95 protein-coding genes, 1 tRNA gene and 1 other RNA gene (1 of these 97 running past the window's edge) are annotated in these 115343 nt (G+C 59.3%); 47 read left to right on the plus strand and 50 right to left on the minus strand.

Annotation, left to right across the window (positions count from 1 at the left end):
- Positions 1-206: 206 nt before the first annotated feature.
- The 4 genes from DKW72_RS05540 to DKW72_RS05555 form a co-directional block, all read right to left on the minus strand.
- A tRNA-Phe gene (locus DKW72_RS05540) sits at positions 207-282 on the minus strand.
- Positions 283-367: 85 nt separating this feature from the next.
- Entirely contained in the window at positions 368-646 is a 279-nt protein-coding gene (locus DKW72_RS05545) for an oxidative damage protection protein (RefSeq protein WP_111641355.1), read from the minus strand.
- Positions 647-706: 60 nt separating this feature from the next.
- Entirely contained in the window at positions 707-1765 is a 1059-nt protein-coding gene (gene mutY / locus DKW72_RS05550) for an A/G-specific adenine glycosylase (RefSeq protein ID WP_111641356.1), read from the minus strand.
- Complete coding sequence (locus tag DKW72_RS05555) at positions 1762-3948, minus strand: AsmA family protein (RefSeq protein WP_111641357.1); 2187 nt, start codon at positions 3946-3948, stop codon at positions 1762-1764. The genes mutY and DKW72_RS05555 overlap by 4 nt, the downstream gene beginning before the upstream one ends.
- A 248-nt stretch (positions 3949-4196) precedes the next feature.
- On the opposite strand from DKW72_RS05555, the gene DKW72_RS05560 reads away from it, so the two are divergent.
- From DKW72_RS05560 to DKW72_RS05570, 3 genes are all read left to right on the plus strand, one after another.
- Positions 4197-5216, plus strand: a complete 1020-nt coding sequence (locus tag DKW72_RS05560; RefSeq protein WP_111641358.1) for an extracellular solute-binding protein — start codon at positions 4197-4199, stop codon at positions 5214-5216.
- On the plus strand, positions 5216-6889 hold the full coding sequence (locus tag DKW72_RS05565; protein WP_111641359.1) for an ABC transporter permease: 1674 nt from the start codon (positions 5216-5218) through the stop codon (positions 6887-6889). The genes DKW72_RS05560 and DKW72_RS05565 overlap by 1 nt, the downstream gene beginning before the upstream one ends.
- A gap of 210 nt (positions 6890-7099) precedes the next feature.
- Positions 7100-11050: an RHS repeat-associated core domain-containing protein gene (locus DKW72_RS05570; protein WP_157960403.1), complete on the plus strand. Its 3951-nt coding sequence runs from the start codon at positions 7100-7102 to the stop codon at positions 11048-11050.
- 803 nt (positions 11051-11853) lie between these two features.
- Here DKW72_RS05570 and DKW72_RS16345 read toward each other — a convergent pair.
- The gene (locus DKW72_RS16345; protein ID WP_198411235.1) at positions 11854-12294 is read right to left on the minus strand and encodes a hypothetical protein; all 441 of its coding nucleotides are present in this window, start codon (positions 12292-12294) and stop codon (positions 11854-11856) included.
- A 39-nt stretch (positions 12295-12333) separates the two neighbouring features.
- Here DKW72_RS16345 and DKW72_RS05585 point away from each other — a divergent pair, with 39 nt between their 5' ends.
- From DKW72_RS05585 to gcvH, 3 genes are all read left to right on the plus strand, one after another.
- Positions 12334-12615, plus strand: coding sequence for a hypothetical protein (locus tag DKW72_RS05585; RefSeq protein ID WP_111641363.1), 282 nt, complete (start codon positions 12334-12336; stop codon positions 12613-12615).
- A 147-nt stretch (positions 12616-12762) separates the two neighbouring features.
- Positions 12763-13845, plus strand: coding sequence for a glycine cleavage system aminomethyltransferase GcvT (gene gcvT / locus DKW72_RS05590; protein ID WP_111641364.1), 1083 nt, complete (start codon positions 12763-12765; stop codon positions 13843-13845).
- A 30-nt stretch (positions 13846-13875) separates the two neighbouring features.
- Positions 13876-14265, plus strand: coding sequence for a glycine cleavage system protein GcvH (gene gcvH / locus DKW72_RS05595; RefSeq protein ID WP_111641365.1), 390 nt, complete (start codon positions 13876-13878; stop codon positions 14263-14265).
- A 54-nt stretch (positions 14266-14319) separates the two neighbouring features.
- On the opposite strand, the gene DKW72_RS05600 is transcribed toward gcvH, so the two are convergent.
- Positions 14320-14904: a BLUF domain-containing protein gene (locus DKW72_RS05600; RefSeq protein ID WP_111641366.1), complete on the minus strand. Its 585-nt coding sequence runs from the start codon at positions 14902-14904 to the stop codon at positions 14320-14322.
- Positions 14905-15091: 187 nt separating this feature from the next.
- Between DKW72_RS05600 and DKW72_RS05605 the strand changes: the two genes are divergently transcribed.
- Positions 15092-16147 carry an efflux RND transporter periplasmic adaptor subunit gene (locus DKW72_RS05605; protein WP_111641367.1) on the plus strand — a complete coding sequence of 352 codons (1056 nt, stop codon included), beginning with the start codon at positions 15092-15094 and terminating at the stop codon, positions 16145-16147.
- Between the two features lie 9 nt (positions 16148-16156).
- Positions 16157-19288 (plus strand): efflux RND transporter permease subunit, encoded by a 3132-nt coding sequence (locus tag DKW72_RS05610; protein ID WP_111641368.1) that lies wholly within the window; start codon positions 16157-16159, stop codon positions 19286-19288.
- A gap of 437 nt (positions 19289-19725) precedes the next feature.
- Here DKW72_RS05610 and DKW72_RS05615 read toward each other — a convergent pair whose 3' ends face one another.
- The 5 genes from DKW72_RS05615 to DKW72_RS05635 all read right to left on the minus strand — a co-directional run bounded on the left by DKW72_RS05615 (position 19726) and on the right by DKW72_RS05635 (position 26048).
- Complete coding sequence (locus DKW72_RS05615; RefSeq protein WP_111641369.1) at positions 19726-19995, minus strand: acylphosphatase; 270 nt, start codon at positions 19993-19995, stop codon at positions 19726-19728.
- Positions 19996-20024: 29 nt separating this feature from the next.
- Positions 20025-20855, minus strand: coding sequence for an HDOD domain-containing protein (locus DKW72_RS05620; protein WP_111641370.1), 831 nt, complete (start codon positions 20853-20855; stop codon positions 20025-20027).
- A gap of 139 nt (positions 20856-20994) precedes the next feature.
- On the minus strand, positions 20995-21420 hold the full coding sequence (locus DKW72_RS05625; protein ID WP_111641371.1) for a Dabb family protein: 426 nt from the start codon (positions 21418-21420) through the stop codon (positions 20995-20997).
- A 356-nt stretch (positions 21421-21776) separates the two neighbouring features.
- Complete coding sequence (locus DKW72_RS05630) at positions 21777-24161, minus strand: glycoside hydrolase family 31 protein (RefSeq protein WP_111641372.1); 2385 nt, start codon at positions 24159-24161, stop codon at positions 21777-21779.
- Positions 24162-24164: 3 nt separating this feature from the next.
- Positions 24165-26048 (minus strand): alpha-amylase family protein, encoded by a 1884-nt coding sequence (locus tag DKW72_RS05635; protein ID WP_111641373.1) that lies wholly within the window; start codon positions 26046-26048, stop codon positions 24165-24167.
- A 152-nt stretch (positions 26049-26200) separates the two neighbouring features.
- On the opposite strand from DKW72_RS05635, the gene DKW72_RS05640 reads away from it, so the two are divergent.
- Positions 26201-28885, plus strand: coding sequence for a carbohydrate binding domain-containing protein (locus DKW72_RS05640; protein ID WP_157960405.1), 2685 nt, complete (start codon positions 26201-26203; stop codon positions 28883-28885).
- Positions 28886-28991: 106 nt separating this feature from the next.
- On the opposite strand, the gene DKW72_RS05645 is transcribed toward DKW72_RS05640, so the two are convergent.
- On the minus strand, positions 28992-31115 hold the full coding sequence (locus tag DKW72_RS05645) for a PhoX family protein (RefSeq protein ID WP_198411236.1): 2124 nt from the start codon (positions 31113-31115) through the stop codon (positions 28992-28994).
- Positions 31116-31353: 238 nt separating this feature from the next.
- Between DKW72_RS05645 and DKW72_RS05650 the strand changes: the two genes are divergently transcribed.
- Together DKW72_RS05650 and ppk1 are read left to right on the plus strand one after the other, a co-directional pair.
- Positions 31354-31668: a DUF4156 domain-containing protein gene (locus DKW72_RS05650; protein WP_111641376.1), complete on the plus strand. Its 315-nt coding sequence runs from the start codon at positions 31354-31356 to the stop codon at positions 31666-31668.
- Positions 31669-31752: 84 nt separating this feature from the next.
- Positions 31753-33816 carry a polyphosphate kinase 1 gene (gene ppk1 / locus DKW72_RS05655; RefSeq protein ID WP_111641691.1) on the plus strand — a complete coding sequence of 688 codons (2064 nt, stop codon included), beginning with the start codon at positions 31753-31755 and terminating at the stop codon, positions 33814-33816.
- Positions 33817-33934: 118 nt separating this feature from the next.
- Here the strand turns inward: ppk1 and DKW72_RS05660 are convergent, their stop codons facing one another.
- The 5 genes from DKW72_RS05660 to DKW72_RS05680 all read right to left on the minus strand — a co-directional run bounded on the left by DKW72_RS05660 (position 33935) and on the right by DKW72_RS05680 (position 37623).
- Positions 33935-34504 (minus strand): PEP-CTERM sorting domain-containing protein, encoded by a 570-nt coding sequence (locus DKW72_RS05660; protein WP_111641377.1) that lies wholly within the window; start codon positions 34502-34504, stop codon positions 33935-33937.
- 324 nt (positions 34505-34828) lie between these two features.
- Complete coding sequence (locus DKW72_RS05665) at positions 34829-36325, minus strand: Ppx/GppA phosphatase family protein (protein WP_111641378.1); 1497 nt, start codon at positions 36323-36325, stop codon at positions 34829-34831.
- 60 nt (positions 36326-36385) lie between these two features.
- A complete protein-coding gene (gene secB, locus DKW72_RS05670; RefSeq protein ID WP_111641379.1) occupies positions 36386-36907 on the minus strand; it encodes a protein-export chaperone SecB in 522 nt (173 codons plus the stop codon).
- Between the two features lie 48 nt (positions 36908-36955).
- The gene (gene grxC / locus DKW72_RS05675; protein ID WP_111641380.1) at positions 36956-37210 is read right to left on the minus strand and encodes a glutaredoxin 3; all 255 of its coding nucleotides are present in this window, start codon (positions 37208-37210) and stop codon (positions 36956-36958) included.
- Positions 37211-37212: 2 nt separating this feature from the next.
- Positions 37213-37623, minus strand: coding sequence for a rhodanese-like domain-containing protein (locus DKW72_RS05680; RefSeq protein WP_232522324.1), 411 nt, complete (start codon positions 37621-37623; stop codon positions 37213-37215).
- Positions 37624-37856: 233 nt separating this feature from the next.
- On the opposite strand from DKW72_RS05680, the gene gpmI reads away from it, so the two are divergent.
- From gpmI to DKW72_RS05705, 5 genes are all read left to right on the plus strand, one after another.
- Positions 37857-39407 (plus strand): 2,3-bisphosphoglycerate-independent phosphoglycerate mutase, encoded by a 1551-nt coding sequence (gpmI, locus tag DKW72_RS05685; RefSeq protein WP_111641381.1) that lies wholly within the window; start codon positions 37857-37859, stop codon positions 39405-39407.
- 14 nt (positions 39408-39421) lie between these two features.
- Positions 39422-40597 carry a murein hydrolase activator EnvC family protein gene (locus tag DKW72_RS05690; RefSeq protein WP_111641382.1) on the plus strand — a complete coding sequence of 392 codons (1176 nt, stop codon included), beginning with the start codon at positions 39422-39424 and terminating at the stop codon, positions 40595-40597.
- Between the two features lie 64 nt (positions 40598-40661).
- Positions 40662-41996: a S41 family peptidase gene (locus tag DKW72_RS05695; protein ID WP_111641383.1), complete on the plus strand. Its 1335-nt coding sequence runs from the start codon at positions 40662-40664 to the stop codon at positions 41994-41996.
- A 4-nt stretch (positions 41997-42000) separates the two neighbouring features.
- On the plus strand, positions 42001-42855 hold the full coding sequence (locus tag DKW72_RS05700) for a divergent polysaccharide deacetylase family protein (RefSeq protein WP_111641384.1): 855 nt from the start codon (positions 42001-42003) through the stop codon (positions 42853-42855).
- 171 nt (positions 42856-43026) lie between these two features.
- Complete coding sequence (locus DKW72_RS05705; protein ID WP_198411237.1) at positions 43027-43260, plus strand: DUF6316 family protein; 234 nt, start codon at positions 43027-43029, stop codon at positions 43258-43260.
- A 55-nt stretch (positions 43261-43315) separates the two neighbouring features.
- On the opposite strand, the gene hisF is transcribed toward DKW72_RS05705, so the two are convergent.
- The 5 genes from hisF to DKW72_RS05730 all read right to left on the minus strand — a co-directional run bounded on the left by hisF (position 43316) and on the right by DKW72_RS05730 (position 46579).
- Positions 43316-44089: an imidazole glycerol phosphate synthase subunit HisF gene (gene hisF / locus DKW72_RS05710; RefSeq protein ID WP_111641385.1), complete on the minus strand. Its 774-nt coding sequence runs from the start codon at positions 44087-44089 to the stop codon at positions 43316-43318.
- Between the two features lie 21 nt (positions 44090-44110).
- Positions 44111-44845 carry a 1-(5-phosphoribosyl)-5-[(5-phosphoribosylamino)methylideneamino]imidazole-4-carboxamide isomerase gene (gene hisA / locus DKW72_RS05715; protein ID WP_111641386.1) on the minus strand — a complete coding sequence of 245 codons (735 nt, stop codon included), beginning with the start codon at positions 44843-44845 and terminating at the stop codon, positions 44111-44113.
- Between the two features lie 41 nt (positions 44846-44886).
- Positions 44887-45534 carry an imidazole glycerol phosphate synthase subunit HisH gene (hisH, locus tag DKW72_RS05720; RefSeq protein WP_111641387.1) on the minus strand — a complete coding sequence of 216 codons (648 nt, stop codon included), beginning with the start codon at positions 45532-45534 and terminating at the stop codon, positions 44887-44889.
- The gene (gene hisB / locus DKW72_RS05725; RefSeq protein ID WP_111641388.1) at positions 45534-46127 is read right to left on the minus strand and encodes an imidazoleglycerol-phosphate dehydratase HisB; all 594 of its coding nucleotides are present in this window, start codon (positions 46125-46127) and stop codon (positions 45534-45536) included. Before hisB ends, hisH begins: the two co-directional genes overlap by 1 nt.
- Positions 46128-46234: 107 nt before the next feature.
- Positions 46235-46579: an STAS domain-containing protein gene (locus DKW72_RS05730; protein WP_157960406.1), complete on the minus strand. Its 345-nt coding sequence runs from the start codon at positions 46577-46579 to the stop codon at positions 46235-46237.
- Positions 46580-46807: 228 nt separating this feature from the next.
- Here DKW72_RS05730 and hslO point away from each other — a divergent pair, with 228 nt between their 5' ends.
- Complete coding sequence (gene hslO, locus DKW72_RS05735) at positions 46808-47692, plus strand: Hsp33 family molecular chaperone HslO (protein ID WP_111641390.1); 885 nt, start codon at positions 46808-46810, stop codon at positions 47690-47692.
- Here the strand turns inward: hslO and DKW72_RS05740 are convergent.
- Together DKW72_RS05740 and traF are read right to left on the minus strand one after the other, a co-directional pair.
- Positions 47678-48208 (minus strand): YgjV family protein, encoded by a 531-nt coding sequence (locus DKW72_RS05740; protein ID WP_111641391.1) that lies wholly within the window; start codon positions 48206-48208, stop codon positions 47678-47680. The genes hslO and DKW72_RS05740 overlap by 15 nt on opposite strands.
- A gap of 68 nt (positions 48209-48276) precedes the next feature.
- Positions 48277-49647 carry a conjugal transfer protein TraF gene (traF, locus tag DKW72_RS05745; protein ID WP_157960407.1) on the minus strand — a complete coding sequence of 457 codons (1371 nt, stop codon included), beginning with the start codon at positions 49645-49647 and terminating at the stop codon, positions 48277-48279.
- A gap of 326 nt (positions 49648-49973) precedes the next feature.
- Between traF and DKW72_RS05750 the strand changes: the two genes are divergently transcribed.
- The 4 genes from DKW72_RS05750 to DKW72_RS05765 all read left to right on the plus strand — a co-directional run bounded on the left by DKW72_RS05750 (position 49974) and on the right by DKW72_RS05765 (position 52884).
- Positions 49974-50945: a hypothetical protein gene (locus DKW72_RS05750; RefSeq protein ID WP_111641393.1), complete on the plus strand. Its 972-nt coding sequence runs from the start codon at positions 49974-49976 to the stop codon at positions 50943-50945.
- 11 nt (positions 50946-50956) lie between these two features.
- Positions 50957-51310 carry a hypothetical protein gene (locus DKW72_RS05755; protein ID WP_111641394.1) on the plus strand — a complete coding sequence of 118 codons (354 nt, stop codon included), beginning with the start codon at positions 50957-50959 and terminating at the stop codon, positions 51308-51310.
- A gap of 101 nt (positions 51311-51411) precedes the next feature.
- Complete coding sequence (locus DKW72_RS05760; protein ID WP_111641395.1) at positions 51412-52194, plus strand: MipA/OmpV family protein; 783 nt, start codon at positions 51412-51414, stop codon at positions 52192-52194.
- A 96-nt stretch (positions 52195-52290) separates the two neighbouring features.
- Complete coding sequence (locus tag DKW72_RS05765; protein ID WP_111641396.1) at positions 52291-52884, plus strand: outer membrane beta-barrel protein; 594 nt, start codon at positions 52291-52293, stop codon at positions 52882-52884.
- Positions 52885-52896: 12 nt separating this feature from the next.
- Here DKW72_RS05765 and DKW72_RS05770 read toward each other — a convergent pair whose 3' ends face one another.
- The 7 genes from DKW72_RS05770 to DKW72_RS05800 all read right to left on the minus strand — a co-directional run bounded on the left by DKW72_RS05770 (position 52897) and on the right by DKW72_RS05800 (position 58414).
- The gene (locus tag DKW72_RS05770; RefSeq protein WP_232522325.1) at positions 52897-53229 is read right to left on the minus strand and encodes a DUF3301 domain-containing protein; all 333 of its coding nucleotides are present in this window, start codon (positions 53227-53229) and stop codon (positions 52897-52899) included.
- An 82-nt stretch (positions 53230-53311) separates the two neighbouring features.
- On the minus strand, positions 53312-53521 hold the full coding sequence (locus DKW72_RS05775) for a cold-shock protein (protein ID WP_111641397.1): 210 nt from the start codon (positions 53519-53521) through the stop codon (positions 53312-53314).
- Positions 53522-53634: 113 nt separating this feature from the next.
- A complete protein-coding gene (locus DKW72_RS05780; protein ID WP_111641398.1) occupies positions 53635-53961 on the minus strand; it encodes a hypothetical protein in 327 nt (108 codons plus the stop codon).
- Between the two features lie 33 nt (positions 53962-53994).
- Complete coding sequence (locus DKW72_RS05785; RefSeq protein WP_111641399.1) at positions 53995-55224, minus strand: UbiH/UbiF/VisC/COQ6 family ubiquinone biosynthesis hydroxylase; 1230 nt, start codon at positions 55222-55224, stop codon at positions 53995-53997.
- The gene (gene ubiH / locus DKW72_RS05790) at positions 55221-56495 is read right to left on the minus strand and encodes a 2-octaprenyl-6-methoxyphenyl hydroxylase (protein ID WP_198411238.1); all 1275 of its coding nucleotides are present in this window, start codon (positions 56493-56495) and stop codon (positions 55221-55223) included. The genes DKW72_RS05785 and ubiH overlap by 4 nt, the downstream gene beginning before the upstream one ends.
- Entirely contained in the window at positions 56470-57810 is a 1341-nt protein-coding gene (gene pepP / locus DKW72_RS05795) for a Xaa-Pro aminopeptidase (RefSeq protein ID WP_111641401.1), read from the minus strand. Before pepP ends, ubiH begins: the two co-directional genes overlap by 26 nt.
- Positions 57811-57829: 19 nt before the next feature.
- Positions 57830-58414, minus strand: coding sequence for a UPF0149 family protein (locus tag DKW72_RS05800; protein WP_111641402.1), 585 nt, complete (start codon positions 58412-58414; stop codon positions 57830-57832).
- A 151-nt stretch (positions 58415-58565) separates the two neighbouring features.
- Here DKW72_RS05800 and DKW72_RS05805 point away from each other — a divergent pair, with 151 nt between their 5' ends.
- From DKW72_RS05805 to DKW72_RS05820, 4 genes are all read left to right on the plus strand, one after another.
- Positions 58566-58778: a TIGR02449 family protein gene (locus DKW72_RS05805; RefSeq protein ID WP_111641403.1), complete on the plus strand. Its 213-nt coding sequence runs from the start codon at positions 58566-58568 to the stop codon at positions 58776-58778.
- A 24-nt stretch (positions 58779-58802) separates the two neighbouring features.
- Positions 58803-59105, plus strand: coding sequence for a cell division protein ZapA (locus DKW72_RS05810; protein WP_111641404.1), 303 nt, complete (start codon positions 58803-58805; stop codon positions 59103-59105).
- Positions 59106-59165: 60 nt separating this feature from the next.
- Positions 59166-59342: non-coding RNA, 6S RNA (gene ssrS, locus DKW72_RS05815), on the plus strand.
- 15 nt (positions 59343-59357) lie between these two features.
- Positions 59358-59960: a 5-formyltetrahydrofolate cyclo-ligase gene (locus DKW72_RS05820; RefSeq protein WP_111641405.1), complete on the plus strand. Its 603-nt coding sequence runs from the start codon at positions 59358-59360 to the stop codon at positions 59958-59960.
- Here the strand turns inward: DKW72_RS05820 and DKW72_RS16675 are convergent.
- Both DKW72_RS16675 and ilvA read right to left on the minus strand, forming a co-directional pair.
- Entirely contained in the window at positions 59957-60088 is a 132-nt protein-coding gene (locus DKW72_RS16675) for a hypothetical protein (RefSeq protein ID WP_269777883.1), read from the minus strand. The genes DKW72_RS05820 and DKW72_RS16675 overlap by 4 nt on opposite strands.
- A 182-nt stretch (positions 60089-60270) precedes the next feature.
- Complete coding sequence (gene ilvA / locus DKW72_RS05825) at positions 60271-61785, minus strand: threonine ammonia-lyase, biosynthetic (RefSeq protein WP_111641406.1); 1515 nt, start codon at positions 61783-61785, stop codon at positions 60271-60273.
- Positions 61786-61935: 150 nt separating this feature from the next.
- On the opposite strand from ilvA, the gene rpiA reads away from it, so the two are divergent.
- Both rpiA and tsaA read left to right on the plus strand, forming a co-directional pair.
- Positions 61936-62616, plus strand: coding sequence for a ribose-5-phosphate isomerase RpiA (gene rpiA / locus DKW72_RS05830; protein WP_111641407.1), 681 nt, complete (start codon positions 61936-61938; stop codon positions 62614-62616).
- Between the two features lie 12 nt (positions 62617-62628).
- Positions 62629-63366 (plus strand): tRNA (N6-threonylcarbamoyladenosine(37)-N6)-methyltransferase TrmO, encoded by a 738-nt coding sequence (tsaA, locus tag DKW72_RS05835; RefSeq protein ID WP_111641408.1) that lies wholly within the window; start codon positions 62629-62631, stop codon positions 63364-63366.
- Here the strand turns inward: tsaA and DKW72_RS05840 are convergent.
- Positions 63363-63713 carry a hypothetical protein gene (locus tag DKW72_RS05840; RefSeq protein ID WP_111641409.1) on the minus strand — a complete coding sequence of 117 codons (351 nt, stop codon included), beginning with the start codon at positions 63711-63713 and terminating at the stop codon, positions 63363-63365. The genes tsaA and DKW72_RS05840 overlap by 4 nt on opposite strands.
- 263 nt (positions 63714-63976) lie before the next feature.
- Between DKW72_RS05840 and serA the strand changes: the two genes are divergently transcribed.
- The 4 genes from serA (at position 63977) to DKW72_RS05860 (ending at position 68183) form a co-directional block, all read left to right on the plus strand.
- The gene (serA, locus tag DKW72_RS05845) at positions 63977-65206 is read left to right on the plus strand and encodes a phosphoglycerate dehydrogenase (protein ID WP_111641410.1); all 1230 of its coding nucleotides are present in this window, start codon (positions 63977-63979) and stop codon (positions 65204-65206) included.
- 100 nt (positions 65207-65306) lie between these two features.
- The gene (locus DKW72_RS05850) at positions 65307-66188 is read left to right on the plus strand and encodes a hypothetical protein (RefSeq protein ID WP_111641411.1); all 882 of its coding nucleotides are present in this window, start codon (positions 65307-65309) and stop codon (positions 66186-66188) included.
- A 209-nt stretch (positions 66189-66397) separates the two neighbouring features.
- Positions 66398-67330, plus strand: coding sequence for a hypothetical protein (locus tag DKW72_RS05855; RefSeq protein WP_111641412.1), 933 nt, complete (start codon positions 66398-66400; stop codon positions 67328-67330).
- Positions 67331-67385: 55 nt separating this feature from the next.
- Positions 67386-68183 carry a hypothetical protein gene (locus DKW72_RS05860; RefSeq protein WP_111641413.1) on the plus strand — a complete coding sequence of 266 codons (798 nt, stop codon included), beginning with the start codon at positions 67386-67388 and terminating at the stop codon, positions 68181-68183.
- A gap of 6 nt (positions 68184-68189) precedes the next feature.
- On the opposite strand, the gene DKW72_RS05865 is transcribed toward DKW72_RS05860, so the two are convergent.
- Positions 68190-69143, minus strand: a complete 954-nt coding sequence (locus DKW72_RS05865; RefSeq protein ID WP_111641414.1) for an alpha/beta hydrolase — start codon at positions 69141-69143, stop codon at positions 68190-68192.
- A gap of 40 nt (positions 69144-69183) precedes the next feature.
- Positions 69184-70992: a glycoside hydrolase family 9 protein gene (locus DKW72_RS05870; protein ID WP_232522326.1), complete on the minus strand. Its 1809-nt coding sequence runs from the start codon at positions 70990-70992 to the stop codon at positions 69184-69186.
- Between the two features lie 139 nt (positions 70993-71131).
- On the opposite strand from DKW72_RS05870, the gene DKW72_RS05875 reads away from it, so the two are divergent.
- Positions 71132-72118 carry a Gfo/Idh/MocA family protein gene (locus DKW72_RS05875; RefSeq protein WP_111641416.1) on the plus strand — a complete coding sequence of 329 codons (987 nt, stop codon included), beginning with the start codon at positions 71132-71134 and terminating at the stop codon, positions 72116-72118.
- 63 nt (positions 72119-72181) lie between these two features.
- Here the strand turns inward: DKW72_RS05875 and DKW72_RS05880 are convergent, their stop codons facing one another.
- Positions 72182-73357 (minus strand): phosphoglycerate kinase, encoded by a 1176-nt coding sequence (locus DKW72_RS05880; protein ID WP_111641417.1) that lies wholly within the window; start codon positions 73355-73357, stop codon positions 72182-72184.
- Positions 73358-73488: 131 nt separating this feature from the next.
- On the minus strand, positions 73489-75486 hold the full coding sequence (tkt, locus tag DKW72_RS05885; RefSeq protein ID WP_111641418.1) for a transketolase: 1998 nt from the start codon (positions 75484-75486) through the stop codon (positions 73489-73491).
- 198 nt (positions 75487-75684) lie between these two features.
- Here tkt and DKW72_RS05890 point away from each other — a divergent pair, with 198 nt between their 5' ends.
- From DKW72_RS05890 to DKW72_RS05910, 5 genes are all read left to right on the plus strand, one after another.
- On the plus strand, positions 75685-76680 hold the full coding sequence (locus DKW72_RS05890) for an ArsR/SmtB family transcription factor (protein WP_111641419.1): 996 nt from the start codon (positions 75685-75687) through the stop codon (positions 76678-76680).
- Between the two features lie 489 nt (positions 76681-77169).
- Positions 77170-78324, plus strand: a complete 1155-nt coding sequence (gene metK / locus DKW72_RS05895; RefSeq protein WP_111641420.1) for a methionine adenosyltransferase — start codon at positions 77170-77172, stop codon at positions 78322-78324.
- 324 nt (positions 78325-78648) lie between these two features.
- Positions 78649-80049: an adenosylhomocysteinase gene (ahcY, locus tag DKW72_RS05900; RefSeq protein WP_111641421.1), complete on the plus strand. Its 1401-nt coding sequence runs from the start codon at positions 78649-78651 to the stop codon at positions 80047-80049.
- A gap of 58 nt (positions 80050-80107) precedes the next feature.
- Positions 80108-80959: a methylenetetrahydrofolate reductase [NAD(P)H] gene (gene metF, locus DKW72_RS05905; RefSeq protein WP_111641422.1), complete on the plus strand. Its 852-nt coding sequence runs from the start codon at positions 80108-80110 to the stop codon at positions 80957-80959.
- Positions 80960-81067: 108 nt separating this feature from the next.
- Positions 81068-82126 carry a LacI family DNA-binding transcriptional regulator gene (locus DKW72_RS05910; protein WP_111641423.1) on the plus strand — a complete coding sequence of 353 codons (1059 nt, stop codon included), beginning with the start codon at positions 81068-81070 and terminating at the stop codon, positions 82124-82126.
- On the opposite strand, the gene DKW72_RS05915 is transcribed toward DKW72_RS05910, so the two are convergent.
- Both DKW72_RS05915 and DKW72_RS05920 read right to left on the minus strand, forming a co-directional pair.
- On the minus strand, positions 82123-83835 hold the full coding sequence (locus DKW72_RS05915) for an alpha-amylase family glycosyl hydrolase (RefSeq protein ID WP_111641424.1): 1713 nt from the start codon (positions 83833-83835) through the stop codon (positions 82123-82125). The two genes, DKW72_RS05910 and DKW72_RS05915, sit on opposite strands and share 4 nt — an antisense overlap.
- Before the next feature lie 11 nt (positions 83836-83846).
- On the minus strand, positions 83847-85367 hold the full coding sequence (locus tag DKW72_RS05920; protein WP_111641425.1) for an MFS transporter: 1521 nt from the start codon (positions 85365-85367) through the stop codon (positions 83847-83849).
- A 286-nt stretch (positions 85368-85653) separates the two neighbouring features.
- Here DKW72_RS05920 and DKW72_RS05925 point away from each other — a divergent pair, with 286 nt between their 5' ends.
- The 8 genes from DKW72_RS05925 (at position 85654) to DKW72_RS05960 (ending at position 101633) form a co-directional block, all read left to right on the plus strand.
- Positions 85654-87285: an alpha-glucosidase family protein gene (locus DKW72_RS05925; protein ID WP_111641426.1), complete on the plus strand. Its 1632-nt coding sequence runs from the start codon at positions 85654-85656 to the stop codon at positions 87283-87285.
- 37 nt (positions 87286-87322) lie between these two features.
- Entirely contained in the window at positions 87323-90178 is a 2856-nt protein-coding gene (locus DKW72_RS05930; protein WP_111641427.1) for a TonB-dependent receptor, read from the plus strand.
- Positions 90179-90260: 82 nt separating this feature from the next.
- Positions 90261-91769: a tryptophan halogenase family protein gene (locus DKW72_RS05935; protein ID WP_111641428.1), complete on the plus strand. Its 1509-nt coding sequence runs from the start codon at positions 90261-90263 to the stop codon at positions 91767-91769.
- Positions 91766-93616, plus strand: coding sequence for a glycoside hydrolase family 13 protein (locus tag DKW72_RS05940; protein ID WP_111641429.1), 1851 nt, complete (start codon positions 91766-91768; stop codon positions 93614-93616). Before DKW72_RS05935 ends, DKW72_RS05940 begins: the two co-directional genes overlap by 4 nt.
- Before the next feature lie 445 nt (positions 93617-94061).
- On the plus strand, positions 94062-97286 hold the full coding sequence (pulA, locus tag DKW72_RS05945) for a pullulanase-type alpha-1,6-glucosidase (protein ID WP_111641430.1): 3225 nt from the start codon (positions 94062-94064) through the stop codon (positions 97284-97286).
- 2 nt (positions 97287-97288) lie between these two features.
- The gene (locus DKW72_RS05950; RefSeq protein ID WP_111641431.1) at positions 97289-99439 is read left to right on the plus strand and encodes an alpha-amylase family glycosyl hydrolase; all 2151 of its coding nucleotides are present in this window, start codon (positions 97289-97291) and stop codon (positions 99437-99439) included.
- A 129-nt stretch (positions 99440-99568) separates the two neighbouring features.
- Positions 99569-100846 (plus strand): hypothetical protein, encoded by a 1278-nt coding sequence (locus tag DKW72_RS05955; protein WP_111641432.1) that lies wholly within the window; start codon positions 99569-99571, stop codon positions 100844-100846.
- 4 nt (positions 100847-100850) lie between these two features.
- A complete protein-coding gene (locus tag DKW72_RS05960; RefSeq protein WP_111641433.1) occupies positions 100851-101633 on the plus strand; it encodes a hypothetical protein in 783 nt (260 codons plus the stop codon).
- On the opposite strand, the gene DKW72_RS05965 is transcribed toward DKW72_RS05960, so the two are convergent.
- From DKW72_RS05965 to DKW72_RS06000, 8 genes are all read right to left on the minus strand, one after another.
- Entirely contained in the window at positions 101623-102903 is a 1281-nt protein-coding gene (locus tag DKW72_RS05965) for a heme biosynthesis HemY N-terminal domain-containing protein (RefSeq protein ID WP_111641434.1), read from the minus strand. The two genes, DKW72_RS05960 and DKW72_RS05965, sit on opposite strands and share 11 nt — an antisense overlap.
- Positions 102900-104156 (minus strand): uroporphyrinogen-III C-methyltransferase, encoded by a 1257-nt coding sequence (locus tag DKW72_RS05970; RefSeq protein ID WP_157960408.1) that lies wholly within the window; start codon positions 104154-104156, stop codon positions 102900-102902. Before DKW72_RS05970 ends, DKW72_RS05965 begins: the two co-directional genes overlap by 4 nt.
- Positions 104157-104201: 45 nt before the next feature.
- Entirely contained in the window at positions 104202-105020 is an 819-nt protein-coding gene (locus DKW72_RS05975; protein ID WP_232522327.1) for a uroporphyrinogen-III synthase, read from the minus strand.
- Positions 105021-105956: a hydroxymethylbilane synthase gene (gene hemC, locus DKW72_RS05980; RefSeq protein WP_111641436.1), complete on the minus strand. Its 936-nt coding sequence runs from the start codon at positions 105954-105956 to the stop codon at positions 105021-105023.
- A gap of 430 nt (positions 105957-106386) precedes the next feature.
- Positions 106387-106866 (minus strand): DUF6795 domain-containing protein, encoded by a 480-nt coding sequence (locus tag DKW72_RS05985; RefSeq protein WP_111641437.1) that lies wholly within the window; start codon positions 106864-106866, stop codon positions 106387-106389.
- 234 nt (positions 106867-107100) lie between these two features.
- A complete protein-coding gene (locus tag DKW72_RS05990; protein WP_111641438.1) occupies positions 107101-107592 on the minus strand; it encodes a protease complex subunit PrcB family protein in 492 nt (163 codons plus the stop codon).
- 187 nt (positions 107593-107779) lie between these two features.
- Entirely contained in the window at positions 107780-108520 is a 741-nt protein-coding gene (locus DKW72_RS05995; RefSeq protein ID WP_111641439.1) for a LytR/AlgR family response regulator transcription factor, read from the minus strand.
- Positions 108498-109562, minus strand: a complete 1065-nt coding sequence (locus DKW72_RS06000; protein WP_232522328.1) for a sensor histidine kinase — start codon at positions 109560-109562, stop codon at positions 108498-108500. Before DKW72_RS06000 ends, DKW72_RS05995 begins: the two co-directional genes overlap by 23 nt.
- Before the next feature lie 156 nt (positions 109563-109718).
- Between DKW72_RS06000 and argH the strand changes: the two genes are divergently transcribed.
- Both argH and DKW72_RS06010 read left to right on the plus strand, forming a co-directional pair.
- Positions 109719-111119 (plus strand): argininosuccinate lyase, encoded by a 1401-nt coding sequence (gene argH / locus DKW72_RS06005; RefSeq protein WP_111641440.1) that lies wholly within the window; start codon positions 109719-109721, stop codon positions 111117-111119.
- 222 nt (positions 111120-111341) lie between these two features.
- Complete coding sequence (locus DKW72_RS06010; protein ID WP_111641441.1) at positions 111342-112799, plus strand: hypothetical protein; 1458 nt, start codon at positions 111342-111344, stop codon at positions 112797-112799.
- 489 nt (positions 112800-113288) lie between these two features.
- On the opposite strand, the gene DKW72_RS06015 is transcribed toward DKW72_RS06010, so the two are convergent.
- Positions 113289-114368: an efflux RND transporter periplasmic adaptor subunit gene (locus DKW72_RS06015; RefSeq protein WP_111641442.1), complete on the minus strand. Its 1080-nt coding sequence runs from the start codon at positions 114366-114368 to the stop codon at positions 113289-113291.
- A gap of 39 nt (positions 114369-114407) precedes the next feature.
- On the minus strand, positions 114408-115343 hold the 3' portion of the coding sequence (locus DKW72_RS06020; RefSeq protein ID WP_111641443.1) for an ABC transporter permease. It continues 324 nt past the right edge of the window; the window shows 936 of its 1260 coding nt (coding positions 325-1260); the start codon falls outside the window, past its right edge; the stop codon is at positions 114408-114410.

Raw genomic sequence — 115343 nt, forward strand, 5'->3', positions numbered from 1 at the left:
TTTGTCGAACCGTTGTGGTTTCCATCCAGCCAACGGCGGAAAGCGCGGCAGGAAAGCCGCGTTTGACAGCGCAGCTGCCCGAAGGGCGAGGGCCACGGATGGCCCGAGTCAATCGAACCACCGAGGAAAGAGTGTTCGATTACGCCCCTCCCAAATACAAAAAAGCCCCGGTGGCGAATGCACTACCGAGGCTTTTTCGAAATTTATGGTGCCCGGAGGCGGAATCGAACCACCGACACGAGGATTTTCAATCCACTGCTCTACCGACTGAGCTATCCGGGCAAATTCTCGGGCGCCGAGGGCGTCACTGCGAGAGGCGCGTATTAAAACCGGTCATCGCTTTTGAGTCAAGGGCTTAGGCAAAAAATTATGGGGTTTCGCTGGGGGGTACATAGCCCTCGGCTTCGTCATACGCTTCGCCGGACAAGAATTTCTGCATCTGCTCACTCAGGTAGGTACGTGCGCCCATATCCATCATGTTCAGGTGCTTTTCGTTGATGAGCATGGTCTGATGCGCCATCCATTCCTGCCAGGCCTGGCGCGAGACGTTTTCAAAAATATCCTGGCCTTTGGGACCGGGATAGGGCGGCTGATCCAGGCCTTCGAGTTCCTGTTTGTACTTGCGGCAAAATACCGTGCGCGGCATGACAGCTCCTGTTTGTGATTCGTGCACAAAGACACGATTGTAACCCAAGGGCGCGCCAGACTACACCGGAGCCAATTCCCGCAGCTGTTCCAGCAGGCGTTTGACCGGCGCCGCCAGGCCCACGTCGGGGGGATTGTGCAGGCTGTACCAGCGGTGGCGGTCAACGTCGGCAATCTGAGCCGGCTCACGCGCCAGCTGGAGTAATACCGGGACAATATCCAGGTGGTAGTGGCTGAAGGTATGGCGGTAACCATCCCAGACTTCAATGTCGGCGACCGGACCGTAGGCCTGCTCGGCATGACCGATGGCACTGGCGTCGCGCGCCAGCTCCGGGAAGCTCCAGAGTCCGCCCCAGATACCCTGGGCGGGGCGCTGCTCCAACAGAATCTCGCCGTTCGGATCGCGCACCATCAGGAGTTGCACGCTTTTAACCGGCAGCGCCTTTTTCGGTTTTTTGCCCGGGTAACGACTGACATCGCCAGCACCGTGAGCGTGACAGCCACCCTGAACCGGACACTGGTCACAGGCCGGGCGCGAGCGGGTGCAAAGAATGGCCCCCATGTCCATCATGGCCTGGGTGTAATCCCGGCTGCGCTCCGGCGGGGTGTGCGTGTCGGCGACAGACCAGAGTTGGTTGAGCACGGCGGTCTTGCCGGGCCAGCCGTCGATGCCGTGGTAACGCGCCAACACCCGTTTGACATTGCCGTCGAGGATGGGCGCGCGCCGCTCGAACGCGATACTGACGATAGCCCCGGCGGTGGAGCGGCCGATACCCGGCAGCGCCGCGAGCGCGTCGACCGAACCGGGAAATTCGCCCCCATGCTCGCTCACAATCGCCTGGGCGCAGCGATGCAGGTTGCGCGCCCGGGCGTAGTACCCCAATCCGGTCCAGAGGTGTAATACCTCATCCAGTGGCGCGGCTGCCAGGGCCGCGACATCGGGAAAGCGCCCAACAAAGCGCTCGAAGTAGGGAATGACCGTATTCACCTGGGTTTGCTGGAGCATGATCTCCGACAACCAGACCCGGTAGGGCGTGATCTGCTGCTGCCAGGGCAACCCTTTACGACCGTGCTGATCGAACCAGTCCAGCACGGCGTGAGCAAAGACATCAGTGGTCATCGGCCAATCAGCCCCCGAAGCCGGTCGCGCCCTTCCTCCCGGGCACGCTCTTCCGCTTCGCGACGCTCGCGCTCCAGACGCTCCTCAGCTTCGCGACGGGCTTCATCGCGCTCGCGCTCGGCCTCCTCGCGAGCCGCCTCGGCGGCGTCGCGGGCTCGCTGCTCCTCCTGACGAATACGCTGCTGGGCATCGTCAATCTGGTCACCGTAACGCTCACGCACCTGGAACTCGGCAAACTCCCGCGCCAGAGATTCCAGGCCGCGGCCGTCGATACGGCAATCGGCAAGCGGGTTGAGTTCAGTCAAGGTGCCTCGGCAACGCACCAGCGACAGGCTCCGATCAACCCAGTAATTGCTGGTCATGCGACAACCGTGCTCACTGGTCTGACTTTCCCCCAGGCGGAGGGGCAGACGAATGTCGTAAGCGCTGGTGTCCAGGTTTAAACCGCCGGTCAGCCCCATGATCAACTGCTGCACGCCCGCATTGAACTCCTCCACTGTGATTTCCCAACCGCGCATTTGCACAGTGCCTGCCAACTGACGCATCTCGGTGTAGTCCGGCCAATCCCGGTCGCCGCGCTCGACCCGACTCAGCGTATTGACCGCCTGGCAGAACAGCTCTTCGACATTGATCGGCGCCACCCTTACCTGGGCGCCGGACAGACTGGCATCGGCGTGCATATTGCCCATGATCTGATTCATGGTCACACCCCGGGTATTGCCCTCCGCCGCGACCGTGATGGCACCGCTCAGACCGATCATCTCGTCCAGTTCGCGATCGCGCATAAAGGGCTCAAGCTGGACCTGATCAACGCCGGCGTCAAAGCGGATCTCGGCGGTGTCGCCGCGCGCGTCAAGACTCGCTGTCAGACCCACGGTGCCGTCGTACAGATTCAGTCGTGCCGGATCCAGGTTCACCTGACCATCCCGGGCGCTCAGGCGCACCTCCAGATCGCGCATGGGAAACGCCATGACCGTCAATTGATCAAAAGTAAGCACCAGCTCCAGATCCAGCTCCCGGATCAGCTCCAGAGGGATCAATTCCTCATCCCCTGTGGCCTCGTCTTCTACGACCTCGTCCTCATCGGCCGGTGGCGGCAGGTAGCGGTCCACGTCCAACTGGTCACCGTTGAGCACCACGCGCAGCGCCATGGCCTCGAGGTCCGGCACCCGGACATGACCATTGATCCGCGTGTCGTCCAGAGTGATCTGAATGGGTTCAAGAGCGACCTGTTGCAGGTCACCAGAGGCGTTAACCCGCACCGAGAGGCGAGTCAAGGCACTGTCGTCCGCCATATCCAAAGGCGGCACAGCCATCACCGCCAGCCATTCGCGGGGGTTCATGGTGCGCAAACGCAGGGTGACATCAAAGCTCAGGTCTTCGAGCAGGTTGCGCGCACTGCCGCCCAGCTCCACGGTCATATCGGCACTTTCATTGCCGCGGGAGGCCGTCAGCTCCAGACGACCGTCAGTCAGGCGCGCGTTGTCAAAATCGGCCGCCACCTGCAGGTCGCCGCGCAACTCGCCCGACAGACTCAGGGTCTGACCATCGAACAGCTCGGGGTCGGTGATGCGCAGCATCCAATTGCTCTGCAAGTCGAAGGGCTCGCCCTGGAGGTTGAAGTTGCGCAGCTCAAAGCCCAGATCCTGCACCTCAAATGCCTGGCCAGTACGGGCGTCACTGTAACTGAGTGCGCTGTCGCGCAGGGTGATACGCTCGACCGCCAGCACCAACTCCCGGTCCTCCTCGTCGGTCACCTCAGGCTCTGGCTCGGCCGCCGTGTCAGGCGCGTCATCATCCGGCAGCAACGCCTCCCAGTTGCCCACGCCCTCCTCGTCGATACGGGCATTGATGCGCGCGCCTTCGACAATCACGTGATGCACCTGCACTTCACCCCGAAACAGCGGCCGCAAAGCCAGCAGCAGACTCGCCCGATCCAGCTCCGCAATCGCGTCTTCAGGTTCGCTTACGGCCGCCACCCGGATACCGTTGACTTCGACCCCGATACTGGGCCAGAGCTGCCAGCCCAGATCGCCCTGAATACGCAGATCCACACCCTGCTCCCGGGCCATGGATTCGATACGCGGTTTGAAAACATTGGGGTCGAAGAACAGGAAGAAACCAATAACCAGAATCACCAGCAAGGCGATCAAGACGGCAAAAATTTTCAGCAAGCGTTTCACAATAAGCTCCCTTTGAGAGTCAGCCAGGCAAGGCTGTCAGTGTAATTCGAAAGTGGCGCGCCCGGAACAGGCATTCACAATCTACAGACAAATCTGTGAACCCGTCGGGTGACTTCGCGGGCCGCGCAGCGACTGTCCTTAACTATAGGTGCGCGACGCACGCCTGACAAAAAGAAACCACAAAGCGTTTGCTTATGATAATAAGAATGGTTATCATCTTTATCACTTTCTCATAGCCGGAGGACACTATGCCCGCTTCGCCCGTTCGCCTGATAGCCCTGTTATCCGCGCTTTTGTTTATCGCCGGCTGTAGTGACAGCGGCGACAGTGAGCGCAAGGTCATCACCGTTTATTCCGAGCGCGCCGAGCACCTGATCAAGCCGCTGTTCGATCGCTACACCGAAGAAACCGGGGTGGAGGTTCGCTATATCACCGACAATGCCGGCGCGCTGATCCAGCGTCTCAAGGCCGAAGGTCCCAACACCCCCGCCGATATTCTGCTGACCGTGGATGTTGGCAATCTGTGGCAGGCGGAGAACGAAGAGGTCCTGCGACCCCTTGAGTCCTCGGTGCTGGCGCGAAACGTTCCGGCACACCTGCGCTCAGATACCCAGCATTGGTATGGTTTATCGGTGCGCGCACGGACACTGGTATATTCCAGCGAGCGCCTCGATCCAAGCGAGCTGAGTACCTATGAAGACCTGGCCGACCCCAAATGGCAAGGCCGGCTGTGCCTGCGCACGTCGCGCAAGGTATACAACCAGAGCCTGGTAGCAAGCATGATCGAGCGACTGGGTGAAGAGCGCACCGAAGAGATCGTGCGCGGCTGGGTCGACAACCTGGCCACACAGCCCTACTCCAACGACAACGCCACGATGGAGGCCATTATCGCCGGCCAGTGTGATGTCGCGATTGTGAATACTTACTATTTTGGGCGTCTGCAACGCAATAACCCGGATATTCCCCTGGCTTTGTTCTGGCCCAACCAGGGCGATCGCGGGGTACACATCAATGTGTCCGGTGCTGGCCTGACCCGCCATGCCAAGCAGCCCGAGGCGGCGCAAGCGCTGCTGGAGTGGCTCTCAAGCCCGGCGGCGCAACGCGACTTTGCCGGACTCAACCAGGAATACCCCGCTAACAGCAGCGTCGAGCCCTCGGAAGAAGTACAGGCCTGGGGCGACTTCATCCCTGATGACATGAATGTCGAAGCTGCCGGACAACGACAGGCCCAGGCGATCCGTCTGATGGATCGCGCCGGCTACCGTTAATGACCGACAGCGCTTCACCCTCTCTCACACTCAGTCATACTACTCGCCAGCGGCGCCACGGGGCCCGCTGGCAGTCCTGGTTATGGCGTCTGCCGATTGGGTTTATGGTTGTTCTGGTGCTGCTCCCGGTGAGCGTCATCCTGCTCAGCTGGGGCGACGCCCAAACTGACGTCTGGCAACACCTGATCGCCACCCAACTGGGGCGCTTACTGGAAAACACCTTTATTCTGATCGTCGGGGTCGGCCTGTGGACGCTGGCACTCGGCGTCAGCCTGGCCTGGCTCACCGGCGTGTGCGAATTCCCCGGGCGGCGCTGGCTGGAGTGGGCGCTGATGCTACCCCTGGCCATTCCCACCTACGTGGTCGCGTTTGTGTTCCTGGGGCTGATGGATTACTCGGGGCCGGTACAGAGCACCTGGCGTCAGTGGTTCGGGGCCGATACCGGCTTTATCCCCGTACGCGGTCCGCTGGGCGTGGTCTTTGTGATGAGCGCGGTGCTCTACCCCTATGTGTATATGCTCGCCCGCAACGCCTTTATGGCGCAGGGTCGCGGCCTGATGGACGCCGCCCGGCTGCTCGGCAAAGGGCCCTGGCAGGCCTTCTGGTCGGTGGCATTGCCCATGGCCCGCCCCGCCATTGCCGTGGGTGTGTCCCTGGCGTTGATGGAAACCCTGGCGGACTTCGGCGCGGTCTCGGTGTTCAACTATGACACCTTCACCACCGCCATCTACAAATCCTGGTTTGGCTTTTTCAATCTCACCGCCGCCGCTCAACTCGCGTCATTACTGCTCCTGTTTATCGCTCTGGCACTCTACGCCGAGCAGAAAGCCCGCGGTAAAAGCCGCTTTCACCAATCCCCCAAACGGGACACCGAGCGCTACCACCTGCGCGGCGTCCAGGCCTGGGCCGCGACGGGCTTTTGTCTGACCGTGTTTGTCATTGCCTTTGTTGTACCCATCACGCAACTGGTGATCTGGACCCTGGGTGAGGAGAGCAACCTGTTCAATCGCCGCTACTGGGAACTGGTGCGCCACACCTTCACCCTGGGCGGCGCCGCAGCGGCACTGACCACGGTCCTGGCCCTGCTGGTGGCCTACGGCCAGCGTCTGAGTGGTCGCCACCAGACCAGCGGCCCGGTGCGTGTTGCAAGCCTCGGCTACGCCCTGCCCGGCGCGGTACTCGCCGTGGGCATCATGATCGGTTTCGCCTACCTGGATAACAACCTGCTGATTCCACTGCAGGGGCTCCTGGGGCTGGAACCGCGGCAACTACTGGTAGGCAGCCTGGTGGCCCTGATCCTGGCCTACGCGATCCGTTTCTTCTCGGTGGCCTACGGCCCGGTGCAGGCCAGTATTGAACGCATCCGCCCCAGCTACCAGGAAGCGGCACACACCCTGGGGGCCACCCAGTGGCGCGTGCTCGGGCGCATCTACCTGCCCCTGCTCACCCCCGGGCTGTTCACCGCCTTCTTGTTGGTGCTGGTGGATACCATGAAGGAAATGCCAGCCACCTTGCTGCTGCGCCCCTTTGGCTGGGATACCCTCGCGGTGCGTATTTATGAGCTCACCGCCGAAGGCGAGTGGGAGCGCGCCGCCCTACCAGCACTGACACTGGTACTGCTGAGCATCTTCCCGGTGATGCTGATGATTCGGCATGGGCGGATTCGGCGGTAACGCCAAACGCCTGTGACACAGCTCACAAAACACAAATTTTTACTCCCCTTGTCACCCTGTTCAACACCTCCCTGATCCCTACCCAGTAAAATCTGGCAGAACGTTCAACGGACCCGTCATTTCAGCCGTCAGTAAGGGATTATGAAACACATTCTTCGTCACCTAAGGACAGGACAGCAGTTTCGTCTTATCACTCGCCCCAACCCACAAATGTCTCACTCGTGCCACGCGGCGCGCCTGTCACCCAGCCAGCGCCAACAATTTGTGCGCGATATCACAGCTCCATCAGCCAACCAATGGCAAGAACTGTGGCGGAGTATCAAGCCCAAGACCGCCTCGGCATTTGCAACCAACGATCGGGTACGCCAAGAACTGACGCGACTACTGAACGAGCGGAAACTGGAGCTGCACCCACACCTGTCTGGTCATGGCCTCACGTCCGGTCAACCGGGCACAACACCCATCCGCAGCCACCACGAAAAAGCTGAATACGGCGAGACCCATGCCGGGGTGCGCGCCGATACCCTGGCCCCGGGCGGGGGCGAGCAACGACCAGGTGAGGCCGATACCAGTACGTCCCCTTCCAGTGACGGCACGGCACCGGTCAAGGATTCCCCGACCGAGGGCGAACCCATCAGCATGATCACCGGCGAGGAGCTGCTGCAGCTCACCGACGGTCAGCTGCCCGGCCCCATGCCCCTGAACTGGACCCGCACTTACCGCAGCGGTAGCAACCAGGACATCGGGCTTGGCTGCGGCTGGACCCACACCGCCTGCGAATACCTCACCATCGAGGACGACACGCTCAACTATTACGATGCCGATGGTCGCGCGCTCGCCCTGAGCCTGCCGCCCCTGCGCGGCCACAGTCGCCACTGGTCCGAGGGCTTACGCATCGAGCGGCCCGAACGCAACCAGTTTGTGCTCAGCCAAGAGGGCGAGTGGCACAAAGTGTTTGGCTACGTGGGCCGTCGCCGCGACCGTATGGTTCTGCTGCAATTGCGCCACCCCGCCTACCGCCCTGAGCGCCAGCACCTGGGTGAATACGAGCCGGAGCTGGGCTTCGCCATTAGCCTTCACTACGACAACGATGGCCACCTACAACGCCTGGAAGGCAACTGGGGCAAGCGTCTTGAGCTGCGCCGGGGCGACCGCCACCGCCTGCACCAGCTAGTGCTGGTTGACGGCCCAAGTGCGCAACAAAAAGTCCTTGCCGAATACGACTACAGCCCCGAAGGCGACCTGATCACCCACCGCAACGCCGCCGGTGCTGAGGAACTCTACCGCTACCGCAACCACCTGATTCAGGAGCGCACCCTCAAAACCGGTTTTCGCTTCTTTTTTGAGTGGGACGGCGAAGAGCCGGGCGCACGCTGTACCCGCCAGTGGGGCGAGCGCGGCATTTACGATTACCGCTTTGATTGGGAGCCGGACGACAACCGCAGCCGCGCCACCGACAGCCGCGGCCACACTCGCGAATACACCTACAACGACTACGGCCAGGTCCTCACCGAAAAGGACCCCGAGGGTGGTCTGCACCGCTACGCCTACGATCGGGGGCGCAAAACTGCATACACCGACCCCGAGGGCCATACCACGCGTTATTTTTATGATGACGACAAGCGCCCGGCGGGTATCGAAGACGCTCTGGGCAACCGCGTCAGCCTGAGTTACTTCAAAGGGCGACCTACCCGCGTCAAAGACAAAAATGGCCACACCTGGGCCCGTCGCTACGACAACCGCGGACAGCTGGTGGAATCGACGGACCCCTACGGCCTGAGCACCCACTACCGCTACAACAAGCTCGGCTTGCTGACCCAGGTGACCGACCCGACCGGTCGGGAGACCCGCTACCAGTGGACGCCAGCGGGCGAACTGCACAGCATCACCGACCCGGACGGCCACCAGCGGCGCCTGCACCACGACGCCTGGGGCCAGCTAATCCAGGTGGACCTGCGGCTCAAAGGTGGCATCAAAGCGGGCAGTACCCGCTTTACCTACACACCCACCGGACAGGTCTCTGAGGTCATCGCCGGCAACGGCGATCGCCACCACTACACCTATAACACCAACGACCAGCTGATCCGCTACAGCGACCCACGCGGCCGCGTCACCCAGTGGCAATACGACGGCCTCAGCCAGGTAATTGAACGCATCGATCCGGAAGGTCAGCGGCTGCGCTACGAATACGACGCCGAGCGCAACCTCACCGCCCTGATCAACGAAAACGGCGAGCGCTACGAATTCGTCTACGACGGCAACGAACGGCTGATCAAGGAAGTGGGCTTTGACGGGCGCACCCAGCATTACCAGTACAACGCCGCCGGGCACCTGCTTCGCCACCTGGACGCCGGTGAAGTCATTACCGACTTTGAGCGCGACCCCCTGGGCCGCCTGATTACCCTGCGCCGCCGCCGTATCGGCCAGGAACGGACCGAAGAACTCACCCGCTTCGCCTACGACCCTGCCGGGCAGCTCACCGAAACCTACAACGAGCACCAGTACCTCAAGCTTGAGTACAACCCCTATGGCCGGGTCACCAACGAGCACCGCAGCGACCTCAACGCCCAGCGCGAACGCCTGCCCGCCAGCATGGCGGACATCCGCTATCGCTACGTCTGGCCCGGCCGCTGCAGCGGCCTGACCCTGCCCGACGGGCAGAAAATCGACTACCAGTTCGACGAGCAACTGCGCCTGGCGGGCGTCGGCCTCAACGACCAGAGCATCACCCGCATCGAACGCGACCACCTGGGCCGCGAGCAAGCCCGCCACCAGGGCCAACTGACCACCTACAGCGACTACGACCCGGCGGGCCGGCTGACCCGCCAGCACAGCGTCCACCAGCAACACAAACACCCAGGCCCGGTGCAGCGCCACTACGGCTACAACGAATTTGGCAACCTCAGCCAACTGACCGACGGGCCCGCCCAGCACCGCTACGTCTACGACCTGGTGGGCCACCTAAAACGCGTCGAAGGCACCTTCGAGGAAAGCTTCGACTTCGACCCGGCGGGCAACCTGCTGCAACACGGCAAGGCCAGCGGCAACCGCCTCACCCTCCAAGGCGACCGCAAATACACCTACGACGCCCGCGGCAACCTGATCGAAGAGCGCCGCGGCAAAGGCGGCAAACTGGTCACCCACTACCACTACAACCTGGCCAACCAGCTGGTAAAAACCGAAAAAGACGGCCAAATCACCGAATACCGCTACGACCCCCTGGGCCGCCGCATCAGCAAAGAAGACACATTTGGCACGACCCGCTACCTGTGGGCCGGCGACCAGATGGTGCAGGAGAGCCGCAACCATCAGAAGAAGACCTACCTCTACGAACCCGAAAGCTTCCGCCCCCTGGCCCTGGTGCAGGACGACCACGTCTACCACTACCACCTGGACCACCTGGGCACCCCAAGGGAGCTGACCAACCAAAGCGGCCAGGTCGTCTGGAAAGCCCGCTACAAAACCTATGGCCAGATCGCGATCAAGGAAGTCGACGAAATCGACAACCCCATCCGCTTCCAGGGCCAGTACTTCGATGAGGAAACCGGGCTACACTACAACCGCCATCGGTATTACAATCCCGAGACCGGGCAGTTTACGACCCAGGATCCGATTGGGTTGCTGGGCGGCACGAACGGTTATCAGTATGCGCCGAACCCCGTGCAGTGGGTTGATCCGCTGGGGTTGAGTTGTAAAGAGGTTGATTTTTATGTTGGACCAAGTGGGTCCGAGTCCACTTTGCCAGCGACTGGATACCGCTATATGAAGTACAAGGATCCTGACGGAAAGGTGAATAAACACGCCCAGGATGCCATCAAAACGAGTGAGGCTCGACTTTCCTATTTCGGCTTTGATAAGTTCGATACGGGCGATGAGGTGACCGATGCATTTCAAGTTCGAGCTCCGAAGCATGTCTCAAAAGTAGATCCTGACCCTGCATGGAGCGATGGCAGATTACGTTTGGAGTTTGATACTCTCCAGCTTTATGAAAACGGTAACCCCAATGTAGCGATTCCGTATAGTCATGGTGGAACAGGATCAGATTTGGAACCCTTTACAACAGCATATCCGCAATACGGAATGGGAGGTGCTCGTCAAGTGGTTCCCAAAAACACTACTTACATAAAGGCCAGTAAAGTCGATGTCCTGCCAGAGAAATGAAATGATAAGTGACAGAGAAGCCAGGCTAGAGCTTGGGAAGCTAGTAAAAAAATATGTATCGGATCTATCAGAGCAGGACCGATTGATAAGTGTTATCGAAGACAAAAATCGTCCCGGACTGCCTGTTCGAGGTGTTCTTGAGTCGATAAGAAAATTTAAAATTCAAGAGTATTCTGACCAAGAAAAGGAGTTAATTGACGATCTGATTTACATGTTTGGGTAGGCATGATGAGTGCTGGGTGCAGCAGTCCAGCCTTGACCTGAAAAGCGTCTTAACGAAAGCCGCCAGCTGCTAGATCAAGCATGGACAACTACAGTTGAATCTCCATGGTCGTGACACTTTAACGTCTTAACTGCATTGAATCGAGTGAAAACTCAGAAGTAAAAATTTTCCGTTGAACTGGTTGTATTTGTAGTTATCGAGATTTATTTCTTCCTTTCCGTTTTTTTGAAGAATTCCGCCCTAGGTAGTTTACGGAATACGTTTCTAGAAGGCCGTGGAGAGATTTCTCTGGCGCATCATGTTTTTGAGGGTTCCTTAGTTTGGACACTAAATCGCTTAGATACTTTCCTGAAAGTTTAATAATTAGAACGTTATTTTGGCGATATGTTTCTCTCATGTAGTCGAGCTCTCTCCCTGCTCTGAGGGCAATTTCATGATCCCGTGTTATCAGAAACGCCAACCTTACATGTTCAATTTTCATTTTAGAGAGCAAACCAAGGTAATCCTCAGGATCTGCTCCTTTTTTATTTATAATCTTAAAAAGAACTTGCTTTACGTCGTATTCATTGTCTGCGCGCTCTCAGAACCTGGATCCGCCTTGATTTGTGGCCTCTATATCCCTGATTTTTGGGCTTTGGCTATCGTTTTCAAGCTCAACATTAGTAAGTCGCGCCGCAAATACAATTTGTATCGCTTCATGGCACCAAGCTTCAAATTTTGATGCTCCAGAAGGACCTTCAGGTATTGTTTCAAGTTCTGAAACAATTCGTCCTATTCTTTTTGATCGCTCTTCCTTCTCTGATGAGTGTACATCTATTCCATATTTTTCGTACTCGTCGTAGATCTCTTCGGAGTCTTCTTGGCTCAAATAGTCTCGGGCAACATTCAGCGCAAGCCAATAGCAGGGGTGGATAAGGATTGTCTGGTTAGATGATAGCTCTTTGTTCGGGCTTCGGCCATCATGAGAGAACTGATTTATCACTAAATGTCCTGACTCCAACACAATGCCGGCCAGCTTCACACTCAAACCCGTCGCCGCACACGATCTGACCAAGTCGAAGTGCAGGCCGGCTGCCCCGCCAACACAGCGTTCACCAACAACAAACACCTCGGCCCCATCCAGCGGCGCTACGACTACGACGCCCGCGGCAACCTGATCGAAGAGCGCCGCGGCAAAGGCGACAAACTCGCCACCCAATACCACTACAACCTGGCCAACCAACTGGTCGCCATCGAAAAAGACGGTCAACGCACCGACTACCGCTACGCCCCCCTGGGTCGGCGGATCAAGAAGCGCGACACCTTCGGCAGCACCCGCTACCTCTGGGCCGACGACCCCTAAAGCAGCGTGACGCCGTCTTAATCCTGGCCGAACAACCCATCCCCTCCTCAGGGAACGAACCTGGGCACAGGAAAACCGCCGCTCAAGTAGAGAATTCCCCGCCCAAGCGTTAAACTACGCGTTTTTAGCTGGCTGGAACCTCATCACATGGGCAACAAAACCCCGCTTTACGCCATCCACCAGGAAATGGGCGGTAAAATCGTCGATTTCGGGGGCTGGGACATGCCTTTACACTACGGCTCACAGCTCGAAGAACACCACCAGGTGCGCCGGGCGGCGGGGATGTTTGATGTCTCCCATATGACCGTGGTGGATGTGACCGGGGCCGAGGCTCGCGCCTATCTGCGCACACTGCTGGCCAATGATGTGGCCAGGCTCGATGGCAAGCCGGGCAAGGCGCTCTACAGCGGTATGCTCAATACGCGCGGCGGGGTTATCGATGACCTGATCGTGTACAACCTGGGCGACAGCTACCGGGTGATCGTCAACTGCGCCACCCGGGACAAGGATCTGGCCTGGATGGGCCAGGTGGCGGCCGATTTCGACGCGACCGTGACCGAACGCCCGCCCCTGGCCATGGTCGCGGTTCAGGGGCCCGAGGCGATCGACAGGGTCAAGCAGGCCATCGGCCAGTATTCATCCATCATCGACAACCTCTCGGTGTTTCAGGGCGAAGCCTGTGAAGGCTGGTTTATTGCCCGCACCGGCTACACCGGTGAGGACGGGCTGGAAGTGATCCTTCCCGGTGAAGAAGCACCCGCGTTCTGGCGCGCACTGGCGGCGGTCGGCGTAGCGCCCTGTGGCCTGGGCGCGCGGGACACACTGCGCCTGGAGGCCGGCATGAACCTGTACGGCCACGAGATGGACGAGGAGACCTCGCCCCTGGTCGCCAACATGGGCTGGACCATCGCCTGGGAACCGGGCGAGCGGGACTTTATTGGCCGGGCGCCTCTGCAGGCCGAAAAACAGAGCGGTGTAAAACACAAGCTGGTGGGTCTGACCCTGCACGAGCGCGGCGTACTGCGCGCCGGGCAGAAGGTCATTACTGCCGAAGGCGGTGAAGGCATCATCACCAGCGGGACCTTCTCCCCCACCCTGGGCTATTCTATTGGGTTGGCGCGAGTGCCCGCCGACACTGTGGGCCAGGCAGAGGTGGAGATACGCTCCAAACGCCTGCCCGTCACCCTGAGAAAACCGGTATTTGTGCGCAACGGCAAGGCCGTCGACTAAATCTGACTGCAAATCAACAGGAAACTGACCATGAGCGAAGTTCGCGACGAATTGAAATACCTCTCGTCCCACGAGTGGGCCCGCGTTGAAGATGACGGTACCGTCACCATCGGCATTACCGACCACGCCCAGGAGGCCCTGGGCGATGTGGTGTTTGTGGAAACCCCGGAGGTGGGCAGCCAGGTCACCGCCGGCGAGGAAGCCGGTGTGGTCGAGTCGGTCAAGGCCGCCTCAGACATCTACTCCCTGGTATCGGGCGAAGTGATCGCCATCAATGAAGATCTGGAAGACGCACCGGAAACCGTCAACAGCTCGCCCTTTGACGACGGCTGGTTTTTCAAGGTCAAGCCCAGCGATTTGAGCGAACTCGATGGCGCCCTCGATGCCAACGGCTACCGCAACCTGATCGAAAGCGAGTAACACGCAGCTGCATCAGTCAGGAAACGCCCGCGCAACGTCGCGGGCGTTTTTGCATCAGGCGTAGCCGTACCACACCAGGCCGGCCAACAGACCCAGCACGACCGGAGCCGCCAACCACTTCACCAATGCTTTGCGCTGATCGGCTGGGCTTGCACCCTCCGCCTCGAGGCTTCCCGGCTCATCGGCATGATCGCGTTCGTGATTGATCAGACGGAAAGCCTGCAACAGTTTTTTCACCATTTCCTTGTCGAACTGATAGGGGTCGAAGCGCTTGTGGCCGTTGTGTGCCAGGAGCGACTGCACCCGGTCGCTCGCCGGAATGTACTTCATGGACCAGTTCGAATACTGACGTACCTGGGTCGAAACCTGGTACACCACCTTCATATCTTTATGGCGCGGATCGCGCTTGATTTTTTTGAGCAGCTCAACCACTACGCTGCGCTCACCCTCCAGACATTGAAAGAAGCAGCCGTCGCCATAATAGAGCAGGCCACCTATCGCCAGCTTGGGGTTGTTGATGCGCGACGCCTGCAGAATCCGGGCTACCGTCGGCTCCACCCCCGTTTCAGCCGAGGCCACCGTGAAATTGGCACGACTGATGTACACCACTCGAATCAAATCCGGGTTTGCGCTACTCATAAACTTATCCTGATGTAAAAGTTGTCAGATATTTGGGGGATATACGCCACGGAGTGTCATTTGGTTGTCACCAATCACAACAAAGCGGGTTACACTTCTTAACCCCCTGCGTGGTGATTGACCCACAGAGCAGCTGTTACAGTGGTAATATTTCGCCACCTCCTTGTTTTTACAGGCAATTGACGCCATGAACCCTGTCGCAATGCGCTTTTTCTTGCTTCTCACCGGTGCCAGCCTGGCGCTCTCCGGCTGTAACCGCACCGATGATTACGATACCGGCCCTGAGCGCCGGGGCACGGCTGTTGCGGTTATGGAAATGGAGCCTCGGGACATGTCGCGCCGGGTGATGGTCAGCGCCCCGGTGGAGCCCCGGGTCCATATCCGCCTCGCCAGCCGAACCACCGGCACCGTCCATCGGCTTCACAAAGAGGAAGGCGACCGCGTTGAACAGGGCGACGTGCTGGCGGAATTGGACATGTCAGAGCAGCGTGCCGAAATGGCCCGCGCCGAAGCCGAGGAAGAGCGTGCCCGTCTGGATTACGAGCGGATGGTGGAGCTGCGCGAGCGTCGGGCGGTCAGCTTGGCTGAGTATCAGCAAGCCCTCGCCAACTTGCGGGTAGCCGAGAGTGAGCGCGATCTCTGGCGTACCCGGGTCGACTTTGGTCGCATCGTGGCGCCGCAGGATACGGTGGTTACCCGTCGACATATCGAGCTGGGTGAAGCCGTGCAGCAGCACGACACCCTGTTCGAGCTGGCGGCCATCGATGAGCTGGTGGTGCGCCCGGGACTACCGGAGGTGGATGTCGCCCACCTGGTCCCCGGACAACTGGCCAGTGTCCGCCTGGATGCCTTGCCGGAGCAGCTGTTTACGGGCACGGTGCGGCGTATTTTCCCTGCCGCCGATACCGGCAGCCGGCTGGTCACGGTAGAGGTGGCGCTACCCGGGGATGCCGACGCTCGCGGCGTGCGACCCGGTTATCTGGCGCGCGTACAGATTGACGTCGATGCCCGGGCCGACGTGCTGGCCCTGCCCACGCCCTCCGTGGGCGCCGATGACGAGGGCAGCTACGTCTATATGGTCGAAGACGATCGCCTGGTGCGCCGCTCGGTCACCATCGGCATCAACCGTGGCGGCTGGACCGAAATCACCGATGGTTTGCAGCCGGGTGAAGTGGTACTCGCGAGCAACCCCATCGACATGCGCGAGGGCCAGCAAGTGCGGATCGTCGGGCACCGGGATTAGAGGCGGGTTATGAGCGAGAAATACACCGGCCTCACCAGTACCGCGATTCGCCGCCCGATTGGCACTCTGGCGCTGTCTTCAGTGGTTTTTGTACTGGGTCTGTTCTTTGTCGAGCGCCTGCCCATTGACCTGCTGCCAACCATCGATATTCCTCAAATCCGGGTCACCGTAAACTACCCGGGCACGGCACCGGAGGTCATGGAAGAACAGGTCACCCGCGTACTCGAACGCAACCTCGCGGCCACCGAAAATCTGATTTCCATCGACAGTCGCGCCTCTGAAGGGCGCACCAACGTCAACCTGCACTTTGCCCCGGGCACCAACCTGGATCTGGCCCTGCAGGACGCCTCGCGCTACCTGGAACTGGCGCGCACTCAGCTGCCGAGCGACATCGAGCCCCCGCGCCTGTACAAGTTTGACCCGGCGCAGGAGCCTGTGTGGCAGGCGGGCTTCAGCTCCGCCGTGCGCTCAGAAGTTGAGGTGGCGGACTGGGTTGAACATCAGCTGACGCCCCAACTGGTGGCCATCTACGGGGTCGCGGGGGTGGAGACCGCCGGCGGTCTGGTGCGCGAAATGCGGGTCGAGATCGACCAACATCGGCTGCGCCACTTCAACCTCACCATGGCCGACATCGTCGCGGCTCTGGAGATGGAGAACGTCGATATCGCTTCGGGTTGGATGACCTCCGGCGACTTTGACGTGATGGCCAAAACCGATGGGCTTTTCACCTCGGTAGAGGACATTGCAGGGGTGCTGGTGCCCCTGCCCAACGGCGACCGTATCCGCGTCAGTGATGTCGCCGAGGTGACCGACGGTCACCAGGAGCAGCGCCTGTTTGTACGCCTGAACGGCACCCCGTCGGCCCAGGTTTCCGTGTTCAAGCAGCCCGACGCCAATACTGTCGAAGTGGTCGAGGCTGTCCAGGCCACTATCGATCGCCTCGAACGCTCCGGGTTTATGCCCGAGGACATCGAATTTCAGGCCATCGGTGACGAGGCCTATTTTATCCGCGGCGCCATTGCCAGTGTCGCCAGTGCCGCCATACTCGGCGGACTCCTCGCCATGGTGCTGGTACTGCTGTTTCTGGGCAGCCTGCGCAAGGCTTTTGTCGTGGGACTGTCAATACCGATTGCCATCATGGCCACCTTTGCCCTCATGGGCATTGGCAGCGTGACTCTGAACATCATCAGCCTCGGCGGTTTGGCTCTGGGCGTCGGCCTGCTGCTCGACAACGGTATTGTGATGCTGGAAAACATCTACCGGCATCGGGACGAAATGAAAGAATCCGCGGAGGATGCCGCTCACCTGGGCGCCGCCGAAGTGCGCGGAGCAATCACCGCCGGGACCTTTACCAACCTGGCGGCCGTACTGCCTTTTCTGCTGATTTCCGGCATGGCGGCCATGGTCTTTACCGACCTGATTCTGACCATCTCTTTCGCCATCCTCGCGACCCTGGCCGCCGCCCTGACATTGATCCCCATGCTGTCGGCGCTGCTCGGAAAAATCCGCTTCCAAAGCGGCTTCGAACACAGCAAATTTCAACGCAGCTTCAACCGTCTGATCGACCATGCGCGCGCCATCTATCGGAAGATTCTGCATACCGCCCTTCGTTTTCGCTGGCTGGTTCTGGCCCTCGCCGCGCTCTGTTTTTTTGTTGCTCTCAAGGTGGGAGAAGGTCTGGGCAACGAGTTTTTGCCCCAGGTGGATGACGGTAGCGTCTCCGTCAGTATCGGTTTGCCCTCCGGCAGTCCGCCAGAAGAAACCGATCGCATCGCGCGCATTATCGAAAACAACGTGCGCGACATGCCCCATGTGGAGACCCTGTTTACCCTGGTGGGTGGCCACCTCGGCGGCGGTGCCATCAACGAGCGCCCCGGCACCGCGCGTATGAACGTGCAATTGACGCCCGCCATTGAGCGCCCGGACATGACCGCCGGCCGTTGGGTCGCGCAGGCTCAGCGCCAACTGAATGCCCTCGACTTGCCCGGGGTCTGGGTCAGCGTCCGGCCGCCGTCGATTCGCGGTTTGCGCTTCACCACCACCGGCGACGACTTTGCCATCACCATTGTCGGCCCCGAGCTGGAGCAGTTGCAAAACTATGCCCGGGACATCACCAACCTGCTTGAAGGTATTCCCGGACTGGAGGGCGTTGAAGTCGGGCGGGACTCGCGCAGCCCGCTGGTGCGCATTCGCGTAGACCGCGAGCGCGCCGGCGACCTTGGCCTGAATGTGTCCGATGTGGGCGAAGCCATCCGTATGGCCGTCAACGGCGCCATTCCGACCCGCTATATCAGCGGCAGTGTCGAGTACGACGTGCGCGTGCGCCTGCCGCGCGAAGAAACCGCCAACCCGGAAACCCTGGGTGAATTATTGCTGTTCCGCCATCAGGGCGAGGCCATCCTGCTGCGCGATGTCGCCCGCTTTGAGATGACCACTGGCCCCGCCCATATCCAGCGCGAAAACCAGAGTCGCATTCAGCGTGTAGTCGGGGACATCAACACCCAGGTGTCGGATGTGGGCACCATCATGGGCGAGGTCGAGGAGCGCTTGCGCGACCTTGACATGTCCGACCGCTACAGTCTGATTTTTGGTGGGCAGTGGGAAGCCATTCAGGAAACCAACCGGGAGCTGCGCCAGGTGATCTTACTGGCCCTGTTCCTGGTGTTTGTGGTGCTGGCGGTGCAGTACGAGCGCCTGACCAACCCCCTGGTGATCCTGGCGGCGGCCCCCCTGTCGCTGATCGGGGTGGTCACCATCCTCTGGGCCACCGCGACACCCCTGTCAGCTCCGGTCATGATCGGCGTCGTTCTGCTGATTGGCATTGTGGTCAACAACGCGATTCTGCTGGTGGAGTATATCGAGATCGGGCGTCGGCAGCACAAGCTCGCGATTATCGATGCGGTGATCGAAGCGGGCGGCATTCGGCTCCGGCCGATTTTGATGACCACACTGACGACCGTGGTGGGGATGCTGCCTCTGGCCATTGGCCTGGGTGAAGGTGCGGAGATTATGCGCCCGCTCGCGATTGCCGTGATCGGCGGCCTGCTCGGGGCGATGTTTTTGACCTTGCTGGTGGTGCCCTGTCTGTATCTGGTGGGCAGCCGCGGGGCCGAGTGGATGAAGCATAAGTTGGTGGGGTAAGCGAAGACTCTTTCGATGGAGGTGCCTCAGGTGTCGGATTACGCCTTCGGCTAATCCGACCTACTCGACCAATGGCACGCTGTCTCCAGCAGGTCGGATTAGCGCAGCGTATTCCGGCAAAACCCCAGCAATGGCGCACGGCCTCCAGCAGGTCGGATTAGCGCAGCGTATTCCGGCAAAACCCCAGCAATGGCGCACGGCCTCCAGCAGGTCGGATTAGCGCAGCGTATTCCGGCAAAACCCCATCAATGGCTCACGGCCTCCAGCAGGTCGGATTAGCGCAGCGTATTCCGGCAAAACCCCAGCAATGGCGCAGGGCCTCCAGCAGGTCGGATTAGCGCAGCGTATTCCGACAAAGCCCCAGCAATGGCGCACGGCCTCCAGTAGGTCGGATTAGCCGAAGGCGTAATCCGACACTGAGGCACCGGGCTCGTTTGTTAGACGATCTGAAACCCCTCAAACACCTGCAACTGCTCAACCTCGATATCAAGGCCCTCAACCCGCGCCCGCTCCGGCCCTTGCCACATCCACTCCTCAAAATCACTCAAGGTTTGTGCATCGCCGGTTGCAAGTACTTCCACCTGACCATCGGCCAGATTGCGAACCCAGCCACACAAACCCAACTCCTGCGCCTTGCTGCGAGCGCTGGCGCGATAAAAAACCCCTTGCACGCGCCCGGCAATACGGTAACGACGAGTCTGCTGCATAACTCACCTCTTTCCTCGCGCTCACCACCTCAAGCGTCGATCATGTTCAGGCCCATCGCCATGCGCTCTTCGGTGGTTTGATGCACCTGCTCTTCGGCATGGCCGTGCACACATTTGTTGAGTGCCGGGATGTCCAGTCCGGCGTAATGCGCATAGCGCCCGGACTCTGTGCCATAGTGTAGCAGGTTGGCCGCAATCACGATGTCGACGTAGTCGGCCCTGGCTTGGCCGGATTCACGCAGAATTTTTTCATGGTGGCGGGCCATTTCTACGAGTGCCTCGGGCATCTGCCAACGACGCAACATCAAAGCCCCCACCACCGGGTGAAGAATCTGCTCTACATGCAAACGCTGCTGATCATTCAACTCTGCCCGCTGGCCCAGGAACTCCCGCAAAGGCAGCTTGCCGATATCGTGCAGGAGGCCGCCAAGGGCCGCCTGCTCGGGGTCGAGATGCTTCTGGTAGCCCGCCAAGGTGTGGCTGAGAGCGCTGATACGCAAGCTGCCTGCGACAAAGCCGCGCATCCGCGCGTCGCTTTTGTGATGCTGCATGGTCTGCAGAATGGCCAGCTGAGTGACCAGTGAGCGCACCAGATCAAAACCCAAATTGGTAATCGCCTGATGCAAGGAGCTGACCGGCTTGCCGCGTAGCACCGCCGTGCTGTTGGAAACTTTGACCAGACGGGCTGCGATAGCCGCGTCTTTTGTAATTTCATGCTCTAACTGGGCAACCGAGCAATCCGGGTCGGCCGTGAGCTGTCGAACCCGAAAAGCCACTTCGGGCAGGGAGGGTAAAATGACACGATTTTCAGCAATATCCCGCTGCAAAATTGCCAGTAACTGCTTCGCCCGCCCGCTCATGCTACCTCTCCATCCCCCAAACACACCCCCTTATTTTAGGCGATAAGTCGATCTGACAGTTAGCGCAAGTACGGCGAAGAGTGTTAAGAAAAGAGAAGTTGAAAGATGCGCCAAGCATGCACTCACTTGGCGCGTCGGCTCACACAGCGACCGAATCGTAAACCACGACTTCGCGCCACAGATGGGCACAATCAGCGACAAACTGCTCATGGATCGGGTCGACCTGATAGGCGTCCTGATCTTCGGCCGTATCAAAAAACAGCAATTCGGACACATCATAGCTGCTGTCAACCACGTCACGCTGCTCGGTAGACGCCGGCACCCCCACGTGTAAGCCCCGAACCTGGGCAATGCCAGCCAGAGTTTTGATGCCGGCGATCAATGCTGCCCGATCCTCGGCCGAGTCAGGGTTTTTCAGCCAGAAGAAAACGCTGTGTGCCACGGCTGGCAGTGAGGTCGAGGCCGATTGGTGGTGATCTGCGGAAGCTGCAGGCATCAATGCCGCGGCACCGGCTGCGGTAGCGCCGGCCAGAAATTGGCGACGCGAAGTTTTGGGTAGAGTCATAACCGAAGCTCCTTGAGCAATGGACAGGAAAGGTCCCGACGGGTCGGGCGCTTTAGACCGTTCCGGATATTAGCCTGTCTGAGAAGAGTGAAAAAGAGGGGGCTGATAATTAACAGGAATTAACAGAGCGAGGATGATAGAAGATTGGGGGGGGTAGCATTGGACGCATTGGGTACGGCAGGTCGACAGGCGCTTAAATAAAATGTGGGCCTCAGTTGTCGGATTACGCCCCTGCGGGGCTAATCCGACCTACACGGGACAAGGCGCCATTATTCAAGTAGGTCGGATTAGCCAAAGGCGTAATCCGACACCTGTGGCACCACATCACGAAGGCATTACGCAACAAACGCTGACGCTTACCGAAACTCGAGTTCCGCTTCCGCGCCCGACCACTCAAAGCGCACGTCCCAATGTCCGCTGGCACGATCATGATTGACGTACTCGGCGTCAAGCGGTTCACCGTCAAGCAGGACTTGTTCAAAGCCCTTGGGCGCATGATGAACCACCAGCGTGATTTCCCGGCTGTGCGGGCGGCCCGAATAATCACCCTCACGGCTGAGGCTGATGGTCAGGGCCGTTTCGCTCTGCTCCGCCACGAACTGCAAGTGCTCGTAGTCACCCACGTGCAAGCTGTCGTAGCTCTCGCCGTCGTCGTCAAACAGTTCACCGGTGGCGCGACTGACCGAGGCATCGGCGTAGTAATGCAACTCCAGCTTTTCACCGGTGTAGTGATCGAGGGACTGAGTCAGAGGCGCCTTGGGAATAAAACTGCCGGCCTTGACCAGCACCGGAATCATGCGCATGTCCACGGCGACCTTAAGTTCGCGGTCGCCTTCGTAACGCTCGCCACTCCAGTAGTCAAACCACACTCCTTCGGGCAAGCGCACAGGCCACTCGCGCACACCGCGCTCGGTCACCGGTGCCACCAAAAAGGCATCGCCCCAGAGGTAGCTGTTGCGCTCGTCCAGCAGCTTGAGGTTATCCGGCTCGGCATAGATCAGCGGACGCATCAACGGCGTGCCGTCCATACTGTGGCGATAAGCCAGAGTGTAGTTGTAGGGCAGCAACCGATAGCGCAGGTTGATGTACTCCCGGGCGATATCCTGGGTTAAACCATCGTGAAACACCGGCTCGGGAGCGATTTCTTCCTGGGCATGAGGACGATACACCGGCTGGAACACGCCGTACTGCAGCCAGCGGATATAGAGCTCGGGATCAAACTGCTCGCCCCCGGCAAAGCCCCCCAGGTCCGAATGGATATAGCCGAAACCAAACAGGCTCATTTGCAGCGCCAATTCCACTTGCGGCTCCAGGCCGGCCCAACTGCGCTCAACATCCCCGGTCCAGGGGATCATGCCGTAGCGCTGGGAGCCGGTGCTGCCAGCACGCATCATGATAAAGGGTCGGGTCTCTGGATAGTCCGCGCGCCAGCCCTCGTACACCAGGCGCGCCCACTCGTGCCCGTAAGCATTGTGGATTTCATCCGCCGTGCCGATGGCGTGGAGGGTATCCGAGGGGTGCACTTCCGGCTCGCCCAGGTCGCCCCACCAACCAGCGATGCCCTGGTCGGTCAGTTCTTTGTAGATGTTCCAGAACCAGGCCTTGGCCTTGGGATCGAAGACGTCAATGATGCCGGTGTTGCCAAAATAGAAGTCGAAGGTTTTAGGTTTACCCCCGAAGTTTTTGGCAAGTACGTCTTCGCGTACAGCTTCATCCCAACGCTTGGAGGTGGTGAGAACGAAAGGCTCGGTAATCAGGATGGTTTTGACTCCGTCCGCGCGCAGGTCGGACAACATTTTCTCGGGGTCAGGCCAATGTTTTTTATCCCAGGCGAGGTTGCCCATATGCCCCTGAATGTCCTCGCCAAACCAGAAGAGATCGATCACCAGCGCGTCCAGAGGGATCGCCAGGTCGCGGTAGGCTTTGACGGTATCGCGCACTTCCTGCTCACTGCGGTAACCAAAACGCGAGGCAAAGCTGCCCAGCGCCCAGCGCGGCGGCAGCGGCGGTTTACCACTGGCACTCACGTAGTTGTCGACAATATCCGGCAAGTGTTCGCCCGCGGCTACAATGTACCCGGTGCGACCGGCGACCGCTTCAAACTGCAAAACGTTTTTTTCCGTCGCCCCCAGATCCATAACACCGGTAGCGGAGTTATCGAACACCAGGGCGTAGTTGTTGCTGGAGATCACCCCCGGAATACTGAAGTACATCTGCTCGGATTCGGTGCTGTAACCGTAGTGGGCCTGGTTGTAGAGCGGCAGCCGATGGCCACGTCTATCCATACCCAACACCCGCTGACCACCGCCCAACAGTTTCTCGTCGTCGGTCAGATCAAATCGAAAGCCGCGCAGGGTTTCGTGTTGAAACAGACCCGCTTCTTCTCCCACCAGACGTCTTCCATCACGATAGTAGCTGAGTCGCAGAGGCCGTTTCTGGACCTTGACCGTCAGCTCATCGGTGCCGAAGTGCAGCCGGTTATCCGCTTCACTCAACTGTGCCGACAACGCCCGACTGTCTTCGGGCAAGGTAAACGAGGGCAGCTGTTTTACCCCATCGGTTTGGTAAAAAGCTTCCACCACCGCCGGGTGGTGAAAGCGCAGGGTGAGCTGTCCGCGATCGGTATCGATCACCAGGGCATCATCGAGTACCTGATGGCTTTGATAGCTATGACCGAAAACCAGCGGCGCATAGAACGCCAGCGCCGCTACCAGCCATTTCAATACGCCTGAGCACCCCATGGTTTAACCCTCCAACTGGAAGATGTAGGACGCCAGAGCTGGCAGGGTCAAGGGGATCTGACCCTCGCCGTTGGTCACGGTCAGGGTCACCTGCACTTCGCCGTAGAGCTGCTCGGTCAGTGTGTAAGTGCCGTCGCTCAGGCCCCAGGCTTCAACCAGCTCAGCGGGAACACGCAACGTCAGTTCACCGTGGGTGCGATCACGGAAGTTGGCAACCATCAGCAGCTTTTGCGTATCGGTCCAACGCAGATAGCTGAGCAGGTTTTCGTCGTAGCTGTCGGTGTTGGCGCGGTTGTAGGTATGGATATCACCAAACTCACCAAACATCGCCGGCTGGTCGGCACTGAAGTTCAACAGACGCACGTAAAAGTCGCGCAGCTCACGCTCTTCCGGTTTGAGGGCAGCGCCGTCAAACTTACCATCGTTCATCCAGCGCTGATGGGAGGCCACGCCCCAGTAATCAAAAATGGTGGTACGGCTGGCCTTACCGAAACCGGCGTCTTCGCTCGCAGCTTCACCCAGCTCCTGGGCAAAGTAATGCATAGTGGGCGAAGTGCTGATGGTGGCCGACACCATCATCGCGGGCATACCTTTGCGGGCATCACCGACAAACTCAGGGCTGGCGATGCGCTGTTCGTCGTGATTCTCCAGGAAGTGCAGCATATGCTCCTGAATATCCATGCGCTGCGCGTGCACTTCAATCAGGGCATCGGTGCTGCCGTGTCCCTGCATCACCCACTTGAGGTTATCGTAGAAGTCCACCTTGTCGTACAGGTAGTCCATACGGCCCAGATGGATGTAATCGCGGTACAGGTCGGGCTGATAAACCTCGGCAATCAGCATGGCCTCCGGGTCCGCCTGTTTGATGTGGGCATTGAGGTAACTCCAGAATTCCACCGGTACCATCTCCGCCATATCAAAACGGAAACCGTTGACGCCTTTGTCCAACCAGTAAAGCGCGATGTGGCGGAATTTCTCCCAGGAGTCGGGTACGTCCCGACCCTGCCAGAACTCATAGTGAGCCTCAATGGGTTTGTCGGCATAGTCGCGCGGCAGCTCATCAAAGTCGTGGCTGCCGTCCGGGCGCACACCAAAGTTCACCTTGACGGTTTCATACCAGTCACCAAAGTCCGGCTGCACCGAGCGGGCGCCGTTGCCGGTCCACTTGGCGGGGCACTCGTCAAAACTGCCGTCGGCCAGGGGATGGGCTTCGCCACCCAGGGGCGCATAATCTTCGGGCCACTCGGGCACTTCAAAGCAGGCGTCGGGGATGTAATAGAAATTATTGTCGCGCGCGTACTCCACGCTGGTATCGTCGTTCGCACCAAAGTCTTCAATACCGTCGGGCCGGGCAATGGATTCGTACCGCCGTGCGACGTGATTGGGCACCAGGTCGATGATCACCTTCATGCCGTTGTTGTGGGTACGCTCAATCAGCGCCTCGAATTCTTCCAGACGCTTCGCCGGGTCATCGGCCAGGTCCGGATTGACGGTGTAGTAGTCTTTAACGGCATAGGGAGAGCCGGCGCGGCCTTTGACCACATCCGGGTCATCCAGGCTGATGCCGTAATCGGTGTAGTCGCGGATCACCGCGTGGTGGGGAATGCCCGTGTACCAGAGGTGGGTAGTGCCCAGCTCCCTGATACCCTGCAGGGCTTCGTCGGTAAAGTCGCTGAACTTGCCAACGCCGTTTTCCTCCAGGGTGCCCCACGGCTTGTTGGTGGTTTTGGTGTTGCCGAATAACCGGGTCATTACCTGATAGATCACGGGTTTACCCTCGCCCTCGGGCTGTGGCGTGACACTCTGGGGCTCGGGTTCGCTCTGCTGACCACAGGCGGCGACGGCCGAGCCGATGACAGTGGCGGCAAGAAGGTGCTTCAGTCTCATTATATACTCCGTGGATGACAGTTATCCCCTAAAGCTACCCCATGCGATGGGCCGGAAACCAGCAAAGCGCCATTGAATACGTATGCAAGCCGGGCGCAACCCGCTAGACTACTTATAGTCATAAATCATAAAAGACAATGCTGGTGAACCTTATGAGCCTCCGCCGTTACTTTGCCCCCTTGCCCACGCTGCTGATCCTATGGCTAGCGGGCTGCAGCAGCTCCTCCGATGCGCCGCTGACCACACCACTGCCCGAGGAACAACCCCCGTCAACGGAGGCACCGCCAGCCGCCCTGGTGCCCTTTGTCCTGCCCTGGGATGACGCCAGCCCCGGCATCACAAATCTGAGCAACCTGAACCACACCCCCGCCGGTCGCTATGGCTATGTGGGCACCAATGATGACGGGCGGTTTGTGCTGGAGGGCGATCCCATCCGTTTTTGGGGGGTCAACATCACCGCCGAATCGAGCTTTCCAGACGCCGATGATGCAGAGAAAATCGCCGCTCGCCTGGCCAAATTCGGTATCAATATCGTGCGCTTTCACCATATGGATTTTGGCTGGAGCGGCATGAACACCGCCAGTCTGATCGACTACCCCCAGGGCAACAGCCGCAATCTCAACGCCGACAACCTGGATCGACTCGACTACTTTATCGCGCAGCTGCGGGCACAGGGTATTTACGTCAATCTGAACCTGCTCAATTCCCGTTTCTTCTACCCTGAAGACGGGTTGCCCGATGAGGTCACCCAGCTCGACTGGAAAGAATCCCATGTACTCGGGTTTATCAACGACGATTTTCGCAACCTGGAAAAGGCGTTTGCCCAGCAGTTGCTGACTCACACCAACCCCTACACCGGCCTCAGCTACGCCGCAGATCCGGCCATTGTGATGGTGGAAGTGAACAACGAGAACAGTCTGTTCCAACAATTCTACGACGGCGCCATCGACCAATGGCCGGCGGTATTTCGGGAACAGTTGGCCGATCACTGGAACACCTGGCTGCAGGCGCGCCACGCCTCTACCGAAGCGCTCGAAGCGGCCTGGGGCGCGGCCGACGAAGACAGCGGCGAAGAGCTGCTGAGCGCCGAACTGGGCGATTGGGTGGTGGAATTCCACGAAGGCGCCGAGGGCCTTGTTGAGGCGGGAAGCCATCACGGGCGCGAGGCGTGGCACTGGCAAGTCACTGCGCCCGGCAGCGACACCTGGCACGCCCAGCTCAATCAGCCGGGCCTGACCTTCGATGAAGATCAACTCTACACCCTGAGCTTCTACGCCCGCGCCGACAATAGCACCAGCCTCAGCGCGAATCTGCAGCGCGCCTACGGCGACTACAGCACCTTCGATTCCCGGCATGCCAACCTCGGTTCTGAGTGGCAAAGGGTGGAGTGGACCTTTTTCGCACCGGTCAGCGATGACAACCTGCGCATCAACTTTAACGGCTTCGGCAATCGCCTCGCCAACGTTTACCTGGCGGACATCAGTCTGACTCGTGGCGGCACTGTCGAAGCACTGGCCGAGGGTGAAAACCTGGAACAGGCCGGCATCAACCCCAACCGCCGCGCCGGCAGCTATACGCGCGAGCGCATGCGCGACTGGGCCGCGTTCATACGCGACCTGGAATACGCCTACTGGCAAGATATGCGCGACTTTATCAAAGTGGACCTGGCCTACCCGGGACTGGTAGCAGGCACCACGATCATGAACAGTCCGCCAAGCGCTCAGGCGGTCTATGATTTTGCGGATGGCCATTCTTATTGGCAGCACCCGGTATTTCCGGGCGAGCCCTGGGATAGCAATAACTGGACGGTGGGCAACGACGCCATGGTCAACACCTGGAACGGAACCCTCGGCAACCTGGCGCGCGAGCGTATCCACGGTATGCCCTTTACCGTCTCCGAGTACCAGCACGCCTCACCCAACACCTACAGCAGTGAGGGCCCGCTGCTGATCGCGGCCTACGCCGCGCTACAGGACTGGGATGGCATCATGATGTTTGCCTACGATGCCGGCGCCGGCGGCAACTGGGGAGCAGAAGTGGTCGATAACTTCTTCAGCATGACCGCCCACCCCACCAAAATGGCCAATATGCTCGCCGGTGCCCTGATCTACCGACGCGGCGACGTCAGTCCGGCACAGGAGTCAGTATTGATCAACTTCGATACCGACACCGAACTGGAGATTCTGACCACCCGGGGCAGCAGCTGGAACGTCGCCAATGCCTCCCATCTGGGTGTCCCCAGCGACCTGGCACTGCGCCACCGGATTGCCATGGACCTCAGTGCTGAGCTGGGCTTGGACACAGCACCGGCCGCGCTCGATGCCGCGGTTGCCGAAGCCGACACCGGCGAGCTGCGCTGGGATCGCAGCCGCAGCGGCAAAGGGGTGGTCACCCTCGACACAGAAGCGAGCAAGGGCGTTATCGGCTTTATCGATGGTCAGGAATTCATTCTGGGCAATGTGACCATCGCCATCGGCGAAACTCAGCAGGACTGGGCGACCCTGACGTTGACCACACGCAGCGGCAGCTTTGCGACACCGGATCAACCCGCACAGGTGCTGTTGGTCGCAACGGGACTGATGGAGAATACCGGTCAGCAGTGGAATGCCAACCAGAACTCGCTGGGAAGCGACTGGGGACGTGCGCCGACGTTGATTGAGGTGGTGAATGCGGAAGTCACGCTTCCTTTCCGGGCCGAAGATGTCAGCGTTTGGGCCCTGGACGAGCAAGGACAAAAGGGCACCCCAATCCCGGTTGAAAACCACAACGGAAACGCTCGTCTAACGATTGGCGGAGAAACGCAAACCCTGTGGTATGAGATCGAGCATACGCCGTAAACAAAAAAAGGGCGCTCCCTGCGCCCAACTTCAGTGGAGAGTTGTCCTGCCCTGCGCACGCGGCGTCCAGCCGCGCTTTTGGTGGAATCTTCCCTGGTCGAAAAGTTTAGCTGCCGATCACCCCACCATCGTCCTTGGTGATCACCAGGGTCGCGGAGCGGGGGTAGATGGCATTGTCATAGTCGGGGAAGCGACTGTTGATATCGCCCTCGGCAAAGTCTGCCGGGGTGGTGGTCGCGCCCGGATGCTGGACGTTGACAAACATGGTGCGCTGATCCGGGGTGGTGACTACGCCGGTAATTTCCTGCCCCAGCGGTCCGGTTAGAAAGCGACGCAACACCTTGTTGATCGGGTCGCAGGCGAGCATCTGGTTGTTACCAAACTGCGCCCAATCGCCGCTGTTCATGACGCCCTCGCTGATGTCGGTCTGAATCCACAGGCGCGCCTCTTTATCAAACCACAAACCGTCAGGGCTGTTGAAGATCTGCTCGTCGGTCAGCGCTTCGCCGTTGAACGCTGAGTCGTCGGTCGGGCCCGCGAGAATGAAGATGTCCCACTCAAAGCGAGTGCCCGCCGCATTGCCGTTAGCTTCATCCCAGCGAATGATGTGGCCCCAACGGCTCTGTGCACGGGGGTTGGCCGCATCCGTGTTGTCGTCAGTGCGACTGGTGTTATTGGTGAGGGTAAAATAGACGCTGCCGGTGAGCGGGTTTACCGCACCCCATTCCGGGCGGTCCATTTTGGTGGCGCCCAACGCGTCAGCGGCCAGGCGCGTATTGACCAACACGTCGGCCTGACTGCGAAAGCCGTTGGCGTCATTCAACGGAGCCATGCCGTAGATCAGAGGCAGCCACTCGCCACTGCCATCCTCGTTAAACCGGGCCACATAGAGCGTACCGGTATCGAGCAGGTGGCCGCCGGCGGTATCGGCATAATAGGGCTGGGCACTGACGAACTTGTAGATATATTCATTCTGGGCATCATCGCCCGAATAACAGACCACCGGCTTGCCTTCTTCAACATTGGCAAAGACCACACCTTCGTGGGCGAAGCGACCCAGCGCCGTGCGCTTGACCGGCGTATGAGTCTCATCAAAGGGGTCAATCTCCACCATCCAGCCAAAACCGTTGGGTTCATTACGGTAATCTTCCAATGCCGAGTCGCCGGTGGCGCCGACATCAAAACGGGCGAAACGCTGCTGATGCAGATCCGGATCCTCGTTGGCCTGGTCCCACAGATAGCGGCTGGTCTGACCGGCGTGACGCACGCCGTAGCGGCTCTGCTCGCGGGGCAACGCATCCCGGTCGGCAGCCGTGCTGTTGCGAAAATAACCGGCCCAGTTTTCCTCGGCAGCCAGATAGGTATTCCACGGGGTGACACCGTGGGCACAGTTGTTGAGGGTACCGCGGGTCATGGTGCCGGTGGGACTGAAGCGGGTCTTGACAAAGTCGGTGCCGCGCACCGGGCCAGAGATTTCCATTGGGGTCAAACCGGTAACACGGCGGTTGCGGTCGTCGGCAACCACTACCCAATGACCCCGCTCTTCCTCGCGCATCCGCACGATGCTAACGCCGTGACCATTGAGCTCTTTCAGAACCTGATCGGCATCGCGCTCATTGTCCTCATTCAGAACCGGCACATTGCTGCGCGACAATGCCTGCCCAATGGCCGCAGTATGCATAAAGCGCGGCTCAACGTACTCGTGGTTCATCACGATAAAACCTTCCGCAGAGCTACCCTCGTAGGGATGCTCTCCTTCAATCGGGAAGAAGTGCATGCCATCGTGATGCGACCCCATCTGCATGCCCTGCTCCTCGCCGCTATTATCGAGGGCGTAGCTCGGATAGCTCCCCGCAATGGGCTCGCCCATGGGCAATATCGCGCGTACACTATAGCCTTCAGGCACCACTACGGTATCGGCATCGCTGACCGGAATCGCGGCGAAGCCCAGCAGCACAGGCGCTTCGATCTCGCCATTGCCATTCGCTCCACCATTGCCGTTGCCGTTATCCCCTCCAGGCGGGGTGTCGTCAGAGCTGCTGGAACCACAACCCACCAGCCCGGCACCCAGGAAACCCAACGCCGCTGCGCTGAGGGACCCCTGCAGCAGTGACCGGCGTGAATAGCGCGAGCGGATGACATCGCGCATGGCCGTATTGGAAGAGAGATTGCTCATTTGCTCGTCGCCTTCATCGCCGACCAGCACGGTGCTTTCTTGTTCAGTGATCACGATCATTCTCCTGATTGAGGGAAATGGCAGCTACGTCTGCTCGCCGCCAACAGGGAGAATTTAGCGCTGCAAAATGACCGAACTGTGATAACTCGGTGACAGTTTTAAGCTATGCTTGGAGAACTGTGAGGCAGCGCACAACTCGACTTGGCGCCGGGAACCTCGTCAGCTTGAGCGACTCATACACAAGCGGTTTACGCACAATTCAGATCAACCAATGTTTGCTACGGGAGATTCCATGAAACATCTATTTACCCTTGCGACCCTGGCCGTCCTCGCCAGCGGCTGCACCGTCATTGAACTCAATGAAGCTGGACAGTCAGTCCAGGTCCGCGATGAAGCGAATGTACGCGACTGTGAACGATTACACCGTATGGAAGTGAGCGTTTCCGACCGGGTAGGACCCGTCATTCGAAAAGAAGAGCGTGTCGAGCGCGAGTTGCTCGATCACGCGCGCAACAAAGCGGCAGAGATCGGTGGCGATACCATCGTACCCGTCAGCGAACCGGAGGACGGAGAACAGCATTTTGGCGTTTACCGCTGTGGTCGATAACCTCACAGCGGGCGCTGTCGTAAAACTGTCATCATTTAGCAATACTCTTGTGGTCTTCGAAGCTGAGGACTACGAGAGGTGATTGTGTCCAATGCCTATTTCAACAGAGAGCTGAGCCTGCTGGCATTCCATCAACGGGTGCTCTACCAAGCCTACGATGAAACCCTGCCACTACTGGAGCGGCTGCGCTTTCTGTGTATTTTTTCTACTAACCTGGATGAATTCTTTGAAGTGCGCATCGGCGGACTGGTAGAGATGCTGGAGCTCCATCAAGCCAGCGCTACCGGCCCGGACGGCGTCCTGCCTGAAGACCTGCTTGAGGAGACCGCACAACGCGCACACCGCCTGGTTGAAGAGCAATACCAGATTCTCAACCACGACGTCCTGCCACTACTGCGCCAGAACGGCATCCGTCTATTGCGTCGGGAGGAGTGGAGCGGACCGCAAATCGACTATCTGCGCCAGTATTTTGAAACCGACGTACTGCCCGTGCTCAGCCCGATCGGGCTTGACCCAGCGCACCCCTTTCCGCGCATTCTCAACAAAAGCCTCAATTTTATTGTCGAGCTGGATGGCAAAGACGCCTTCGGGCGCAGCTCCGGGCGAGCCATCGTGCAGGTACCCCGCTCCCTGCCCCACATACTGTCGCTGCCCCCCGAGCTCACCACTGAGGGCCGGGAGTTTGTCTTTCTGTCCTCGATCATCCACTACTTTATGGCCGAGATTTTCATCGGTATGAAGGTGATTGCCAGTCACCAGTTTCGCCTGACTCGCAACTCGGACATCTTTCTCGATGAAGAGGAGACCGAGGATCTTCTGCGTGCCGTTCAGGGCAAGTTGGTATACCGCCAGTACGGCGACGAAGTCCGCCTGGAGCTTAGTGATCAATGTCCGGATCACGTGCGTGACTTTCTGCTCGAGCGCTGCGAGATCCCCGAACGCGGCCTCTACCGTATCAATGGCCCGGTCAATCTCAACCGGCTAGCGGATCTTTTCGATCTGGTCAAAGACAGTGAGTTTTACTTTCGTCCGTTTGTTCAGGCCATGCCCAAACTGCCCAAGCGCAGCAACAGCTATTTTGATGTCCTGAAAAAGCAGGATATTCTGCTACACCACCCCTTCGATTCCTTTAACGGGGTAGTGGACTTTCTGCGCGAAGCTGCCAATGATCCTTACGTGTTGGCGATCAAGCAGACGCTGTACCGAACCGGCTACAATTCACCGGTTGTGGACGCGCTGGTCGCCGCTGCCCGGGCGGGTAAGGAGGTGACCGCGATTGTCGAATTACGGGCACGTTTTGACGAAGAAGAAAACGTGGCCTTGGCCGAGCGCCTTCAGCGCTACGGTATCCACGTCATTTACGGGGTTGTGGGCTATAAGACTCACGCCAAGATGCTGATGGTTGCCCGCCGAGAGAACGGAAAACTGCGCTACTACGTGCACCTGGGCACCGGGAACTATCACCCGAAAACCGCCATGATCTATACCGACTACGGCCTTCTGACCAGCGACAGCGCCATCAGCCAGGACGTCTACCGGATATTCCTTCAACTGAGCAGCATGGGGAAAGCCTCAAAAATGGAGGCGTTGCTCTACAGCCCCTTCACGTTGCACAAGGGCATGCTGCGACGAATTCGGGCCGAACGGGAAAATGCTGAGCAGGGTAAACCTGCTCGTATTATTGCCAAAATGAACTCGCTCTACGAAGAGCATCTGGTTGAGGAGCTCTACCAGGCGTCACAGGCCGGCGTGCAGATTGATTTGATCGTGCGGGGGGTGTGTCAATTACGTCCTGGGGTGGCGGGCCTGTCGGAGACCATTCGCGTGCGCTCTATCGTCGGTCGATTTCTGGAGCATACACGCGTGTTTTACTTTGAGAACGGTGGCGAGCCGGAAGTGCTGTGCTCAAGCGCTGACTGGATGATTCGCAACATGTTCCATCGGGTTGAGACCTGTTTCCCAATCAAAAACAAAAAGCTGCGCGAGCGAATTATCGACGATCTACACCTGTATCTGGCCGATAACACCCATGCCTGGGAATTGCAGTCCGACGGCAACTACAGCCATACCGAACCCGCCGACGGTGAGCCAGCGGTCAACGCTCAGCTGGTTTTGCTGGAACGCTGGGCGGCACGCCAACTCACTTGAGCAAGCACCCCTAAAAAAAAGCCCCCGGCACTCGGCCGGGGGCGGGGGCTTTCCTGCTGTCACCCACCATCCTGGCAGGCGTCTCTTCCTTTGAAATTCTTTGCTGACGGCTGACCAATCAGGCGCTGACTTTAGTCTCGCGCCGACGAGCCAATCCCAGTCCCAAGAGGCCGAGACCCATCAGTACCAGGGCGCCGGCTTCGGGAACCTGAGCGACCACACCGAAGATAGCGACATGGGAAATCGCACCCTGAGTGTTCAGGTAAAAATCACGCAGGTTGATGGTATCTGAGCCGTTCCAGCCGCGCGTCGAAAGATCAAACAGGTACTGGGGCTGATTACCGTCTTTCACCACCAAATAGCATTCGACGCAACTGATCGACTCGGGCCCCAAATTAATGATGTCCGCGTGATTGGGGTCGCCCCAGAAGTTGGTCGCATAAAAATCACCGTACAGCTCTGAGTTCGTGCCTTCGTCGTAATCTGCCTTGTACAGCGACGTCAGGGTTGATGACGTGCCGAACAATACCGCGACATTGTTGGCGCTCAGCGCTGACGTATTGTTATGCACGATGTCCGTGCTCGCATCGATATCTCCAGGCGTCAGCATCAGCGCCTGAGCATGACCGGCCACCAGAAAGGCTGCCAGTACCAATAGTCCACGAATTCCTTTGAATGACTTGTTCATAACCTTCACCTGCTCCAATAAAGTTGTTATCACTCCTTTGAACCCTTGCCCCAACCCATTTGGGCAAGTACTCCCAAGCAGGAGCCATGCCAATAGATGAAAACGACGCCAAATCAATCGGTTATGAGATTTCTATGTGGTTTTAAACGACAAAGTGTAAGGCGACCCGACAGGCACCAAAACCCGCGTAGGAGGCATTCAGCCCCCCGCAAACGGGGGTTTAGTCACGATTCCGATATTAGAAGAAGCACCCGATAGTGCCAAACGCGCTTACAGGCGGTCTGCGGAGGGGGTAATGACTGTTTGCTTTCCCGACACTTCAGCTCAGGGGGTCAGTCGGTAATCAAAGCGGGCCAAGTACTCGGCTTCACTCTCCAAATCGGCCAAGGTCAACGGGTTGGACTCCAACCACGCCGAAGGCAGGTTGAGCGCCAGCAACTCCTCCTTGGCGTTCAACCTCAGCGGGGGGCTCTCCGCGCGATTGCCCGCCCGATGAAAAATAACCGCCAAGCGCAGCAGGATCGCCAGGCGCGCCAGCTCTTCATTGCCCTGCGGGAATTTTTTCGGGGGGAAGCGCTTGCGATGCGCCAACACCAGGGCCGCCAGTTGCGCTTGCTCCAGGCGCGAGCAGCCGGCAAGGTCGACATTTTCAATGATGTAGGCACTGTGCTTATGGTAATCGGCATGAGCGATGTCCAGCCCCACGGTGTGCAACCGGGCCGCCCAGGAGAGCAATTTGCCGGACTCCACCGGGTCCAGGCCCCAGGGTTCACTGACCTGTTCGAGCATGACCAGGGCCGTACGCTCGACCTGGGCGGCTTTGTCCAGATCCACATGAAATCGCCGCGCCAAGGCGTCAACGCTGCCCTGGCGAATATCGCGGTTTTCCAGCCGTCCTTTGAGGTCATAAAGCAACCCCTCGCGCAGCGCCCAATCCGCCGCTTGCATCTGCTCGATGCCGAGGCTCTCGAACAGGGCCGCCAGCACCAACACCCCGCCCAGGAACACAGGCTCCCGATCACTGGAAAGCCCTTTCAGACTGAGCTCAACCTCGCCGCTGTCGCGGTAGGCCTTGATGATCTGCTCCAGTCCTTCGGCGCGAATGGTGCCATCACTCCAGCCATTGGCCTCGCAAACCCGGGCAACCGCTTTAATGGTGCCCGAAGCCCCCAACACTTCGTCCCAGCCCTCATGGGTAAACCGTCTGGCAACCGGTGCAACCTCCAGCAAACAGCGGGTCCGTGCCTTTTTCAGCAGTTTGTCCGTCACCTTGCCTTGGGCAAAGAAGGTCTTGCTCAGCGCCACACAACCCATGCTCAGGCTTTCTTTCAGGGTTGCGTCCAGACCGGTGCCAACAATCACCTCGGTGCTACCGCCGCCGATATCCACCACCAGGCGACGACCTTCACCCGGTGCCACACATTGACCGACCCCCAGGTACACGAGACGCGCCTCTTCCTCACCGGAGATGATTTCCACCGGATGCCCGAGGCACGCTTCGGCCTCGGCCAAAAAACCACTGGCATCGTCGACGCTGCGCAGCGTTTTCGTACCCACGCAACGCACGTGGCGCGAGGGGTAGGCGCGCAAGCGCTCGCCAAACCGCTCCAGGCAAGCCAGCGCCCGTGCGCGCGCCTCGTCATCGAGCTTGCCATCCTCCGTCAACCCCCAGCCGAGACGTACCGGCTCGCGCAACCGGTCAAGCATGACCAGCTGCTCATCGTCCCAGCGGGCGACAATCAAATGAAAGCTGTTGGAACCGAGATCAATGGCGGCGATATGCTCGGCGCGCGAGGAAAACAGGCGGGAGAGTGAAAACATAAATGCTGACGCTCACGGAAGACCCAAAAAAATACCCGGCGCGGGGCCGGGTATTGCGTGTTACTGAACGTTGCTGCCTTCGGGCTGGCCCGACTCGGCCTTCTTCTTGGCCTGACTCACCGCTTGGGCAAACACCGCATCAAAGTTGATCGGCGGCAACATCAGCGGCGGGAAAGTGCCGCGCATCAGCGTCGAGTCGATCACTTCGCGAACGTAGGGAAACAGGATTTGAGCGCAAGTGGTATTGAGCACCTGGTTGAGCTGCATACCCTCGAAACCCTGAACGTGGAACAGGCCCGCCTGTTTGACTTCCACCAGAAACACGGTGCGACCTTCGCTTTTGGCGGTCACGGTCAACAACAGAACCACTTCGTGCGTGGTCTCGTCGATGCGGGTGATCTGGGTGTTCAGCTCCTGCTCAACGCCGGGCTGGCTGCTCTGACGAAATGCCTCGACACCCATGGGGGCCTCGAAGGACAGGTCTTTCAGGTAAACGCGCTGAACTTTAAACTGCGTACCCGGTTGCTGGGGCTGCTGGCCTGCGGCAGCCGGGCCCTGGCCGTTGTTTTCTTGCTCTGACATAAGAGTTTCTCTGTTGATGATGAATAATTAGGGTTCAGGGGTCGCTTTTCAGGTGCCCAGCAAAGACGCCAGTTTACCGCTACGGTCGAGCGCCCACAGTTCGGAAAAGCCGCCAACATGCGTATCACCCACCCAGATCTGGGGCACCGTACGCTGACCGCTCTTCTGTGCCAGTTCCTGGCGCAGACGGGTGTTGCCGTCCACCGGAATTTCATCGAACGCTACGCCTTTGGTGTTCAGCAACTGCTTGGCATTGATGCAGAACGGGCAGGTCGCCGTGGTATAAATCACTACCGGTGCCATAACTACGCCTTGACCAGGGGCAGATTCTGGGAACGCCACTCGGCGACTCCCCCCGCCAAGCGGCGCACGTCGAAGCCGTTCGAGCCCAGCATCCGACCGACGCTGCCTGCGTGCTGGCCGAGTTTGTCGGCGATGACAATAGTCCTGGTCTTATACTGCTCCAGCTGCGCGAGCTGATCTTTGACTTTGCTGTGAGGAATATGAATAGCGCCGGAGATATGGCCAGCATTGAAATCCGCCGCATCGCGCACATCCAGCAACACCGCCTGCTCCTTGTTCAGCAGCTGGGTAACTTCGTGGGCCGATACCGGGCGCCCATTCTTGATCCGCTCACGCATCGCGTACACGTAAATCAGAACCAATAGCCCACTGACTAACAACCACTGTTCACTGATAAAGACAAAAAAATCCACAGTCGCGCGCTTCCTGTTTCGATGAAAGGCCCTTCCGGCCGGGGATTTTACCCCCGGTCCACCGTCAGGGGCCAGAAAAGGGCGCTAGTATACACCATCATCCCCGATTTTCTCAGCCCCAGGCCCCGTACAACGTGGAGTTACGCGCGCCAAACGGGTAGAATGAGGCTATCCTCACGGTGCCAGATCCCTGCACCACTCCCCTTTAACGCAACCACGAGTGACAAACGAGTATGACTGCGACCAAAAAACCGACTGTTTTGTTGATCCTCGACGGCTTTGGCCACTCCGACAGCACTGAACACAACGCCATTTACAGTGCCAATACGCCGGTGTGGGACAAACTCTGGAGCAACAACCCCAAAAGTCTGATTGAAACCTCAGGCATGGCTGTGGGCTTGCCCGAAGGCCAGATGGGTAACAGTGAAGTGGGCCACACCACCATCGGGGCCGGTCGTATCGTTTATCAGAACTTCACCCGGATCAACAAAGCCATCGAAGACGGCACCTTTGATGAGAACCCGGCTTACACAGCGGCCGTAGACAAGGCGGTGAAAGCCGACAAAGCGGTTCACATCATTGGGCTGTTATCTGAAGGTGGCGTGCACAGCCATCAGGAACACATTTTCGCCATGATTCGCCTGGCGGCCAAGCGTGGCGCCAAACAGGTGTACCTGCACGCCTTTCTGGACGGCCGCGACACGGCGCCACGCGCTGCGGAGGAGTCCCTTAAGAAGGCCCAGGCAGTGTTCGAAGAGACCGGTGCAGGCCGCGTGGCCTCTATCATTGGCCGCTATTTCGTCATGGATCGTGACAACCGTTGGGATCGGGTCAAGACCGCCTACGACCTTATGGTGACCGGCGACGCCGAGTACGATGCTGAAGACGCCGTTGCCGGCCTGAAGGCGGCCTACGAACGCGACGAGAATGACGAATTCGTTACCGCCACTGTCATTGTCGGCGAGGGCGAAGAAGCCGCGACCATCAACGATGGCGACGCCGTTGTGTTCATGAATTTCCGGCCAGACCGGGCGCGCCAGATCACTCGGGCCCTTATCGAACCGGATTTTGACGGCTTCGAGCGTAGCATCGTGCCGCAATTGGCCGACTTCGTGATGACCACCGAGTACGCCGCCGACATCAAAGCCAGTTGCGCCTTCCCGCCGGAAAGCCTGAAAAACTCCCTCGGCGAATACCTGGCGGAGCTGGGCAAAACCCAGCTGCGCATCGCCGAAACCGAGAAATATGCCCACGTGACCTTCTTCTTTAATGGCGGCAGCGAAAAGGCCTACCCCGGCGAGGACCGCATCCTGGTGCCGTCTCCGGACGTTGCTACCTACGACCTCAAACCCGAGATGAGCGCGCCGGAAGTCACTGAGAAGTTGGTTGAAGCCATTGAATCCGGAAAGTACGACGCCATCATCTGCAACTATGCCAACGGCGACATGGTCGGCCACTCGGGCATTTTTGAAGCCGCCGTCAAAGCCGTGGAAGCGGTCGACGAAGCGGTCGGCAAAGTGGTTGCCGCCGCCGAGAAAGTTGGCGGCGAGGTACTGATCACCGCTGACCACGGTAACGTTGAAGAAATGTACGACGCCGAAAGCGGCCAAGTCAGCACCCAACACTCGACCCTGCCGGTACCTCTGGTGTTCTGCAGCAGCCGCAAAGGCAAGATCGCTGACGGCGGCTCACTGGCCGATCTGGCGCCGACCATGCTCAAGCTGATGGACATACCCCAGCCCAAAGAGATGACCGGACGCAACCTGATCGAGCTGGAAGACTGAGCGGAAGCCACCCCATGAAGCTGCCATCGCTCCGCCTGCGCCAGCGACTGACCCGGCTCTCAACCGGCGCAGCGCTGGCAACCGCCCTGGCACTGACTGCTCCCACACTCAGTGCCAACGAAGACTACGACGCGCAAATGCGCGAGCTTCAACGCAACATCGACAGCTTGCAGCGGGAGTTGCGCCGGGTGCGCGACAGCCGCAGCGACCTGGAAAGCGAGTTGGAGCGCTCGGAGTCGGAGATTGGCGAGCTGCTGCAGCGGATTGAGCGGATCGAGCGTGAAATTCGCTCCCAGGAAGACGACCTGCAAGGCTTGCGGCGCGAACGCGAACAACTGAGACAGGCGCGCGCAACGCAACAGACGCAGGTCGCGGAACAGGTTCGGGCGGCCTATCAACTCGGCCAACAGAGTCAGCTCAAGCTCCTACTTAACCAGGAGTCGCCCGAGCGCATCAGTCGCCTGCTGCGCTACCACGATTATTTTCTCGCCGCCCGGGCGGAAAAAATCAGTGCCTACCTGGCGACAATCGATGAGCTGGACGCACTCGAACCCCGTATCGAGCGTCAAACCCGGCAGTTGGTGGCCAGCCGGGGGCAACTCGAACAGCGCCACGGCGAGTTGCGTGCCAGCCAGCAGCAACGCCAGCAGACCATCGCGCGCCTGAATCAAAGCATTACCAGTAAGGATGACGAGCTGGGGCAAATGCGAGGCAACCGCGAGCGCCTGCAAGCACTGATGGACGAGGTGGCTCGCACCATCACTGACATTCCACTTCCCGGTGACGGTGCGGCCTTCACCAGCCGGCGCGGACAACTGCCCTGGCCCACCGAGGGTGAGGTCGCGCACCGCTACGGCAGCGCCCGGGTAGGCGACCAACTGCAGTGGAACGGGGTTTTTATCAATGCGCCCGAAGGCGAAGCAGTGCGCGCAGTACATCACGGGCGCGTGGTGTTTTCAGACTATTTTCGCGGTCATGGCCTGCTGGTGATTCTTGATCACGGCGAAGGCTATATGAGCCTCTACGCTCACAATCAGAGCCTGATGCGCGAAACCGGCGACTGGGTGAATGCCGGAGAGCCAGTCGCGCGCGTCGGCAACTCCGGCGGCCAGGCTCGCACCGGTCTGTACTTTGAAATCCGGCATCGGGGCCAGCCGACCAACCCGGCCCCCTGGCTCGCCAGAGCCTGATAAAAACCATAAACTGGCACCATTAGATTGCTGTCACAGCGCCCCTGGCGCAGGAGAACCCTTGATGTTGTACGCACCGATCAAATCCACCTTGGCGATTCTGGCACTGGCGCTCGTGCCGCTCGGCAGCGCCGCCGAGGATGCCGATAAGGGCCTACTCCCCCTGGAAGACCTGCGCATGTTCACTCGGGTGTTTGAGCATATCCGCACCGGGTATGTCGAAGACATCACCGACTCACAACTGCTTGAATATGCAATCCGGGGCATGATTGCCGAGCTCGACCCCCACTCCTCCTATTTGGATCAGAGCGCCTTTGAGGACCTTCAGGTCAACACCACCGGCGAGTTTGGCGGCCTGGGCATCGAAGTGGGCATGGAAGACGGCTTCGTCAGGGTGATCGCCCCCATGGACGGTACACCTGCCCAGAAAGCGGGCATCGAGCCCGGCGACCTGATCATTCGCCTGGATGACGAGTCGGTCAAGGGCATGTCCCTGAACGACGCCATCCAGACCATGCGCGGCCCCAGAGGCAGTGAAATTACCCTGACCATCGTCCGCGAGGGGATCGAGCAGCCTTTTGAAGTGGTCATCGAACGCGACATCATCAAAGTGCAGAGTGTCCGTACCCGGATCATGGAGGACGACTATCTGTACTTGCGTATCGCCCAGTTCCAGGTCCATACCGCGGTCGATACGGTTGAGGCAGTGACCCGGCACCTGCGCGAGCACCCCGAGACCAAAGGCCTGATTCTCGACCTGCGCAACAATCCCGGCGGCGTACTCCAAGGGTCGGTGGACATCGTTGATGCCTTTCTCGATGAGGGACTGGTGGTCTACACCGAAGGCCGACTGGAAAACAGCGACATCCGCTATCACGCTGGACCCGGTGATATTGCCAACGGGCTGCCGATGGTTGTCCTGATCAATGACGGCTCGGCGTCCGCCTCAGAGATTGTCGCTGGCGCCCTGCAAGATCACAACCGGGCGGTTATCATGGGTACCCGCAGCTTCGGCAAAGGCTCGGTACAAACTGTTGTACCGATCAGCGAAGACCGGGCGATCAAGCTCACCACCGCCCGCTACTTCACCCCGGGCGGGCGCTCCATTCAAGCCCAGGGTATCGCCCCCGATGTCCAGGTTGAGCGCGCCCGGGTCACCCGCCTGCAGCGCGAAGGCCGCAGCGAAGCCGATCTGAGTGGCCACCTGCGCGCCACCGAAGACGGCCCCGAAAGCACCCGCCGCCAGCGCGAGCGCGACGCCGAGCGCGGTGAGCTGGTCAGTCAGGACAATCAGTTGCACGAGGCACTCAATTTGCTCAAAGGCCTGAACATCTTCCAGCAACAGCAGGCCCGCCTGGCCGAGCGCCAGCGCGAACAGCGCGAGTCCAGCGCCGACTGATTCCATGTTGCGCGCCTCGTTACTGCTCCTGGCCCTGCTCACGGCGGCGACCGCCTCGGCACAGGCCCAGGGCGGCCGGCTGTCGATTATCATAGACGACGTCGGTTACAGCGCGGCCAACGGCGAACGCACCCTGCAATTGCCCGAGGCGGTCACGCTGGCAGTCCTGCCCCACACACCACACGGTGCCCGCCTGGCCCGAGCCGCCCACGCCCGCGGCCAGGAAGTGATGCTGCACATCCCCATGAGCAACAACCTGAACCTGCCTCTGGACGCCGGAGGACTGGATCAGGATATGGACTACGCCACCTTTATGGTCGCCCTGCGCGAGGGGCTGGCGAGCATCCCCCACGTTGTCGGGGTCAACAACCACATGGGCAGCCGCCTGACCGAAGAGGCCACCCCGATGGGCTGGCTGATGACCGAGCTGTTCGAACGCAACCTCTACTTTATCGACAGCCGCACCAGTGCCCGCAGCCAGGCTCAGGACCAAGCCCACCGCTATGGGGTGCCTCACAACCGGCGGGACGTCTTCCTCGACAACATACGCGACCCCGAGTTGATTGCCGTGCAGTTGGAACTGGCGTTCAAGCTTGCCGAGCACCGGGGCAGCGCCATTGCCATTGGCCACCCCTACCCGGAAACCCTGGCGGTGCTGGAAACCCTCGATGAGTGGCTGACCCACTATGATGTTGAGCTGGTGCCTGCATCTGCGCTGCTCAAAACCGCAAAAAATGGCTCGGGCCAGTGCCTGGCACCACCACAAACCCTCTGGCACCAGCCTCAAAGGCCACAAAAAGTGCCAACTGTGTCACAAAATACACTTTTGATCTCCACAGAACGCTGGCTACTTCCTTGACAAATAGTAGAATATGGCATGAAAAGAAGTGTCAACAAGACAAAAACGATCTATCTGATCGATCTCTATGGTCGTATACTCTACCCTAGAGGTTGGTAAGCACTCGCAGGGACGTTATCAGCCGCGATCAGACTCTCCGTACAGAGAGCTGAAATACACTTGGAGGAAAGTATGGATATGCAAGTAGACAATCATCGGTCTGGCGAAGGTGGCCACGTTCCGGAACGGAATTCGCGGTTTTTGCAAAAGTCCGGCTATTGGTATTTTCTGACCCGCGAGGGCCTGGAAATCGGGCCGTTCGACACCCTGAGCGATGCACAGGAAGGTGTGGCAAACTTTATTGACTTTATCTGCGGCGCCGAGCCTCAGGTAAAAGCGCTACTCGAGCGCTATCGCGCGGCCTGACCCAGGCCGCCAGGGTGCCCGTCAGCCGGGCACCCGACATATCCAGCGCAACCGCCTAGAGGCGGACTTCAATACCTTGGGCCTGCATGAACTGCTTGGCTTCCGGGACAGTGTACTGACGAAAGTGAAAGATACTCGCTGCGAGCACCGCGTCGGCATGCCCCTCCGTCACCCCATCGGCCAAATGCTGCAAATTGCCCACACCCCCTGAAGCGATCACGGGAATCGACACGGCGTCGCTAATGGCCCGAGTCAACGCCAGATCAAAGCCGTTTTTGGTCCCGTCGCGATCCATACTGGTAAGCAGGATTTCGCCCGCGCCGTAATCAGCCATGCGCTCTGCCCAGGCGACGGCGTCAATACCTGTGGGCTTGCGTCCGCCGTGAGTAAAGATCTCCCAGCGCAGAGGCTCGCCTTCGCCACTCACCTGCTTGGCATCAATCGCCACCACAATGCACTGGGCCCCGAACCGATCCGACGCCGCTTTGACGAATTCCGGCTCGTGAATGGCCGCCGAGTTAATCCCCACTTTGTCAGCACCGGCATTGAGCATCCGTCGAATATCATCGATTTTACGAATACCCCCGCCCACGGTGAGCGGAATGAACACCTCGGCGGCGATCTTCTCAACCGTTTCCACCGTAGTATCCCGGCCCTGATGGCTCGCGGTAATATCGAGGAAGGTGATCTCGTCGGCGCCCTCCTGGTTGTAGCGCTTGGCCACTTCCACCGGATCACCGGCATCGCGGATATCGACAAACTGTACGCCCTTGACCACTCGGCCATTATCGACATCCAGGCAGGGGATGATGCGCTTGGCTAAACCCATAAACTGTCTCGCTTTACCCAATTAAGCCTGTTGGTCGCACCAGGCTTGCGCCTCGGCCACGTCCAGCGAACCCTCATAAATGGCACGTCCGGTAATCGCACCGCAAATACCCTGCTCTGCCTGCGCCGACAGCGCCTTGATATCGTCCATATTGGTGATACCACCGGAGGCGATCACCGGGATACTCGACGCTTGCGCCATCGCAACCGTCGCCTCGACATTGACGCCCTGCATCATGCCGTCGCGGGCAATGTCGGTGTACACGATCGAACTGACACCGTCCTGTTCAAAGCGTTTGGCCAGCTCGGAGGCTTTGACTTCCGATACTTCGGCCCAGCCGTCGGTGGCCACCAAGCCGTCTTTGGCATCCAGGCCGACGATGACGTGCCCGGGGAACGCCTTGCACATCTCGGTGACAAATTTGGGCTCCTTCACGGCCTTGGTGCCGATGATCACATACTGGACACCGGCGTTCAGGTAGTGCTCGATGGTATCGCCACTGCGGATACCACCTCCGATCTGAATCGGCAACTCGGGGTACGCCTTGGCAATCGCGGTCACTACCTCGCCGTTCACCGGCTTACCTTCGAAAGCACCGTTCAAGTCCACGAGGTGCAGGCGCCGACAACCGGCATCCACCCACCGGGTAGCCATGGCCACAGGGTCATCGGAAAACACGGTGGAATCGTCCATAAGGCCCTGACGCAGGCGCACGCATTGGCCGTCTTTCAAATCAATGGCGGGAATAATCAGCATGGTCAATCTCAGTATATTCAGTGTTGGGCAAGGGGACGCGCTCAGGGGCGACCGTCCCAGGCCATGAAATTCTGCAGCAGGCGCAGGCCCGCTTCGTGACTTTTTTCCGGGTGGAACTGCACGGCAAACAGGTTCGCCTTGGCCAGCGCAGCGCTAAACGGCACACCGTACTGGCACTCCCCTGCCACCAAAGTCGGGTCGCCGGACTGGACGTAGTAGCTGTGCACAAAATAAAAACGGGTGTCCTGGGCAATGCCCTGCCAGAGGGGGTGGTCGCTGTGGTGTACCTGGTTCCAGCCCATGTGGGGCACTTTCAGAACCTCGCCTTGGGGCCCTTTGGGCGCCCCGAAAAAACGCACTTCCCCCGGCAGCAGACCGAGACAGTCGACACCACCGTTCTCTTCACTGTGCTCCAGCAGCGCCTGCATGCCCACGCAGATACCCAGCACCGGTTTACCGCTGGCCACCTGCTCATGCAGCAATGCATCGAAACCCAGCCGTCGGATTTCGGCCATACAGTCGCGAATGGCACCCACGCCGGGAAATATCACCCGCTCGGCGGTACGTACCCGTTCGGGATCAGCGGTCACCCAGACCTCGGCATCGGGCGCCACATGGCCGAGAGCGCTGGCCACCGAGTGCAGGTTGCCCATGCCGTAGTCAATCACCGCAACAGTCGTCGACGCCATTACAGGGAACCCTTGGTAGAGGGCATCATACCGGCCATGCGCGGGTCCTGTTCCAGAGCCATCCGCACGGCACGACCGAAGGCCTTGAAAACCGTCTCGATCTGATGATGAGCGTTGTGCCCGCGCAGGCAATCGATGTGCAGGGTCACGTTCGCATGATTGACGAAGCCGTGAAAAAACTCGGAGAACAGCTCGGTATCAAACGCGCCAATACGTTTCTGGGTGAAAGGAATGTCCATCACCAGACCTGGACGACCGGAGAAGTCGATCACCACCCGGGACAAAGCCTCATCCAGCGGTACATACGCATGGCCGTAGCGGCGAATGCCTTTTTTGTCACCCAGCGCCTTGGCGACTGCCTGACCAATGGTGATACCGATATCTTCGACGCTGTGGTGATCGTCGATATGGATATCGCCCTGGCATTTGACGTCGAGATCAATCATGCCGTGACGGGCAATCTGATCCATCATGTGTTCGAGAAAAGGCACACCGGTATCAAAGGTACCTTTGCCGGTGCCGTCCAGATTCAGGCTAACGGAAATCTGGGTTTCGAGGGTATTGCGGTCCACCTGGGCGGTGCGCTCAGACATGACGTTCTCCAGTGGGGCAAGCTGAGAGCGCTTGCGGCTTTCACAAAGCGGCAATTATAGCGGGATGTGGCGACGAATTCACGGGTTAGACAGTCGACAGGGCGACTTTAATGGCGATCGGCAGGCGAGTGTCGCTCGATAGTGAAAAGCTGCTCGAAATTGGCATAGCTGAGCGTTTGGCGCAACGCGGGCGAGCACCCACTCAAGAGCAAGGCGTCGCGCCCGAGGCCGGTGTAATCGCGCAGAATCAGCAGCATACCCAGACCGGAGCTGTCGATACCGGTACAGGCTGACAGGTCCACCCGATAACGGGTGTAGGTTCTGGCCCGCTGGCTATAGGCCTGGCGAAACGCCCGGTACCGCTCGACATCCAAAGCACCGGTAACCTGAATCGTCAGAGCCTCACCGCCGTCAGACACCACTGTCTGGACGCCATCGGACTGTTCAGTCATTGCCTTGTTCACGCTATCCCTACCCCTGTGTGAAATATTCCGGCATGTCCCTGCCGCCTGCGGCGATCGGAACGACTGCTGCCCTGAATTCGGCCACATTTAACACTAAAGTTGCGCCCCGGCTCAAGAAACTTCGGCCTCATATAGCACTTGGGTATATCGCCGCCTATAATGGCCCTCCGCGTTTTACCTTTGGTTATTTAAAGCCCGTCAGGAGCCTTCAACCCTATGCCTAGCGACGATCTGCTGCACCGCTTCATCTTCGATCACTGCGACGTGCGCGGGGAGCTTGTGACCCTGAGTGAGAGCTATCGGGAAGTGCTCAGTCACAACCCCTACCCCCCCGCCGTTCAACGCCTCCTGGGGGAATGCCTGGCGGCCGCCAGCCTGCTCTCCAGCACACTCAAATACCAGGGCCTGATCAGCATCCAGGCCCGGGGCGACGGCCCAATTATGGCGCTGGTGGCTGAAGCCACCCACGACAACACCCTGCGCGGCATTGTCCGCCTCAATCCGGACCAGCCCCTCAGCGCCGAACAGGGTCAGACTGGCACTCTCGGTGACCTGCTGGGCAAAGGCATCATGGCCATCACCATCGAACCGGAGAAAGGCGAGCGCTATCAGGGCATTGTGCCCATGGGCAGCGATCAATTAAGTGAGTGTCTACAGCATTATTTCCAGCAATCCGAGCAGTTGGACACCCGACTGTGGCTGCGTGCCGATAAACAGGCGGCCACCGGCTTGCTGTTGCAGGCCCTGCCGACACCGAAGAATGCCTCGCGCGAAGCGAATCAGGAAAGCTGGCACACCCTGTGTACGCTGGCCGATACCGTCACCACCGAGGAGCTGCTGACTCTGGATCATCCGCAACTGCTGTTCCGGTTGTTCCACGAGGAATCGCCGCGCCTGTTCAGTCCCCACGACTTCCGCTTTGCCTGCAGCTGCTCCCACGAGCGCAGCGCCAATGCCCTGTCGTCACTCGGGCGCGAGGAAGTTGAACAGCTGCTGGTGGAACAAGGCACCATCACCATCGATTGCCAGTTTTGCAATCAACGCTACCGTTTTGACGCAGGTGCCGTGCGCGAGCTGTTCGGCGACTCAACCCTGCACTGAGCCCTCGCGGCTCAGACGTGCCTGGCGCTCGCTGCGCACCATGCGGTAGATGGTGCGTCCATTGACGCTAATGAGGGTCAGCTCCAGCAGCGTGCCACCGATCGAACCCACTGCGATATTGTTGGCCAACCAGAAACTCGCGCCCAGTAGAAACGCGATTCGCATCTGGATACCCGTCAGACAAAAAAGCGCATAGGTGCCGATGCAGGCACCGATCACCGGCAGCATGCCCACCCAGTCATCCGCCAAATACCACCCCAACCCAAAACTCAGCGCAATAAAGAGCCAGGCCACGAGCCGCGAACTGGTCTTCAGAGACAGCCCCGTGCGCACCACAGACAAAAATGAGCTGAGCACAGCGGTATAGGCGCCGAGCAATGCGAAGTGAATGCAGTTATTGAACTGCAGAATGAACATGAAGATTTTGAGCTTGCGGTCGTCGTGCTGATAGAAGCAGTAAACGCCCAGCGCGAAGCTCAGCAGGCCGAACAGCTGGCCCAGCGGGTTATCCAACATCGGGGATCTCTCACGATCGGGGCCGCTCTGGCGGCGGCATGGCCTCTAGTCTAGCACAGACGCTACCGCTAGAACGCGAGCCCGGCCTGTAGCCCGAGCCCATACTCATCACCGTTGAAGCTGCGCGCGACGGCCACATCGAAATGTCCGTGGCGGCCGCCCAACCCCACCCCCAGCGACGGCAGCGTTGCACCGTCCACAACATTCGTCCTCACACCCGCGCGCAACGCGGTATTGCGCCAGGCAAACCACTCGGCCCCCAAGCTGACATACTGCTTGTCGGGATCAAAACCGAGCGGTTCATTGCGGCTAAGATCGGCATCGAGACTCAGGCGCACGTTGTGACCGCGATAACCGATGCCGGCGCGAGCCAGCGGCCGCAAAGGAATCCTGTCGCCAGCCACGTCCTCAAAGTCGTAGGGCACCAGATTGCGCACCACCAACCCCACTTGCCAGTGCCCGGACAGGTCGTAGAGCAAGCCCACATCCATATTGAAGCGATTGTGTGTGCGCCGAAAAGCATCTTCGGAATAGTCGCTTAACGAATATTCATTGGCCAACTGCGTGTAATGAATTGACGTGAACTCCACATCCTTGAGGGTAATGCCCACATGCAGATCACCGGGAAAGCGGCCCCGCCCGGGGAAACTGCGTGCCAGGCTCAGGGCCTGCTCTGTCACCTGAGCGCCCCGGGTTTCAATGCTGCTCAAGAATTCCTCGGGCAGGGGTTCGCGCAAATAATCCTGAACGTTGCGGCCACGGTAATCGTCGGCGCGCACATCGTCACGCATCTGTCGAAAATCAATAAAGTTGTCGAGCGCCTGCACACTCTCCATCAGACCGCTGGCGCGATCGACCACCTCAGCCAGAGTCATTCCCCGCTCGTTCCGGTACTCGGGCAACAAGGCTAACTCGTCGAGGACATTGGCAAAGGCGTCGATGGTCCCGGTCACCTGATTGATGGCGTGGTTGTCTTCTTCAGCAACCCGAACAACACTGCCGAGCACCGCGTATTCACGGTGATAGCCCCCCAAGGCCCAGTGCCCAACCGGATAACCAAAGGCAAAACCATACGAGGCACTGGCTCTGAGCGGGCGATCGGACAGGCCGTTGATATCGTCCTGGGCCGCGCGAATGGCGCTGGTCGCGTTGCGCAGATCCGCGCCGCCTTCAAACTCGGTGGGCGAAATATCAATATCAGAATCGATCAGGTCTGCCAGAGACATCCCCCGATAGCGGTCGCGAAAATCCTGCGCCGTAGCCAGAAAGTTGTCGCGGTCAATCAGCCGGGCGCCTACGTAGCTGTGACCATGCAAGCGCGTTTGCCGGCGCGGGTCGTGATCGATCAACAGCGCCGGGTTGAACAGGCTGGCGTTATGCGAACGCGCCGTGACCACCCCGGAACCGCCCATGGACACCGAGCGCGCATCGAACGACAAAAAAGAAATACTCCAGGCACTCGCGCAATAGCCACCCAGCAGCAACCCGCCAAGCCAAGCCCTACGCGATATTCCCCAACGACCCAAAAGCGACGTCCTCCTAGTTCCTTTGAGCGATAACACTTTCGCAGTGTAGCAATGCAAATTCAGAAAGTCCCTGCCTTCTCTCACGGACAGGGTACGGCCCCTCTTTCTTCGTAAATACGACCTAAGGTGTGACCTCCGTCACGAACCAGTGCCGATAGCGCCAACACAACTTTACAGATCGTCGTCCGATTGCGAAAATCACACCTTACTAACAAGCATCACATAAGTAAGGGATTACTGTGCCAGACATTCTATTCCCCCAGCAGAACATCGACATCAACACCCTCTACCCCAACGATGAGGACGCCATCAAGGCATTCCTTGCGCGTCACAGCGGATGCTCGACACTCATGGCCAACCGGCCTTACTGTCATCAGGACCCCAGCCCACTCGACCTGGCTATTGTGCAACGGCTACAAGCGATCGACGCCGAGAGCCGCCAGCATCTGGTGTGCGCCATCGATGACTTTGGGGAAGACATTCACACGCTTGCAGTATTTTACGAACGCCTGATCGATGGCCTCAATCTAAACGGCACCAATACGTTGGTTGGCGCAGGCGCCACGACGCGAGCCACTCGCCTGGATCAGTTCCACCGGGCGCTGATAAGCTACCGAGAATCGCTGGTCGCCCTCAACAACCACCGCCGTGTGGGCCGTGTAGCGGCCTCTCAGCGTCGAGCACTGGAGCAAGCGGTACGCAGGGATTTCCAAATACTTCAGGACCAATATCAGGTCGAACTCAAGAAAATCGGCACGCGAAACCACGCCGGTCGCAATCGTGGCAACGCCCTGAGCAGTGCGGAACGCGGCGTTACCTTGGCCAACCGCCGACGCAGCCGAAATCTTTATGTAGACGACCTCCCCGAAGCCCAGCGCCTGCAACGCCTCTCTCAAGGCATCCGCTATGCAGGTAACGGCGTCGTCGCACTCGATGGCGTCAGCCGTATACATGCTGTTCACCGCACCCACCGAGCCGGTGGTAATTGGCAACGCGAAGCCGCCGCTCAGGCAACGGGGTTTGGAGCGGGCGGGGCCGCCGGGCTCGCAGCCGGAAAGGGCGTCGTCATCGCTCTGACAAAAATTGGGTTGGCGGCAACACCTGCTGGTTGGGTCATTCTTCTGGGCGCAGGCATTACTGTGGGCTATTTTGCTGCCACCCAGGCGGATCGCAGTGGCACCTCATTTGCGCGGCGGGTATTCGACCGTTAAGGCCAACAATCATGACGCTAGAGAATTTCTACTTTTGGGCCTTTGGTCTATCTTTTCTAACCTTTGGGCCATCCTGGATACTCTTCGCCCGACTGACCATGGCGCGCATCGAACGCCAGATCGCCCAAGACGGCTACCCACGGCCCTGCCCTTGGGATGGTCCCGGTGGACGGGCGCTTTGGTATGCCTACGCCGTCGGTTTACCCATCGGCTTATTCAATGACGAGAATGACCCCTTTATTAACGTACCCTTGGTGCGCCGTTATGCCACCCCAGCGGATAAAATACGTGGGTTCGTCATGGTGGTGTCGGGCAATATTTTCGTCGTGGTGGCAGTAATAGGTGGTTGGTATTTGGGAATCTGAGGCCTCATCTGACACGCTGAATATCGACCTTTGCCCTCCAGCCGTCCAGCACGTATCATCAAGCGAGCAAATTCTTGCCTAGCCGACTGATACAACATTTTATGCGCGCACTGTTGTTTTTACTCACCTTGGCTCTGGGCGCGGCAGCGATGGCGGCCGAGCAGATAGAGCAAACCCTGGAGCTGGGCATTGGCATCGGCGGGGTCAGCGCGCCGGATTATCGGGGCTCGCGCGAATACCGCCATACTCTCTCACCCATTCCTTACCTGGTTTATCGCGGACGCTTTTTTCAGGCCGACCGGGATGGCTTGCGCGGTGAATTTTTGCGCCACGATCTCTACGAACTCAATATCAGCGCCAGTGCCACGCTGACGCCTGAGAGCCATCGCAACCCCCTGCGTGAAGGCATGCCCAGCATCTACTCCACCCTCGAAATTGGCCCGGCGCTGAACGTCAATGTCACCGGGCAGCTGCTGGAGGAAGGCTGGATGCTGAGTTTACCGGTGCATGCGGTGATTCAGGTGGGCGGACGCCCGGACCCGGTAGGCTGGGTGGCACACCCCCAACTGGTCTACCGCTGGCCGTTTGCAAAGTCCGCACTGACCTATCGTACCGGACTCTATTTTGCCGATCGCCATTACCACCGTCACTATTACGCCGTGGCGGAAGAGTTCGCTACGGACGAGCGGCCCGAGTACAACGTGGGCGGCGGCTACAGCGGTTGGAGCCACCAGTTGGTGTTGAGCCGCAGGACGGAAAACTGGTGGTATGGCGCCTATGTCCGCTACGAAAACCTGAGCGGCGCCGTGTTTATCGACAGCCCCTTGGCGGAAACACGCCATGCCATCGCCAGTGGCGCCGGTATCAGCCGTGTAATTTTTTGAAAAGTCAGCCCAATCGGCTAAACCAAGCCCCGGTTATCCGGTCAGAGCTTCCAAGCGTACACTTCTCCACCCACTCACACAGTAAGGAACCGTGTCATGGTGAAATTACCTCTTGCCCTCAGTATCGGCGCACTGGCACTCGGTGCCAGCCTTGGCGCTCAAGCCTATCAGTGGCCCGCCATCGAGTTTATTTACGGCAACGCTGATCAGGAAACCCGCGGAGACGGCTACCGTATCAGCGAAGATGATATGAGTATGGGCTTGCGCCTGAGCCAGGAGCTGAGTCCCTACGTCGCATGGGAATTGGCCCGGATCAGTTACGGCGATATCAACGATCGCTACCTGGACGGTGACGCGGTCATCAACGAGAACATCCGCACGTCCTCAATCAACTTCGGCTTGCGTGCACAGATTCCCCTGGAGCAGGGTTTCTCGTTGATCGGCCGGTTCGGGCTGGCGAAATGGGATTACCGCATCAGCGAGACTGACAGTGATTTTCCGGGCGATGTGTTGCGTCTGCAGAGTTCAGGCACAGATATCTATTACGGGGTTGGGCTGAAAGTCGACTTCACTCAGAACCTGTTTTTCAACCTGTCTTATGACATTATTGAAATGAATCCGGAGATTCTCGGGGTTGACCTGGAGCACGACGTCAAGCACCTGAACTTCGGCATTGGCTATCGTTTTTAAGCGAAACAGGCGCTATTGAATCCGGTGGGGCTCAAGCTCCACCCGTTCAATTTTGCGCCCGAGCATCAATACCCGGCCCTGATAGCGCTCGGCACCGTTAACCGTGAATTCGAAATAGTAGGCCCGCCACAGCGCCAAGTGCCCCTTTGGGTGACGTTTGACCCACAAACGACGCAAAAAGACACTCTGATCGAGTAACTGCACATTCATCTTCTGGCACTGATAAAGCGCCGCCTGCAGTGCAAATTCCCGGGTTTTTATCGAGCGCACCACACAAAAGCCAAGCAGCGCCAGGGCGCTCAGCCACAATAGGGCTTTAATATCGAGCATGTTACCTTCAAACAAAAAAGCCCCCCGCCAAGCCAGGTATGGCACGGCGCGGTAGCGATACATTGACCCTGCCATTCACAGCAGAGGTATAAGCCGACTAGAGCGGGGTGACGTTTTCCGCTTGCAACCCTTTTTGGCCCTGGGTCACTTCAAAGGTGACCTGCTGGCCCTCTTTGAGTGTTTTTCGCCCTGAGCCATTGATTGAACGAAAGTGAACGAAAACATCGGCGTCGCCCTCGCGGGCGATAAACCCATAACCCTTCTCGTCGTTAAACCATTTAACAACGCCAGACACGAGATCAGACATAGCTTCCTCACGGGGTAGTACCGTGGCCGCGAACGGCCCGTAAATCCGACAGAGCGGACATCACACGCAATACCTCTGCGTCGATTTAAATTAAAGCAGTCCCCATTACAGAGTCAAGCGCGACGGCGCCCCAGACGCTCATGTAAATAAATCGAAAGCGCCACAATCACAATACCCGAGATCATAACGCTGCGTTTGACCCACTCAAAATCCAACCCCTCTTTTGCAAGTTGGTATCCGGCCAAGCCCCAGACGGCACTGGCGAAATAGGCCCAACGCTGCTGCAGAAACACACCCACGGCAACCCCGGCACTGATCAGCGCCAGCATCGCGCCGTAAATACTGACCGCACTCAGGTAGCCGGACGCGACCAGTACCAAAAGCCCAATCAAAACCAGATTGAGCAAACGATCGTACAGGCGGGGGACGGTGTTAGACATAGCAGGCAATACTCCGGATAAAGTGTTGGGTAGTCAGCGACCGGTGGCGCGACGGGCAAACACGCGCTTGAGTGCCGGCAGCCGGTCGACGCCATCAAGACCGACATTGCGCAACCCGATGAGTCGGTGATCACGGCTCCCGAACAGGCGTTTGAAAGCTTCCATGGTCGCGGCCATCGACAGGTTTTCGCCCAGGCGCTGGCGCTGATAGCGGCGGACGACGGAGCCATCGCTGAGCGGGATGCCCCGGCTACAGGCACGCTCGATTTCGGCGGTCATCACACCGACATCATCCAGCCCCAGGTTCACCCCCTGACCCGCCAAGGGGTGAATGGTGTGGGCGGCATCACCGACCAGCGCAACCCCGGCGCGACCATAGCCGAGCGCATGACGCTGGCGCAGGGGAATCGCGAAGCGCTCAGCGCACGTCTCTACGGAACCCAGCCGGTATTCGAAGGCGCGCCCAAGACGCTCGCAGAACGCCGGGTCGTCCAGAGCCATCAGCTCGTCGGCCAGAGACTCGTCCGCCGACCACACAATTGAGCAATAGCGGCTCTGAGCCTCGCCGTTGGCGGGATCGAACAGCGGCAGAAACGCCACCGGCCCGGTGCCCATAAACCGCTGCCAGGCGGTAAACTGGTGGCTGTCGCGCGTGCGCACAGTGGTGACAATACCCTGCTGGCCATAGTCCCATTCGCGTGTGGCCAAACCCGCCAGATCCCGGACTCGGGACTGGGCGCCGTCGGCACCGATCACCAGGGGCGCACTCAACTGCTCACCATTACTGAGGCTTACCCGGGTCAAGCCCTCCCTCCCGCGAGGCAGAACGAGCCGGTCGAGCACCGCAGCCTGGTGCAGCGTGACACCGGACTGGGCCCGCAGAGCCGTGCGCAACGCTCGCACCAGTAAACTGTTTTCGACAATGTGACCCAGATGCTCGGCGTGGATATCCTGAGCGCCAAAATGAATGTGACCCGTGGCCTCACCGTCCCAAACGCGCATATCGGTGTAGGCACAGGCCCGCTCGGCGAGCACGCTCGACCAGACACCCAGATCAGCCAGCAGCCCCTCGGAGCGGTGCGTCAAAGCCACCACCCGGGGATCAAAGTGCTCGCCCTGATAAGCGGCTGGCTGGCCGCTACTGGCCTCCAACACGGCGATGCTGAGCGCTGGTCGGGCTCGGGCTACGGCCAAGGCCAGGCTCGCACCCACCAGGCCGGCACCGACCACGATCAGATCATAGGGCGTGCTCCGGGCCGTCATTGTCGAACCCCTTGTTCGCTGGGCGAATGCCAGCGTGAACGCCGGCCGCCGCGCCCCATGGCCCGGGCGGCAAAGCTGCGGTGGGCCACCGGGACCCAATCCAGCCCCAGCAGGCCCAAATGCCGCAGGGCGGCGTGAGGCAAGCTCTCGGTGGAAAACAGACGCACCAGCTGGTCACTAAAGGCCGTCGTCAGGGCCTGATCCTGCGCCTGGCGCCGGGTGTAGTCTTGCAAGCGTCGCAGCTGGCCGAGCGGTTCGCCCGCGCGCACGCCTTCGCACAAGACTTCGGTCAGGCAGGCGCAATCGCGCAATGCCAGATTGAAACCCTGCCCCGCCACCGGATGCAGCAAGTGCGCGGCGTTGCCCGCAATGACCAGATGTGAACGGACTTGCTCCCGTGCCTGCACCAGGTGCAGCGGATAAGCGTGGCGTTCGCCAAGTTTCTCAAAACGTCCCAGACGCCAACCAAAAGCATTTTGAAGACGTGAGAGACAGTCGGCTTCGGACTCAGCCAGGAGCGCGTCGACACAGCGTCCCGGCTGGGTCCAGACCAACGCAGCACGGCGACCGCTGGGCGAATCCCCCAAGGGTAGCAACGCCAGAGGGCCTTCCGGGGTAAAGCGCTCATAGGCAATGCCGCCGTGGGGCCGGCTCAGGCCAATATTGGCAATCATGGCGGTTTGCGCATAGTCCCGCACGTCGGCCTCTATCCCGAGCGCAGCGCGCAGGGGGGAGTCGGCGCCATCGACCACGATCGCGAGCTGGCAGTCGAGGGACTCGTCGCCTTCGCGGCTCTCCAACTGCAATCGGTAACCCCCGCGCCGGGGGGTGAGGGCCCGCACCGCGACCGGTGCGCGCATGTCCACCTGCGGCTGCGCCTGCAAATGCGCCATCAGCACTTGGCCCAGCCAAGCGTTTTCAACGACATACCCGAGCGCTGGCAGCCCCTGTTCAGCCGCATCAACCTGACTGCCGCCCAGGTGACCCCGGTCGGATATATGCACCCGGGTGATGGGGGTTGCGTGCTGTACGAGGTGCGACCAGAGCCCTAAGTCGTCAAGCAGGGTAGTGCTGCCGTACGCCAGCGCGCTGGCGCGGGCGTCAAAACTGGGCTGATAGCCCTTGGCGCCAGAAGCCTCAGGCAGCGGGTGTGCTTCCAGCAACGTAATCTTCCACTGGGGATTGGCGCTCGCCAGCATCGCCGCCAGACTGGCGCCGACCATGCCGCCACCGACAATAGCGATATCACAGGTAGCTGGGGGTGTGCTCACGGTTCTCGGCCATCAGGGCTTCAATTTCGTCAATGTGTTTGGGCACGTCATCGGTGAGCGACGTGAACCCCGTTGATGTTATAACGACGTCATCCTCGATACGGATGCCAATACCGCGCCATTTTTTGGCGACCTGCTCATTGTCCGGTGCCACATAGATCCCCGGCTCCACCGTCATGACCATGCCCGGCTCCAGCACCCGCCACTGGCCGCCGATTTTGTAATCACCCACATCGTGCACATCCATGCCCAGCCAGTGGCCGATACGGTGCATATAAAACGGTCGGTAGGCCTCGGCTTCGATCAGCGCGTCAACTTCGCCCTCAAGCAGGCCGAGCGCGACCAGTCCCTCAGTGATGGCGCGCACGGATGCTTCGTGGGGCGCGTTCCAGTGGTTGCCCGGTTTGAGGGTATCAAACGCCGCCTGCTGGGCCCCGTACACCACCTCATAAAGGGCGCGCTGCTCGGGACTGAAGCGACCGCTCACGGGAAAGGTTCGGGTGATGTCAGCAGCGTAGCCATTGAGCTCGCAGCCCGCATCGATCAAGACCAGGTCACCGTCTTTGAGCGGCGCACTGTTTTCGATGTAGTGCAGAATGCAGGCGTTTTTACCACCACCCACAATCGAGCTGTAGGCCGGGTGGCGAGCGCCGTGCATGGCAAATTCATGCTGGATTTCGGCTTCGAGCTGATACTCCATCACCCCCGGGCGACAGTAGCGCATTGCGCGAATATGGGCTTGTGCCGAAATCTCACCCGCCGTGCGCATGACCTTGATTTCCGCCGCACTCTTGAACAGGCGCATATCGTGCAGCAAATGGCTCAGATCCAGAAACTCACCCGGCGGCGTTGCGCCGGAACGCACCTTGGCCCGGATGGTATTGACCCAATCCATCACCTGGGCATCAAAATCGCGATCCTTACCCATGCCGTAATAGACCCGCTCACGCCCTTCAAGCAGACCCGGCAGAATCTCATCGATATCGTCAATCGGAAAGGCATCGTCGGCGCCGTAAAGCGCGCACGCCCCCTCCGGACCGGCGCGGTGTCCGTCCCAGATCTCCCGCTCGGGGTTGCGCTCACGACAAAAGAGCACAACCTCGCCGTGCTCGCGCCCGGGCACCAGCGCCAAAACTGCTTCTGGCTCCGGAAAGCCGCTCAGGTACATAAAATCACTGTCCTGGCGGTAGGGGTAGTCAGTATCGCGACTGCGGGTACGCTCTGGGGCTGCGGGCACAATGGCAATACTGTTGGGCTCCATCAATCCCATCAGCGCCTTGCGCCGACGGGCATACTCCTGCTTGGCAATGCGCATAGCGGGTAAACCTCTTACCTTAGTGCAGTGTGGGGGGCTGTTCGTCACCGTCGGCGGATGCAGACTCCCCGGCCGGAGCGCACTCCATATACATACTCATGGCCGCCACCCGAACGTACTCCACAACTTCCATATAGTCCGCCTCTGAGCCGTCCTCGCCGGCGTCGAGCTGAACGATTGCGGCGTAGTCCTGCAGCGCATCGGTGATTTCTTCACCCAGGCTTGCTTCGGAGAATTCACCGGCGCTGCCGAAGCCGGTCAAAAAACCATGACACCACTGACTCAAACCGTGCAGACGCGCACCGATGGTATCGCTGTCGCTGGGCAACACCAACGCGAGCTCAAAATTTCCCGCCTGTAATTGGGTGTGGGTATCCTGATAAAGCTGAGTGAGCGCAGCGCGCACCTGCTCGTCGGGGGCCTGGGTAAAGTCCAACAGCTCGACGGCTTCCAGCAGCCACTCGACGTCGCTCGGGCGAGCGCCACCGGATAACTTGCCGCACAGATGCCCGTGCAATTCAGCGGGGCTGATCAGGCTCCCCAAAGGCGATAACAATTCATCCAGGGCGCGATAGCTCTGGGGCTCGATGACCTGTTCGGACATTACGACCTCGTGCAATACTGATAAAGAAAAGAATTAGCGCATGCTACCATGATTCCCGTCACAAGACTGCCGCCCGGCGCGGGCGCGGGCATTGACCGACATACGGGCGCACAATATAGTAGCCTCTCAACGATCCGCTGGCAGCGACCCTATGACCGAATCCGACGACCTGCTCAATAATCTGGAACAGAAGCTCGATCAATTGCTCGAACGCTGTGAAACGCTGCAGCGCGATAACACCGACCTGCGCGCGCGGGAATCGGAGTGGCAGCGTGAGCGCGTGCGATTGGTCGAGAAGAACGAGCTGGCCCGCGGCCGGGTCGAGGCCATGATTGTGCGCCTTAAAGCCCTGGAAACCGAATAACCCCCCTTGCCGTAGGAGCTACCCGTGGGCAACGAAACCGTCAGCGTACGCATACTGGACAAAGATTATCAGGTCGCCTGTCCACCGGAAGAGCGTCAGGCGCTGCTCGAGTCTGCGCGGCTGCTTGACGAACGCATGCGCGAAATCAAACGCAGCGGCTCAGTCATTGGGCTGGAACGTATCGCCGTGATGGTGGCCCTGAACCTCAGCCACGAACTGATGCAGGCCGAGCAACGCAGCACCGAAGGTATGCGCGAACGCCTCAGCCAGCTCAACTATAAGCTTGACACGGCACTCACCGGTGGCCCCAAGGCCGATAAAGACTGACTATCACGCATCTGAAAAAATCCGATTTGCGTCGCCCCCGGTGACCTGCGTTATACTGGTTCTACCCTGGGATGTTCGCCAGTCGACACAGTCCTTGAGCCGATAAATGTAGCACGGGCAAGGCCTTGATATTTCGGTGAGCATTACCGCAAGACGGGAAGCCTAAAGAGATACTGGCCTCGCCACCTTGAGCCTTTGGGTTCAAGGCCAGATTGACAGCGGCATCTCGGGGCATTTTACGGAGTCTGTAGCATGAGCGATTTCTCGGATCAGGCCGCCAAGCGGCAACTGCGCCGACAGCTCCGGGCCCGCCGCAACACCCTCTCTACACAGCAACAGCGCCGCGCTGCCGACCGCCTGGCACGACACCTCGGTCGCCATCCCTGGCTGATGCGCAGCACCCATATCGCACTGTATCTCGCCAACGACGGCGAACTCGACCCTCAACCACTGCTGGAACGGCTCTGGCTGATGGGCAAGCACGTCTATTTACCCGTGTTACAACCCCTGACGGCGCGCCAACTCTGGTTCGTCCGCTATACCCCCACGACGCCGCTGCGCCGCAATCGCTTCGGCATTGCCGAGCCGGATCCGAAGCGCAGCCCGCGCTTGGCGGCCGAGCACCTGCAATTGGTTCTGCTACCCCTGGTGGGTTTCGACCGGTGCGGCGGACGTTTGGGTATGGGCGGGGGGTTTTACGATACGACTTTCGCCTTCAAACGGCGTCAGCCTGGTCGGGGGCCGGTGTTGCTGGGACTGGCACACAGCTGCCAGGAAGCCCCAGCTCTGCCGATGGCAGGCTGGGACATTCCCTTGGCCGCGATAGCGACCGAAAACGAGCTGATCGTGTGCTAGTCCTGGGTTTGCGCCAGCACAGCCGTATCCGCGCGCTGACCGGAAAAGAAGTCAGACGAGGCGATGGCACTGGCAAAGACGCCGAGGCAAAACACCAGCACGACGACGGTGATAATATCGGTTTTCATGGTAAGCCCTTGTAGGTTTTGGGGCGGTTGTTATGCACCCGCCCCAACACTTATTATTGTTGGCAAAAACCACCAGCAAGCCGCTGGCGTGGGACGACAATGGTTATAATAAATACCATGTGTTATGAGTCAATCACTTTATGGCAGACTTTTCAACCTATTTGTCAAGTTTGTGACGACTATCACGTCAAAAACCGGTGATAGGCGGGATTATCGCGCTCATCCCAGTAAGGGTATCCCAATTGTTCCAGAAATTTGCGGACTTTGGCGTCATCCCCTTCAGGCACCTGCATGCCCACAAAAACCCGCCCGTAAGCCGCTCCGTGGTTGCGGTAATGGAACATGGAAATATTCCAGCGCCCTGCCAATTGGGTGAGAAACGTGTACAGCGCGCCCGGACGCTCAGGGAACTCAAACCGATACACCAGCTCCCGGCCAACCTTGGACGCCCGTCCGCCCACCATGTAGCGCACGTGCAGCTTGGCAAGCTCGTTGTCAGTCATATCCACGACTTCGTAGCCCTGCTCCCCGAGCTCCGCGAGCAACGCCGCCTTGCCCTCGGCATTGCCGCCGAGCTGAACGCCCACAAAAATCTGCGCCGCCTGCTGATCGGCGAAGCGGTAGTTGAATTCCGTGATGTTGTGCCGTCCCAGCGCCTTGCAGAAGTCCTTGTAGGCGCCCGGACGCTCGGGAATGGTTACCGCCAGGATGGCCTCGCGCTTCTCGCCGATTTCGGTGCGCTCGGAGATGTAGCGTAACCGGTCAAAATTGATGTTGGCACCGCAGTCGATGGCGACAAAGGTTTTCCCTTCGCAGCCGCTGGCGGCCACATACTTTTTCAGGCCAGCAACACTGACCGCACCGGCGGGCTCAGCAATGGAGCGGGTGTCCTCAAAAATATCCTTGATCCCGGCGGAAATCTCATCAGCACTGACCGTGATCACGTCATCGACGGTTTTTTTCAGGACCCGAAAGGTCTCCTTGCCGATCTGCGCCACGGCAATGCCATCGGCAAACAGCCCCACCTGGGGCAGGGTCACCCGGCGATTTTTATCCATGGCCGCTTTCAGGCAAGCGGACTCCTCAAACTCCACCGCGATAATCTTCACGTCCGGGCGCACATACTTGACGTAGGCCGCAATCCCGGCACAGAGACCGCCGCCGCCCACGGCCACGAAGATGGCGTCGATATGGCCCGGGTGCTGGCGCAGAATTTCCATGGCGATGGTGCCTTGACCGGCGATCACATCGGGGTCGTCGTAGGGGTGAATATAGGTCAGGCCGCGCTCTTCAACCAGCTTGCTCGCGTGCTTCGAAGCCTCGTCGAAGCTGTCGCCGTGCAGGATGACCTTCGCCCCCCGGGCGCGCACCGCATCGACCTTGATCGGTGGCGTGGTACGCGGCATCACGATGGTGGCTTTCACCCCCAGGTGCTTTGCCCCCATGGCCAACCCCTGGGCGTGATTGCCCGCCGAGGCCGCAATCACGCCGCGCGCGCGCTCTTCCTCGGAGAGTTGCAACAATTTGTTGTAGGCGCCGCGGATCTTGAAGGAAAACACCGGCTGCAGATCTTCGCGCTTGAGCAACACATTGTTGCCGGTACGCTGGGACAAAAGGCGGGCGTGATCCAGCGGCGTTTCGATCGCCAGATCGTAAATACGGGCGTTGAGGATGCGCTTGATGTAGGAGTCGGGCATAGTGTCAGTACTTTCCGGGCTGTCGCTGTCGGGTTTACGCCGGGTGGCAGATGCAGCACATGGTAAACAATTTCCCGCTTGACAGCATCAGAAGCGGGCAACTTTCCGTATAATGGCCGCTTTTTCACTGACCGGCTGCGCGAGGCTAGCATGACTCAAGACCAACTGAAACAAGCGGTTGCCGAAGCCGCTGTCGAGTACATCCGTCCCAAACTCTACCGCGACAGTATTGTCGGCGTGGGCACCGGCTCCACCGCCGCACTTTTTATTGATGAGCTGGGCAAGATCAAAGACGAGTTCAAGGGTGCAGTCGCCAGTTCCGACGCCTCCGCCCGGCAACTCGAAGACCTGGGCATTGAGGTCTACGACCTCAACTCCGTCAACGAACTGATCGTGTATGTGGACGGCGCCGATGAAAGCAACCCGCAACTGGAACTGATCAAAGGCGGTGGTGCGGCACTGACGCGCGAGAAAATCGTGACTGCCGTGGCCAAGGAGTTCATCTGTATCGCCGATGAAAGCAAGTGGGTCCGGGTGCTGGGGGACTTTCCCCTGCCGGTGGAAGTGATTCCCATGGCGCGCTCCTATGTCGCCCGGCAGCTGGTCAAGATGGGCGGGCGCCCCATCTATCGCGAGGGGGTGGTCACCGACAACGGCAATGTCATTCTGGACGTGTACGACTTTGACATCCCCGAGCCCCGCAAAACGGAGACCGCCATCAACCAGATCCCGGGAGTGGTGACCAACGGCCTGTTTGCCTTGCGCCCGGCGGACGTGCTGCTGCTCGGCAGCGCCGACGGGGTCAAGGAAATCCACCCCGGGATGACCTAGACCGACGCACCCATGGCGCACACCTTCGACACCATTGCCATTGCCCACACCGGCTTCAAAGAGAAATTCGGTATTCCCCGGCAGCCGGGCCTGGCGCCCGCCGCCCGGGGACAATTGGAAATTCTGCCGCCCTACGACCAGCCCGAGGCGTTCGATGGGCTGGAACAGTGCAGTCACCTGTGGTTGCAGTTCGTGTTCCACCGGGCCAGCTCCGACCAGTGGCGCCCCCGGGTGCGCCCCCCGCGCCTGGGGGGGCAGAAAAGTCTGGGGGTTTTCGCAACCCGCGCGCCAGTGCGCCCCAACCCCATTGGCTTGTCGGTGGTGCGCTACGAGGGATTGCACAGGCGCGAGGGCAAGCTCTGGCTGGACGTCTCAGGGGTCGATCTGCTCGACGGCACACCGATTCTGGATATCAAGCCCTACGTGCCCTATGTCGATGCGCTGACAGCCGCCGAAAACCGGGTGGCGTCCGCGCCGCCGACACAGCTCCCGATCCGCTTTACCCCGGCCAGCGTTCAAGCCTGCGCCGACTATCACACCGACACCGGCATCGACTTGCACGCCCTGATTGCTCAGGTACTCGCGCAAGACCCGCGACCGCGCTATCAAGCACCGGACCCCGAGCGACGCTACGGGATGCGCCTCTATGATCGAGATGTGCACTGGCACTACCGACAGGCAGCATCAGAACAAGACACGACGTGGGAAATAGAGGTTGTGGACTTGGTGGTGCCGAAAGACAGCCGCTAGCGACGCCAGCGAGCCAGGGCAATCAGTACAAGGCCCAGGAGAATAAGCAGCAGGATGGTCGGTTCGCCCAACCGGGTGGTAAAGCCTTGAGCGTAGGGCAAGGCATCCAAGCCACCTTGCGCCGACGCCGCGCGCCGCTCCGCAATAGACCGGGGGACCTGAGCGTCCAGCCCTGAATCGAAGGTCATGTTCGACCAATCGACGTCCTGCAAGACGTCAGAGTCATCCTTCAAGGGGGCAAGTGGATCCGGTTCCCGTTCAAAAGCCGTAAAATCGCCCTCACCGTGCACCGATGGCGCGACACCGGCAACCAGCAGACTGCACCATAAAAGCGCTTTGATCCGCATGAGCTATACACCTTGGGCGTTTGGAGGAATTTACGTATTCGACGTTTCTAAAGACCATAATGATAACACGCCTGTCAAGTTATCCGACACCCCAGCCCGGCCAAGTTAGTGGGCGGACGACCACAGCCCCTGGAAGCTGTGGTATCATTCGCGTTTTTTACGACTCCCCCAAATCAGGGCCAAAATCCGGGCACCCACCCGCCACCCGTGGGCGCGCGCCCGTCGGCTTTGTCCCCATTCAAAGCGCTATTCTGAGGTCATTCATGAGCAGAGTCTCTCTGGACAAAGACAAGATCAAGTTCCTGCTGCTGGAAGGCGTCCACCAATCGGCAGTGGACACCCTGAACGCGGACGGCTACCACAACATCGAATACCACAAGACCGCTCTGGCCGAAGACGAGCTGATCGAACGCATTCAGGATGCGCATTTTGTCGGCCTGCGCTCACGCACCCAGCTGACCCGTCGGGTACTGGAGAACGCCCCCAAGCTGGTCGCCGCCGGCTGCTTTTGTATCGGTACCAACCAAGTGGATCTGCAGGCCGCCCAGGAGCACGGGGTCGCCGTATTTAACGCGCCTTTTTCCAACACCCGCTCAGTGGCCGAACTGGTATTGGCCGAGGCCATCCTGCTACTGCGCGGTATACCCGCCAAAAACGCGGGCTGCCACCGCGGGGGCTGGGAAAAATCCGCCGTCGGCTCTTACGAAATCCGGGGCAAGACGCTGGGTCTGATCGGCTACGGTTCGATCGGCAGCCAGCTCAGTGTGTTGGCCGAATCCCTGGGCATGAAAGTGTGCTTCTACGATGTGGTCACCAAACTGCCCCTGGGCAACGCCGAGCAGGTCCGCAGCCTGAAGGAACTGCTTTCCAAGGCCGACATTATCAGCCTGCATGTGCCCGAAACCCCGGCCACCAAAAATATGATCGGCACCGCCGAGTTGGCCCAGATGAAGCAGGGCGCGATCCTGATCAACGCTTCGCGCGGTACCGTCATTGATATCGACGCGCTGGCAGACGCCGTCAAAAAGGAACACCTGTCCGGCGCTGCCATCGACGTCTTCCCGGTAGAGCCCAAAGGCAATAATGAAGAGTTCGTCAGCCCCCTGCGCGGGCTCGACAATGTCATTCTGACCCCGCACATCGGCGGCTCCACCGTAGAAGCTCAGGCGAATATTGGCGTGGAAGTGGCCGAAAAGCTGGTGATGTACTCGGACAACGGCACCACCATCAGCTCGGTCAACTTCCCGGAAGTGGCCTTGCCCGGACACCCCGGCGCCCACCGCCTGTTGCACGTGCACGCCAACGTGCCGGGGGTCATGTCGGCCATCAACCGGGTATTTTCCGACAACGATATCAATATTACGGCCCAGTACCTCCAAACCAACGACAAGGTGGGGTATGTTGTATTAGACGTCAACTCCCCCTACAGCGAAAAAGCCCTGGACGAATTACGCCAGATTCCGGGCACGATTCGCTGTCGCGTACTGTTTTAACGAGGTCCCGCGGGCACTTTAAACCACGTGCCATATGGACTAGAGTATTGAGAAGCGGGCCCAGGCCCGCGCCTAAATAACCAAATAAAAGGATTTCGTCATGCGAGTAACTCTCCCTATTCACAGACTCCAGCCCATTCTCTGGGCCAGTATTCTGCTTACTCTGGCAGCTTGCGGCGGTAGCAGCAGTGATGACCAAGCTAACGGCAACGGCTATGAAGGTGAAGAGTCGGCGGCCGAAATCTCCGTCGACAACCAGGGCGACATCGCCATGGCCGCCCGCGCCAGCACCGAAGACGCCATCGTTCAGTTTCAGGGGGCAGACCTGCCCGGCCTGCCCATGGGCGTAAGCCTCGATCAAGCGCACAATGAACGAGTGGGCGACACCAGCCTCGGCCTGATTGCTCAGGCCCAGCCCAGCGGCGCCTCAACCCAGACCATCGAGGGTGAGTGCGGCGGTAATGCTCAGTTCAATTTTGAGGACGGCGACACTCAGGTGGGCCACATCCAGTACAATAACTTCTGCGCCGGTGAGAGCGACGATACGGTGGTTATCAACGGTCGGGTCGACTTTGAAATGAGCGACAGCTTTTATGAAGTTCGCTACAACAATGTGACCTTCACTTACCTGGGAGAAACCCACACCCTCAACAGCACCATCAGCTGCGACCTTGGGGGCACCGGCGAATGCAGCTACAGCTCCGACTTCAGCGGCTCCGACGGCCGCACCTACCGCGCCTCCAACACCCAGGTCAGCGGCAATGAAAGCACCGGCTACAACGTCAGTGCGCGGGTCTATGACCCGGACCACGGTTACGTGGATTACCAGGCCAGCGGCATCACCCTGTGCAGTGGCGGCGGCATTGGCAGCGGCAACATTACCGTTTCCGACAGCAGCGGTTCGGTACTGGAGATCACCTTTACCAGCTGTGACAGCATGACCGTTACCTACGACGGTGTTTCTGAGACCTTCAGCCAGTAATCCCGCCCCGACGACCGGCGGGGGCTGCACCCTCGTCGGTCACCCCCCGGTCGCCAAAGACGTTTTTTTATAGATAATGAGACCTACATCACGCCTTAGGACCTTCTAACTGAAGCCAAAGTAGGTTATGTTGTTTTATACGCCAAGCACCGCTAGCCGTCGGGTGCCACAAAAACCTTATCTTCGCGCTGACACAACAGGTAACCACTATGAAATCCCAAACCAACACCCACGCTCTGTGGATCACTCTGCTGCTCGCGGCCTCTCTGGGCTTGAGCGGCTGCCTTCTCGATGACAACGATGACGACGTCGCCGATACCAACGGCAATGGCGGCGGTAGCGGTGCCGACGAAGTCACCGAAATGCCCGAATACACCGGCAACACCGAGGCTGCGGTCGTCACCGAAGAAAACGGCGTCGAAATTTCGATGACCGGCCACCAAGGCGCTCAGACCGCGATCGAGTACGAACAGGCCACCCAGTTGCCGGTGCCCACAGGCATCAGCGCCAGTGGCGGCGACAGCCTGACCGACCTGCTGGGCAGCCTGAGCAGTGACCTGGTGCAGAGCGACGCAGCCCTGCCCACGGGCGCCATTACCGTGCGCCGTGAAGAAGGTGAATGTGGCGGCGAAGTCACTCTGTCCCTCGGTGGCCAGTTGGACTACCAGAACTACTGTACCGTCGAATCCGGCGTGGAGTTGGTGGTCAACGGGCCGGTGCAATTCGAGGAAGACGCCAACGGCGTGCGCACGCTGGGCCTGCGCGGTGTGACCATCGCGGCTCCGGGCAAAACCACTACGCTGACCGCCGACGTCACCTGCTACACCCAGGAAACGCCCCGTCGCTGCTACTTCGACACCAATATTGAACTGGACAACGGTGAGGTTCAACGGATTGAAAATGCGCAGGTTACCCAAGACGAAAGCAATGGCACCTATGACTTCAGCCTCCGGATATTCGATCCCTTCCATGGCTATACTGATGTCATTGGCACGGGTCTTCTGCTCTGTGCAACCGGTGGTTTTTCGACCGGAAATATGGTCGGCAGCGTCGACGGACTCGAGCTTTACACCATCGATTTCAGCAATTGCTCTACCATGACCCTGACACTCTTCGGGGATACCGATGAGGTGTCGCAGTAAAACCTTCCCGGGCGGGTCTAACCAGACCCGCCCCGTTTGCCCCCGGAAGACGCCCATGCGGCTTTTCTCTCCCCTGATTTTCCTCGCCCTTGCCCTTGTTGGCCTGCCCAACGACGTGCGCGCGCAGGCGCAATTTGACCTCAGCCCAATGCTCAGCCACTACCGCCACCGGGAAACCACCGACGACGGACGAACACTTAACCGCGAGCGGGGCATGCTGTACGGAGTTGCGCTGAGCACCCGTTACCCACTGGGACCCCAGTGGTACGGACGGGCACACGGACAATGGATGGGCGGGCGTATCGATTACACCGGTGTCACCCAGGCCAACCGGCCTCTGAGCACCCACACAGAGTACGATGATCGCCGCCTGGGGTTGGCATTGGAACACTGTCTGGGGCAGTGCCGCACGCGCTTATCCGCTGGCGTGGAACATACCCGGCGCGAGCGGGACATCCGACCGACCTCTGACAGCCTACGTCTGTTTGAAACCTTCACCGGCTGGGATTGGCATCTGGGCGCCAGTCAGCGACTCCTGGCGCCGCTCACAGTAAACGCGCGCGCCGTTTATAGCCGCAGCGCCACAGTGAGACCGGATTTGAGTGTGATTGGGTACGGCACACCGACGGTGCCGCTGCCCAGCAGTTGGGGCGCGGACCTGGGGCTGGATTGGTCACTGATCAGTCGCAACGGTCTCGATGGGAAAGTCTTTATTCAGTATGAATGGCGCGAAAGTCCGAGCAGTGACGCTGTCCAGGTCAGCAATGCACGCGGTCAGCAGATCAGCGTCAACCAACCCAACACCCGGGTCGAGCAGTGGCAGCTGGGCCTGAGCCTGACCTGGCGGCGCTAACCCCGCTCACCCCTCCAGCCAGCGCGCCAGATGCGCAAACACCGCGTCGCGGTAAATCGGCAGCTCCTTGACCAGGTGGTGGCGGGCATCGTCGATCATCCGAATCTCGGCATTGGGCAATTTACCGCTGATCTGGTTGAGATTGTAGCGCCAGTCCACGACCGTATCCCCCGTGCCCTGGACCACCAGCAAAGGCTTGTCTCGGTCCGGCAGATCCCGAAAGCGGGCATCCCAGGCCTTCATCGCCTTGACCCAGGCGACCGAGACCTGGCGGCTCTGAAGCGGGTCTTCCTGAGCCTGAAAATGATTGAAATCATCGTCGTGGGAACTGGGCACAAACACCCGAGGCACGTGCGTCATCCAGCGCCCGAGCAGGCACAGGGTGATCCGCGATAGGGCCCAGCCCTTGGGCAACAACAATGGGGCCAGCAGCGCCACCCGGTCAAAGCGCGGGCGATGCAACCACTGATGAATCAATAGCGTCGTGCCCCCAGTGCTCTGGCCGACGGCGTGAAGCGGCCCGGGCAGGTGCGGCTCAGCGGCGTCCAGCAGAGCGTCGAGCACCTCGGCATATCGCTCAAAGCGATCAATGGCCGCCGGCTCGCCACTGCTCAGCCCGTGGCCGGGCAAATCAAAGGCGAGCACGCCATAACCCTGGGCCAGGGCGAAATCGATCAAGTGATTGTAGTAGCCAATGTGATCGAAGTAGCCGTGCACCACCACCAACGTCGCTTTCGCCCTGGCGGGCAGCCAGTAGTGACAGGCAATATCAAACCCACCAAGGGGAAGCTTGCCAAAACCGTGCACCAGACCGCGCTCCGGGTCAGCGCCCGGCAAGTCATAAAATTCCAGGTAGGTTTGGGCGAGCGGATCCTGCCCGAAGCGGTCCGCAGCCGGGTCAAAGGTCAGCGGCGGCAGTGCCGCCGCCAGCTGTTGCAGGCGTTCAACGTCGATCAACATCCTCAAAGTATGCCAGAGACCCGAGCGGCCCGCCTACCTTTTAGCGCTCATCGGCGGTCAGCGCCTGCAGTGCCCCGGTGACGTACACCAGGGGCGCATTCCAGTTGATCGCCACCTCGTTGGTGGAATAGCTGCACCAGTGATCGATAAACGACAGGGCTGGCAGGTTCGAGGGATATTCGTCCGCGCCGCAGTCATCCTGGACGCTGTTGTGTGGTCCCCCTAATACAAAGCCCGGTACCGGGTCCTCAATATCATCCGCGTAGGATACCCGGTGGTGGGGGTCCATCACCTGCTGGAGTCCAAAGCCAGTGACAAAACTGTAGCCCGTGGGGTTACGGCCAAGCACGTAATCCATTTTCTTGTGGGCCGCATCCAGGTATTCCCGGTTCTCGCTCAGGCGATAGGCCTGAATCAACATCATGGCCTGGTTGAGTGCATAGGAATTGCTGCCCCAGAAAAAATCCCCCGGCACATTCATGCCCAGGCGCCAGGCCGAGCCCCGCACCTGCGCCAACAACCCATCGCCCAAGGTCTGAAATCGGCCCTCGACCAATGTTCGGTCAGCATCGGCAAGCTGATCCAGATGACCCGCGAGGCTCATCCACAACAACCCACCGGAATTTGACCAAGACGGAATGCCCACAGTCATGCGCTCCAGGTCGACCTGCTCGCGCCACTCCCGATCGCCGGTGGTCAGGTAGAGTTCCGTCGCGGCCCAGGCGCGCACCAGGTCGATATTGGCATTGCTGTAGGCGCCGGTGACTACATCCGGGTCGTAAACCTCGTTCATGGCATTCTGGTCGTAGCGCACATCCGGGTTGGCCTCTGCCCATTCCCAGGCATCTTTGGCGGCGGCCAGCATGCGCTCGGACACCTCACCAAAAACCTCGTCGTAGGGCGCATAGACCCGGCTAGCCATAGCCATGGTGGCCGCAAAGTTCAGGGTCGCCTCGGTGCCTTTGGCGACCATATAGCGGGTGGCGTCAGTGGTATGGGGCATCACCGCGTCGGCAAAGCGGGCGGTGGTCAGCTTGTGGTAAACCCCACCGTCGTAGGGGTCCTGCATCTCCAGCATCCACTCGAGGTTCCACCAGGACTCATGCAGGATATCCGGCGCGCCACCCTCTCCGCTTTCGGGAATGGTCAGGTCTTGCGCGGCATAATATGCCGGGAAATGCTCATACGCTGAGAGCAAGGCGTGCATGGTGATGCCGGAGTTGACGATGTACTTGTTGAAGTCACCCGCGTCGTACCAACCTTTGGGCGCCGACACGATGGTACCCGCCGGGCGGTCTTCAGTGGCCGCGGAGGGGTGAATCTCCACCTCCGTGTCCGGGTGCCCCGCCGGGCGCGCCCATTGGCCCGCGTGCTCGGGCAGCAGCTCCGTGCTGGCACGGTTGAAATAAAAGGCTTTCAGCGCGGCATCGTTGAGCGACCGGTAGGCCTCTGGCTGGATCCTGAACACCTGCGATTCCCCCAGACCGGGAACCCGCAACCGGTATTCACCGGGCTCGGTCAGGTCGGAAAAGTCCGCGATCCGCACCTGTTGATCCGCCGGCGCCCAAACGGCAGCAATACTCAGGTCGCCGGTCAGCACCGGCTCGCCGGTTTCGGCATCAAGCACACTGAAACGCCCGTCGCCCTCATCCGGCACCACGGCGAGCTTGGCGGCACCCGGCAAGAAGCCGACCTGATTGATACGAATCCGGGGCTCCACCTGATTGACATCGCTGTCATTACCGTTTGAAACTACCTCTGCGTCGCTCTCATCCGGACCATTGCCGGAGCAGGCCACCAACGCCAGGGATGCAAACCCGGCGACCCATGCTGTTACGGTATTTTTCATCATTGCCTCACTGTTATTATCAACACTGCCGTTCGTTGACCGGCCTAAAGCCTTCTGGCCAAAGAGTCTATCAGACCTTTAGGCGCGGGCTCCAGAGGCCAAACACAACCTTACACCCAATGGGCTCACGAGGATTACCATGCAATCACCTTCCACCCCTCTGCGCTGGGGCATGATCGGGGCAGGCGACGTCGCCGAAGTCAAAAGCGGCCCCGCGCTCTACAAAACCGCCGGCTCAACGCTGGTAGCGGTGATGCGCCGCAACCCCGAGCGCGCCCAGGACTACGCCCGCCGTCACGGCGTCGAGCGCTGGAGCACCCGCGCGGAAGACATCCTCCAGGCGGAGGACATCGACGCGGTCTATATCGCGACACCACCGGACAGCCACAAAGACTACACCCTGGCCGCGCTCGCGGCGGGCAAACACGTTTATGTGGAAAAGCCCGTGGCCCTGAACACCCGCGAATGCGATGCCATGATGGCCGCCGAACAGGCGAGTACGGCCTCGGTCTGCGTCGCGCATTACCGGCGTTTTCTGCCCATTTTCGCGCGCATGAAGAGTCTGCTGGACAGCGGCGCCATCGGCCGGCCTCTGGTCGCGCGCCTGGATATGCTGCAACCGGCGGGTTCGGACCTGATCGCGGCCAGCGACCAGAACTGGCGCGTGGACCCGGCGATTGCCGGGGGCGGCCTGTTTCACGATCTGGCGCCCCACCAACTGGATTTGTTGTTGCACTGGTTCGGGCCGGTGGTGCGCGCCAGCGGCTTCGGCATCAACCAGGGCGGCCACTATCCGGCCGATGATTGTGTTCACGGCTGGGCCGAACTGGCCCAGGGGGTGGCGTTTCAGGGACGCTGGCACTTCGCTATGCCCGAGACCGAGCGCCTTGACCTGTGCGAGATTATTGGCACTGAAGGCCGCCTGAGCATCAACTTTTTTGGCGAACAGTGCCTGACCCTGGACAACGGCGATGGGCAGCAGACCTTCCGCATACCCAACCCGCCCCACATTCAGCAGCCGATGATTGAGCAGGTATTGCGCTACTGGCGCGAGGGCGGCGACAACCCCTGCAGCCTCGCGGAAGCCCGGGCAGTCACGGCCCTGATGGACGACTTTACCCGCTGAACCGACACAAAAAAGGCGGCCCCGAAGGGCCGCCTTTTGCTATCGCCATTGGCTGCGCTGGACTCAGCCTTTGGCGCGCTGCTCCAGAATTTCTACCGCCGGCAGTTTTTTACCTTCTACAAACTCGAGGAAGGCACCGCCGCCCGTGGAAATGTAGGACACCTGATCTGCCAGCTGCCACTTGTCGATGGCGGCCAGGGTATCGCCACCACCGGCGACCGAGAAAGCCTCACTTTCGGCAATGGCCCGGGAAATGGCTTCGGTACCCTTGGAGAAGGCCTTGAACTCAAATACGCCACAGGGGCCGTTCCACAGAATGGTTTTGGCACCCTTGATGATGTTGGCCACCCGGGCAATGGTTTCCGGGCCGTAGTCGATGATTTCTTCATCGGTCTTGATCTCAGTCACTTTGCGCACTTCAGTGGCCGAGTCATCACGCCAGTCATCAAATCCGTCTTTGGTCACGCGCACGTCGGTGGCGTAGATGACCTCGGTGGTCTTGGTCAGGGCCTGAGCGACCGGAATCAGGTCCTTCTCGTGCAGGGAGTTGCCCACTTCGTTGCCGGCCGCGGCGACGAAGGTGTTGGAAATACCTCCGCCTACAACCAGGGTGTCAGCGATTTTGGACACGGCTTCCAGCACACCCAGCTTGGAAGACACCTTGGCGCCACCCACAATGGCCACCAGCGGACGATCGGGGTTATCCAGAGCCTTGCCCAAGGCATCCAGCTCACCGGCCAGCAGCGGGCCGGCGCAAGCGATGGGTGCGTACTTGGCAACACCGTGGGTAGAGGCCTGGGCGCGGTGCGCGGTGCCGAAAGCGTCCATGACGAAAACGTCGCACAGGGCCGCCATTTTCTTGGCCAGGGCATCGTCGTTGGCTTTCTCGCCGGCATTGAAGCGCACATTCTCCAGCAGGACCAGGTCGTGGTCGCCCATGTCCACACCGTCGACCCAGTCGCGAATCACCGGGATTTCACGTCCCAGCTTTTCACTCAGGTAGGTCGCTACCGGCGCAAGAGAGGCCGACTCGTCAAACTGGCCCTCCTCCGGACGCCCCAAGTGGGACATCACCATCACTTTGGCGCCTTTTTCCAGGGCCAGTTTCAAGCTCGGAATAACCGCATCCGGGCGCACGGTACTGGTAATCTTGCCGTCTTTCAGCGGCACATTCAGGTCTTCGCGGATCAGCACCCGCTTGCCGGACAAATCCTGGTCTTGCATGCGTTTTACGCTCATGAAGAACTCCAATAGGTTATAAAAAGGGTTATGGGCCGGAAACAATTAACCCGACAACCGCAATCGTCGGGTTAATGATACCGCACCTGGGGCGACGCCTGGGCGCCTCCCCTGTCGCAGTCAATCGGGCCTTAAAGCAGGCTCTCTGCGGTCTTGGCAATGTTTTCAGCGGTAAAGCCGAAGTGCTTCATCAGGTCGCCACCCTTGCCGGACTCGCCAAAGGTGTCCAGGGACACAGTCGCGCCATCCAGGCCCACGTATTTGCGCCACTGATCGCCGTGCGCCGCTTCCACAGATACCCGCGCCTTGACGCTGCGCGGCAGCACCTGCTCCTGGTAATCCTTGCTCTGCTGATCGAACAGGCTGGTGCAGGGCATGGATACCACGCGCACCTTGCGGCCCTTATCGCTCAACAGATTGGCAGCGGCAACTGTCGGGTCCACTTCCGAACCGGTGGCCATCAGAATCACCTCGGGCTCACCCTCGCAATCGCTCAGGATGTAACCGCCGCGGGCGATCGCCTCCACCTGCTCTGACGTACGATCGAGGGCGTTCAAGCCCTGACGGCTGAACACCAGAACGCTCGGGTGATCCTTGCTCTCAATCGCCATCTTCCACGCGGTGGCGGTTTCAGCGGCATCACAGGGACGCCAGATGTCGGAGTTCGGGGTCGCGCGCAGGGTCGCCATATGCTCGACCGGCTGGTGCGTCGGGCCATCTTCGCCCTGACCGATGGAGTCGTGAGTGTAGACGAAAATGTTCGGCAGCTTCATCAGCGCAGACATGCGCACGGCGTTGCGGGCGTAGTCCATGAACATCAGGAAGGTGGCGCCGTAGTGGATAAATCCACCGTGAGCGGTGATGCCGTTCATCATGGCGCTCATGCCAAACTCGCGCACACCGTAGTAAATGTAGTTGCCCGAGGCATCCTCTTTGGTGATCGGCGTGGAGCCGTCCCAGATGGTCAGGTTCGAGCCCGCCAGGTCGGCAGAGCCACCGAGCATTTCCGGCAACAGCTTGTTGTAGGCTTCGATGGACTTGAGCGAGGCCTTACGGCTCGGCATGGCCTCTTTCTTTTCCTGGCACTGTTTGATGAATTCGTTGGCCTTGGCGGCGAAATCGGTGGGCAGCTCGCGCTTGATCACGCGGCGCTCAAATTCGGCGGCCAGCTCCGGGTGAGCCTGGCGGTAAGCGTCAAACTTCTCGTTCCAGCTCTTCTCAGTCGCCGCGCCCTTGGCTTTCGCGTCCCAGCCTTCGTAAACATCCGCCGGTACTTCGAAGGGGCCGTGCTCCCACTTCAACTGCTTGCGCACCAGGGCCACTTCATCGTCGCCCAGGGGCGAGCCGTGGGAGGCGTGACTGCCGGCTTTGTTCGGTGAACCAAAACCGATCACGGTCTTGCAGCAGATCAGCGTGGGCTTGGCGGTTTCCGCCTGCGCGGCTTCGATCGCGGCCTTGATCGCGGCCGGGTCGTGGCCGTCAACGTTGGGGATGACATGCCAGCCGTAGGACTCAAAACGCTTGGGCGTGTCGTCGGTAAACCAGCCTTCGACTTCACCGTCGATGGAGATGCCGTTGTCATCGTAGAAAGTGATCAGCTTGCCCAGACCCAAGGTACCGGCCAGAGAGCAGGCTTCGTGGGAGATACCTTCCATCAGGCACCCGTCGCCGGCAAACACGTAAGTGTAGTGGTCGACAATGTCATGGCCGTCGCGGTTAAACTGTGCCGCCAGGGTTTTTTCTGCCAGCGCCATACCAACGCCGTTGGCCAGGCCCTGGCCGAGCGGACCGGTGGTGGTTTCAACGCCCGGGGTGTAGCCCAGCTCCGGGTGACCCGGGGTCTTGGAGTGCAGTTGGCGGAAGTTTTTCAGCTCTTCCATCGGCAGGTCATAACCGCTCAGGTGCAACAGTGAGTACACCAGCATGGAGCCGTGGCCGTTGGACAGAATAAAGCGGTCGCGGTCGGCCCAGTGGGGGTTCTGCGGGTTATGGTTGAGAAAGTCATTCCAGAGGACTTCCGCGATGTCCGCCATCCCCATGGGCGCACCCGGGTGACCACTGTTGGCTTTTTGAACGGCGTCGACAGCGAGAACGCGGATGGCGTTGGCAAGTTCAGTGCGTGAGGGCATGTGGCTAGAAACTCCTGAATTTATCCGAAAATGAAAGGGCGCTACAGCAAAAACGCAGTATTGTAATACAAATAACCCCTAAAAATCAGCCGCTATTTTCCCTGAGTTACCCGGTCAGGTAAAGGGAAAGACTAAAAGTCATCTTAACTATATCAAAAACTTTTGATATAGGTTGCGTCTGTTGCTAGAATCCGCACCATGACTTTAGCCGCTGCAACAGACTCAGCCCTGCCGGTCGGGGATCTGACGGCCACGGCCAGCCTGCTCAAGGCGGCGGCGGACCCTTTGCGCCTGGATATCCTGCGCCTGCTCGCCCAGGACTCTTTTGGGGTGCTGGAGCTGTGCCAGCTGCTGACCATCAAGCAGTCGGGCATGAGCCACCACCTGAAAGTGCTGGCCAACGCCGGACTGGTGACCTCCCGGCGCGAGGGCAACTCGATTTTTTACCGGCGCGCCTATTTCAGCGCCGACGACCCGCTCGCGGCCCTGCAACAGAGCCTGTTTGCGACCCTGGACAACAACGCCTTGAGCGATGAGCGCGCCGAGGCCCTCGAACGTATCAGGGAAGAGCGCGCCCGGGCCTCCCAGGCGTTCTTTGCGAGTAATGTGCGTAAATTCCGGGCCCAACAGGATTTGATCGCCAGCTACCCGGTGTACGCCGAGCAGGTGTCCCAGTTGCTCGCGGATACGCCTTTGCCCGGCCAGAAGCTGGCACTGGAAGTCGGCCCGGGCGAAGGGGATTTTCTGGCGGTGCTCAGTGAGCGCTTTGAACGGGTGCTGGCGGTGGACAACTCCCCCATCATGCTGACCCGCTCGCGCGATCGGGTGAACACTCTGGGGCTGAACAATGTCGAGCTGGTGCTGGGCGATACCCGCAAGCTGCCCGAGCGCCAACTGGACGCGGATTGTGTGGTGCTCAATATGGTGCTCCACCACACGCCCTCACCGGCGGATATTCTGCGCGATATCAGTACCGCGCTGGCGCCGGGTGGGGCTTTGCTGATGACGGATTTGTGCCGCCACGAGCAAGCCTGGGCGCGGGAGGCGTGCGGGGATTTGTGGCAGGGATTTGAGCCGGAGGATTTGGGCCACTGGGCGCGGGAAGCCGGGCTGGTGGAAGGCCAAAGTGTGTACTTTGCCCTGCGCAACGGCTTCCAGATCCAACTACGACAATTTTTTAAGCCATCGAGGTAATCTTTCAGGCTTTTTCGAATAGACGGTATACGGGTTGCGCCAGGGGCGCTACGCAAGCTGGGCCAGGAAGAGCGGCGACCGTGTTCTGAGACACGCAACGAGTACATCCATGTATGCTTGAAGTCGGCATCCATGCCTCCTACAGTCTCAGAACACGGTCGCCGCTCTCCCTTCACCGCTCCGCTTCCCCCTTCTGTTTTCTTTTCGACCCACTATTCGAAAAAGCCTGAAAGATTGCCCCGATGGCCGGGAGGGATGAGGGGGTAAGGGGTGCGCGACTGTAGGAGGCATGGGTGAAGCCAAGTGTATGCAAAGCACTGCTTTGCGCTTGGCTGAACGCCCGTAGCCTATGCGAAGGGCCGGTCCGCTTGCGGCCGACTTCAAGCGTACAGGGACGTATTCACAGCGTGTCGCGCACCCCTTACCCCCTCATCCCCTACCACCAAATTTTTATTCAATTCAGAGAAAAGAAGGCAGAAGGACACCCCTATGGCTGAGTATTCTGTATTTACCTCCGAGTCCGTCTCCGAGGGTCACCCCGACAAAATGGCCGATCAGATCTCCGATGCGGTGCTGGACGCGATTTTGAAAGATGACAAAGACGCGCGCGTCGCGGTTGAGACCCTGGTCAAAACCGGTATGGCGATTGTCGCCGGCGAAGTGCGTACCTCCACCTACGTCGACCTGGAAGACCTGATCCGTCAGGTGATTCTCGACATCGGTTACGACTCCAGCGACGTCGGCTTTGACGGTGCCTCCTGTGCGGTACTCAATGCCATTGGCAAGCAGTCCGCCGATATCGCCGTGGGCGTGGACGAAGGAGACAACAAGGATCAGGGCGCCGGTGACCAGGGCCTGATGTTTGGCTACGCCTCCGACGAAACCGACGTGCTGATGCCAGCGCCGATTTATTTCTCGCACCGACTGGTCGAACGCCAGGCCTACCTGCGTAAACAGGGTGTACTCACCTGGTTGCGTCCGGACGCCAAAAGCCAGGTAACCCTGCGCTACGAGAACGGCAAGCCGGTGGCGGTGGATGCGGTGGTGCTTTCCACCCAGCACGACCCGGGTATCAGCCAGGCGGATATTCGCGAAGCGGTCATGGAAGAGATCGTTCGCCACGTGTTGCCGGCCGAGTGGCTGCACGCGGGGACCCAGTACCATATCAATCCGACCGGCCAATTCATCATCGGTGGCCCGGTGGGCGATTGCGGACTGACCGGACGCAAGATCATCGTCGATACCTATGGCGGTATGGCTCGTCACGGCGGCGGCGCTTTCTCGGGTAAAGACCCGTCCAAGGTGGACCGTTCGGCGGCCTATGCCGGTCGTTACGTGGCCAAGAATATTGTCGCCGCTGGGCTCGCGGCCCGCTGTGAGATTCAGGTGTCCTACGCCATTGGTGTGGCCGAGCCGACTTCGATCTCGATCAACACCTTTGGCACCGGCAAACTGACCGACGAAGAAATTGCGGATCTGGTGCGCGAGCACTTTGACCTGCGGCCCAAGGGTTTGATCGAGATGCTCGATCTTAAGCGCCCGATTTACCGCGCGACGGCGGCCTACGGACATTTTGGGCGCGAGCTGCCGGAGTTTACCTGGGAAAAAACCGACAAGGCCGCGTTGCTTAAGAAGCATCTTTGACGGATGAGGTTTCTGTCAGGTTTGGAGTGACACTGTCGGATTACGGCTACGCCTAATCCGACCTACTGGAGGCAACGTGCCACTGGTTGGAATGGACGTACTTCTGTCGGATTACGGCTGCGCCTAATCCGACCTACTGGAGGCATCGTGCCACTGGTTGGAATGGACGCACATCTGTCGGATTACGGCTGCGCCTAATCCGACCTACTGGATGCGGCGTGCCGTTGTTTGAGTAGGTCGGATTAGCCCGCAGGGCGTAATCCGACAAAACGCACCAAACGTTAAACGAATTTTTTGATCACCGCCCACGAGGGGAGAGACACCATGAATATTGCTGCAAACTTCAGCGACTACAAGGTCGCAGCCAAAACCAAAGACGAGTTCAAGAAGGCGGCCGAGTGGGGCCGCCTGGAAATCGATATCGCCGAAGGCGAAATGCCCGCGCTGATGGCCCTGCGCCGCAAATACCGGGACGAAAAACCGCTCGCCGGTGCCAAGATCATGGGCTGCATTCACATGACCATCCAGACCGCCGTACTCATCGAAACGCTGGTCGAGCTGGGCGCGGAAGTGCGCTGGTCATCGTGCAACATCTTCTCCACACAGGATCACGCCGCCGCCGCCATCGCCGCCGCCGGTGTACCTGTGTTTGCCTGGAAAGGTGAAACCGAAGAAGAGTTCTGGTGGTGCATTGAGCAGACCGTGCTCGTGGATGGCAAACCCTGGGATGCCAATATGATCCTCGACGACGGCGGCGATCTGACCCAGATCGTTCACGAAAAATACCCGCAGATGCTCGAGCACATTCACGGTATCTCCGAAGAGACCACCACCGGTGTGCACCGCTTGCAGGACATGCTCAAAAAAGGCGAGCTGAAAGTCCCCGCCATCAACGTCAACGACGCGGTCACCAAAGCCAAAAACGACAACAAATACGGTTGTCGCCACAGCCTGAACGACGCCATCAAGCGCGGCGTCGATCACCTGATGGCCGGCAAGAAAGCGCTGGTCATCGGTTACGGCGACGTGGGTAAAGGCTCTGCGGCGTCGCTGCGTCAGGAAGGCATGATCGTGAAGATCACTGAAGTCGATCCCATCTGCGCCATGCAGGCCTGTATGGACGGTTTCGAAGTGGTGTCGCCCTACAAGAACGGTATCAACACCGGCAAATACGAAGACATCAATCACGACGTGTTGTCCACCACCGATCTGATTGTCACCACCACCGGCAACACCAACGTCTGCGATTCGGCCATGTTGCGGGCCCTGAAAAACAGCGCCGTGGTGTGCAACATCGGTCACTTCGACAACGAGATCGATACCGCGTACATGCGCGAGCATTGGGAGTGGCAGGAAGTGAAGCCCCAGGTTCACAAAATCTACCGCGACAAGGCCAGCAACGATCACCTGATCCTGCTCTCCGAAGGTCGCCTGGTGAACCTCGGCAACGCCACCGGACACCCGTCGCGCATTATGGATGGCTCTTTCGCCAACCAGGTCCTGGCCCAGATGTACCTGTTCGAGCGCAAGTTCGCCGACCTGGATGCCGAACGCAAGCCGGAACATGTGTATGTGCGTGTGTTGCCGAAAAAACTGGATGAGGAAGTGGCCAAGGACATGGTCGAGGGCTTTGGCGGTGTGATCACCCGACTGACGCCGCAACAGGCCGAGTATATCGGCGTTGAGGTCGACGGCCCCTTCAAAACCGAATCCTACAAGTACTGATCGAATTTACCGGCACCGCCCCTGCCAGGGCGGCGCCGGGTATCCACGAGAGACAATTATGAGTAACCAGGACGTGCGTCTGAGTTTCGAGTTCTTTCCTCCCAAGACCCCGGCGGGCCAGGAGAAACTCGACACCGTTAAAGACCAACTGAATCAATTTGCACCGGACTTTTTCTCGGTCACCTACGGTGCCGGCGGCTCCACCCGCGACAACACCAAAGATATCGTCACCCGCTTCAAGCAGGCCGGCCTGAGCGTAGCGCCGCACCTGTCTTTCGGAGGCGATAATGCGGATACCGTCAAGGCACTGATCGCCGAGTACCAGGCGGCGGGCATCGACCGTATTGTGGCTCTGCGCGGCGATATGCCCTCGGGCGTTGGCGGCGCCTACCAACTGGTCTACGCCAACGAGCTGGTGGCGTTTATCCGCGAGCATTTTGGTGACCATTTCCAGCTCGAGGTGGCGGCCTACCCGGAAATTCACCCGCAAGCAAAAAGCTACGATGACGATATCCGCTACCTGAAAGGCAAGTTCGATGCGGGCGCCAACAGCGGCATCACCCAGTACTTCTACAACCCGGACGCCTACTTCCATTTTATGGAGCAGTGCGCCAAGGCCGGCATCAGTCAGCCCATTTACCCCGGGATCATGCCGATCATCAACTTCCGCAACCTGATGCGTTTTTCCGACACCTGCGGCGCCGAGATCCCGCGCTGGCTGCGCAAGCGCCTGGAGAGCTTTTACGACGATAACGACAGTTTGCGGGCTTTTGGCGTAGACTTGGTAACAGAGTTGTGTGAAACCCTGCTCGAAAACGGCGCGCCCGGGCTTCACTTCTACACCATGAACCAGTACGAGCCCTGCGCCACCGTCGTCAAAAACCTCGGTTTAACACCGCAGGCGGATTGACACGGCCCTGTGCCCGCCCAATAATTGGCGGGCATTACGTCAACTGCGGGAAGCGGGACGTAGACACATAACAATAGAGCCAAGCCACTTGGCCAGTGAGGTTCCAGCATGAAAGAGGGTAGACCCACCTCGTTCGATATTGCCTATCGAGCGGGCGTATCGCAATCGACGGTATCCCGGGCGCTGCGCAACAGTCCCCTGGTGAGTGAGGAGACGCGCCGCAAAGTCCAGGAAATCGCGCAAGAACTCAACTATAAGGTCGACAAAAACGCGCGCAACCTGCGTTCGCGTAGCACCTGCACTATCGCACTACTACTGTGCGAGGACCACGGCACCGCCAATTCGGTGATCAACCCCTTCTTTTTGTCGATGCTCGGGAGCATCACCCGCGCCTGCGCCAATCGCGGCTACGACCTGCTGGTATCGTTTCAACAGGCCAGCGAAGACTGGCATGCGGACTACGAGGACGCCAACCGCGCCGACGGCATTATTTTTCTCGGCTACGGTGACTACGTCACTTACGTGGAGAAGCTTAACCAGCTGACTGAAGTCGGTGCCCACTACATCACCTGGGGTCCGGTTCTGCCGGGGCAGCCCGGGTTTTCCATTGGTTGCGACAACTTCAACAGTGCCTGTAAAGCCACCAAGCACCTGATCGATCTGGGGTATCGCAATATCGCCTTTATCGGCGATATCTCCGAGCACAGCCCGGAGTTCAACTCCCGCTACAAAGGCTACTGCAAGGCATTGAAGGCGGCGGGCATTGAGGTCAACCCACAGCTCCAGGTGGCGGCGGAAACCTTCGAGGACTCAGGTTACCAGGCCATCAAAACCCTGGAAAAACGCGGCATCAAGTTTGATGCAGTGTTTGGCGCGAGCGATCTGATCGCAATCGGCTGCGTGATGGCCCTGGAAGAATCGGGCCTTACCATTCCCGACGATATCGCCCTGATGGGCTTCGACGATATCCCCATGTCCGGTTACACCCATCCGCCGCTGTCTACGGTTCGCCAGGACACCAATAAAGCCGGTGAAATGCTGGTGGAGAACCTGCTCAAGCTGGTTGCCGGTGATGTGGTCGAGTCGCAACTGCTACCGGCCGAACTGATCGTCCGTGGCTCTTGCGGCGCCCAAAAAGGCCGCCGCAAGCAACCCCCCGCCGCTTAACGGGGGCTGGCGGGAATCCGCAGCTCTTCCAGGCGTGCAGCCAGCGCCGGATTGTTGACCGGCTCGTTAAAGGCCAGCACACGGACGCCATGGGCGGGCACCTCCAGCGTAATAGCGGGATGGGCGCCCGTGTCGTCAACTGTAATCACAGCGTCACCACCCAGCTCTTCCCAACGACCGGTATTGATCATACCTTCGGCTGTCACTGCCGTAGCCCGGTCACCTTTGTTCAGTAGCACCAGTGCCGTCTGGGCAACACCGTCGACCTGATAGACCCGCAGGAAGGCGGCGGTATCGCCGGCAAAGTCCAGGTTCACCTGCAAGCCCTTCTGGAGCGCAACAGATTGCTGACGGATGTGGGCGATATGGCGCAGGGCTTCGGCGATCGGATGGCCTTCAGCACGGGCAATATTCTCCTCGCCGTAATAGTTGCGATTGCCGTAGTGCTCCGCCAGGCCTGACTGGAAACCGATTTCTGACCCGTAGTAAACCACCGGAATCCCGCGCGCGGTAAAGAGCCAGTTATTGGCGCTCATGTAACCACCGGTGTCCGCATCCAGACGACTCATATCGTGGTTGTCGTAGAACGTCGCCAGCTCATAAGGGTTCTGGTAAGGACTGTTTTCCAGATACAGATAGCCGAGAATCTCGGCGAAATCACTGCCCGGATTCTCAAACACCTGAGTCATGTGCTGCCGACCCGGAAAATCAATCACACTCACGCCGCCGTTCTCCGGATAAGTGTGTTCGGCAATCTCGGCCGCTTCATAGCTCCAGCTTTCCCCGAACATAAAGAAATCCGGATGCTCGGCGCGAATACGCCCCACAAACTCCTTCCAGAAGTGGTGCGGTTGGTGCTTGATGGTGTCGATACGGAACGCCGCGGCACCCTGCTCAATCCACTGCAAGTAGGCGTTGACGAAATAGTCCATCACCTCCGGGTTGTCCGGGTCGAGGCTGGCCAGCTCGGCAATATCCGGCTCGTGCAGAAACCAGCGCTGCAGGGGATTGCTGGCGGGATCAAGATCATTCGGATGAACGTTACCGTGGTCGGCCAAAAGCTCACCCTCAGGTCCGTAAATCTGACCGAAGTTGCCGTGCGGCTCGTCCATACCCCAGGCGGGAGAACCGTGGTTGGCCACGATATCGAGGACGAGCTTCAAGCCGTACTCTTCTTCCAGCGCCTGGGTGAGGTCCGCAAAGCTCAGGTCGTCCGACTCCAGGTGCTCATCCACCTTGAAAAAGTTGACGCCCCAATAACCATGGTAACCGGTTTTGCCGCCGTCGCCGCTACCGCCAAAAGTGACTTCATCGCCACCGCTGAAGGCTGCATCCGGGTTGTCGATAATGGGCGTGACCCAGACTGAGGTGAAACCCAGGTCGCGAATATAGTCAGCGTTGTTGAGCAAGCCCCGAAAGTCGCCCCCCATATAGCCAATAAAGGCTTCCTCGCCGTCAGGCCCTTGCAGACGCCCCTCCCAGCTCGGATGATCGCCACCCTGATCTTCAAAGTTGTTGCTCGAATCGCCATCGACAAAACGGTCGGTCATCACAAAATAGATGGCCTCGCGGGCCCAAGGCTCGCGCGTACCGTAGTACTCGGCGCCGGGATCTACGCTTACCTTCGGATCGGCACTGCGCTCGCTGGCACAGCCGATCATCAGGGCGGCTGCCAACGGCAGCAGGGCAAAACCTTTCAAAGCATTCATAGTTACCTACCTTACAGGGACGCTTCCGCGCCCTCATCTTCTACCAAAAGAGTGGCCGCAGCCGCGATAAAGAAACACACACCGGCCAGCGCCAAGGCATAGATTGCCTGACCACCGAAAAGATCGCGCACCAGCATTCCCAAAATACTCACCGCCAAGATCTGCGGAATCACAATAAAGAAGTTGAAGATCCCCATGTAAATGCCCATTTTGTGCGCGGGCAGGGAACAGGACAGAATCGCATAGGGCATGGACAGGATTGACGCCCAGGCAATACCGATACCCACCATCGACACCAACAACCAACTGGGGTCGCGGATCAGCAGCAGCGAGATCATACCCAGGCCACCCATGATCAAATTGACCATATGGGTACTCTTGCGCGAGATCAGTTTAGCAATCACGGGAATCAGGAATGCGGCCATGGCGGCAAAGACATTGTAAGAGGCAAAGAGTACGCCCACCCAGTCAGCGCCCTGATTGTAGGCAACCGACGCGGTATCGCTGGTGCCGTAGTGATAACCGGTAATGGCCGGCGTGGCGTAAATCCACAAGCAAAAAAGCGCAAACCAGGAGAAAAACTGCACGACCGCCAGCTGCTTCATGGTCTTGGGCATGTGGAAAAAATCGTGGGTAAAGTGATAAAAGCCGTTGTTGATCTTGCCATTGCCGAGCATGTAACCGCTGATCAATTGCAGAATACCGAACACGCACACGCCCCCGGCAATAATGTGCAGGCGCCAATCCAGTCCGAAACCGGAAATCAGTGCAACCAAAGCCACGCCTGAGGCCAGCCAGAGCTTGCCGCCGCGCGCGTACTGCCCGTGGGTACGCGTTTCCGCCAGGATTTCATCGGTGCGTTTTTCTTTCAGGCTATCGTCGTACTCGGCGAACGCCTTCAGTTGCTCCGGGCTGTACTCCTTGGTCGTCACCACCGTCCAGAGCACCGCGAAGAAAAATACCGCCGCACCCACATAAAAGGCATACATCACCGAAGGCGGAATCACGCCCGGGGCTGCGGTATTGGCCACATCCAGCCAGTTGGTCAACATCCAGGGTAGCGCCGAAGCCACTACCGACCCTATCCCGATAAAGAAGCTCTGCATGGCGAAGCCCGCAGTACGCTGCTTTTCCGGCAGCATATCACCGACAAACGCGCGGAAAGGCTCCATGGAGACGTTGATCGAAGCGTCGAGAATCCAGAGCATACCCGCCGCGACCCACAGGTAAGGCGAATGGGGCATGAACACCAGGGCCAGACTCGCCGCGATCGCACCATACAGAAAGTAAGGACGCCGCCGGCCCAGACCGGTCCAGGTTTTGTCACTGAAATAGCCAATGATGGGCTGCACGATCAAACCCGTCATGGGCGCTGCGAGCCACAGGATGGGGAGTGTATCTACACCGGCACCGAGAGTTTGAAAAATCCGGCTGACGTTCGAGTTCTGCAGGGCAAAGCCAAACTGAATGCCCAGGAAGCCGAAACTCATGTTCCAAATCTGCCAGAAGCTGAGCTGAGGTTTTTTTGTCATGGTCAGGTACTGCCTATTCTGCTGAAGTCATGGTTATTTACGGACAACAGTAATCTTCCAGCCCCCGCCACACAAGACTTTGCATACGTATTCAGGCTTTTAGGCCCCGACCGGACCACCCTGCATACGTATGCATTGAGCAAACCGGTATGCATACGTATGCAGTCTATTGCGGTGATATCAGCGCCAGGCGTATGTTAGATCAACAGTCAATTTTCACAGGCTGTCGACTCGACACAGATCGGACAGTCTGAATAACGAACAATCACAATAGGTTTTCAGTACTATGCAAAATTATCCCTGGTGGCGCGGCGCCGTCATCTATCAGGTCTACCCCCGCAGCCTGATGGACAGCAATGGCGATGGCATCGGCGATCTGCCGGGCATCATCGACAAGCTGGACTACATCGCCAGTCTGGGTGTGGACGCCATCTGGATCTCACCTTTTTTCAAATCGCCAATGAAAGACTTTGGTTATGACATCAGCGATTACCGCGATATTGACCCCATTTTTGGCACGCTGAACGACTTTGACCGTTTGATCAGCGAGGCTCACGCCCGCGATATCAAGATCATCATTGATCAAGTGCTCAGTCACACCTCAGACCAGCATCCCTGGTTTGAAGAAAGCCGCCAGTGCCGCGAGAATGACAAAGCCGACTGGTATGTCTGGGTCGATCCGGCTGAAGACGGCTCACCGCCCAACAACTGGCTGTCCATTTTTGGCGGTGTCGCCTGGGAGTGGGAGCCGCGCCGGTGCCAGTACTACCTGCATAACTTCCTTAAGACTCAGCCGGATCTGAATTTCCACAACCCGGCTGTACAGAAAGAAATTTTGTCTGAAGTCGAATTCTGGTTGAAGAAAGGCGTGGATGGCTTTCGCCTGGATGCCATCAACTTCTGCTTCCACGACAAAGAGTTGCGGAACAACCCGTCAAAACCGGAAGCCGAGCGCAAAGGTCGCGGCTTCACCACCGACAACCCCTACGCCTATCAGCGCCACCTGTATGACAACACCCGGCCGGAAAACCTCGATTTTCTCAAGCACCTGCGCCAGCTGATTGATCAGTATCCCGGCGTCGTGACCCTGGGCGAAATCTCTTCTGAAGACTCGCTCAAAACCATGGCCGAGTACACGGCGGGCAACGAACGCCTGCACATGGCCTACAGTTTCGAGTTGCTGGCCGAGTCGGTGTCGCCCCAGTACGTACGCGACACCGTGGCCACTCTGGAAGCGGGACTCGGTGAAGGCTGGCCCTGCTGGGCCATCGGCAACCACGACGTCATTCGGGTAATGAGCCGCTGGGGCGACACACCCTACAACCCCGAACAGGCCAAGATGCTCAACGCCATGCAGCTGTCACTGCGCGGCAGCGTGTGCAGCTACCAAGGCGAAGAACTGGGTCTGACCGAGGCGGAAATTCGCCAGGATCAACTCCAGGACCCTTACGGCATCACCTTCTGGCCCCGATTCAAAGGTCGCGATGGTTGCCGCACGCCCATGCCCTGGCAGAAAGAAGCCACACAGGCCGGTTTCAGTGACGCGGTACACACCTGGTTGCCAATTCCGGACGAACACCGGGCCCTGGCAGTTGACCAGCAAGCCGACAAAGCCGATTCCATTCTCAATCACTACCGGGGCTTTATTCACTGGCGCAAGCAACAGCCGGCACTGGTACTGGGTGATATCGAGTTTGTGCACGCGGATGACGACATCCTCGTGTTCACACGCACCAACGCGCAACAGCAACTGCTGGTTGCCTTCAACTTCAGTAAAGAATCCAGGGCATATGACACGAGCGCCCAGCAGATTTCGCATTTGCTGGACGGTCATGGCCTGGTACCGGGGGAGTGGAAGAGTGAGACCCTGACGCTCCCCGGATACGGTGCAGCATTTGCCCTGCTCCACTCACGTTAACCCACTATAGTCATAATAACCGACGAGGAAACTCATCATGATCAACAGCAAAAAAATGTTACTGCCATCAGCCATTGGCTGTATCCTGGCCGGCGCTTACAGCGTACCGGCTGTGGCCCAAGATGACGGAATGATCCTGGAAGAAGTGGTCGTTACCGGTATTCGTCGCAGTTTGATGAACTCCATCAGCATCAAGCAGGACTCCAGCTCCATCGTCGAAGCTCTGTCGGCGGAAGACATCGGTAAGCTGCCCGACACCAGTATCGCCGAGTCCCTGGCGCGCCTGCCCGGCCTGGCCGGTGAGCGCGTCAACGGTCGCACCAGCGGTGTTTCCGTGCGCGGCTTTAACGAAGACTATGTCGCTACCACCATGAACGGCCGCGAGCTGCTCGGTATCGGTGACAACCGCGGTGTTGAGTATGATCTCTACCCCTCAGAGATCATCTCCAACGCGGTCGTCTATAAGTCGCCCGACGCCAGCCTGGTCAACCAGGGTCTGGGCGGTATCGTTGACCTGCGCACCATTCGCCCGCTGGAAAACGAGCGCATTATCGCCATCAACGCCAACCTCGAGCAGAATGGCATGAGCTCCGCCAACCCGGACTTCAGCGATCGCGGTCACCGTTTGGCATTCACCTTCTCTGATACTTTTAACGACGGCACCATGGGCTTCGCCCTGACCCTCGCCACCATGGACTCTCCGAGCCAGGAAGAGCAGGTACGGATGTGGGGCTTCCCCGATAACAACGAAGCCGGTAACTGGGAAGAGCTCGGTGGTCCGGAGTTCGAAGACTTCCCGGATGCCGAATACATTATGGGCGGTCACGATACCTACGTGCGCTCTGGCTCCATGCAACGCGACACCGTGTCCTCCATTTTCCAGTGGGCACCGAATGATCGCCTGACCATGACCGCCGACTTGCTGTACATCGACTTTTCGGAAGAAAAAGTCTTCCGGGGTCTGGAAGAAGGTGGGCCGATCTGGAGCGGTGCGGAGTTTGAAGTCTTCAATGTTGAAGACGGCCTGGTCACTGAAGGTCAATTCGATGGCTTTCACTCCGTTATTCGGAACGATGCAGAATCTAAAGAAGGCGACCTGACCGCGTTTGGCTTCAACCTTGAGTATTTGCTGAACGACGACTGGAAACTGGGATTTGACGCCGCTCGCAGCGAATCCTCAAAAAGCTTTATCAACATGGAAAGCTATTCCGGTACCGGCCGCGCCCGGACCGACACTCAAGGCGGTGCCGCAGCGCGCTCGTGGACCCATACTGGTGACGCCGGCATCACCTTTGGCCCACACAACAGCATCACCATGCCAGACTACACGGACCCCAACGTCATCCGCCTGGCCGGCCCACAGAACTGGGGCGGTGGTATTGCTGACCTGGTGGGCACCGATAATGCTCAGGACGGCTTCGTCAACCAGCCGATATTCGATGAAGAGCTGACCACTGTGCGTCTGAACGTTGATGGTCATGTCGACTGGTCTATCTTCAATCGTGCCGAATTCGGTATTAACTTCTCCGACCGCTCCAAGTCTAAAGCCAACACCGGCGCTTATCTGGTGGGCCCGGGCTTTACCGACAACGAGCCGGCTGAAACCCAAACCGATGCGCCGGTACCGGAAGAGTTCCGCGTAGGGAACACCGATCTGAGTTTTGTGGGTCTTCCCCCTATGCTGGCTTACGATAGTGTCGGCCTGTACCAGAGCGGTTTCTACCGTGAAATTGATGCGACGCTGTACGAACCCGGCCGCCTGGGCGACACCTGGACCGTGGACGAGCAAGTTACTACGCTTTACAGCATGCTCGACTTCGAACAGGGCATCATCAGCGGTAACATCGGTCTGCAAGCGGTTCACACTGACCAATGGGCCACCGGCTTTGATACCCAGACCGAGCGCGTCGATGGTGTTGCTACGGTAGTGACGACCCCAACCGAAGGCGGCGATGACTTCTGGAACTTCCTGCCCAGTCTGAACATGACCTTTGACGTGGCCGAAAACCAATATGTGCGTTTTGCGGCGTCTCAGACCATGTCTCGCGCTCGACTCGACGACATGCGCCCGAACAACACCATCGGCTTTGACTTCGACGACGGTATTCGCCAGTCCACTGACCCCGAGCGCAGCGCCTGGAACGGCAGTTCCGGTAGCCCCCAGCTGCGGCCTCTGCGCGCTTATCAGGCCGATCTCGGGTACGAGTGGTACTTTGCTGACGACGGCATGCTCGGTGCCGGCATCTTCTACAAAGACCTGCGTAACTGGCACTTCAACCGTCAAGTCCTGACTGACTTCAGTGAGTTCATCATCGAAGGCTATCACGACAACGGCATCGACGAACTGCGTTCCACCCAGGGCTTCACCAACTTTATGGCGGAAGCCGGTTCGGGTAGCGTGAAGGGTCTGGAGCTGCAGGCGAGCGTGCCCTTCTACATGTTCAGCGACATTCTGGATGGTTTCGGCCTGATCGCCAGCGCCACCTTCCTTGACGGTGAGCTGACCGATATAGATGAAGAGGGTAACCCCGTCACCGCCGATATCCCGGGCTTGTCCGAGCGCATCTACCAGGCCACACTCTACTACGAGCGCAACGGTTTCGAGGCCCGTATCAGCGGCCGCTACCGTGACAAGTACGCGACCGAGTTCTACGGCCTGAGCATGGCCCTGACTCCGACCACCGACCTGGGTGCGGAGATCTGGGATGCACAGATCGGCTATGACTTCGGCGCAGGTGGTTGGGACAACCTGGATGGCTTGAGCATCAGCCTGCAGGCACAGAACATCACCGATGAAACCACCATCTCAGCTGCAGAAGATGACCCGCGTCGGGTCAACACCTACCAGCGCTTTGGTGCCAACTACCTGCTGGGTGTGAACTACCGCTTCTAAACCCACGCAGCAAGGAAGCCCCTGCTATAGTCAGCCTGTAGCAGGGGCTTTTTTATGGTCGGTGCTCGGCAGGAGTTCATTCATGAATACACAAAAACCCATAACAAAGGTTGCGATTGTTGGCGGCGGCTCATCGGGATGGATGGCGGCGGCAATGGTCAGTCGGTTCCTGGGCCCACAGCTTGATATCACCCTGATAGAATCGAGCGCCATCGGTACCGTGGGTGTTGGCGAAGCGACTATCCCGCCCATTCGCACCTTCAACAATGTCCTGGGTATCGACGAGAACGAGTTTCTGCGTCGCACCGGCGGCACCATCAAGCTCGGTATCGAGTTTGAGAACTGGGGCCGGCAAGGTGACCGCTATATGCACGCCTTTGGTGACATTGGCCGCAACCTCGGCTTTACCGGGTTTCACCACTACTGGCTGCGCGGCCAGCAATCAGGTGAAGCTCACAACTACTGGGACTTCTCCCTCAATTATCGCGCTGCCAAAAACCACCGTTTTCAACCTTTGGAGACTATCCCGAATACGCCCCTGTGTGGATTGGTGCACGCCTACCACTTCGATGCCGGGCTCTACGCGCAGCTGCTGCGCGAGTACAGCGAGGCGCGAGGCGTCAAGCGTATCGACGGCACCATCCAGCAGGTACATCAGCACCCGGATACCGGTGAAGTCACCGAATTAACGCTGGCAGATGGTCAACAGCTGGACGCCGAGCTGTTTATCGACTGCTCGGGCTTTCGCGGTTTACTGATCAAGGAAACCCTCAAGGTCGAATTTGACGATTGGTCACATTGGCTGCCGTGCAACCGGGCTTTGGCTGTACCCAGCGAAACCGCCGCCCAAACCACCCCCTACACCCGGGCCATCGCCCATGAGGGCGGCTGGCAGTGGCGCATTCCCCTGCAGCACCGCAATGGCAACGGCCTGGTCTATTGCAGCGATTTCCTGTCGGATGATCAGGCCAGTACACGGCTGCTCGATAACCTGGATACACCCGCCCTGGGTGAGCCGCGACCGATCAGCTTTACGACCGGCCGACGTCGGCAACAGTGGCACAAAAACGTAATCGCCCTGGGGCTGTCTAGCGGTTTTCTGGAGCCCCTCGAATCCACCAGTCTGCACCTGGTGCAATCGGGCATTGTGCGCCTGATCAAACATTTCCCCCATCGCGGATTACAAAGCGCAGTGATCGATGAGTACAACCGTCAGTCACAGGACGAGTTTGAAAAGATTCGCGATTTCATCATCCTTCATTATCACCTGAATCAGAAGCATGACAGTCCCTTCTGGCGCGCCTGCCGCGAATCCGACAAGCCCGACTCCCTGTTGCGTCGGATCGAACTGTTCAGAACCAGCGGGCTGGTCTTTCGGGAACAGGACGAGCTGTTCAGCGAAACTGCCTGGCAGCAGGTGTTTATCGGTCAGGGACTGATCCCGGAAGATTACCATCCACTGGCGAACGAGCTGCCGGGCGCACAATTGACAGAATTTTTCCGCAACCTGAACACCACATTTGAACGCACTGTCGATCAGCTTTCTGATCACGATGCCTACCTACAACAACACGCAAAAGCCACATTATGAAACTGATATATTCCTCTCTGATACTGTTAACCCTGGTTCTGACACTGCCTGCCAAGGCAGCCTCAATTGATCGTATCGACCCACCCTTCTGGTGGGCCGGCATGGCAGAGCCCTCATTGCAACTGATGGTTTACGGCGACGCCATCGGCGACCTCCAGGTCGACGCCAAGCACGACGCTGTGAAGGTTGAGCGCGTCATACCGGTAGAAAATGACAACTACCTGTTTGTCGATCTCCTCATTAACCCTGCATTCGAAGGCGGCAGCGTCACCCTGACCTTTTCCAATGCCGATGGCGCGCAAATGGAACAGCGCTATGAGATTCTGCCCCGACGCGAAGGTTCAGCCCAACGCCAGGGGCTGTCGACTCAGGATGCCATCTACCTGATTGTGCCGGATCGCTTTGCCAATGCCGATCCCGAGAACGACACGTTGCCCGGCATGAAAGAGGCAGCCAATCCAGACAGCCATGTAGGACGCCACGGTGGCGACATCGCGGGTATCATTCAGCATATGGATTATATTGCCGACATGGGCTTCACCGCCGTTTGGGCCACGCCCTTCCTGGAGAACGATCAGCCGGCCTACTCCTATCACGGTTACTCCACCACCGACCACTACCGCATCGATCCCCGCTTCGGCAGCAATCGCGACTATCAGCGCCTGTCAGAAGTCGGCGCCGGGCACGGTGTAAAACTGGTGAAAGACCTTATCGTCAACCACATCGGCGACCAGCACTGGTGGATGGATGATCTACCCACTGACGACTGGCTCAATTTTCAGGACGGCTTTGTCCCCACCACCCACTACCGCACCACCATTCAGGATATTCACGCGGCGGATATCGACCGCAAACACTTTGTCGACGGCTGGTTTGTGGAGACCATGCCCGACCTCAATCAGCGCAACCCCCTGATGGCGAACTACCTGATCCAGAACAGTATCTGGTGGATCGAGTACGCCAACCTCAAGGGCATTCGGGCCGACACCTGGTCCTATTCCGACCGCGACTTTCTCGCGGACTGGACCCGCCGATTGCTGGACGAGTACCCCAACTTTACCATCGTGGGTGAAGAGTGGACTCCCAACCCCAACACCATCGCCTACTGGCAGAAAGGACAGAGTAACCCGGACGGTTACGAGGCCTACACCCCCAGCATGATGGACTTCCCGGTGTACTACGCTTTGCGCGACGCCATGACCGAAGAAGAGAACTGGGGCGAAGGGCTGATCAACCTGTACCTGGCATTGGCGGACGACTATATCTATCCGGATCCCTGGTCGCTGGTCATTTTTGCCGAGAACCACGATACCAGCCGCATCTACAGCTACCTGGATGAAGATCTTGCACGCTTTAAACTCACCATGACCTTTCTCGCTACCATGCGCGGCACACCGCAGTTCTTTTACGGCTCGGAAGTACTCGCCACCAGCCCCAAGACCCGGGCCGACGGCGAAGTTCGCAGTCAGTTTCCCGGCGGTTGGCCCGAGCACGAGCGTAACGCCTTCACCGGCAGGGGCTTGAGTGATGATCAGGCAAGTGCCCAGAACCACCTGCGCCGCCTACTTAATTGGCGTAAAAGCGCCGCGGTCATTCATGACGGTCGGCTTCTGCATTACGCACCGGAAACGGGCGTGTACGTGTATTTTCGCTATACCGATGATGAACGGGTGATGGTGGTACTGAACAAGAATGATACAGATAGAACTCTCGATCTTTCCCGTTTCCGTCAGGGATTGGCCGAGCACGCCAAGGGCGAAGATATTCTATCCGGTGAAGCCTACACGCTAACGGATACGATAACCGTAGGCGCAGGCCGGAGCCTTGTGTTGGAGCTGAAACGCTGAGATTTTAAGCGTTAAAACAACTAAAAAAGTGTTTTCATAGTCATTTTCAGTTGCCCCCGAAGCCCGCATTTTCTGCGGGCTTTTTTTGTGGCTCGTTGCATACGTATGCATTCAATGCATACGTATGCAAGCTATTGTGACCCCCGCAGCATAAGCCTAGTATGAACTCAACGTTAGATAACACTGAATAACAACGACAACGCACAAAGGTACTCCCATGGTCCTTTATTGCAAACGCAGTAGCGACAGAATTCCGGACAACTAAGTCTACAGGCGACGTGTGTAGCCCCGCGCCGAAACCAGTGTCTCTCTCCAACCCTCCAAGTGTTGGGACTCCTCTGCCAGGAGTTTTTCGGGCGCAGTTTACTGCGCCCTTTTTTTATCCCCACAACGCGTAGAACTCATAAAACCCTAACAAACAAACCACCCGAAAGGAGCGATAATAATGAAAACGCTGTTACGCAATATCGGTATCGCTGGCGTCGCCAGTATGCTGAGCCTGCACGTTTTTGCCGACCACACGAGCACGCCCAACACCGTCACCCTGGTGGGCAGCGTGCAAGAAGCCCTGGGCTGTCCCGGTGACTGGCAACCCGATTGTAGCGAAACTTTCCTTGAGAACACCGAAGGCACAATCTGGTTCGGGAGTTTTGACGTGCCCGTCGGTGAGTACGAAATAAAAATTGCCATCAATGGCGGTTGGGATGAAAACTACGGTGCCGGTGGCGCTCAAGATGGTCCGAATATTCCGCTGGACGTCGAGGAAGCTGAAACCATCGATTTCTTCTACGATCACAGCAACCACCGCCTGTTTATCGGCGAGATGGCCGCTGGCGACCTGAGCGCTGCGACCGCCCACTGGGTCAGTGCCGACACTTTCGTCTGGGAAGCCCCGGCCGGTGCCGAGGTCAGTTTGCATTACGCTGAAAATGCCGGCATTTCCATCACCCCGGAAAGTACCGTCGACGGCAGCGAGTCCATCGCATTGACCCCTACCGGCGACACGCTGGGCGGGGAACTGGCCGAGCGCTTCCCGCACCTGTCGGGCCTGCAGACCTTTACCCTGTCCGAAGAAGCTCACACGCAGGTCCCGTCGCTGTTACGTCAGCAGATTGTGCTGATTGCCACCAACGATGAGGACGAAGTGGTCGATGCCACCGGCCTGCAGATTCCCGGCGTACTCGATGACGTGTTCGGCTACGATGGCGAACTGGGCCCGGTGTACAACGCCGAAGGCATTCACGCCAAAGTCTGGGCACCCACCGCTCGCTCGGTCAACCTGCACGTCTTTGCCGATGGTCACCCGGAAACCGACGCCGTCGTCCACCCCATGACCCGCGATGACGACACCGGGGTCTGGTCGGTATCCGGCGACGAAGGCTGGGATCGCATGTACTACCTGTACGAAACCGAAGTCTATGTACCGCTGACTCAAAGCGTCGAGACAACCCTCAGCACGGACCCGTACACCGTGAGCGCCGCCACCGACGGCAAACGCAGCCAGTTCGTCAACCTCATGGACGCGGACCTGAAACCCGAAGGCTGGGATGAACTCGAGAAACCGAGCCTTGAGCGCATCGCCGACGCCATCATCTATGAAATCCATGTGCGCGACTTCAGCGTGCACGACCCTGAAGTTCCCGAGGAGCACCGCGGCAAGTTCACGGCCTTTACCCTTGAAGGCACCCACGGTATCGAACACTTGAAAAAGCTGATCGATGCAGGCATGACCCATATTCACCTGCTGCCAGTAAACGACTGCGCGACCATTCCCGAAGACCCTGAAGACCGCGTCGACGAGCGTGACCTGGGCCTGGACACGCATGGCCCGGCGAGCGAAGAGCAACAAGCGATCATCTGGGAGATTCGCGACCAGAACGCTTTCAACTGGTGCTATGACCCCCACCACTTCAATCTGCCCGAGGGCAGCTACGCCTCCGATCCGGACGGCACCGCGCGCATCATCGAGTTCCGTCAGATGGTTCAGGCCCTGAACGCACTGGGCCTGCGGGTTGTGGTCGACGTGGTCTATAACCACACCAACAGCGCCGGTCTCGGTGAGAAGTCTGTGTTCGACAAAATCGTACCCGGCTACTACCACCGCCTCGAAGGCTCTGGCGGCGTTGCCATGAGCACCTGCTGCCCCGGTACTGCGACCGAGCACAGCATGATGGAGAAGTTCATGATCGACTCCATCGTACTCTGGGCCGATGCCTACAAGGTCGACGGCTTCCGCTTTGACCTGATGGGCCACCATTCCCTCGACAATATGCGCAAGGTGCGTGACGCACTCGACGCGATGACCACTGAAGAGCACGGTGTCGATGGCGAGAAGATCCTGCTCTACGGCGAGGGCTGGAACTTTGGCGAAGTGGCCAATAATGCCCGGTTTATCCAGGCCACCCAAGACAACATGGCCGGCGAAGACATTGCTGCCACATTTAACGATCGCTTCCGCGACGCCATCCGCGGCGGCAGCCCCTTTGACAGTGGCGTCAACCACGTGCGCAGCCAGGTGTTTGTCAATGGACTCTACCTGAACCCCAATGATGAAACCGGCGGTGCCACCCTGCAACAACTGCTGCGCAATAAAGACTCACTGCGTATCGGTCTGGCCGGTTCTCTGCGCGACTTCAGCATCATCGACCATGAAGGCAACACCACCGTAGGCAGCAACGTTCGCCATCACGGTCAGGCCGGGTATGCGCGCAGCCCGCTGGATATCATCAACTACGCGGGCAAGCACGATAACGAAACCCTGTTTGACATCAACCAGTACAAACTCCCGCTGGATACCAGCCCGGAAGATCGCGCGCGGGTCCAAGTGGTCGCCAACAGTCTGGTACTGATGGCTCAGGGCACGCCCTTTATGCAAGCCGGTCAGGAACTGCTGCGTTCAAAATCCATGGATCGCAACACCTACAACTCCGGTGACTGGTTCAATGTGCTCGACTTTACCTATGAGGATAACGGCTGGGCACGCGGCCTCCCGGTCGCCAATGAGAACGAAGCCAGCTGGGACGAAATTCGTCCGCGTCTGGAAAACCCGGAACTGGCGGTTAGCAGCGCTGAAATCGCCCACGCGCTTGAAGCCACCGCTGCGCTCCTGACGATCCGTGCTTCTTCACCGCTATTCAGCCTGGAAAGTGCCGAGCAGGTCATGGACGTGCTCGACTTCCACAACACCGGTGCCGATCAAGTTCCAGGCCTGATTGTGATGAGCCTGACCGACACGCTTGAGATCGACGCCCACTACGCGCAAATCGTGGTGATCTTCAATGCCGATACCGAAGCCCAAAGCTTCGAGTGGAACGTCAACGACAACGCCTTTGAACTGCATCCGGCCCAGGCAGCGTCGAGCGATGACGCGCTGGAGGACGCCCACTTCGATGGCAGCTTCCACGTACCGGCGCGCACTACTGCCGTCTTTGTCAGCGCCATCCCGGACGACGGTGACAATGGCAATGGCAATGGCAATGGCAATGGCAATGGCAACGGTAATGGCGGAGACAATGGTAACGGCAATGGCGCAGACAACGGCAACGGCAATGGCGGCGACGCTGAGGCACCCCGCAGTCGCAGCAGCGGTAGCCTGTCCGGCCTGGGCGCGCTGATGCTGCTGTTAATGCTCGGCGCACTTGCGCTCAACCGTCAACAACGGAGTCTGTAATCATGAAAACCCTGCACAAATTGGTACTCCCGATTGTGCTGGGTGCGTTGGTGGGCTGCGGCAGCAGCTCATCCGACGACACCCCCACAAACGGCAATGGCAACGGTAACGGTAACGGCGGCGCGAACGGCAACGGTAATGGCAATGGGGGCGACCCCATTGCCAGCCTGAGCTGCGACACACCCGCTTACGAAACCGCCAAAAGCCTGCGCATCTATCAGGTCATGACCGAGGCTTTCATCAACGGTAATCCCTCCATTGGCCACGGAGTAAGCTACGGCACCAGTCATCATATGGGCGATATTCAGGGCATTACTGACAGCCTGGAATACATCGCCGACATGGGTTTCAACGCCATCTGGATGACCCCGATCTTTGACGCGGTACCCATCGAAGGGCAAGACTGGTGGGCCGACCGCCTGGATGCCACCGGCTACTACGCCAGCAACTACTTCGCGATCGACCCGCGCTTCGGCACCCTCGACGATGCCCGCGAAATGGTCGAGAAGGCACACGAGCTGGGTCTGTACGTTTTCTTTGACGGGGTCTTTGGCCACTTCAAGGAAAACGCCCACGAATACCCCTCGATCAACGATCTGACCGTTACCACCGAGGGCGACCTGCGCTCCGGCGTCGGTCGCCAGGCCATCTACCCGGACGATCTCGAGTTCTTCAAGGAAGTCGCTACCTACTGGATCGAGGAACTGAAGATCGACGGCTGGCGTCTCGACCAGGCCTACGAAGTGCCCCTCGAAGGTTGGCGAGAAATCCGCGCCGCCGTGGAAGAAACCTCTGCCTCGGTGACCTATACCAACGCCGACGGCGAAGCGGTCAACCCACTCGGTTACATGGTCGCGGAAATCTGGCGTGGTGCCGGCGAAATCAGCGCTGAGGCCTACGGCCCCGAGGACGATCCGGCGCTGTGTTCAGCCTTCGACTTTCCGGTCCGCTATTCGCTGGTGCAGACCCTTGCGGTTGAAGAAAGCGGCCAACGCAACGCCACCGCCACCAACCTCAACGCCGGTCTGACCAGCACCCACGGCCAGTACCCGAGCCACGCCATCCCCAACGGCTTTATCGGCAACCACGACCTGGTGCGCTTCGGCGATCTGCTTCAGCGCGGCGACATCGCCGAGCCCGAAGAGGCAGAGTACTGGCAGCGTCACAAAGCCGCCTACAGCTTTCTCGCGGCCTACACCGGCCCTATCACCCTGTACTATGGTGAAGAAATCGGGGATGAAGTACCGGACTTTGCCGATCAGGTGACGGAAGACTGTATCGCGGAGGGGCATTGTGACGATCACGTCGCCCGCAGCGATGGCAAAGTAGAAGGCCTGCCAAGCGGCGAGACTCACGAGGTGTTCAGCGCCAACGAGCAACAGGCAGACCTGCGTGACTACGTGCGTGACCTGATGCACATGCGCGCCGCCAACCCGGCACTCTACCGGGGTGAACGCACCCAGGTGGCCGTACCGACCGACGCCGCCAGCCATCTCTATGCGGCCCACAAGGCGGATGACGACTCGGCGGTGCTCTACCTGCTCAACGTCAGTGAAGAAGCGCTGGAAGTCACCTTTGATGCCTGCGCCATCGGCAGCAACGGCGGCCTCGCGGACCTGTTGAGCGACGACACCATCAGCGCGGAAGACGGTACTTACACGATCCAGGTCCCGGCACTGAGCGCGCGCTTCCTGGACATTGAGGATCCCGCCGAGGATGGCCCGGGCTGCGACGCCGGCAGCATCATCGGTGAAGGCCCGCTGGCGGCCTGCGATTTGCCTGATGCCGACGGCAGTGGCCCATTGGGGCAGACGCTGTACATTCGCGGCACCTACCCGGGTGGCGATGCCTTCGGCGCTACCCCCGGCTACCGTGCCTTCAACTACAAAGGCGACAACCTGTACCAGGTGGTCGTAGACGAGTTCGAGGGCAGCTTCTCGTTCAAGTTCGCCAGCAGCACCTGGAGCCGCGAATACGCGGTTGCAGGTAGCGCCGCCGTGATCCTCGGCACCGAGCAGCCACTGGCTGTTGCCGCCGGGCCGGGCACCGAATCCTCAATCACCATTCCTGAGGCCGGTGACTACGTCTACAGCTTTGAAATCGATGAAGACCTCGATGGCGGCACCATGATGGTGAGCCGCTGCGCCGAATGATGCTCGATAAGCGTCTTTAACATTCAGGGGCCTTCGGGCCCCTTTTTGTGTGCGTCAGGTCGTGGTCGCCGCTCCGCGCATCTGTTATCTTTACCGGATCGAAATTCCGGGTTTAGAGGAAACATCCCCATGCGTTTACTGGCTACCAGCCTGCTCATCACCTCAACTCTGCTCGCCGCCTGCGGTGGCTCATCCGGCGGCAGTGACACCCGCGACCTCAATCGCAACAGCGAACAGGTACAGCGGGAATCCCGCACCCTCGACACGCCCGAGCCCGGCTACCTCGCCACCAAGGATTTTTACCACTTCATTGACCAGAACGCTGTGCTCGCCCTGCACTTCCCCAACGATTCCCGGGACTTCCGCATGCTCGCCTCGGTCGCCATTTTTGAGCAGGATGCTGCCAGCGACAGCATCAACCGCTGGATCCGTAATCAGACCAGCAGCGCCACTGATCCGCGCGCGGCCGTGCCCCGGGAAGTGATTGAACTGACCTCGGGCGAAGACTTTGCGACCCAGGACAGCCTGCCCGACGGCAGCGAAGCGCGCTCCAACGGCGCCCTCTACGAGCGTTACACCCTCGGCTATCAGCTTGAAAACGTAGAGCACGAGGCCTTCGACTTGCGCGGCTTCTCGTCCTTCACCGACGTCTATCTGTGGGTCAACGACTTTAACGACATCGTCAACACCGCTCTGCCTATCGTCGAAACCTTCAGCGCGCCCGATAGCACCGCCGAATTTTTCAGCCCTGACCACAAGGCGCTGCGTACCCGCTATGCCCGCTACGCGCCGTCCCTGGTGGATGAGTTGCCCGCCTTCTATTATCCCCTGTGCTGTTTCGACGGCATCGGTAGCAATGGTCGCCCAGTAGTTGACGAAGAGCGCCTGAGCCTCACTGACACAGGTCTGCGCCTGCGCGATGCCCAGTTCACCCTCGGTCAGACCCTGCACCGGTACCCTGAAGGGAATGGCGACAACCCCAAGATCGACTCGCGCCTGTACCACTACGACTTCGCCGGCATCACCAGCTGGGGCGAACTCAATCTGTCAGAATCCTATCGGGTGAGCTTCTGCGTACGCAGCGCCAGTGCCGATGGCCAACTGGGGCTGTGGGTCGACAACAATGCCGGGGAGGACATTTTCAATATGCCCCACAGTGTCACCAGCCGTCTGATCAACCTGGACACCGGCATCCTCATTCCGGGCGAACGGGTGAGCGTCAACGTCCCGGGTGATGTGACCATTGGATCCAGCCCCACGACCAGCATTGCCACTCATCGCGGCACCGCCAAGTCATTTTTGCAGGTGCGCGTCAGCGGCGGTGGCGATGTGACCCTGAGCGATCTGGTGGTTGAACGCCAGAGCGATAACAATACCGGCGACCTCACCTGCGAGGCCGACGGCTAGCGCCATGCGCCTCTGGCTCGCAGCCACCTGCCTGTGCCTGTCAGCCCCCGCACTGACAGATACAGGCCCGTGGCGCGCGAGCTATACCGACTGGGAAAAAGACCAACCCGAGCGGCGCGCCTACAAGCTGGGCTACCAGTACCGCAACAACGAACACCTGCGCGACTACCAGTACATCCATCAACCTCTGCTGATCCGCACCGGCGACCCCGGCCACAACGGCTACTTTCACCAGTTTGACGCCCGCCATGGCTACGCTCTGGACAACCTCTGGATCGAAGCCCAGCTGGGCGTGCACGGTTCCTCCAATATCTTCAAATACCAGCGCTTTCATCGCCAAGCCCTGGTGACCACCTTCCATGCCCACTGGACACCCGACGCAGGCCCGAGCGCCGTTGGAATCAACGGCGACTACCGCTTCGGCGGTTTCAAGGTCTACCCGCACCTGCGCCTTGAGCGCGAACTGCCCGGCGCCACAGAACTGGTGCTCGAACTGCCCATCGGCGTCCACTGGCGCGCCGCCAATCAACGCTGGCAGCTGGGGTTTGAACGCTACGGAGAAAAGTGGGGTGCGCTCGACAGTGAACGCGAGCTGAAAACCGCCACCTACTTGCGCGAGTGGCGATTGCAGGCGCTATGGCGAGCGCCCTTACAGGGGCGCTTGTCCGCCCAGGTGCATATGGGAGTGAGCTTCGACAGTCGCTTTCGTCAGTACGATTTGGCCGAGGGCTGGCAGACCCTGAATCTGGACGACGCCAGCTATCTCGGCTTCGGGTTCAACTGGTAGCGCGACGGGTTTGATCCTGGATGGCGTAACCCGGCTTGGGCTTGGGCTGGGGTAATTCCGGCAGGGGCTGAGTGGTCAGACGTAAACCTTCCTGGTAGTAGTGGGTGCTCTTCTCGTGCTCACCCAGATTGGCCAACAACCGCGCCAGCTCGGCGCAGGCTTCCGGGTCTTTGGCCAACTGCAAACTGCTCTGAAAATACTCCCGGGCGCGTCCCCACTGCTCGTTGCGCAGGCACAAGCGGCCAATGGTCAGCATCAGCGTGGCGTCAGCGGGGCGCTGTTTGAGCCAACCCTCGGCCACCAACAGGGCGTGGGCCGGGTCTTTGGTGGCCAACATCCCGTACTGGCGCACCAGTGCCTGATGCCAGCCTTTGGGCAGCACTTTACGCAATACCTGTTCGGCGTCGTCCGCCTGCCCCAGTGCCACCAAATGCTCCACGTACACCTGTACCAGAGCCGGCTGTTTCTGCAAGGGGCCAGGCACCTTCTGCCAGACTTTGCGCAGGGCCTGAACCTGCTCTGCCGCAGACAGATGGCGGGAATTCTCGCGCACCTGGCGCAACTGCTCCCGGTAGATGGTCAGCTCCAGCTGCCGCAAGTCCTCAAGCCCGAGGTTGCCATAAGCGCGCAGACTGTCGAGCAGCCCCGCCAGCGACTCCCAATCATTCAGGGCAACATACACCTGGCGCAACAGATCCAGAATCACCGGGTGCTGAGGCGCAAGACGATGCACACGCTGCAACGTTGCCAGGCACTGCTCATAGCGCTGGGCCTGCAACTGCATGCGCGCCTGAGTCAGGGCCACCGCCAGCTCGCTGCCCTCGCTGCTTTTCTCGGCCTCGTGCAAGAGCGCCAAGGCGTCCTTGCGATCGCCCAATTCAAACGCGCAGCGTGCCGCCGCCAGATAGTTGATCAGGGGCTGATCGGCCCGGGGCGCGGCCTTGATCAGCTTCTTGCGCGCCTGCTTCCAATTGCCCTCGATAAAATCGATCAGGCCCCGAGCGGTGCGTTTGCGCGCGCGCTCGCGACTGCCAAACAATAGCTGGCCGGAGGCCCGACGGGTCACCGAGACGCTGCCGCGCAATATCGCCCACAGCAGCCAGAGCACAAAGGCGCCGCCAAACACCAACAGCAGCGCAAACCACAGGCTCATTTCCACCGAGGTCTGGCCGAAGGCAATCAACACATAGCCGCTGTCCTGCTCTACAAACTGGAGGCCCCAGGCCCCCACCAGCATAAACAGCAGGAAGAAGATCAGCGCGCGTCTCATTCATCGCCCTCCGCGCGCTGGGACCGGCGATAGCGCTCCAGGCGCTCCAGGGCCTCACCGACACTGGGCAGTTCAATACTCATCGGTTGCTCGGCGAGTGCCGACAGTTCCTCGCGCACTTGCTCCGCCCGGGTGCTGCCCGGGTAGTAGCGCTCCAGCCAGTCACCGGCGGCCGAGAGGCTCGCGCGGTAAATCTCCGGCTCCTCACGCAGCCAGGCCATCTGGGCCTGTTGAATTTTGAGTTGCAGATTCATTGCCAGGTACACCTGGTTCTCCGGTGCCATCACTTCGTCGACGGCCGCGCCGTCGTGGCGACGGATACGCAGGTGGTCGCTGAACGTGCGTTTGACGCGCAGCCAGGCTGCCTCGAGACGGCCGCGCCAGCCTTCAGCACCAGACCCCTCTGCCTCAGTATCTGCAGCACCGTCTCCGGCCCGCCCCTCCAGTCCCGGCGCTGGGGCACTCAGGCTCAGGGCCTCTTCGCTCAGAGCCGCCAGGCGCAAGTAAATACCTTCACGATCGACCGGCTCAACGCCTTCCAGGGCGTTGATTTCCCGCGCCAATGCACGCCGCACCTGACTGAGGTCACTGCGTCCGGCATCACGGAGCTGGCGATCAGCCGCCCGGCTCAAGTTGAGGGCCACAGCCGCATTTCGATCCACACTCAGACGCTGACCGGCCAGCCGCAACAGATGTTCTGCCTCGGCTAACTGCCAACTGATACGATCCGTGGCCGCGAGATCACTGAGGCGGTCGCGGGCCTGGCGCAAATCATCGGCCAAAGCGCGCAGTTCGCCAGCCTGTTCATCCAGGCGTTCATCCCGTTCCGCCAGTGCAGAGCGCACCTGCCCGGCGAGCGCCTCGTCCTGGCTATCCAGCTGTCGGCGCTGATCATCGAGCTGTCGGCGTTGCTCGTCCAAGCGCTCGGCCAAAGCACTCACCTGCGCGTTGTGTTCTTCCAGTTCCAACCAGAGCCAGTACCCGCCAGCTCCGGCACCCAACAGCACGACCAGTAGCAACAGCCAGACCAAGCCCAGTCGTCGCGGCCGAGGGCCGGCGATCGGGCGTGCGGGTGCGCCTTTGGCGTGGGCCGGTGGCTCAGTGCTTTTGTCTTTGTCGTTCTGCGGAGGGCTGGTTTCGGCTTCATCCCGGGCTTCAGGAGAGTCGCGGCCCGGAGCCAGGTCGGCTTCGACCGCCGCCGGCTTGGTGGAGTCTTGGGAATCAGATTGGTCGGTGCGCGGGTCGTCAGTCACAGGACGCTCTCGTCGGTGATGTTGGTTTTCACTCAGGATAGCACGCTACGAGCGGTTAACGTAGCGCTCCAGGGCGGCAAACATGGCGGGGTCTGTGGCATTTTCCGCCATTATCACCCGATCGAAGCCAGCCTCACGGGCCAGGCCCGCCACCCGGTTGCCGGGCACCACCAAAGGCTGGCGCCAAAGGTACTGCGCCAGTGTGGCACTGTCCGGCGAGGTTGTCAGGCCGTTCAGCACGGTCACCAGGTTGGTCAGGCTCTCGCCGCTGTGCACCGTAACCAGGGTCTCGCCCTCCGGGGGCAATGCTCGAGCGAGTGCCTGAGCGGTTCCCTCCGGCAGCAAGCGCTCATAGAGCTCGCAGTAATCCACTTGGGCACCCCGTTCACGCAAGATTTCAGCCATCGCGCCCCGACCGCCGCAACCGCGAAAAATCACGATTTTCTGTCCGGTCACCGCCTGCAAGTCTGGCGCGGCCAACAGGGTTTCACTGGTCATGGCGCCGGACTGCGCCGCAGTCAGGGCACTGACCGCCACGCCGTGGTCAGCCAGCGCCCGGGCGGTAGCGTCGCCGACGGCGTAGTATTCAATACCCATGGGCAACTGGGGCCAGAAATCTTCCAGCCATTCAAAGGCGTAATGGACCGCATTACGGCTGACAAAAATGGCTTTCTGATACAGGTCGAAATCCATAATGCGCTGCTTGATCGCCTGGCATTGATCGGCGCCGGTGACCGGCGCCAGCGCCAGTACTGGCACCGCCACCGCGTCGGCTCCACAAGCGCGCAGCTGCTCACACCAGGGCTCTGCCTGAGCCAGCGGACGGGTCACCAGGACCCGGTAACCGGACAGAACGCCCGCCACTCAGAGCCCCTGAGCGTAAACGTCAGCCAGGATCTTGTCGGCCCCGGCGCCGAGCAGGCGCTCGGCCAGGGTCACACCCATGGCCTCGGCCTCAGACACCGGGCCGCGAATCTCGTCAAACAACATCGTCGAACCATCGGGCTGGCCCACCAACCCCCGCAGCCACAAGCCCTCGGGCACGTGTAGGGCGTAGCAAGCAATGGGTACCTGGCAACCACCTTCGAGGCGACGGTTCATGGCCCGCTCCGCCAACACCTGTTCCGCCGTAAGGTCGTGGTGCAGGGGTTTGAGTAGCGCCAGGGTCTCGCTATCGTCCATGCGGCACTCAATCCCCACCGCGCCCTGACCACCCGCCGGCAGACTCTGCTCCGGCGCCATAAAGGCGCGAATGCGCTCTTTGAGCTCCAGGCGCAGCAGCCCTGCCGCGGCCAGGATGATGGCATCGTATTCGCCATCATCAAGCTTCTTAAGGCGGGTCTGGACATTGCCCCGGAGAAATTTCACGGTCAGATCCGGGCGTGCCGCCAACACCTGGCACTGGCGACGGAGGCTGGAGGTGCCGACCACGCTGCCCTGGGGCAGCTCATCCAGGCTGGCAAAACGGTTGGACACAAAGGCATCGCGGGGGTCGCCACGCTCACAGATCACCGCCAAACCCAGGCCCTCGGGGAACTCCATGGGCACATCCTTCATGGAGTGGACAGCGATGTCCGCTTCGTCCGCGAGCATGGCGTTCTCCAGCTCTTTGACAAACAGGCCCTTGCCACCCACCTTGGCGAGCGGCACATCCAGAATTTTGTCACCCTTGCTCGACAGGGGCACCAACTCTACGGCCAGGTCGGGGTGGTGTCGCTCCAGCTCGGCTTTCACGTATTCCGCCTGCCACAGGGCGAGCAGACTCTTGCGGGTGGCGATGCGCAGGGTTTTGGAGGGCATAGTGGTCTCTTGGGTCGATTCAACACGGCCCCGACCGGCGCCGGGGGCTGGCGGTATCATACCAAAGACCGGCAACCGGGGCTCGATTGGCGGGGTATTGTGCACATCGATTGGGTGTCGTCGCGCTTTTTGTCGGATTACGCTGCGCTAATCCGACCTACTGGAGGCGGCGTACCGATGTTTAAGTAGGTCGGATTAGCCCGCAGGGCGTAATCCGACACTGTGGCACCAATATTTCAAAGCGGAACTTTTACCGCCCCGGCTAAAAACGAATACTCCGTATCGCTCGACTGGCTTCCATCGTCATCCGATGCATGAGCCGCATCAGGATGTTGCGCATAAAAGCTTGAGTCAACTGCTCCACCGTTGCGGCCGCCTCCGTATCCAACGCCTATTGGTTTTAACTTCGGAATACTGACATGCTAGGCAGTTACTTCCATTTGCAGGATGTGAAAATGAACCCATACTCCACATCAACCCTGCGCGGATCGTCTGTCAGCTCACACGTAAACTCCAAAGGCTTTCGTCCCACCTCAGCATACTCCTCCTTGCCAAGCTTTCCCGTACCCCAGATTTGTACTCGTTCGTCTCTATACACCACAAATATACTTTGGTGCGCCACAAACTGTGCAGGCAAGAACTGCCGGAGTTTTCGCTTCATGGACGGAAAACTGAAGTAACCGTTTTCATCGGCAACCGTCTCTTCAGATTCGCCTTCGCGATCTTTCCAGGCAACATGACGGATGATTTTTGCCCCGGCGGCGGGCTGACCCTGATAGGTAAGGTGTCCATCCATGGCGGAGAACACATAGACATCTTCACCACTGAACAGTGACATAGCAACTCCCTGTGCGGAATAAAGGCTGGAGAAAATCAGCAAGGCAATACTGACAACAACGGCGGCTTTCATAGGATCCTCCCTGATTTTCTTGCAAGCGTAGCACACGCGCTACAAACGAATCACGTCGACTCGTTCACAAATTATCAACCTGGCACTAAAGACCGCGCGACATCCGTTTTTGTGTGTCCGACGATGTCCAACGGCTACATGTCCGCGCTTATCAGTAAAGGCAAAAACGCTGGGCAGTGACTGGATCGTCCACCCCAGTCACTGCTGTGGCTTATAGAGAGCCGGTCACTGCACTCAAGGGCAAACCAGGAGTTCATCCCGCTCGGTCAGGTGAAGCGGTATCTCATGGCGAGGAATGGCGACAACCTGATAGGGCGACGTAATCGCCAAGGTTACCGGGCAGGCCTCGCCGGGAGATGTGTTCAATACATTGGCCAGCAGATGATTGCGGGTTGCCACCACGCGCTCGACGCTGATGTTATAGCCGCCCGTTGGCCGCTCTCCCATAAATACCGCAAGCACCATGTAGCGCTCCAGATCGACATCGAGACTGGTGCCAATCAGACGCGATATCTCCCGCAGGCGGTTCTCATCTTTAGCCAAAAGAAAACGCTTGGTCACCACATGTTGCGTGTAGAAACCCGACGCCAACTCTCGAGTCGGTATGGGGCGGCAATCTGGACACACCGGCAGAGCATCAGCCTCCGCCTGCTTGACCTCCGCGTGCACGGCCCCTGCAACAACCAGAAGCACAGCCATAAGCAGTTTGCTTGCATACTGAGTCATAAATCCTCCATTAGATTTTTAATCATTCGTACTGCCATAAAGCATCCAACAGCGTGTTGGACACAACAAGGTTAGACGGAGAGGATGGCCAGGCGCGCGATGAGGGTCTCAGTTCGCAAAAGCAATAACAGAATGTTACAGGATGCTAACAATTGGCATGTTAAGCATTGCGCTTTCTTGATCGCGATTAGAGCTGTTGAATCAATGAACGAATACTCTGGGTGTGCCGTCGGCTGACCACCGGTGCGGTATCGATGCCTTCCAGGCGAACACGACACTGGCCCATGGCGTTGCGCTCCAGGCCCTGAATGTGAGCAATGGCCACCAGGGCGTTGCGGTGGATGCGCACCAGTTGCTGGGCAAATTCCTGCTCCAGGTCCTTGAGCGTTTCATCGAGCAGATGCTCGCCTTCGGTGTGGTAAACAGTGACGTATTTCTGGTCGGCAATCAGACAGCGGATATTGTCGATGGGGATCAAATCCACGCCCCGGTGGGTTTTCGCGCTCAGGTAAGTACGCTGGCCGTTACCCGCTGCGGGGGCACTGTCGGTCAGTTCTGCCCGCTGCAGTTTATTCGTGCGCCGGGCCTTGTCCAATACCTGGGTGAGCTGTTCGGTTTTGACCGGCTTGAGCAGGTAACCCACGGCACTGGTGCCGAAGGCATCCAGGGCGTGTTCATCGAAAGCCGTACAGAAAATCACGGCGGGTGGATTGGGCCGCTCGGCGATCTGCTCGGCCGCCACCAGGCCGTCAGTGCCAGGCATACGGATGTCGAGCAACACCACATCCGGATCACGCTCTTCGATCAATTGCAGCGCCGCTTCCGCGTTGGCCGCCTGGGCCACCAACTCGTGGCCGTCCAGGCGCTCGACCATGCGCGCCAGACGCTCCCGCGCTAACGGCTCATCATCTACGACCAGTATCTTCATAAGCTTGCCTTGGATAGCTGATGTGGACGTGGTAGTGGTTGTCATGCTGCTCCACCGCCAGTCCGGCCTGCGGGCCGAAATGGGCCTCCAGACGGTGACGAACATTGTCGAGCGCCATATGGTTGTGTGGCCGCTGCGCACGCGCAGTGCCCGAGGTGTCGGGCGGCAGCGGGTTGTGGATGGCCAAATGGACCTGGCGCTCATCACAGCCAACTTTCAGGACCACTGCCCCCCCATCAGGCAGGGGCTCAATGCCGTGAAAAACCGCATTCTCAAGCAGCGGCTGTAACAGAAGACTAGGCACAAGTACGCCTTTGGGCAAGTCCGGCACCTGCCAGTCGACCTTCAAACGCTCTCCCAGCCGCAGTTGCTCAATAGCCAGATAGCGCCGGGCCAGTGCCAGCTCCCGCTCCAGCGGCACCAGCGCCGGTTCCGCCAAACTCGCGCGAAACAGCTCAGAGAGGTCTTCCACCACCCGCTCGGCAGTCTCGGGCGCGGTTTCGATCAGGCTGGCGATGCTGTTCATGCTGTTGAACAGAAAATGAGGCCGGATACGGGCCTGTAAGGCGTCAATTCTGGCGCTTAAAATCGCAGACTGCTGGTTGCGCAGCTGTTGTTGCAGATAAAGGTAGCGCAGGCCAATACCCGCGACGATGACCGCTATCAGCAATTGTTCCGCCACGCCCCACAGGCTGAATACCGGCGGCTGAGGCCAGTAGACGTACTGCAACCACTGGCCGCTGAGCGCCACCAGCGCGGTCACCCCGAGCACCAGACCGTAGCTGATCAGCCCCGCGTGGGTAGGGCGCAGGCGGTTGAGCAGCTGACGCGCGCGGCACAGAAGCGCGGCGCTCAGCAGCACCACCCATTGCACATGAAAGGAGATCATCCCCAGCAGCTCCCAACTGAAGTGGCGCAGGCCACTGCTGGCCAACGCCAACAGGACCGCCAGGAGCTGCGCCACCAACACCAGCAGCAGCACGGCCTGGGAGCTACACAGATTGGGTAGAAAGTCGTTGTCTGAGTCGAGCTGTGAATTCACCGCGGCAACTCCTGCGCTCAAAGGTTAAGTGGGCTATAATGCGGCCCATTCTTATTGTGGCCTATCCTACGCGATTTTGCGGCGAACAGCCCGGGATAGCCGTCAAATTGTGACCGACTTGTCACCCAATCACCTAGAGCGAGCGATATCAGACCCATGAGCAAGAGCGATCAGAAGCCGGAGCAAACCAACCAGTCCTGGGGCGGACGCTTTTCCGAGCCCGTCGATGCCTTTGTCGAGCGCTTCACCGCGTCCGTAGGTTTCGACCAGCGCCTGTACAATCAGGACATCAACGGCTCCATCGCCCACGCCACCATGCTCGCCGAGGTCGGGGTACTGACCAGTGAGGAGAAAGAGCTGATCATTGACGGGCTCGAAGCTGTGCGCGCCGATATCGACGCAGGCAACTTTACCTGGTCCGTCAGTCTTGAAGACGTGCACATGAATATCGAGGCGGCGCTGACCGAGCGCATCGGCATCGCCGGCAAGAAACTGCACACCGGGCGCTCCCGTAACGACCAGGTGGCCACGGACATCCGTCTGTATCTGCGCGACGAGATCGACGCGATCAGCCGCGAGCTGACCCGTCTGCAACAGGGCCTGCTGGATCTGGCCGAACGCGAAGCCGACACCATCATGCCCGGCTTTACCCACTTGCAGACGGCGCAGCCAGTCACCTTTGGGCACCACCTGCTGGCCTGGTTTGAAATGCTCCAGCGCGATCACGGTCGCCTGATCGACTGTCGCGCACGCCTGAACCAGTCGCCCCTGGGCGCCGCCGCGCTGGCAGGCACCACCTACCCCATCAACCGCGCGCGCACCGCCGAGCTGCTGGGCTTTGACAAGCCCACGGAAAACTCCCTCGACTCGGTGAGCGACCGGGACTTTGCCATCGAGTTCTGCAGCTTTGCCAGCATTCTGCTGACCCACCTCTCCCGCGCCAGTGAGGAGTTGGTGCTCTGGACCTCGGCCCAATTCGGTTTTATCGAACTGCCCGATCGCTTCTGCACCGGCTCGTCGATCATGCCGCAAAAGAAAAACCCGGACGTGCCCGAGTTGGTGCGCGGCAAAACCGGTCGGGTCAACGGCCACCTGATCAGCCTGCTGACCCTGATGAAATCGCAGCCGCTGGCCTACAACAAAGACAACCAGGAAGACAAAGAGCCGCTGTTCGACACCGCGGACACCGTGAAGGATTGTCTGCGCGCCTTTGCCGATATGGTGCCGGCGATCAAGCCGCGCAAAGAGAACATGTACGAAGCCGCGCGCCGGGGTTTCTCCACCGCCACCGATCTGGCGGATTATCTGGTGCGCAAAGGCACACCCTTCCGCGATGCCCACGAAGTGGTGGGCAAGTCCGTGGCCTACGGCATTGAGACCGGCAAGGATCTGTCGGAAATGAGTCTGGAAGAGTTGCAGCAGTTCTCCGATACCATCACGGCGGATGTGTTTGACGTGTTGACCCTGGAAGGCTCAGTGGCGGCGCGCGATCATATCGGCGGCACCGCGCCGGATCAGGTGCGTGCTGCGGTCAAGCGGGCGCGGGCGGGGTTGTAAGCGGTCAGATTTTTGATGTTCGCTCTTTCGGGGTCGGTGCCTCATTTGTCGGATTACGCCCTGCGGGCTAATCCGACCTACTGCATACGAGGTGCCATTGTTCGAGCAGGTCGGATTAGCGCAGCGTAATCCGACACTGAGGCACCTAACTTCAACCTAGAAGGGGCAAACATGATAATTAATAATCGTAAAACCTCACTACCGGCAAGATTGCTTCTCACAATGACCGCCCTGCTGCTGTCATGGTCTGCACCGTTTGGTTTCGCAGCCGAGGAGGACGGTTCGATCAGCCCCTTCAGCGATAACCCCTGGTACTGGGCGTATCGGGGAGAGCCGGTTCTGCTCAGGGGCGCAACTGACGATGACAATCTCTTTCAATGGACGGGCGAAACGCTCACCAACCATCTCGATCTGCTTGTATCGGTGGGCGGTAATTATGTCCGGAACACCATGTCCGATCGCGAGACAGGAAATGTTTACGCATTCAAGGAGGATGACGAGGGCGTATACGACCTCGACCAGTGGAACGATGAATACTGGGATCGTTTCGAGACCTTCCTGCGCGAGACGCATAAGCGCGGCATTATCGTTCAGCTCACCCTGTGGGATCAGTTTGATCTGAGTCCCGAGCATCCGTGGCTGAGCAATAAAAATATCGACACCACCTCAACGTCTGCAGGCACTGAAGCGGCGAGTGGGCAAGAAGTCTTTCACGAATTCAGCCGTTCTGATTTCTACAATGCGGTTGAAGACAACAATGAAAACTTACTCCAGTACCAACGAAAATACGTAGACAAGTTACTGTCCTACACCCTCTCGTATGGCCATGTCCTGTACAACATTAATAATGAAAGTAGCGAAGGCGCGGTCTGGGAGAATTACTGGGCGCAGCATCTCAATCAGGCGGGCCGGGAAGCCGGTCGCGATGTCTATGTAACCTCGATGCAGTTCGACCCCTCGAACTCCGTCCGTCATGTCATGTCTTTTCCGGATATCTACGGGTTCTATGAAATATCGCAGAACAACCAGGATTCACGCGGAGCGAGAGGACATGGACACTGGGATAACATCATGCACTGGCGCCAGAAGATCGCCTCGCATGGCCCCAAACCGATGAACAACGAAAAAGTCTATGGCGGTGGGGATGGCGTAAACAACTATTCTGCCGGCACAGAGACGGAAGCCATCAATCGCTTCTGGCGCAACATTTTTGCAGGCAGCGCGTCAAGTCGTTTCCATCGGCCTACCGATTTAGATAACACCGTCAATCCGCGCACCTGGGGTTCCGGTTTGAACGCGCGGGTACAGACGAACCTGAAAGCCATGGACATGCTCCTGGAAGAGCTGGATATTTTCTCAACATCACCACACAACGACTTACTGTCACATGCAGTTGCGGCTACCCCCGCAGCTGTAGAGGCCTATGTGCTGGCCAACATCGGCAAGCAGTACGCGGTGTACTTTCCGCAGGGGCGGTACATGGTCAACCTTGATCCGTGGGTGTATGTAGATCGGGTGGAGGTTCGGTGGCTCGACATTGACCAGTTGACCTGGTCCGAACCTGAAGTGGTCGAGGTCCGGTGGGAAGGCAGCGAACTGGACTGGGGCGACCGCGGTACCATCAGTCTCAAGACGCCGAGCAACCGCTCGTACGTGGTGCTCGTGACGGCAATTGAATAGAGCACCATTGTGAGGTCGGTTTGTCGGATTACGCTGCGCTAATCCGACCTACTTGGGCGAGGGTGCGTTGATTTTGGGGCGGTGCCGTTTTTGTCGGATTACGCTGCGCTAATCCGACCTACTTGGGCGGGGGTGCGTTGATTTTGGGGCGGCGCCGTTTTTGTCGGATTACGCTGCGCTAATCCGACCTACTTGGGCATGGGTGCGCTGATTTTGGGGCGGTGCCGTTTTGTCGGATTACGCTGCGCTAATCCGACCTACTTGGGCATGGGTGCGCTGATTTTGGGGCGGTGCCGTTTTGTCGGATTACGCTGCGCTAATCCGACCTACTTGGGCGGCGGTGCGTTGGTTTTGGGGTGGGGTTGGCTTGTCGGATTACGCGCTTCGCGCTAATCCGACCTACTGGATGCAGCGTGCCCATGTTCGAGTAGGTCGGATTAGCCCGTAGGGCGTAATCCGACACTGAGGCACCCCACGTCAATTTATAACCTACTGGGGTTGGCGTTTGATGAGATCGGATTCGGTTAGCCCTTCGGTGATTTCGATGACCAATCCATCCGACAGGCCTACCTTGACCTCGCGCTTTTCAAACTGCTGCGGCGCGGTCTGTACTTCGACGTAATAACGCTCACCTTCAATCAACAGATTCCGTTCGTTAATGGTGAGTACGTCGTCGCGCTGGGCCAAAACGATGTCGGCATTGGCGCTGTAGTTGGCGCGCAGAAACCACTCCTCATCCAGCTCAACCGCAGCGCGGATTTCGAACTTGATGGTGCCCTGATCTTCCTGCCCCTTCGGTGCAATATGTTCCAGGGTCGCGTCAAAGGTCTGCTCCTGAAGCGCCCCCACGTGCAAAATCAGGTTCATGCCTTCACGGATTTTCCCAACTTCGGCTTCGTCGATCAGACCTTCAAAAATCATGTCGTTCATATTGGCCATGACTGCCACCGCCGTACCCGCACCGTAGGTGCTCGACTCGACAATAAAGGTACCTTCCCGATTGGGCACATCCAGAATCATGCCATCCACCGGCGCGCGAATAATATTCGACACCAGATCCGATTCCCGGGTGGACCCCTCACGAATCAGCAACAGATGATTTTCCGCCGACTTGACCGCTTCCTGGCGTAGCTCATGATCCAGCTGGAAACGATTGAACTCTGAGGCCGAAATGAGGTTGGTTTCGTACAGGCGACGCTGGCGGTCCAACTCGCGTTCGGCATTATTGAGGTTGATTCGGGCCGACTGCAATTGCGACTCCGCCGAGTTCAAGGTCACCATATTCGGTGCCAGCGTGATATGCGAAATCAGGTCGCCGCGCTGGACGGTATCACCGGCCTCCACATAGACCCGCTCAACAACCCCGGACACCTGGGAGGTGACATTGACTTCCATACGCGGCACCACACGACCGGTTGCCACGGTTTTTTCGATAATGTTGCCGATCACCGGAGCTTCGGTTTCAAAGACTTCCGGTGCCTCCTGGGACTTACCGTAAAGAAACAACGCGGTACTGATAAACACCAGGGCAACCAGCAGCACTACAAACCAGGTTACTATTTTTTTCATCCTGAAACTCTCTATAGGTGTATAAATAAAAGAAAAACGTTATTCGTCTTGCAACGCAACAATCGGATTAACACTGGCGGCCTTGGCCGCCGGCAGCAGCGACGCCAGCACACCGGAAATCACCAACACGCCCAGCGCCAGCAACGCCGTCTGAAAATCTACCTGCGGATTGATAAAGGCACCACCGCCACCGCCCGCTTCAAGCATCGCGTTGACGCCCTCCAGCACCAGGACACCAACCACCAGGCCCGTGTAACCGGCCACCGCCGTGATCAACACCGACTCTTGCACAATGGTGATCACTATCGACGCCGGAGTGGCACCCAGGGCCTTGCGCAAACCGATTTCCCGCGTGCGTTCGCGCACCACAATCAGCATGATATTACCCACGCCGATAGCACCCGCGATAATGGTGCCGATGGCCACCACCCAGCTGAATGCCGTGATCCCGGTAAACAGACCCGAGACCTTGTCGAACTCGACCTGCAAGTTAAAACTGCCGAAGACTCCCGCATCATCAGGTGCGACCTGACGGCGCTCATGCAGAAAGCGTTTTACATCCGCTTCAACCTGCGCGGCGTGAATCCCGGGCTTGGGAATCACCACCATACTGCCCACCCAACCGAGCTGGTTAAACGTATGGCGCAGGGTTTCATTGGGCATAAAGACCCGCTCTTCATCGGAGGCATTAGGGTTGCTCGAGGTACTGCGGAACACCCCCACCACCTGAAAACTGATGCCGTCGATAATCACATAGTCACCGATCGGGCTCACTCCGGAGCCAAACAGCTGATCCCGCACACGCGTGCCGATGATGACCACTTTGCGTTTGCGCTGATCATCGAGTTCATTGATATAGCGACCTTCGACAATGCCCTGCTGATGAATACTGGCCATGCCGGCATTGGCACCCTGAACCGAGAAGCTACCGCTGTTGGAGCCGTAAACGGTATAAGCGGGTGAGCCGCCCCAAAT

The sequence above is a fragment of the Marinimicrobium alkaliphilum genome (assembly GCF_003259155.1).
GTDB classification, from domain to species: domain Bacteria; phylum Pseudomonadota; class Gammaproteobacteria; order Pseudomonadales; family Cellvibrionaceae; genus Marinimicrobium_A; species Marinimicrobium_A alkaliphilum.

Bases quoted from the DNA above. Each gene is read 5' to 3' on its own strand.
- DKW72_RS16675 (WP_269777883.1), bottom strand. From the start codon at position 60,088: ATGAAAACCGATATTATCACCGTCGTCGTGCTGGTGTTTTGCCTCGGC.
- DKW72_RS05760 (WP_111641395.1), top strand. From the start codon at position 51,412: ATGCGCGCACTGTTGTTTTTACTCACCTTGGCTCTGGGCGCGGCAGCG.
- DKW72_RS05785 (WP_111641399.1), bottom strand. From the start codon at position 55,224: ATGACGGCCCGGAGCACGCCCTATGATCTGATCGTGGTCGGTGCCGGC.
- DKW72_RS05650 (WP_111641376.1), top strand. From the start codon at position 31,354: ATGAAACATCTATTTACCCTTGCGACCCTGGCCGTCCTCGCCAGCGGC.
- DKW72_RS05870 (WP_232522326.1), bottom strand. From the start codon at position 70,992: ATGAAAAATACCGTAACAGCATGGGTCGCCGGGTTTGCATCCCTGGCG.
- DKW72_RS05660 (WP_111641377.1), bottom strand. From the start codon at position 34,504: ATGAACAAGTCATTCAAAGGAATTCGTGGACTATTGGTACTGGCAGCC.
- DKW72_RS05855 (WP_111641412.1), top strand. From the start codon at position 66,398: ATGAAATCCCAAACCAACACCCACGCTCTGTGGATCACTCTGCTGCTC.
- pepP (WP_111641401.1), bottom strand. From the start codon at position 57,810: ATGCGCATTGCCAAGCAGGAGTATGCCCGTCGGCGCAAGGCGCTGATG.
- ahcY (WP_111641421.1), top strand. From the start codon at position 78,649: ATGAATATTGCTGCAAACTTCAGCGACTACAAGGTCGCAGCCAAAACC.
- DKW72_RS05865 (WP_111641414.1), bottom strand. From the start codon at position 69,143: ATGTTGATCGACGTTGAACGCCTGCAACAGCTGGCGGCGGCACTGCCG.
- DKW72_RS05630 (WP_111641372.1), bottom strand. From the start codon at position 24,161: ATGGGGTGCTCAGGCGTATTGAAATGGCTGGTAGCGGCGCTGGCGTTC.
- grxC (WP_111641380.1), bottom strand. From the start codon at position 37,210: ATGGCACCGGTAGTGATTTATACCACGGCGACCTGCCCGTTCTGCATC.
- DKW72_RS05840 (WP_111641409.1), bottom strand. From the start codon at position 63,713: ATGCGGATCAAAGCGCTTTTATGGTGCAGTCTGCTGGTTGCCGGTGTC.
- DKW72_RS05875 (WP_111641416.1), top strand. From the start codon at position 71,132: ATGCAATCACCTTCCACCCCTCTGCGCTGGGGCATGATCGGGGCAGGC.
- gcvH (WP_111641365.1), top strand. From the start codon at position 13,876: ATGAGCGAAGTTCGCGACGAATTGAAATACCTCTCGTCCCACGAGTGG.
- argH (WP_111641440.1), top strand. From the start codon at position 109,719: ATGAGCAAGAGCGATCAGAAGCCGGAGCAAACCAACCAGTCCTGGGGC.
- DKW72_RS05880 (WP_111641417.1), bottom strand. From the start codon at position 73,357: ATGAGCGTAAAACGCATGCAAGACCAGGATTTGTCCGGCAAGCGGGTG.
- DKW72_RS05890 (WP_111641419.1), top strand. From the start codon at position 75,685: ATGACTTTAGCCGCTGCAACAGACTCAGCCCTGCCGGTCGGGGATCTG.
- DKW72_RS06010 (WP_111641441.1), top strand. From the start codon at position 111,342: ATGACCGCCCTGCTGCTGTCATGGTCTGCACCGTTTGGTTTCGCAGCC.
- DKW72_RS05620 (WP_111641370.1), bottom strand. From the start codon at position 20,855: ATGAGCGGGCGGGCGAAGCAGTTACTGGCAATTTTGCAGCGGGATATT.
- DKW72_RS05695 (WP_111641383.1), top strand. From the start codon at position 40,662: ATGTTGTACGCACCGATCAAATCCACCTTGGCGATTCTGGCACTGGCG.
- DKW72_RS05600 (WP_111641366.1), bottom strand. From the start codon at position 14,904: ATGAGTAGCGCAAACCCGGATTTGATTCGAGTGGTGTACATCAGTCGT.
- DKW72_RS05565 (WP_111641359.1), top strand. From the start codon at position 5,216: ATGACCGACAGCGCTTCACCCTCTCTCACACTCAGTCATACTACTCGC.
- pulA (WP_111641430.1), top strand. From the start codon at position 94,062: ATGAAAACGCTGTTACGCAATATCGGTATCGCTGGCGTCGCCAGTATG.
- hisB (WP_111641388.1), bottom strand. From the start codon at position 46,127: ATGTCTGAGCGCACCGCCCAGGTGGACCGCAATACCCTCGAAACCCAG.
- DKW72_RS05560 (WP_111641358.1), top strand. From the start codon at position 4,197: ATGCCCGCTTCGCCCGTTCGCCTGATAGCCCTGTTATCCGCGCTTTTG.
- DKW72_RS05690 (WP_111641382.1), top strand. From the start codon at position 39,422: ATGAAGCTGCCATCGCTCCGCCTGCGCCAGCGACTGACCCGGCTCTCA.
- DKW72_RS05640 (WP_157960405.1), top strand. From the start codon at position 26,201: ATGAGCCTCCGCCGTTACTTTGCCCCCTTGCCCACGCTGCTGATCCTA.
- DKW72_RS05635 (WP_111641373.1), bottom strand. From the start codon at position 26,048: ATGAGACTGAAGCACCTTCTTGCCGCCACTGTCATCGGCTCGGCCGTC.
- DKW72_RS05665 (WP_111641378.1), bottom strand. From the start codon at position 36,325: ATGTTTTCACTCTCCCGCCTGTTTTCCTCGCGCGCCGAGCATATCGCC.
- DKW72_RS05910 (WP_111641423.1), top strand. From the start codon at position 81,068: ATGAAAGAGGGTAGACCCACCTCGTTCGATATTGCCTATCGAGCGGGC.
- hisA (WP_111641386.1), bottom strand. From the start codon at position 44,845: ATGCTGATTATTCCCGCCATTGATTTGAAAGACGGCCAATGCGTGCGC.
- DKW72_RS05820 (WP_111641405.1), top strand. From the start codon at position 59,358: ATGAGCGATTTCTCGGATCAGGCCGCCAAGCGGCAACTGCGCCGACAG.
- DKW72_RS05930 (WP_111641427.1), top strand. From the start codon at position 87,323: ATGATCAACAGCAAAAAAATGTTACTGCCATCAGCCATTGGCTGTATC.
- DKW72_RS05960 (WP_111641433.1), top strand. From the start codon at position 100,851: ATGCGCCTCTGGCTCGCAGCCACCTGCCTGTGCCTGTCAGCCCCCGCA.
- DKW72_RS05940 (WP_111641429.1), top strand. From the start codon at position 91,766: ATGAAACTGATATATTCCTCTCTGATACTGTTAACCCTGGTTCTGACA.
- serA (WP_111641410.1), top strand. From the start codon at position 63,977: ATGAGCAGAGTCTCTCTGGACAAAGACAAGATCAAGTTCCTGCTGCTG.
- metK (WP_111641420.1), top strand. From the start codon at position 77,170: ATGGCTGAGTATTCTGTATTTACCTCCGAGTCCGTCTCCGAGGGTCAC.
- DKW72_RS05990 (WP_111641438.1), bottom strand. From the start codon at position 107,592: ATGACTCAGTATGCAAGCAAACTGCTTATGGCTGTGCTTCTGGTTGTT.
- DKW72_RS05950 (WP_111641431.1), top strand. From the start codon at position 97,289: ATGAAAACCCTGCACAAATTGGTACTCCCGATTGTGCTGGGTGCGTTG.
- tkt (WP_111641418.1), bottom strand. From the start codon at position 75,486: ATGCCCTCACGCACTGAACTTGCCAACGCCATCCGCGTTCTCGCTGTC.
- DKW72_RS05605 (WP_111641367.1), top strand. From the start codon at position 15,092: ATGAACCCTGTCGCAATGCGCTTTTTCTTGCTTCTCACCGGTGCCAGC.
- DKW72_RS05700 (WP_111641384.1), top strand. From the start codon at position 42,001: ATGTTGCGCGCCTCGTTACTGCTCCTGGCCCTGCTCACGGCGGCGACC.
- hisF (WP_111641385.1), bottom strand. From the start codon at position 44,089: ATGGGTTTAGCCAAGCGCATCATCCCCTGCCTGGATGTCGATAATGGC.
- DKW72_RS05780 (WP_111641398.1), bottom strand. From the start codon at position 53,961: ATGTCTAACACCGTCCCCCGCCTGTACGATCGTTTGCTCAATCTGGTT.
- rpiA (WP_111641407.1), top strand. From the start codon at position 61,936: ATGACTCAAGACCAACTGAAACAAGCGGTTGCCGAAGCCGCTGTCGAG.
- DKW72_RS05965 (WP_111641434.1), bottom strand. From the start codon at position 102,903: ATGAGACGCGCGCTGATCTTCTTCCTGCTGTTTATGCTGGTGGGGGCC.
- tsaA (WP_111641408.1), top strand. From the start codon at position 62,629: ATGGCGCACACCTTCGACACCATTGCCATTGCCCACACCGGCTTCAAA.
- mutY (WP_111641356.1), bottom strand. From the start codon at position 1,765: ATGACCACTGATGTCTTTGCTCACGCCGTGCTGGACTGGTTCGATCAG.
- DKW72_RS05935 (WP_111641428.1), top strand. From the start codon at position 90,261: ATGAATACACAAAAACCCATAACAAAGGTTGCGATTGTTGGCGGCGGC.
- DKW72_RS05805 (WP_111641403.1), top strand. From the start codon at position 58,566: ATGACCGAATCCGACGACCTGCTCAATAATCTGGAACAGAAGCTCGAT.
- DKW72_RS06015 (WP_111641442.1), bottom strand. From the start codon at position 114,368: ATGAAAAAAATAGTAACCTGGTTTGTAGTGCTGCTGGTTGCCCTGGTG.
- secB (WP_111641379.1), bottom strand. From the start codon at position 36,907: ATGTCAGAGCAAGAAAACAACGGCCAGGGCCCGGCTGCCGCAGGCCAG.
- gcvT (WP_111641364.1), top strand. From the start codon at position 12,763: ATGGGCAACAAAACCCCGCTTTACGCCATCCACCAGGAAATGGGCGGT.
- metF (WP_111641422.1), top strand. From the start codon at position 80,108: ATGAGTAACCAGGACGTGCGTCTGAGTTTCGAGTTCTTTCCTCCCAAG.
- DKW72_RS05915 (WP_111641424.1), bottom strand. From the start codon at position 83,835: ATGAATGCTTTGAAAGGTTTTGCCCTGCTGCCGTTGGCAGCCGCCCTG.
- DKW72_RS05800 (WP_111641402.1), bottom strand. From the start codon at position 58,414: ATGTCCGAACAGGTCATCGAGCCCCAGAGCTATCGCGCCCTGGATGAA.
- DKW72_RS05920 (WP_111641425.1), bottom strand. From the start codon at position 85,367: ATGACAAAAAAACCTCAGCTCAGCTTCTGGCAGATTTGGAACATGAGT.
- hslO (WP_111641390.1), top strand. From the start codon at position 46,808: ATGCCTAGCGACGATCTGCTGCACCGCTTCATCTTCGATCACTGCGAC.
- DKW72_RS05740 (WP_111641391.1), bottom strand. From the start codon at position 48,208: ATGTTGGATAACCCGCTGGGCCAGCTGTTCGGCCTGCTGAGCTTCGCG.
- DKW72_RS05995 (WP_111641439.1), bottom strand. From the start codon at position 108,520: ATGAAGATACTGGTCGTAGATGATGAGCCGTTAGCGCGGGAGCGTCTG.
- DKW72_RS05765 (WP_111641396.1), top strand. From the start codon at position 52,291: ATGGTGAAATTACCTCTTGCCCTCAGTATCGGCGCACTGGCACTCGGT.
- hemC (WP_111641436.1), bottom strand. From the start codon at position 105,956: ATGCCCTCCAAAACCCTGCGCATCGCCACCCGCAAGAGTCTGCTCGCC.
- DKW72_RS05625 (WP_111641371.1), bottom strand. From the start codon at position 21,420: ATGACTCTACCCAAAACTTCGCGTCGCCAATTTCTGGCCGGCGCTACC.
- DKW72_RS05850 (WP_111641411.1), top strand. From the start codon at position 65,307: ATGCGAGTAACTCTCCCTATTCACAGACTCCAGCCCATTCTCTGGGCC.
- hisH (WP_111641387.1), bottom strand. From the start codon at position 45,534: ATGGCGTCGACGACTGTTGCGGTGATTGACTACGGCATGGGCAACCTG.
- DKW72_RS05615 (WP_111641369.1), bottom strand. From the start codon at position 19,995: ATGCAGCAGACTCGTCGTTACCGTATTGCCGGGCGCGTGCAAGGGGTT.
- gpmI (WP_111641381.1), top strand. From the start codon at position 37,857: ATGACTGCGACCAAAAAACCGACTGTTTTGTTGATCCTCGACGGCTTT.
- DKW72_RS05925 (WP_111641426.1), top strand. From the start codon at position 85,654: ATGCAAAATTATCCCTGGTGGCGCGGCGCCGTCATCTATCAGGTCTAC.
- DKW72_RS05755 (WP_111641394.1), top strand. From the start codon at position 50,957: ATGACGCTAGAGAATTTCTACTTTTGGGCCTTTGGTCTATCTTTTCTA.
- DKW72_RS05545 (WP_111641355.1), bottom strand. From the start codon at position 646: ATGCCGCGCACGGTATTTTGCCGCAAGTACAAACAGGAACTCGAAGGC.
- DKW72_RS05570 (WP_157960403.1), top strand. From the start codon at position 7,100: ATGTCTCACTCGTGCCACGCGGCGCGCCTGTCACCCAGCCAGCGCCAA.
- DKW72_RS05860 (WP_111641413.1), top strand. From the start codon at position 67,386: ATGCGGCTTTTCTCTCCCCTGATTTTCCTCGCCCTTGCCCTTGTTGGC.
- DKW72_RS05730 (WP_157960406.1), bottom strand. From the start codon at position 46,579: ATGACTGAACAGTCCGATGGCGTCCAGACAGTGGTGTCTGACGGCGGT.
- DKW72_RS05985 (WP_111641437.1), bottom strand. From the start codon at position 106,866: ATGAAAGCCGCCGTTGTTGTCAGTATTGCCTTGCTGATTTTCTCCAGC.
- DKW72_RS05705 (WP_198411237.1), top strand. From the start codon at position 43,027: ATGGATATGCAAGTAGACAATCATCGGTCTGGCGAAGGTGGCCACGTT.
- DKW72_RS05775 (WP_111641397.1), bottom strand. From the start codon at position 53,521: ATGTCTGATCTCGTGTCTGGCGTTGTTAAATGGTTTAACGACGAGAAG.
- DKW72_RS05955 (WP_111641432.1), top strand. From the start codon at position 99,569: ATGCGTTTACTGGCTACCAGCCTGCTCATCACCTCAACTCTGCTCGCC.
- DKW72_RS05610 (WP_111641368.1), top strand. From the start codon at position 16,157: ATGAGCGAGAAATACACCGGCCTCACCAGTACCGCGATTCGCCGCCCG.
- ilvA (WP_111641406.1), bottom strand. From the start codon at position 61,785: ATGCCCGACTCCTACATCAAGCGCATCCTCAACGCCCGTATTTACGAT.